Genomic DNA, 115,343 nt, shown 5'->3' with positions numbered 1-115,343 from the left:
AACCATAGAAGTGGTTAATGATTCACGCACTTCTAAGTCTTCAGTAAATGATAAACAGCAGGATGTAATATTAACTGCTGAGCTTAGTAATGATCACCCCTATGTTAACGAACAAGTTATTTATACCGTTAAATTATATAATAGTCGACGCTTGCTGAACGTTAACTATCAAGGCCCACAAATTGACGATGCATTGTTAATTCCTTTGGGAGATGGGCGACGTTCCCAAGTAGTTGAAAATGGTAGAATTTATTCTGTAGAAGAACAACAGTATGCTATTTTTCCACAGAAAAGTGGTAATTTGACTATTACGCCACCAACTTTTAATGCTTTAATTTATGATGCGGTTCCCGAGCCTATTCAAGTACAGGCTTTAGAAAATAAATTAAAAGTAAAGCCTGTGCCAGCAAATTTTCAAGGAAAAAATTGGCTACCGGCTAAACAAGTTAATTTAACTGAAAAATATGATCAAGATATAAAAACGTTACAGCAAGGAAATACCTTAAGACGTACAATTACTTTACAAGCAATAGGTGCACCAGCACAATTATTACCAAACTTAGCATTCAATAGTACAGACCAATTTAGTGTTTATCCGGAAAAACTTATTGAAAAAAATAGTTTTCACCAACTGGAACTTATTGGTACAACAACTATTAATTTAACTTATTTATTAAATAAAGTTGGTAACATTACCTTACCAGCGGTGCAATTACCTTGGTTTAATACTATTACGAACAAAGTAGAAACTGCTACTTTGCCAGCCTTAACTCTAAATGTTACAGCCAATACTGACAATTCCTCTGCTAATAACACATCTAAAGACACCACATTAACATCAACCAGTGATGAACAGCAGCCTAGAACGTCTACTTTTAAAGTTAAAGATGAAACACGTGATGATTCTCAATCAATAAATCCTCTAGTTAATTCCAGCAATATTAATCTGGCTTGGTGGCTGGTAGGAGGATTAGCCTTGGCATGGATTTTAACCGTACTATTATGGTGGTGGACACAAAGTGGTATGAGAGGAGGAAGTACTGGCACTAGTAAAAAGAAACTATTTGCTCAATTAAAAAAAGCCTGCCTAACTAATAATCCCAAAAAAGCTGAAATAGCTTTACTAAATTGGGCACGTTGGCAATGGCCAGATACAGAATTCTTAAATCTTGCGGCTGTAAATAAGCTTATTAGTGATCCAGCTATAAGACGGGAAATTAGTGAATTGGCAAAAGAACTTTATCATTCTAAACAATCAAACTGGCAGGGCGAAAAATTATGGCGTTTAATTGCTAATTATAAAGTGGTTTCAACTAGTAAAATGAATAAAAATAGGCCACCATTAAAGCCACTTAACCCTATCCAATAACTTAAATAATAAGCGTGAGCAAGTAACCTAGTATTGACACTAACTAGCAGGACTTAAAGCAAGGACGTGTTAATTAGATCATTGCCAAATGATCCTGCAATAAAGGTTAGCACTTAAAGTAACATTAAACGTTTTACTCATAACTGCCATAAATTGCATATGGCTTCTGGGCCATAAAGGCCCAATACCTATCTCCATAAGACCAATGCCAGTATTCAGTTGGATAATTGATAAAGCCAACAGCAGTTAAGGCGTTGCTCATAATGGTGCGATATTTCTGTGCTTTTTGTGAAATCTTTTTTGATGCTGTCAATGACAAGGAACCATCGTCTTGCAACCAGTCTTTAGGATGAATACCCATTTCAATAGGCTTACCTAAATCATCAATTAAATAAATATCAAAAGTACCACCTGTAGAATGAGCAGGTATGTTTTGAGTGTTATCTAAATTAATTACGGGAGAAACTAATTTAGTGGTTTCTTGAAAGATTTTTTCAGTTGGCCAAGTTGGATGCTCTTTTTTAACTATATTAAAGCGTTTAGCAAAAAGTTGCTTTTGTAAATTTATGCTGCGATAGCCTTCATACAAACAAAAGTGTAAACCATGAGGTAGTAACTTTTGGGCTTGAATTAATTTCTGATAGACTGTTTTTCTTAATTTTGTGTAATCATGATTATTGGGTATTTCAGGAGAATCACCGTAAGCGATTTTCTGTTGATTTTTTAAATCAATTAAGGGTTCGTGATTATCTTTAATAGGGACTGCGAGTACACTTGGAGCTGTAATTAACACAATAGAATTATCTTTTGCATACCCTAGGCTCACAGGGAAACTTAAAAGATTAATTAAGATTAAATATAAACATAATTTAGCTTTACTCATTAAACAACTCCACTTGCACTACTAAATGAGTCTAAATTACTAGACAATTTCACCTTGTGCTAGTTAAATTGTCTATTACGCTAATTAATTCTCAGTACTGATGATGCAATTTGAATGAATGTAGGTTATAATGAAATTACTTGCATTCTAGCAATCCTAAATGAAACATTGTTACTACCAGTGCATAACATCCTTCCTTTGTATTCCAAAGTGGCATATTTATCGCGCAATAGAATCATACGATGCTTTTATTATTGGCTTGAAAGGGCAAGTGTGTGTTTAATTTAAATTGGAAAGTATAAATGTCTGCTATAGAAACTGGCCACGTTAAGTGGTTTAATGATGATAAAGGCTACGGCTTTATTAGCCGTGATAATGGTCAAGATGATGTTTTCGTTCATTTTCGCTCAATTGTGAGTGCTGCTGGTCGTAAAACACTGCTTGAAGGTCAAAAAGTAAAATTTACTGTGACCAAAGGTCCTAAAGGACTGCAGGCAGAAGAAGTAACTGCTGTTTAATCTGCTTTTTTTCATCTCCTGTCAATAGCTGTCTGTCTGTTATTGACAGGAAAGATGAGCTTGTTAGTAAAGATATTTCTAGATAAAAGCCATTTACCTTGGCTTTATCTTTCTGTAAGAACTAATGCCATATAATTTTAACACCTTTAGCAAATAATACTCGTATCCGTCTGATAAAACAGTATAATAAACAAAACTCTTGCTAGGATGCGTATATGAAATACTGGGTTAGTTTTTGGTTATTCTTATTCTCATTTAACGTTTTAGCATTTCCTGCTAGTGGTAAATTAATAGCAACAGAGACTTGCCCCGCCTATTTATCAAAAAATAAAAGAACCAATCCTGATGGTTTGTTTACTCAGCCTAATACACACTATCAAATTAGAGAAATTAATCGGCTAAATAATCCAGACTGGTTACGTATTGAAATTTCAGAAAATACGGAGTATCCCTTACGCTGGGTAAGTATTAATTGTGGCCAGGCAAATTTTGAGCCAGATCAGGTAAATAATTGTCAACAAGTCCCGGGCATGGCTGATAGTTATGTATTAGCGCTAAGTTGGCAACCAGGCTTTTGCCAAACTTACGGGTATGAAGCAGGAAAACCTGAGTGTTTACATCTTTCACCTAATAGTTACCAAGCTAGCCATCTAGTTTTGCATGGTTTATGGCCTAACCAAGCAGATTGTGGGCAATCGTATGGATTTTGTGGCATCACACCGCAAGCTAATCATTGTGACTATCCCGCCCTAAATTTTAGTGAAAAGGTGGCCAATTTATTAAAATTGCTTATGCCTAGTTTTGCAGTAGGAAGTTGCTTGGAGCGGCATGAATGGTATAAACATGGTAGTTGTCAAATCTTGTCTAATGATGATTATTTCTCTCTAGCGCTACGTTTAACGCAAGAAATGCAGGCTACTTTATTTGGTGATTACCTGCATAATCATTTAGGACAGCGCGTGCCATTGACACAGCTTCGTCAAGTTATAGAGCAATCTTTTGGTAAAAATGCACCAAATAAAGTATATTTAGGCTGTAAAAATGGTTATTTAGTTGATATTTTTGTGCAACTACCGGCGTTAATTCCATTTAATGAACCACTGAGTTCTCTAATTAAAAAAGCACAAGAGCTTAATCGTTATGATGGCTGCCCATCGGTAGTTAATATTTCAAATTTCTCTAAATCAACTTTTCAGCCTTTTGATTTAAAGAAAATATTACTAAGATTTCAGCATTAGATTTTTGCAAAAACTTTAAGTGACGAGACAAGATTAAGAGAAAGGCGCTAAAAAAGCGCAGCTTACAGGGAGTAAATGAGCATTTTGAAGTGCTTTTCTCGTTTGAGACTGGCCGGCAATGGCAGTTTCCCAAGATATCTATTAAACTTGCGCTTATCTAAGTTCGTTTATACTCAAATTTTGCAAAATGCGAGGTTTTGAGCCACAAATCGCATTTTGAAGGATTTTGGGTATAATGTAGGAAAATAAATTCAAATGGACAAGTAACGTATGTTAAGTCGCTCATTAATATTAATTTTTCTAATATTATTTTTTGCAGGGTGCACTCGAACATATGTTGCTACGCCAGAAACACCTCTTGCAGTTAATAAAACTACGCAAACACGAGTATTACCTGCTTTCAATGATGTCTTTGTACACGGTAAAATAAACGTTAGTTTACATACAGGTTATGCTAAATCAAAAGTGATTTTACGTGGTGATCCGCGTGATTTAGCGCAAATAAGCATTGCGCCTGTCGCTAATGGTAAATTATTTGTTTCACTATTAGATGCATTTCCCCAACATGGGCCAATTAATCTGGAAATTCGCACCCGCCATTTAAATACTTTTTCTTATGAAGGGAATGGTACAATTAATGGTCGGCATTTAAAGTCAGGATTACTAGATTTATTTATTACCAATCCTGGCCAAACTCATCTAGGCGGAAATATTAATCTAGGTCGCCTTGAAGTTCATGGGCCAGGCTCTATCAATATTCAAGGTATTAAATCTTCTAATTTACAGTTTGCTATTACTGGAAATCCCACTATTCATTTAAGTGGGGTTGTCAAACTGGCTGAGCTTAAGTTACGTGGTGATGCTAATATTAACCTGCATTGGATAAAAAGTGATTGGTTAACTATTCGCGGCAAAGGTCACTCTATTATTCAGTTAGCAGGTATAGCAAATAAGCTAGATTTAGAGCTATGGGATTATGCGCAATTTAAAGGTCGTTATTTACGTGCTAAACGTATTTTTGCAAAAACGCATCAGCGTGCAGTTGCAGAATTACTTGCCACTAAAAGACAACATACTTTAGCAACCGATGCTAGTGATATTTATTTCTATGAAATTCCAGATATGAAAACGGATTTTATGGCTTTTGATGGCGCTGTACTAGATATGCGTGATTTAAATAATCCATTTGTTGAAGAGTATACTCGCTATAATAAATAGTAAATTATTCTAAGCTTACTTGTACAGGAATGCCATAGACGCGATATTCTTTAGGTACAGGCTGCTTTGGAGCAATAATAGCGACTAACTTATTTTCTCTTGTTGCTAAAGGATTCGATTGCGAAGATGGCAATTGTTGCGCGTAACGTGGCGAGTTAACAATAATACCTGGAATTTTTTCGCGATTCGGAAATTGAATCATGACCTTTTTGCCAAATGTGGCTACAGAGCTATATTTAGGTTCAATATAAGCTTTTATTTTTAAATTGTTATCTGTTACTACAGTAAGTAAGTTTGTACCTACTTGAACATACTCACCAACATGGGCTTCCGAATTCATGATAGTGCCTTGTTGCGGTGCATGAATAATAAAATTATTAAGTTGCGCTTGAATTAATTTAATTTCACTATTTATTTCTTCTAGACGGCGATTATAATTAACTTCCAATAATGTATTATGCTGCAATGCATTCTCAGAAATTTTTTGTTTAATGGTAGAATAATTTTGTTGAGCTGCTGAGTAATTTTTCCTTGCCTCCTCTAACTGAAGTGTAATTAAATTTCCTTCATTAAAATATTTTTTAAATCTCTCATAAGTTTTTTGACTATCGATAATGTCTTGCTCAGCTACTTTTAAGGCATTGGTGAGTTCAGCTTGATTAGCGTTTCTTAAATTATTAATAAGGTTACTAATACGGAATTTTTCACTCAATAGATAATTTAATTTGCCAGTTAGTTTAGGCGAACTCATTTGCAGTAGTACCTCACCTCGCCGAACAGGCTGGCCATCTGTAACAGCCATATTCTGAATGTAGCCTTCGTCTGGGGCTCGAATTAAGAAAGTATCATAAACAACCGAGCCACTAAATTGAACAAAGAGGAATTCTTTTAAGAATTTATACATTAAGAAACCCATAGGTAAGCATAAAAGCAAAACAAGCAAATACCATCGCATCCTAGATACGCCAGGTGCTTTATAAGGTATTGGTGCTAAAGGCTGTTTATTTTCTATTTTTAAAAAAATACCCATAAGAGTTTATTATTTATTTTGTTTTTCTAATTATATACCATGGAGCCATACTTGATGTTTTATGCGTTTTAAATATCATCTCACGTATAATAAAATAGCCTGCAACTAAGCGCATAATTTGCAAGTAAATTGGCATAAGAAACAGCCATCCAAACAACTTGGCATCCTGTCTAGGCCGTTCTGAAACAAGAATAAGAAATAATAAAAATAAAAAAATTTCTACTGTTAAATAATAAGCATAAATTAAACTATTAATAGCAATCAAAAAGCCAAGATCATAATGGAGAAATAACCAAATCGTATAAAAGAGGATAATAAATGGCAAGGTTAATTGAAAATACAAGCTATACCAAATCATAAAAATATTTTTTGTACGACCTAAAAAGCGACCGCTGAATTTGCGCCAGTGCCTACGCACAAAAATGTAATACAAATCACCATCCCAGCGCATGCGCTGTTTCAATAGTTTTCTAACTTTTTTTGGAGCAGCTGTCCAGGCAACCGCATACGGCTCATGGACAATCTTTAAATTTGGATAGCGGCTACTATAGGCATGCATTCGTAATGTTAAATCTAAATCTTCTGCTGTACCATTTAGCCAGCCGCCTATTCTTCGTATAAAATCCGTTTTAAAAATACCAAAAGCACCGGAAATATTATTTACCGCATTAACTTCGCTTAAGCCAAAGCGGCCAAGTTGAATACCAAGCATATATTCAATAGCTTGTAGGCGAGTTAATATTGTGTCTTTAAAATTGCGGACTCGAACTGCGCCGGAAACGCATATAACATTGGGGTCATTAAAGTGGCGTACAGCCCAACTAATGCTTTGATTATCAATAGAGGTATCAGCATCCAGCATAACAAAAATATTTCCCTTAGCTAACCTTAAGCCTAAATTCATAGAATTAGCATGGCCGCCGCGAGTGAATTTTTTAACTATTCTAAATTCACGATTACGAATACCTTTATAGGCCAACATTAATTCTTCAGCAAAGCGAATACTCAATTTATTATTATTTGCGCCATCAAAAATGAAAATACTTTCTATTTTACCTGGATAATTTTGTTCGGCTAATGAGCGCATTGTAATATTTAATTCTTCTTTGCTTTCATTATAGGACGTAATTATTACTGTAATTAAAGGGTAACTATTTAGTCCGTAAGGTGTTGTATTTCCTCTCCTTAACCAGTTTCTAATACTTGCAAGAATAATAATTATGTTAAAAGGCATTTCCATAAGGATAACGTAAGGAAAAAAAAGCAAGGCTAAGCTTAATTCTCCATCATTTTTAATGATAGAAATTAAATGATAGATAACTTCATAATAAAGATCATTGTTCATAGGTTACCCATCCTCGTAATTCAGATAACAATAAATCTTCACTTAAATCTAGTTTTATAATTTCTGTAGATGAAATATAACTTAAGCCGATTTTAATTTTAGGTTCACGTTTGCGCCATGTTTTTTCTAGAAAGTTCTGTATTTTTTTGATGATAAAAGTATTGGCATTTTCATCGGTCATTGGCAAGAAGAAAATAAGCTGATCTTCATCTTTAGTGCAGAGATCTATTTCTCGAAAGATTGAGCGTAGGCCTTCAAAAAGATCATATAATAATTTTTCTACCTCTATTAAACCAAATTGCAACATTAAATCATCTTGATTTAAAATATTAACTGCTAGCAAACTAAAGGAAAGATTTTTAAAACGTTTAGCCATTTTTACATTCCATTTTACAAGAGCCATAAACGCATTAAAATCAACAAATTTAAAAAGCTGTGGCACATTACTAAAGAGTCTTTGCTCCGTTCCTTTAACGAGATTACTACCATACCGATCAAGGTGGTATTCATAAAGTTTTCTAGTTAGTAGATCTTGAGGAAGGGTTTGTTTTTTGCAAACTAGGCAAGTTACATTAACTTCATATTCAAAAAAAGACTGAGTGCAATTTAGGCATAATTTATCTTCTAACGGTTTATCATAATCAATTCCAATGTGTCTTAATTTAACGTGACAACGGCTACAGCGTAATTGTCCTCGCAGCATAAACTCTGAAATCGGGCCAATATTGCCACAGGTAAAACAGTGAATAAATTGCTGCTCACGGATATCAACAGAATGACAGTTTGGACAGTTGCTAGTAAAATTTAATAAACCTGCATGGCAATGTAGGCAAGATTGTACTTCATTAATAATTTTTCCTTGCTTTAAAAGGCTGCGGGTAGCCATGCCTTGTAGATGCTCCCAAATATCTATTTTTTCTTCCTGTTCGAATAAATCGATTACAGGATAATGAAAAGCATCAGTTAGTTGATAATTTAAGAGAGGAATTAAGCTATTTTTAGGACGAGTAAATAAATAACTTAGTATACGCCATTCATGATGATTAATAGCCTGATAATTTTCATTGTAATGTAAAGAGCGCATATTTTCATTTATTTCTGCAGCGACAACTAAAAAATTAGTGTTAAATGGGCCATCAAAAAGTATTAATTCGGGTTGAGCTGTAAATTCACCTAAATAAAAAATGGGAGTTAAATGATAATAATTTTGCCTACGTAATTCTTTGAGTATATTTTGCCAGTCAAGGCTTAAATCTATTATTACAGCAAAACAGCCACGTTTAGGAAGTTCTGCTACTGTAGGTATAATCTTTAAATTACTAGTCAAGTTTACTAATGCCTGCACATTAGCTTTTTCACTAATTAGGTAACTAAGTTCTAAATTAATGCCCCTCACAAAATTTTCACCCTCAGGTGTAATTTTATAAGCAAAACATTTCCTACTAATTAACTCAGTCTGTGTAGATTGCTTTTTGCAATCCAGGCAGATAATAGGATTTTCTAAAGTGCGTTGATAAAAAGGGGCTGGCAAATGAATTTCATTAGGCTTAGTTGTAGGCTCTAATTGGCCTTGGCAGTATGGGCAAGATAGATCATCGGCTTCTTTTAAAGCCATTTTTGATAAAGTGCTTTTACATGCCTTGCAACGAATAATATCATTTCCAACCACAGCAATTGAATGACAATATGGACAGGTTTGAACTTCACCTTTAATAGCGCAAGGTTTTATTAGTTCATCCTCGGCCATAGCTTCTAAGAGAGAAGAACCATCCTGTTCTTGACTTTCTGGTGTTAAAAAACGTATTAATGGATATTCAATTGCAGAAGAAACATGGTAATCAATAAATCCTGTTAATAAATAATCCTTGCGCGTAAATAGATAATTTAAAATTAATTTTTCACAGTAGGTAATCGCATGGTTATAGACGGTTGAAATTTGTGTTATACATTTATTTATTTGATCAGCAATTTCTATCGACCTATTATCTAGAAGACCATCGTATAGTGAGCTAAGACGCTCATCAATCTCACCAATATAAAAAAGCGGAATAAGCTTGGCGTTTGGTAATTTTCTTAATTGTTGTAGCAAAGTCCAAGACGAAAGTTTATTAACCTGCATCCCTAATAAAAAACATTCATTAGCAGAAAATTCATCTAATGTAGTGATAAATTGCACTGAATAAGGTTCAGTCTGGGCAATATCTAAGGTCTTATCTTCAGATAATATAATTATTTTTTTATCGCTCATTAAAACTGCTCCGTCAGTTAGATAAGCTATCTTCTCCTTTAATTTATTATAAGCAATGATTTAAGTAATCGCCCATCTCCCACTTTTCCAAAGGCTATATTAGGTACCTCTCAAACAAAAATAATATTTTAAAATGCTTATTTATAAGACTACCGTGCGCTTTTTCAATATTTTTTGTCCAAACATTTTTCAAATAAATCGTTTGCCAGGATTCAAGTTACTCATCTGCGCTATTATTGATTTAATTATGTTCGCAAATAGGCCGTAATATCTTTTGAATTTAAAATTTAAGCATTAGCTTGAATACACTGAATAATGTCTTGAAGATCATTATCTAATGGTAGAACATGTGACGAGTTAGCTAGCCAGTGTATGTTGACTTCGGAGCAGGTTTTAAAACGATTAGCAACTTGCTGGCTATCGACTACCATATCATGAGCGCCTAAAAACAAATCTGTTGGGCAGGTGGGAGCTATAAATTGAAACTGTTGAATAAATCTTAATACTTCAAAGCTGGTTGTTAAAGGTATTTGACGATAAGCAATTTCACCACCTCTAAATTCTTCTAGATTAAAACCTTCCTTTAGCACCATTTGTTGGTATATTTGTTGTTGTTTAGAAGACAGGTACATATTACCAGCGGCACTGCGAATACTATCAAATCCTAATATCTTTAAAAATTGAATTAATCGCATAGTACTTTTTATATTTAATGTTAAATCTAAGGCTGGAGCTAATAAGTAAAGATGGCGTAAATTATATTTGCTACTTAAATAACAGGCTAATAGGCCGCCCAAAGATAAACCTAATACATCAACATGCTCATAATTTTCAATTAAAAGTTTGCAAGTTTGTTCTGCAAAGTCGAATAATTCCTGTGCTCTTAATTGACTGAAAGATTTAATACTGTCTGCATGACCTGGTAAAGCGGGTACGATTAATGAGTCATAATACTCTCGAATGGAAGGTAATAAAAAACGATAGACCCCAGGTGTGGAAGAAAAGCCATGCAAAAGTAAAAGTGCGTTTTGCGCTTTGCCATTAGTTAACTTAATAGGCGCTACTATATCAGTATCTTTTAAACTTATGGTATATAGCTGTTTACCCATATAAATACAGCGAAAATCTTCATGTTGCATTATAGTAACCCTAATTGCTAAAAAATTGTAAAATTTAAGTCAATTTGGTTTATAATTAACTTAATTAGCGTAGAATTGATATTAACTTAAATATTAATACAATTTATTTAGTAGTGTTAGTTTAATAACACGTAGTACATATAATTAATCAAAGGTGATTGCTATGGCTGATTTAAGTCCAGCAGGTGGAATGGCAGGTTTTAGTAGTAGCCCTGGCTTAGGTGACAGCCCAGCGGGCGGTGATAGTGCAGGTGTAGCTGACGCTCCAGGTCCAGCTGGTATGGGTAGTGATTCTAGCCTTGGCGATAGCCCAGGAGGCACTCAAGCCGGTGGTGACAGTGTTGATTTTGCCGGTATGAGCGATGCTTTAAGTTCAGCTGAAATAGACGATGTAGGTTTAGAAGAAGATGAGGAGACTTCGCTTGCCAATGGAGAACCTTTAAGTAACGATTCAGAATCGGCTGAAATGATAATAATGGATTATTTTCTGCCTGGTAATGACGATGATGATGAAGAGGATTCTAAGAAAAAGTCCAAGCATAAATCTAAGAAGAATGACTCTACTGAGGATGAAGCTTCAGAGAGTTCTTTAGATGCAGATCCTGGTATGGCTATGGATAGTGGTGCTGGAGGCGGTTCTATGGATATGGCTTCGCAAGGTCCTTTAGATCAATATAGTAGTGATTTAGGCAGTCAAAATGCTGCTCTAGGTGGCGGTGGTGGTATGGATGCAGGCCAAGTTGTAGAGTTTGTTGAAGCAAATCCAGAAGTACTTGCTCTTTAGGTAATTAATTATTTAAGTAACAACTCAATCTTATATACTGAAAGGCTGTATTTGTTACATTTGAGCGAAAATAATGCATTCAAATGTGTATATAGGACTATCCTGTACGCATTATATATCATGTTAGTCCGAACAATACTTAAATTCAGCCTTCAGTCAAGATTTAAGATACCACCTAATTTATTACTTATTTAATCAGTGCTAGCATAAATCTACTTTAGGGTTTTTACTTAAACGCCCATCAATTTATGCGGTAAGCTTTCTATGCGTCCAGCTTGAGTAACAACGACATAATTTAATTTACGTTGTAATTCAGCAATAGTATCTGCTCCGGCGTAAGTTAAGCCAGAGCGTAATCCCCCGACAATATCCGCAATAATAGCATCTTGATTATCCCGATAAGGTACTTCAGTTGCTACACCTTCAGCCGTCTTCCATTCATGCATTTGGCCTAAAAACTCTTCTTGCGCCTCTCGAGAAGCCATACCACGATACCGTTTAACTTTATCACCATTTTCTTTAGTAATAATATCGCTTGGTGTTGGATCGGTACCAGCGAGCATTCCGCCAATCATGACAAAATCAGCGCCAAAAGCTAAAGCTTTTACAATATCACCTGAAGTACGAATACCACCATCAGCGACAATTGAACGATCAGTGCGAGCACAGTCTTGAATACAAGTTAACATAGGAATGCCAAAACCAGTTTTAACTCGAGTGCTACAGACAGAGCCGCCTCCAATACCTGCTTTAATGATATCGGCACCGCAAGATGCTAAATAATCAGCGCCAGCGTAAGTCGCAACATTGCCAGCCATAATACAACGTGTTCCTAATATTTTACGTAGACTTTTTAATGTCTTACCAACATATTTAGCATGAGCATGCGCAACATCTACGCAAAAATAATCGGCACCAGCATCTCTTAGTGCCTCAGCACGTTGCAACTCGGCTTCACTACAACCTACAGAAACAAATACAGGTCCTGTACAGCGTTTAAACTCAGCAATATTATCATCAATACTTAAAAACCGATGTAGTGCCCCGATACCACCTTTACTGGACATAAAATTAGCCATTTTACTTTCAGTAATGGTATCCATATTGGAACTAATGACGGGTAGTTGTAAGCTAAGTTTACCTAAACGGTCCGTCATACTAGTATCCACAACTCGTCTAGATTCATGGTGATTGTAAGCAGGAACTAATAACACATCATCAAACGTGATGGCATGGTTATTCATCATTCATTATCCTCTTATAAAAGGCGTACTATAAATGTTCAGCTGCATAATAAGCAAGCCTTGATCGTTCACCACGTAATAAAGTCATATGTGCGCTGTGTTCCCAATGTTTAAAACGATCAACTGCAAATGTAAGGCCCGATGTTGTTTCAGTTAAATAAGGTGTATCAATTTGTTTAATATCACCCAAACAAACCACTTTAGTACCGGGGCCTGCACGGGTAACGAGTGTTTTAATTTGTTTTGGGGTTAAATTTTGTGCCTCATCAATAATGATAAAGCGGTTTAAAAAAGTTCGTCCTCGCATATAATTTAAAGAACGAATTTTAATTTTATTTTGTAATAAATCTTGGGTAGCATTACGGCCAAAACTACCGCCTTCTTGGGAGCTATGTAGTACTTCCAAATTATCCATTAATGCGCCCATCCAAGGCGTCATTTTTTCTTCCTCAGTTCCCGGTAAAAAGCCGATATCTTCACCAACGGGAATAGTTACTCTGGTCATAATAATTTCAGCATAGCGATTTTGATCTAAAACTTGAGTTAAACCTGCTGCAATAGTAAGTAGGGTTTTTCCGGTACCTGCAGACCCTTGCAAGGTTACGAAATCTACATCAGGATCAAGTAGTAAATTTAAAGAAAAATTCTGTTCTCTATTGCGGGCATTAATTCCCCATACGGTATGTTTAGGTTGAGTGTAATCACGAGCAACTTGAATAATGGCATGTTCTGCCTCAACTTTTTTTACAATAGCTAGAAACTGATTATCTTCAGTGCTTAAGCAATCATTAGGATTCCAGTGGTGTGTTATTGGACCACTAATTTTATAAAAACTTTTACCACTCTCTTGCCAAGCATTCATGTCTTTAACATGTGTATCCCAAAAATTATTATCTAAGATATGTAAACCACTATGTAATAAACTAACATCATCGAGGACCTGATCATTATAGTAATCCTCAGCTTTAATACCTAGGATACCTGCTTTAATTCGTAGATTAATATCTTTAGAGATAATAATGATTTGTCTTTCAGGATATTTTTTTTGTAAACCTAATGCTGTTGCTAGTAGTGTATTATCAGGCTTATGACCAGGTAGTGTGCTTGATCTAATTTGCTCAAAGTCGTCCGTTTGAAAAAATAATCGACCAGTACTTTTATTATTATCGTGATGTAGAAAGCTTGGAATTGAAAGCCCCTCAACAATCTCTTTATGAGTGGCGCCGCTCATTAATTCAACTAACATTCGATTTGTTTGGCGAACGTTACGAGCTACATCAGAAAGCCCGGTCTTATGGCTGTCTAATTCTTCTAGTACAACCATAGGTAAATAAATATCATGCTCGTCAAAACGATAAATTGCTGTTGGATCACTCATCATGATGTTTGTATCAAGTACAAACAGCTTGTTCTTATATCCCTTGTCAGCCATAAACTACTCCATCAGCCAAAAGCATCCATTGTGATAACCTGACTTACTATCGTCAAGCTCCTTATTAGTTTATTAATAGTAATTAATCTATCAATAATGAGAATTATCGGTTACTGTCGTTTCTTTTTGCTGTAGTTCTTTTAAAGTAGCCAGTACCTCATTTACATGGTTAGGAACGCTAACTCGTCGCCATTCATAACTTAAAATACCTTCAGGATTAATAATAAAAGTACTCCGTTCGATTCCTTGTACTTGTTTGCCATACATATTTTTTATCTTAATGACATCAAATAGATGACAAAATTTTTCATCCTCATCACTGATAAGCTCAAACTGAAACGCTTGTTTTGCTTTGAAGTTTTCATGAGATTTAATACTATCACGCGAAATACCAAAAATAATGGTATTTAATGCTTGAAACAAGCTATAGGAATCGCGAAAGTTTTGTCCTTGCGTTGTACAGCCTGGTGTTGCATCTTTTGGATAAAAATAAAGTATTATCCACTGGCCACGATAATTAGCTAAATTGGCAGTGGTACCATTAGTTGCTGTAAATTGTAAGTCCGCTACCTTATCACCAATCTTCATGAATAATCCTCAATTTATGAAATAGCTCTTTCATTTTATATTTATAATTTAGTTTGAACAAACAATTTCACATTATTATTGTCTGATATTTTGTCTAAAATTTAGTTGATAACGCTATACCATTTTTACTTCATTAACTTGTGTGCCCAATCAACGACTAACTTAAACCATGGAACATAAACTGTGAATGCTTATCAATTTTCATAGCCAATGTTATACTGTGGCTTTTGTATTTCGGTTAGACAATTAATGAGTGGTAAAGAACAAAATACTTCTATAGCCTTAAATAAAAAAGCTCGTTTTGATTATTTTATTGAGGATGAATATGAAGCAGGTCTTGTACTTCAAGGTTGGGAAGTAAAAAGTCTGCGTGCTGGTAAGATAAATTTATCCGATGCTCATGTTATTATTAAACATGGCGAGGCATTTTTATTAGGAGCGCAAATTCAACCGTTGCCTACTGCTGCAAAGCATTTATATCCAGATCCTATACGAACGCGAAAGCTTTTATTAAGTAAGCAGGAATTAAATAAATTAATTGGCAGTGTAGAAAGGCAAGGCTATACTTTGATTCCCTTATCTTTATATTGGCGGAAAAACCTTGTAAAGATGAAATTAGCATTGGCAAAAGGTAAAAAGACGCACGATAAAAGAGATACAATTAAAGAGCGGGATTGGCAACGCGATCGAGCTCGTCTTTTAAAAAAAAATAAGTAGTATATTATCCACATTTAAAGACTTAGTTATAAAAATAAATAAAGAAAAATGAAAGCTACATGCTAATCAGATTGACAATAAATGAACATCAGTCTTTAATCTAAAAGTAGCCTATCTCAAACTGATAATTATTGATGAGCCTTGTCAAAGCAATCACTGTCGGTTTTTTGAGCAAGTAAAGTAAGTAAAGGGATTTTTTTTAACCTAAGGAGGGGACTATGTCATATTGCACAAAGTTGTGCAGGGCGTTATGTATATTAGCATTTTTTTTACCTGTCGTAGTAAAGGCAGAGGCGCCTGTTAAATCTATAGTAATTTTTGGCGATAGCCTTTCTGATACAGGTAATACAACACATCTTTTAAAGAGCCTAAGACAAGAAGAAAGCCCCGCCTACCTTGTTTACCCTGTTAAAGTATTTGTAATTAACAAAATGACTGAATTTGCTGAAGAATATTATGTTCCGCAAATTCTGTTAGATACAGGTATTGATATCGTAACCGACTTTTTTGACACCGGTGTAGGCCCTATGCTTGCCTCTCTTATTTCAAATATTAAAAAAGCTCCTATTTTACCTGGTGCCCCTTATTGGCAAGATCATTTCTCTAATGGTCGAGTTTGGGATGAGTATTTAGCACCTATGCTTTCAGTTGATAGAGAAGATAAGCGCTATTTTACCAATAAAGCTTTTGGTGGTAGTTGGGCTGTTACCTATGATTACCAATTAACCGTATGGAATTTAATACGCCATCCGCTGTTAACAGTTAAAAACTTAATTGTAGGCAAATTGATTCCGCCAAGCCTTGGTTTAACGGTTCAAGCTTATTTATTAGTTAATGAACAACTAAGTGATGAAACTGTTTATTTCGTTTTCACTGGTGGTAATGATTATCTTAATACTTTTAGATTTGCCGATAATTATGATTCTACTAAGCTAAGTGCTTATATAGATAATGTTATTGATGGGATAGGCGGGTCTGTAAAAAAATTAGTTAAAGCTGGTGCTAAACGTTTCGTTATTTTGGGTGTTCCCTCAATAGGCGTTGCTCCCCGCTATTTAAATACAGCGGATAGTGATTTATTAAATTATGTTAGCCAAACGCATAATGAGCGATTAGCACAGAAGGTAATGGAATGGCAAAATTCTTTTCCTGATGTTGATTTTCTCTTTATTGATATTCAGCCGATTTTGCATAAAGCCATAGAAAATCCAGTTCTCTTTGGCTTTAAAAATGTAACCGATGCCTGTATAGATGTTAAATTCCCTATGTTTAAGCTGTCAGCCGATTCACCTTTTAAGGGGAACTTCGTATTAGAGTACGCACAAACTCTGCAGTATAAGGATAAAAATTTCGCGCCTAACGAGAAAAATTATCATGTTTGTGCTAACCCTGATGATTACCTTTTCTGGGATGAAATTCACCCAACTACTAAAGCCCATTTATTTTTAGCAGATGAAATCTGTTTGGCAATGAAAGCACATGGGTATAAGACAAATTGTGCACGACTTATAAATAAGGATATTTAAACTAATATTTAAATAGGGATAGTTGTTATGGCATACTGTATGTTTTTTTAATTTGAAATTAGATGCCAGGACTACTAAAAATTAAAATAAGGAGTCATGCAATATGTGTGGAATTATAGGTGCAATATCTCAGCGTGATATTACTCAGGTTTTATTAGCAGGATTGCGACGCTTAGAATACCGCGGCTATGATTCTGCAGGTATTGCAATTATTGATAATAAGGGACATCTAAAGCGGGTACGCATTGAAGGTAAAGTACAAGCGTTAGCAGAGGCCATGCAAAAAACAGCCATTACAGGCACGTTAGGTATTGCGCATACTCGTTGGGCAACGCATGGAAAACCTTGTGAAGAAAATGCTCACCCCCATCTCTCTAATGGGCAAATAGCTATTGTTCATAATGGAATCATTGAAAATCATGAAGTATTGCGAGAACGCTTAGTAAGCGAAGGTTATGAATTTTCTTCTGAAACAGACACAGAAGTAGCAGCACACTTAGTGCACTACTATTATCAGCAGCATGAAAATTTATTGCGTGCTGTACAGGAAGCAGCGAAGCTAATGAATGGCGCATTTGCTTTAGGTGTGATTCATGAGCAACGTCCACGTGAATTAATTGCTATTCGTAAAGGCAGCCCTTTGGTATTGGGTTTAGGTATTGGTGAGCAATTTATTGCTTCAGATGCCTTAGCTTTAGGTTCTTTTGCCCAGCAAGTTATTTATTTAGAAGAGGGCGATAGTGCTCATTTTCATGATGGCAAAATTGATATTTATAACATAGAAGATCAGCCAGTTAAGCGTTCAGTACATGCGATTGATGGTAATAATCAGACTGTCACAAAAGGTAATTATCGTCATTTTATGTTAAAAGAAATTTACGAACAGGCTAGTGTTTTATCTGATACATTAGAAGGACGTATTGCTTCGCAAGAGGTATTAAGGGCTAGCTTTGGTGCTAAAGCTGTCGACTTATTTAAAAATATTAAACAAATTCATATTATAGCTTGTGGAACAAGTTTTCATGCCGGCCTTATTGCTCGCTATTGGATAGAATCCTTGGCTGGTATTAGCACACAAGTAGAAATAGCTAGTGAATATCGTTATCGTGATGTAGTTGTCAGTCCAGATACGCTTTTTGTTGCTGTTTCTCAATCTGGTGAGACAGCGGATACTTTAGCTGCATTACATAAAGCAAAATCTTTAAATTATTTAGCAACTTTAGCTATTTGTAATGTGCCAACAAGTACATTAGTGCGAGAAGCAGATTGTGTTTTTCTAACGCGAGCAGGTATTGAGATTGGCGTTGCATCCACAAAAGCCTTTACAACTCAGTTAGCTGCTTTTTTGATGTTAGCTTCAGCATTATGTAAAGACGAACGCGTTAAAGACGTTCTAGATCAGCTAAGAGAATTGCCAACTCATTGCGAACGTACGTTACAAATGAATAACCGTATTGAGACTTTATCGGAATTATTTGTAAATAAATCACATGCGCTTTTTTTAGGTCGTGGTGTGCAGTATCCTGTTGCTCTAGAAGGGGCGCTAAAGCTTAAAGAAATTTCTTATATTCATGCCGAAGCTTATCCAGCTGGCGAGTTAAAGCATGGTCCTTTGGCGCTCGTGGATAATGAAATGCCTGTCATTGCTATAGCACCTAATGATGAGTTATTAGATAAATTAAAATCTAACTTGCATGAAGTAAGCGCTCGTGGTGGTCAGTTAATTGTTTTTGTTGACGATTCGCAGACTTGGCAACCTAACGGTGCGCAGTTAATCCCTGTTCCTTGCTGTGGTGTTTGGATTGCGCCAATTGTTTATACCATTCCTCTGCAGTTATTGGCTTATCATGTAGCAGTCGCTAAAGGTACAGATGTTGATCAGCCACGTAATTTAGCCAAGTCGGTGACGGTTGAATAAAGCTATAAATGGTATAGCCATGGAGTAGGCTGCAAGTAAAATCTTTAAAGCTTAATTGCGCAATTATTTACTTGTGCAATTAGTTTTAAAGGATTCCCAAAAGGCAACAGGTACGCCAGTTGGGTCAGCAATCACTGCAAACTGGCCATAATTGCCTACAGGTGTAAGAGGAGTTTGAATAGTTGCTCCTAACTTTATCGCCTGTTGCAAAGTATCTTCCAGATTATTAACCGATAAATAACTTATCCATTGTGATTTTATTTCTTGTTTTTTATCAGGCGGAATCTGCCACATGCCGCCAAATTCCTTATTATTTAATATAATTATTATATAGGTTGTATGATTAATATTAAGTTCGGTAAATTGCCACCCCAGTAATTTATTGTAAAATTTTTTAGTACTATTTAAGTCAGGTGTTGCTAACTCATGCCAGCAAAATGGATTTGAACTTGGTTTAGTCATAAGTATTTTTACCTCAATTTAAATTTTGATTTTAAATGCGTAGTTAAAATTCGCAAAAAGTTTGGTAATGAGTGTATAATGTTAAGGTTTTAATTAATGTTTTGCGAGGATATGAATGGCTCAAGAAATGATGTCGGCTGCAGAGATTATAGCGCAGGAACTTAAGGTTAAAATCTCACAAGTAGAGGCAGCTATTCGTTTACTTGATGAAGGTGCAACCGTGCCCTTTATTGCCCGTTACCGTAAAGAAGTAACCCAGGGGCTTAATGATACTGAGTTAAGGGAACTTGCTGAGCGCCTACATTATATTCGGGAATTAGATGAGCGGCGTCATTTTATTTTACAAGCAATTCGCGAGCAAGATAAATTAACCGCTGAGCTTGAGCAACAGATTTTAACAGCTACAACTAAAACTCGCCTTGAAGATCTTTATTTACCTTATCGACCTAAACGGCGAACTAAAGCCCAGTTAGCTAGAGAAGCAGGGCTTGAGCCATTAGCAGAGAGTTTACTGCAAGACCCGTCACAAGAGCCATTACAAATTGCTGAGTCTTATATAAATAAAGAGCTCGCTGTTGATACTAAAGAAGCGGCCTTAGAAGGTGCTCGCCAAATTTTAATGGAACGTTTTGCAGAAAATCCTGAATTAATCACAGAGCTACGTGAGTATTTATGGAATCATATTATTCTTAAATCATTTGTTATCAATGATGAGAAAAAAGCTAATGCGCATAAGTTTAGTGATTATTTTGAATACGCTGAACCCATTAAAAAAATTCCCTCTCATCGTGCTTTGGCTTTATTTCGCGGCCGTCGCGAAGGCATTTTACAGTTTAAACTAGAGTTACCTAATGATAGTGAACATGGACAGCAACGTATTGCTGCTGTTTTTAATATCGAGAATCAAAATAGAGCGGCAGATAATTGGTTATTAGAAACCGTAAATATGACTTGGAAAATAAAGTTATTTACTAAGCTTGAACTTGAATTACTTGCACGATTACGTGAATTTGCCGATGAAGAAGCTATCGCTGTATTTGCTCGGAATCTGCGTGATTTATTGTTAGCAGCGCCAGCAGGGTCGCAAGCTACACTTGGATTAGATCCAGGCATTAGAACAGGCGTTAAAGTTGTAGTAGTTGATATAACAGGCAAAGTTCTAGATTACACCACTGTATTTCCTTTTGCGCCGCATAATGAATGGCATCAAGCTATTGGCGAGTTAGCTAAGCTTGCAGCTAAATATCACATTAATTTAATTAGTATTGGTAATGGGACAGGATCGCGAGAAACAGAACGTTTAGTTAATGATATGATTAAAATGTATCCAGATCTTAAGTTAACTAAGGTTATGGTGAGTGAAGCAGGGGCCTCTGTTTATTCAGCTTCAGAGTTAGCAGCTGCGGAGTTTCCAGATTTAGATGTAAGTATTCGCGGTGCTGTTTCAATTGCTAGACGTCTACAAGATCCTTTAGCAGAATTAGTAAAAATTGACCCAAAAGCAATTGGCGTTGGCCAATATCAGCATGACGTTAATCAAAATAGGTTAGCACGTAGTTTGGATGGTGTTGTAGAAGATTGTGTAAACTTAGTTGGCGTCGATATAAACACAGCTTCTGCTGCTTTACTAACGCGAGTGTCAGGCCTTAATGAAACGCTGGCTAAAAATTTAGTTCAATATCGTGATGAAAATGGTAAGTTTAATAGCCGAGAACAATTGAAAAAAATACCTCGTATGGGTGAGAAAACATTTCAACAATGTGCTGGTTTTCTTCGTATTATTAATGGTAATAATCCTCTGGACGCCTCAGCTGTTCACCCTGAAGCTTATGGATTAGTAGAAAAAATATTAACAAAGCAAGGTGCTTCTCTTAATGAAATTATCGGAAATCATGAGTTTTTAAAAAGTGTTAATGCAAAAGATTATATTGACGAACAATTTGGCTTGCCAACTATACAAGATGTTTTAAAAGAACTTGAAAAACCAGGCCGTGATCCACGACCAAAATTTAAAACTGCTTCTTTTAAAGAAGGTGTAGAAGATATTAATCATCTTAAAGAAGGGATGATTCTTGAAGGAGTAGTTAGTAACGTTACTAATTTTGGTGCCTTTGTTGATATTGGAGTCCATCAAGATGGGCTTGTACATATATCTGCAATGGCTAATAAATTTGTTAATAATCCGCACACCGTTGTTAAAGCGGGTGATATAATCAAAGTTAGAGTTATTGAAGTAGATAAAGAGCGTCGACGAATTGGGTTGAGCATGAAGTTAGAAGAAGAAAAAGCGACAGCCAATCCTAAAAAAGTAATAAAGCCTGAACATAAAGACAAAGAAACTAAATCTTTGCCCGTAAAGAAAAAACCTATTGTTCGAAAAGAACATAAAAACGGCGTTATTTCAACCAGTAAAAAAGGTATTTTTAATACAGCCATGGCAGATGCTTTAGCAAAATTAAAGCGTGGATCATAAATGGCAACTAAGCCTAGAGGTGAAATCACCATACAAACATTGGCAATGCCTGCTGATACTAATGCAAACGGTGATATTTTTGGAGGTTGGCTGGTGTCTCAGATGGACCTTGCTGCCGGTGTTCTTGCTAAAAAAATATCCCGCGGGCGAGCGGCAACAGTAGCTATTCATTCGATGAATTTTTTAAAGCCAGTGCGTGTTGGTGATATTGTTAGTTGCTATGCTGAATTAATTAAATTAGGTAAATCCTCTATGACAATTGCCGTTGAAGTATGGGCAGAACCAGCCACTGGCATAGGTAAATTTCATGTTACCGAAGGCACGTTTGTGTTTGTTGCAATTGATGAATATGGTAAGCCTAGAGAGGTTCCTAGACCTTCATGAGTACGCATTTTGAAAGCTTAAAAAACTGGATTGCCGAGATGGCTAATAGAATCGAAGATAATTCTGATCCAGAGCCTCAACATTTTACGCCTTTTCTTTATGAGCCTGTTTTAGCTCTACAGCTTATTGACTTAATTGCCGCTCTAAAAGAAGAAAATACTACTGAAGAAAATCCCTACTACTCTGCTTGTATTTTTGCAATTGATATTTGTGTTGCCCAATTACAGTCAGCGCAAGAAGTAGGAAATAAGTTGGCTATGAAAACCTTAAACCAATTAATGGATCATATGGCTGAGTCTATTTTAACAAGTCAACATTCATTGGGATTTTGGCTGCCTATTTTAAATGCTTTCTATGATGTACATTTAGAACTTTCACCAAAATTGCGCGATGCTTATTTAACTCTCGCCGAAGGTGATGATGACAAAGTCGATACGAATGATGATATTAATCATTTAGATGCTATCAAAGATATGATAGATGAGCTTTCTAATTTTTCTGTTTTTGATATTGCTGAGAATTTCTTTGCACAAAGTCATGCTATGCCCGCTGATTTTTTCGTTGATTTAGTTATTGATTTATACAGCATTGAAGAAGGGCACGAAATTGCTCTTTTGACTTTGTTGCATCCTAAGGCTTCTGTTCGAGATGTCGTTATATCGACTTTTGAACATTTAATACAGCGCATTATTTTAAGTTCGATTTCATTATCTCGCTTACAAGCAATTAAAAATTGGTACCCTACGATGTATCATGATCAATTTAATCGCTGGATTAAGGAACAACGAAAACAGGGGGTAATTTTTACTCCAAACAGAAGTAATATCCCTGTAATTAAAATTAAGGCTAGCGAAGTTGATGGAAGTGGTGCACAGGGGATATTTATTCATGTTAAACAAGGCAGGACAAATCGACTTTGTGGTTTATTATATAAATATGGTCTAGGTATTAAAGATGCCTGGTTAACCCCTGCTATTAAATTAAAAGATATTAAGAAATACTACGATGAAACGTTTCAGGATAATATCACTTTGCGAGAAGTAGATAGTAACTATTTACAAATGCTGACGGAACATTTTCTGGCTTTAACGATTAATCAAGGTAGTATGCCAGATTTACATTTATTAGAAATACAAGAATTATTGGGTATAAATTTTTATCCAAATACCTTAGAGGTCGCTGCATTAATTGCTGAATTGAGCGTGCAAATTGCGCCATTTACCCCTAATGCGATGCAAGTATCATTTAAACGTTCGAAAAACTGGTTAAATACAAGGTCATTTACGGAATCCTGGTATATTGAGAATGCTAATGTAGATAAGTTGGTTAATCGCTGTAGTAGCTTTGTAGATGGAATTAAACTGTGTGTAATTGAAGATGCTATTACAGCGGTTTTAGAACACGAAATGGAAGTAAATCGGGAAAAGTGGCTTTTTCATTTTTTATGGATTACTTTATGGCTTAAGGCCAAAGCACGTAAAAATGAAAAACTCTGGCAGGATAGTTTTTTTATTGCTTATGCTATTTATGAAAATGCTCCTTTATCTTCTATTCCTTTATTACATGAAATTAGTCGTCAAAGTGTAATTAATAGTATTGAGACTATGCACGACCGTCGCACTTATCTTAACTCCGAATAAATTTGGCAATAACTTGTGGATAAGTTAATGCTAGATATTTTAAATAAAATCATATTCATTCACAATTTATAATTAAGCTTTTGATTTTAAATATTTTTTTTGAAAAAAAGTCATCTAATTAATTGCTTTTCTTGTGGATAACTTTGTTGATAGGCGATTAGCTATTTAAAGAACTTAAGCTACAATTAAGTAAAGTACATTATCTATCTTAAGCACAAAGTTAGAAACATAATATCTATTTAATTTTAGAAATAACTGTGCTTATTAATACCTTTTGTTAATTAAATAAAGACATGGATTTTACACTCAACCTTTTTATTATTATTGCCGATCAACTTATGCTCTTCATTATCAATATGTTAGTTGCTAGGCATGCTGGTGAAGTTCTGTTTGGTGATTATTCAGTCGCAACCAGTGCATTAGCACTTGTTACTACGATAATTACGTTAGGTATTGACTCAATTATTGCTTATTATGTTCCTAAATATTACATTAACCATAAATATGCTGAGATTATCTCTTTAACTAAAGAGGTAGCTAATTTTTTAAAGCCGCTCTATTTGTGGGTTCTTGTGTTAGGCGCGCTTTGTGCTGTAACCCTTATTTCGTTAACATATGCCCTTAAAAATATAACTTTATTTGATATAACTCACCCTTTTTACTTATTTCTCTGGGGAACAGTGGCTATGTCTTTATATGTCATTTCTCTTCAGTATTTTCGTGCTATTAACTACATGCGTACGGCTATTTTATTAAGCTTATTACAAACTATTTTTTATTTTGTATTAAGTTTAATTGTTTATTTTTATCTTTATACAGCTGTTTTTCATGATAATACTCATTATTTCCCGCATATTATGCTAATAGGTTTTATTCTAAGTTATATCTTGATAGTAATAATTGCAGTGTTTATCTATAGACACACAGAAATGCATGCTTTTAATTCATTATTAGCCAATAATATTTTAGAGTGGAAGAATAAAATATATGGTTATACTATTCAGAATTTAAATCGTTATATCTTTACAGTAATTCCTTTAATAGTTATTGAATGGTTGGGTGAAAGTGAGCGCGAAGTAGGCTTATTTGCAGCGATAACCTCTATTATTTCACTCGCTTTTATTGCTATTGCCCCTATTGGTATTTTAATTGGGCCTGATATTTCTGCCTCTTTTGCGCAAAGCAAGGAGAAATTTAAAGAAGTTATCCAAAAATACTTACTAATTTGTGTTAGCATTGCTGTAGTTACAATGATTGTTATTGGCCTTGGTGCTAACGAAATTCTATTGCTTTATAAGTCTAAGTTTACAGATGCATTACCTTATACTTATGTTTGTCTTATTAACATATTAACTTTTTCCGTTAACATGCCTTTATTAAAAGTGATTCAATACTCACATCGAGGTAGCGAGCTCGGTGCAAAATTAACACTAAGCTTATTAGTTATTCAATTTATTTCTTGCATAGTTTTAATTCGTTGGCTAGGGCTCTTAGGTGCTGTAATTTGTTATGTTGGAATTAATATTATTTATATTTTAACTACGTCATTTCTAAGTTTAAGAATCTATAAGACAGATTATTTTGGTATAGAAAAAGTATAAGTATTAAATCAGTTGAAATTGTTAGGCTCTGCTAACTGAGCTCGCTCTATAATATAGAAAAATTCTCTTAAGTTGATACGATGAAGAGATAACTGTACGATTTAAATTCAAATTACGCTTATTTATTTCTTATCTTTGGTTTGAAATATTAGTCTTTACTTAATTAGTAGGTAAATTATTTTCTATTAGCATGGCAATTGTTCTTTTTGCCGACTACTTAATAAAAGTTCTTTGGCATGCTTGCGAGTTTGATCCGTGATTGTTAGACCGCCTAGCATACGTGCAATTTCATCAATCTTATCTTTTTCCTCAAGCTCAATGACGCGTGAAAAAGTCTGTTTATTATCGCTAAATTTCTCAACAACAAAGTGATGATGAGCTGCAGCGGCCACTTGTGGTTGATGGGTTACACAAAACACTTGTAAGCGCTCTCCTAATTTACGTAAAAGCTGACCTACTAAAGCAGCTGTTGCACCACCAATACCGACATCAACTTCATCAAAAATTAAAGTAGGTGTAGCACCACGCTCTGCAGTAATCATTTGAATAGCTAAACTGATACGAGAAAGTTCACCACCTGAGGCAATTTTATTTAAAGTATCGGGAGCCATACCGGGATTGGTACAAACTTTATATTCTACTTTATCTAAACCATGCGGATGCATTTTATCTAAAGAACTTATTTCAATGGTGACGTTTCCTTTAGGCATCCCAAGAAGTCTAATAATTTTACTAATTTCGTCTGCTAATTTTCCTGCGTAACTACGCCTTGAATGTTGCAATTTAAGGGCAGCTTTTTCGTAGGCTTGCAATTGACTTTGATATTGTTGTGTTAACATCTCAATTTTATCTTTTGCTGCTTGATAGGCATGCAATTCGTCTTGCAAATTATTAAGATGCTGTAAGATTTGATCAGGCCCTATATGATATTTGCGAGCAATATGATGGATGACACTTAAGCGATTTTCTATTTCTTGTAAGCGCTCAGGATCAAGTTGGATGCGTTCACCAAAATGCTGAATTTCATTAAGTGCTTCTTCACATTGTATTAACGCACTATTAATAAGTTCTGCTGCATTTTTAACGTGAGCCTGTTCTTGAGGTAGGTCTTGGAGCAAGTGTAGAGCAAGGTTAAGTTGTTGGTGAATACAGGGTTCATTTTCAGCGCTTAGTAGTTGCGAAATTTGTTGAGTATAATGGATATAATCTTGGGCTCGATGTAATAATTGATGCTCTGTATTTAGTTGTTTAATTTCATTTTCTTGCACGGACAAATTACTTAATTCATCAATTTGAAATTGTAATAGCTCAATTCTATCTTTTGTATTTTTTTGATTTTTTAGTGTGTCAATTTCATTTTTTATCTTTTGACATTGCTTATATAGGCGCTGTACCGCTTCAACTAGGTCACTATGATTTGCAAAGTGATCAAGCTGCTGGCGATGGGTCTGGTGAAGCATTAAGGTCTGATGCTGGTGCTGACCATGAATATGCACTAACATTTCACTAAGTTCTTTTATTTTTTGTAAAGGAAAAGGTTGCCCATTAATGTAGGAGCGTGAACGCCCTTCACTATAGATAACCCGCCTTAAAAAGATTTCACCTTCCTCGCAATCAAGATCATTTTCAGCTAGCCAATTCGCAGGCTCACTAACTTTATCAATTTGAAAAGTTGCATGAATATCGCACTTTTCTTCACCATTACGTACCACAGAAGCGTCTGCCCGCCCACCAAGAGCCAATAGCAGTGCGTCAATCATAATCGATTTTCCTGCCCCTGTTTCACCTGTAAAAGCACTCATCCCTTTAGCAAAATCAAGTTCAAGCAATTTAACAATAGCAAAATTTTCAATACGTAATGCAGTAAGCATGACTTATCCTTGATGCTTCGATTCCCAGCCAAGTTTAATTCTTAGCGTATCATAATAATGATAATCACATGGATGCAATAGTCGTAATTTTTGTTTATTTTGAGTAATACTAACTTGTTGCCCTGGTTTAACCATTTTAGATTCATGGCCATCACAACTAATTCTTAAATTAACTTCATTTTGTTTACTAATAACTAAGTCAATGATAGAGCCAGCATCAACTACTAGAGGTCTCGAACTTAAGCTGTGGCAAAACATAGGAACCAAGACAATCGCATTTAATTGCGGATGCATAATAGGACCACCGGCTGATAAAGCATAAGCGGTAGAACCTGTAGGAGTGGCAAGAATCATTCCATCAGAGCGATAATGACTTACAAACTGTTTATCAATATAAACATCAAATTCAATTAAATGGGTATCACTTCCGCGTCCTAATACTACATCATTTAAGGCGTTACCCTGAAAATAGATTTCCGTTTTACTATGGATTGTTGCATTTAATAAAAAGCGTTCTTCTTCTAAGTATTTACCACTTAAAACTGCTTCTAACTGCTGTTCAATTTCACTGGGCGAAATATCAGTTAAAAAACCTAAACGTCCTCGATTAATACCAATAACTGGAACATCAATGCCAACCGCCATACGGGCCGCTGAGAGTAAACTCCCATCCCCGCCAACTACAACAATTAAGTCTTTACTTTGTCCCATCTGTTCGCGAGATATTATCGGTAAGTCCGTAGTAAAACTGGTAGCTGTATCTTTATCTACAAGGATTTCAATATGCTCTGATTGTAAAAAATGCACGAGACGCTCTAGGGTTTCATTAACCCCATAGTTAGCCCGATGATGGCGAGCATAAAGAATAACACGTTCAAATTTAGGTTTCATAATAAGTTAGCTTCTAATTATCAGCATTAGCTCGTGAAGTACGCTTACGATCAGTTTCCTTTAATTCTTTTTTCCGCAAACGAATAGATTGAGGTGTAACCTCAACTAATTCATCATCATCTATAAACTCTAGTGCCTGTTCTAAAGACAATTTAATAGGTGGAGTGAGAAGAATATTTTCATCACTGCCAGAGGCACGAATATTTGTTAATTGTTTTTCCTTGGTTACATTAACAACTAAATCATTATCACGTGAATGAATACCAACTATCATCCCTTCATAACACATAGTTTGCGGCTCAATAAATAACCGGCCCCGCTCTTGTAGATTAAAAAGAGCAAATGCTCGTGCCATACCTTGGCAATTAGCAATCAATACGCCACTATTACGTTTGCCTAATCTGCCTTTAAATGCTGGCCCATAATGATCATAGACGTGATACATGAGTCCGGTACCCGAGGTACTTGACAAAAACTCAGTATGAAAGCCAATTAAGCCTCTTGTAGGAATCATATAATCAAGTCGAACTCTACCTTTACCATCAGGAAGCATATTTTGTAAGTCACCCCGTCTTTCACCTAACTTTTCCATAATACTACCCTGATGGCTTTCTTCAACGTCAATCGTTAAACGCTCATAAGGTTCTAAATATTCACCTTGCTCTTCCCGCATGATTACTTCTGGCTTTGAAATAGCCAATTCATAACCTTCTCGACGCATTGTTTCGATTAAGATAGATAAATGGAGCTCGCCACGGCCAGAAACGCGAAATTTATCGGGATCAGCTGTATCTTCAACACGTAGGGCAACATTATGCAGCAATTCTGTTTCTAAGCGCTCTCTTAATTTACGGCTTGTGACAAATTTTCCTTCTTGTCCTGCAAAGGGTGAATCATTAACTTGAAAAGTCATGCTAATGGTCGGTTCGTCAACTAATAGAGGTGGAAGCGCCTCTACATGATTAGGATCACATAGCGTATCAGAAATATTAAGCTGCTCAATACCTGTTACAGCGACAATATCGCCAGCGCTGGCTTCTTCTATCTCAATTCGTTCAAGCCCTTTAAAGCCTAGTAATTGTAATAAACGACCACTGCGTATTTGTCCATCTTTATCAATTATTTTAATAGGTGACTTAGCTTTAATATGACCGCGAGTAATACGACCAATGCCAATCGTACCGACATAAGAGGAGTAGTCTAGAGAGCTAATTTGCATCTGGAAGGGGCCTTGCTCATCAACATCAGGTGCTTTAACTTTTTCAATAATCGTTTGCAAGAGTGCCGTCATGTCGGTTGCTTCATCATTTAAATCAAGCTTAGCATAACCATTTAAAGCAGAGGTGTAGACAACTGGAAAATCTAATTGAGTATCAGTAGCACCTAAATTATCAAAAAGATCAAAGACTTGATCCATTACCCAATGGGGTCTGGCCCCTGGTCTATCAATTTTATTAATAACTACGATAGGGTTTAGCCCGCGAGCAAACGCTTTTTGTGTTACAAAACGAGTTTGCGGCATAGGCCCATCTACGGCATCAACTAATAATAAAACGCTGTCTACCATCGATAAAATCCGCTCTACTTCACCACCAAAGTCAGCATGTCCCGGTGTATCAACGATATTAATTTGATGATTGTGCCAGTGAACACAGGTATTTTTAGCCAAAATAGTAATACCACGCTCTTTTTCTAACGCGTTGGAATCCATTATCCGTTCAACACGAGGCGCTCTTTCATTAAGAGTGCCAGTTTGCTGTAATAATTTATCAACTAAGGTAGTTTTACCATGGTCAACGTGGGCAATGATAGCGATATTGCGAATCATTTCGATCATAGGGAGCCTTGTTTTTAAAAATGATGCGATTTTAACCTACTTGTAGCTTGAAGTCGCCTGTTAAGTTTTTTTATAGTAATTGGAATAGTAGAGGCATAAGTCGTTGCTTATTAATTGAGCATTATAACATGATACTAATAGTAAATTCTATTAAAATAGAACGGTGTTTATTTTTTAAAAATATTGGCAATGTTTTGAATGCATTGCCAATAAAGTACGATTAAGAATTTCCGGGAGCAAAGACATTATCAGACTGAACTTGTTCCTCTTGTTGATTGCCAGTAGTAGATTGATTAGTATTAAAATCAATATCTTTTAGTTCTTGATCTTGAGAGGAATCTTTATTTGTCATGGGCTGTAGTGAAGGTTTATCACTGTTGCTGAAGGTATCTTTCGCCCAATTACTCACCTTCGCGCCTGCTTGACTAAAAGCATTATTCATAGCGACACTGGCATCTTTAGCCATATCATCTATTTTCTTTACTGCTGAACTTGCTGCCTGTCCTACTTTATCAACTGCTTGTTGCCCTTTCTCTTGTAACTCATCATAATGAATAACTTTTTTAGCAAAGGGTATAGTAACATCGTTTTGAAATTGTTTTACTTGCCCTGCTAAATTATCAACAAATTCCCTATCAGCATAACCATACTCTTTTCCATAATCTTCCTTTTTGTCATCTTTTTTATTGGTTGGTTTTGGTGTAGGCGAAGGGGCTTGTTTTTGATTGGTCTCTACTGTTTGCACATCGCCATCATCATTTGGCCCAGCTGTATCAAAAGATTGGCTGTTGGCTGTACTAGGCGCTAGCGGTACAGGTGATGGTGATGGCGTAGACGTATTTTGAGTAGCACCTGGTGTTGATTTATCGGTTGGCGTTGGCATCTTATATTTCCTAAAACTAGTCACTAATCTTTAATAGATCATAGCATAATTCGCCTTATTAAGATTCTTAATAGCCAAACTTTACAATTTCTAAACATTTACTTTATACCTGTGGGATAATGAATAATATTGTGAAAAATAACAGGCTCTTTGTTATTTGGATTGCAATAACCATGAGTGACATCGGCATTAAAACGTAAACTATCGCCAGTTTTTAATTTTTGCCAATCTTCTTTGATAAGCACTTTAAGTTCCCCTTGAACAATGATAACGTGTTCAATGACCCCTTTGGCATGCGCTGAAGATAATTGTTGGCCGCCGGGTAATAATTCAATTTGAAATATTTCAAAATTTAGTTGCTCATCAAAGGGAACAAGTGGCGTTAAATAAATTTTTTCTTCGTGATGATTAATTAGCCTAGGTTTATTATGTTTAGACGTAGCATTCTTGGTATCCCAGTTTTCTTTTAAAAAAGAAGAAAAGGAGACACGAAAACCGCTAGCTATTTTCCATAAGGTAGCGACGGTGGGAGAAGATTCAAATCGCTCTATTTGACCTAACATCGCTTTACTGACGGCAGTTTCTTCAGCGGCTTTGTCTAAACTCCAACCGTTTTGTTGTCTTAAAATACGCAGGCGTGAGCCAATAAACCTTGTCAAATGATCCATTTTTTCTCCTCTAAACGCGAATTCTAGCTAAAAATCGCCTAAAACTTTTGCAAAACTAAAGCTCTCTAAGTCAAAACAGTACAAAAATGCGCAGATTAGGCCTGCTAGTTCTGCACTTTTCGTATCGATGACTTTGATTTTGCGTAATTTTAACTGATCCATAGTTAAAATTCGCATTATGAAAACATTGTGCGTTATAGCGCACAATGGTATGCTTGTCGTGCGTTATAGCGCATAGAGCATACAGGAATTCCACCATGGCAAGCAATTTTTCGTTAAGTCAAATGATGACTGGATTTATGGCAGTAATGATAGGCTTTAGCAGCACAGTTGTTATTGTTTTGCAAGCTGCTACTGCGGCCGGAGCATCTAGCGCCGAACTAAATTCATGGATTTTTGGCTTGTGCATGGGTGTCTCTCTAGTTGGTATAGGCTTATCCCTTTATTACCGTATGCCTATCTTAACTGCCTGGTCAACGCCAGGTGCTGCTTTCTTGATTGCAAGTTTACCAGGCATTCCACTTAATCAAACTATTGGGGCTTTTATTTTTTCAGCGTTACTCACGGTCATCGCTGGTTTAAGTGGCTCTATTGCTAAGATAATGAGTTATATTCCTACCTCAATAGCAAGTGCGATGCTAGCTGGTATATTACTAAATTTTGGTCTTAACTTATTTATGGCAGTACAGGGGCAAGCATTCTTAGTTTTAGGAATGATTTTTATTTATTTATTAAGTAAGCAATTTTTCCCACGAATAGCTATTTTAATTGTTATGACAGCAGGAATGCTTATTGCTGCTAGTGAAGGTTTAATTAATACCTCTGCATTGCATTTACAAATTGCTTCTCCTATTTTAATTAAACCCGAATTTTCTTGGGCTGTATTAGCAAGTATTGGTTTTCCTCTTGCTATCGTTACCATGACTTCGCAAAACCTACCCGGCTTTTCCGTTTTAAGAGCAGCAGGGTATCAGCCACCTATCTCTTCTATTATAAGTTGGTTGGGTATTGCTAACTTATTAGTTGCACCTTTTGGCGGTTTTTCAGTTAATTTAGCTGCCTTAACAGCGACAATGTGTACCAATGAAGAGGCTCATCCAGACCCTTCTTTGCGTTATTATTCCACACTCTGGGCTGGCTTTTTTTATTTGTTAATTGCTCTTTGCGGCGCAACCTTATTAACCTTACTGACTGCTTTTCCTAAAGAATTAATGGCAGCCCTTGCAGGACTAGCCCTTTTAGGTACTCTAGGTAGCAATCTTAAGGCAGCCGTTGAAGAGGATAGACATCGTGAAGCCGCTTTAATTACTTTTTTGGTTGCGGCTTCGGGCATGAATTTATTAGGCATTAATTCCGCTTTCTGGAGTTTATTAGCTGGTTTACTCGCCTCTATGGTACCTAACTTATTTGCAAAATTATTAAACAAGGCGCACCATTATTAATAATGCTTTTATAATAATTGAGGTTATAAGTGTGGTTTTTGAAGAACAATACTTTTAATTTAAAAGGAAGTTACTCACCTACTAATTATAATTTAAGTATTTACTTAGAAGAGTTGGGGTGGAAAAGTAGCGCTTGGCGGCGGTTAGCTAAATTTAGTGTTGATAATTTAGAATTCAATGAACAAGCTGCCCAATGTTTAGAGTATAAACATTTATTAGCTAATCTAGTAAAACAATATTGCCAGTCTGTCATGCCCTTAACATATTGCATTAATGATAGTAATTGGTCATTGATATTAAATGAGCTCGCCCAGCAATTTTATGTAAGGGGCCAAATTTTAGTTGATGAGATTAAGGATTTAATTTGGATTCTTAAACCAGCTTTATTAAATAATGGTCAATCGATTAAATTATTTAAAAGATTGAGTGACTTAGAATGGCACTTTTTAAATACTAATCGTTTAGGTGGGGACCATGTGCTGCAATACTACATTCCTAACCCACATTTGCTTCGGGACAGACGAAAATACAGTATTCGGCAATTTATTGTGCTTACTAACTATGCAGGTGCTTATCTTTATCATCATGGTTATTTTAATGTCGCGCTCACGCCATTTAATTTGAATAATCTTACTAATCTTAATGCTCATTTAACCAATGAACATTTAAATGACGATAATGTAAATGTTATTCAAATACCAACGGACCAATTTACCTTTTTTCCGCCGCTATTTATTGAAATAAAACATATTTTGCAAAAAGTAATAAGTGCTTTAAATAAAACTTATCCGCAAGCATTTAAAATAAATAAGGCTAAGCCTGCCTTTGCTTTGTTTGGGGTTGATTTTATGGTTGATGATCAACAAAAAGTCTGGTTACTTGAAGCCAATCATGGTCCTTGCTTTCCTGCTAACGATACGCATCCCCTACAGCAGCATCTTTATAAACCCTTTTGGCGAGCCCTGATTAAAAACTTTGTAGTTCCTATTGGTAATCAAGAATTAAAGCAGCCAGTAGATAAAGATCTATTTACAGAGCTTAAACTTAGCTAAGCTAGTTTGGATATTTTTGATTTAACCTATTGCTAATTGATAAAGTTTTTGTCCAAATTAAGTCATATTGGTATGTTATTTGCTAAACTGTAAATAAGAAGTATAAAAGGAGCTAGTCATGAAGAAATTGATTTTGCATCCTACTGAAACGAGCCAATGGTATGCCTTAGTTAATGAAGCTCAAGCCTCTACCCGATTAATTCTTAACGAAAATACGGAAAGCTATTTAGTTTTTCTGCTTATGCGTTTCTCGCAGGGGCCTAATTTAATTGAATCAGTACTTGCTTTAGATTTTTTAGAATCTATGCAAACCACGGGACGTAGGCAAGCTGAATTATTGCGTGATGTAGGTGATAAAAGTTTATTATTTTGCGGTTTATTTCCAGGCATAGCTGAACGACGTAAGCTTAACTTAAGTTACTTTGCTAATATGGGGAAAACAGCTTATCTTTGTGTCAGTGAGTTAAAAACCACGGAAACTGCCCAGCTGTTTTCGCAGCTAAGTGCCGAGTTTGCGCATCTACAACAGATATTACAAGCCATGCGTGGCGAATATTTACAATTTAATAACGTAAATCCGGTAATCGTTTCAGCTATTAAATCTACCTTACAATAGAGACTATCCTAATTTCTATTAAGGTTTTAAATATAAATAGGAGTAAGCCACTAAAATATAATTTTTTTAGCAAAACATGCCAAATATAGCTTTTCGATAGCTAAGTGTAATTTATTACTAATGGCCTTTATGAAATAGCATGGTAATATCAATAGCATCAAAACTATAATGTTGATTACAAAAATCACAAGTAACTTCAACCTTACCTTTTTCTTCTAATAGTTCTTTAATATCTTTTTCACCCAAGATAGTTAATACTTGTTTCATTTTTTCTGGACTACAACGACACTGAAACATAACCTTGTTATTGTCAAAGATTCTCAAATCAGTTTCATGATATAAGCGATATAAAAGGGTTTCATTATCTAAGTTTAAAAGCTCACCTTCACTGATAGTTTGCCCGATATGAACCGCGTATTCCCAAAATTGTTCACGTTGCTGTGTATTTTGGCCAGGCATTAATTGTAATAATAAGCCTGCTACTTTTGTATCGTCACTGGCTAACCATACCCGACTTGGTATTTGTTCTGACTGAGCATAGTAATACATTAAATTCTCAGCCATCGAGGTACTTTGAATAGGTAAAATACTTTGATAAGATTGCGTCTGATTATTTGGGCTTATAGTTAATACCATTTTCCCTGCTAAAAATGCTTTAGCATACTCTTCAGTAGTTAACTCAGGTTCATATTTTGCAAAAGCTCTTAAATGTAGGCGGTGATCACATTGAACTAATAAAAGTGGTAAGCGTTTATCCCCTTGAAATTGTAAGCTAAGTTCGCCTTCAAACTTTATGCTACCCATCATTAACAAACACGATACCAATGCTTCACCTAGAACATTTTTAATCATTGGTGGATAAGCTCGTTGATTAATGATAGTGGTGTAGGTGTCATCTAGATGGGCAATTTCTCCACGAATACTAGCATGTTCAAACATAAAGCGCTGTAAGCTATCCATTCTAATTCCCCATTTAAATAACAACATTAAATTATTTATTCTAGCATATGCTTATTTAATGCTGAATGTGTATAATTTATTAAATTCTTCTCTATAGTAATTATTAACACTGATGGCTGGTTTAGCAAAATGATAAAAGTACTTATAGTGCTTTGTAATAGACTTCTTTAATAGGGTATAAGTAACTAAAAATAAATTTGTTTAGGACGTATTAATGCTTAACCCGCAGCAAATGGCAGCAGTAAAATATATCGATGGTCCTCTATTAGTAATCGCTGGTGCAGGTAGTGGCAAAACTCGAGTGATTACCCAAAAAATTGCTTATCTGATTGAGCAATGTGGTTATAGTGCCGCTTCAATTTATGCTATTACATTTACAAATAAAGCCGCAGAAGAGATGCGCAGTAGAATAGCAACCACAGTTAACGCTAATAGGCGACGCGGTTTAAATGTAGCAACTTTCCATACTTTAGGTTTAAAGGTTATTAAAAAGCATTTAACCCAATGTAACTTACGTCCTGGCTTTTCTATTTTTGATAGTGAAGACAGTCAGCAATTATTAAAAAACTATCTACCTGTAAGCCGCGCCAATGATAGAGATTATCTTACGCAGATTCAACAGCAAATTTCTAGATGGAAAAATGATTTACTCTCACCTAACGATTGCTATAAACAACCTAAGACAAATCCGATTTTTGCAGATGCATTAGCTGTTTATAGCCAGTATCAAGATGCATTAACAGCGTATAATGCAGTTGATTTTGATGATTTAATTAAAATCCCAGTCTATTTACTAAACCAGGATGAGAAAATCCGTGACTATTGGCAAAATAAAATTCGTCACTTACTTATTGACGAATATCAAGATTCAAATACCAGTCAATATTTATTCATTAAATTATTAACGGGTATACGTGCGCGTTTTACCGTGGTTGGCGATGATGACCAATCCATTTATGCCTGGCGAGGGGCAAGGCCTGAAAATTTGTCGCAATTAAATAAAGATTACCCTCAATTAAAAGTTATCAAGTTAGAACAAAATTATCGTTCAACCAGCCGTATCTTACATGTAGCTAATACATTAATTGCACAAAATCCACACTTATTTGAAAAAAAATTATGGAGTCAGATAGGTCAAGGTGAGTTACTAAGAGTTTTATGCTGTAAAGATGAGCAAGATGAGGCTGAGCAAGTTGTGATGGATATGATCAGTCACAAATTACGGCTAGGTAAACATTATGGTGATTATGCTATTTTATATCGCGGTAATCATCAGTCACGTGTTTTTGAAAAAGTATTACGCCATCATAGCATTGCTTATCATATTAGTGGGGGGCAATCTTGGTTTGCAAAAGCCGAAGTTAAAGATATTTTTGCTTATTTAAAACTTTTATGCAATGAAGCAGATGATGCTGGATTTTTAAGAGCCGTTAATACACCTAAACGTGGTATTGGTGATGTTAGCTTAACTGCTTTAGGAGAATATGCACAATTTAGAAAACAAAGCCTATTTCAATGTGCTGACAATCTGGCTCTAGTTGATCGTATAGCTGAAAAACCACGTTTAGCACTTCAGGCTTTTAAAAGGTGGCTGCTAAGTATTAAAGAGCGACTACTGACTCATCCGCCTGTAGATGTATTACGTGAAATGGTTGATGAAAGTGGTTATGAGGCATACATTTATGAGCAATGTAATTCGCCTGCTAAAGCACAAAAATGTATGGAAAATGTTTGGGAGTTACTGGATTGGATAGGCCGCTTATTAACTAAAAGCCCGGAGCAGACTTTAAGTGATGTCATTAACAAATTAATTTTAATTGATATTTTGGAGCAATCTAGCGAGGCAGATCGAGAAAGTGTACAGCTTATGACTTTACATGCTGCAAAAGGATTAGAATTTCCATTTGTTTATTTGGTGGGTATGGAAGAAGAATTATTGCCTCACCGCTCAAGTATTGAGGACAATCAAATTGAAGAAGAGAGACGATTAGCTTATGTAGGTATTACCCGTGCTCAAAAGGGACTTTGCTTAACACTCGCTAGACAAAGGCGACGCGGAGGTGAATTACAAGAGTGTCAACCAAGTCGTTTTTTAGATGAGTTACCTTCCGACAGTCTAGAATGGTTTGGTAAAGGAGAGCGTAATGAAGAGCGTTCTAAAGCATTAGCTAAATCACATTTAAGTAGCTTAAAAAGCTTACTAACCTAAAATACAGTATTTTTTAAACTATAGTCGTTACAGCAACTAAAATATTAGCTGGTAAACCGCATTTTTTTAAATAGCAATCTTGATAAAAATACAGCAGTTAAGCCAATTAAACCTCCTTCAATAACATGTGAGAGCCTCTCAAAAGCAATTGTTTTTGAATGGGTAATTAATATTACCGCACTAGCTACAAAGAAGCAGCGCAAAGTGTAGGCAACTACATAACGACGAAAAGCGACTAAGGTTAAAAAAAGGCATGTAGTAACGATTATTAAATCAAAAGGGGTAGAAGGAATAATGTATTGAGCAAAGGCAATACCTAACGGAACGCCAAGTGATACACCGATTAAGCGTTGTTTAAACTTTTTAGGAGAAGTTTCACTATCACCTGTAACAACGCTTGCTACCCCCCAAATCATCCATTGTCCATTTTGCATGGGTAAATATTCAACTATAAAAGAGGCAATAATAATACCTAAACCCATAGCTAGCATAGCTTCTAAATTATTTTGTTTTTTTCCAAAATCAGATAAGTAAGATAGTTGTAAGGCTTTAAAAGGGTGCTCATTTTTTAATATTTTAATTTGGTCATAGAGACTCAGACACAAAGTAGGTAGTAGTGAGAGAAGTAAAAAGGGAAAAATTTGCTGACTTTCTGTCCAAAAACTATATCTCATTTTAGAGGCTAACTCTATTGACAGTATAATCGCGGGAATAAAAGTCCAATTTCCTAAGGTTCTTAATTTATCACCCCGCATGGTAATTAGAATAATAGCTACTGCAGATAGCGTACAAATTATTATAAATAACAAAGGTTGAAATTGTGTTAAAAACAATAAATTAAAAAGAATAATTATACTTAATCCATGCAGTAAAACACCCAGGATGGTAAGTTTTAATTTTTCTTTCACAATTAAGCTAGACATACTTACAACAGAAACTTGCAGCCAAGCATAATTTTTAGTGACTGAAAAAAGGTAAGCGAGAGGCATAAGGACTAAAATACCACGCAATAGTAAGTAGCCTCTAATTTCTTTTTTTAACCATTTAAAAAATTTTAGTAGAAAGGAGCCCATTAAAAAAACTTCAAATCATCTACTGTTATAATGGATGCAATTCTACTCATTAAATCAATTGAGGTTTGATGTTCATGACTGGTTACAGCTGCGCAAATATCTTCAATAATATAAACTTGATAATCTCTATCGTGGGCATCTCGTACAGTACTTTGTACCGCCCAGGCTGTACTGACTCCACCAATTAATAAACGTTCGATTTTATTAGCTCGCAATATAATGTCTAAGTTAGTGCCGTAAAATGCACTGACTCTAGACTTTATAATGGATAAACATCCTTTAGTATTTAAATTAGGATGGAAATTAGTTCCTTCTGAATTAAGTTTTAAAGCACCTAGTTCCTTAACCTTACCAAACATAGGCGAATTTTTAGGTTGCTCTGTATAATTTTCACTAAAGCCCACTTTAACTAAGAGCTTTAGCCATTGCTTTTCTTGTGCTATCTCTAATACTTTATTGGTTTTTGTAATGATATCTCGTTCGTCGGCTTGCGCTGCACAACGTGCAATCTTGCCTTTAGGATGCATAATATCAATGATGTAGTCTAATCCTAGAAATGCTGTAGGCATATTTATCGATATCCTTAAAGTAATTTTATAAATTAATTTACTTTATCCTATTTTGCAATTCTAGCTTCTTTACCTTAATAAATACTCCTAACGAGCTAACTAGACTCTGACAGAAAAGGAGCCTTTTTATGTCACTTCCTTGTGCTATTTAAATTAGATAAACGTTATGCAGCTGGGGTACTAATCCGCTCAGCAAGGTCTTCTAAAAATTTTGTAGTTTTCGTTTTTTCGGTATTAAAGAAGCGATGTTTTTTAAAGCTCGAATAATTAGCTGCCTCTTTAACCTGTTCAACAGGAGTAGCTTTAATCTGATCTCTATCGCGTAATTTAGCTTGTACTTGATTAAGATCAGCTTCTTTTTCTTGCGCTACCTTACCATTAATTAAAGCATGCTTTAAATGTTTGGTTTTAAAGCGTTCAATACGATAACTTGCTTGCTCTGCCTGCCATTCAGAAGATACTTTTTGGTCTCCTGGTGCAAAAGTAACGTTTTCAACAGGTTTTTGCCCAGTTTGTTTGTTCCAAGCATCATGAAAATTTAGAACATTCTTAGTACTGTTTGTATTGCGCTGGCTAGTAGCATAATCCCAAAGTGCTGCAAGTAAGTATAACGGCGAGAAGATAACTTTTAACACTCGTGTTGGTAAATCTACCTCATGATCATGCCCTTCATCAGTCTGTAATTGCTCTTTTAGTAAGCCTTTAGTTTGGTGGTAATGATCATCTTTTTTAAGGTGATGCTCATGTGCTTGCTCAAAAAAGTAATGTGCATCTTCAAAACCTTCACTAATAATACCTAAGAGCGCGGAGACAACCTCAGGAATACCAGGCACTCTATCTGAAGTCACGCCAATACTAATTAAATGCCCTAAAAACAAAATAATTCTTAAAGGCGTAATGGTTAATTTAAGTAAAATCCTCGCAGGATTAAATAACTGTAACCAATTTTCATGACTTGCTAAATTTTTAAGACTAGTTTGAATAGATATTTTTGCTTTAGTAAAGGCATTACCTTTACTACGGCTTAAATTATCAATCATCTCTAGTGATTCACTCGTATTTTGCAAATTAAAAATGAGCGTGGAGGCGCCAGTAATAATGGGGTTAATAACACCCATCACGAAAGCTGGAAGCTTGCCCATCCAAGTAAACAAGGGACGAGCAGTTTTTGCAACAGTCCACCAAGTTCCAGCTGTACAGATAGTTAATGCCACTGTAAGTGTTAATAAGCTAACAGCCGTAATTGCTAGGAAGATATTACGTACGATATGCTCTGAAGCATTCTCTTTCGTAAAATTATTACGTATTTTAAAAAACCACTTGCGTAACGTATCATTGTTAATCATGTCAGTGACAGCATTATAAGTTAGAAAACTATAAGCGGCACCGGCAATAATTGCCAATGGAACAATAATAAGAGGTAAAATGCTGATGGGAAGCGTAGCTAACAGCGGAATAGCAGCAAACCCGCCCACTAAAAGGTAGGTGGTACCTACGCCCATAAATAGGCCAGCTAAAGCACTAAAAGCTTTAACAATATTAAAAGTTCTAGTACGTGTCTCTAATTTTTCAATAGCTTCTTGCTGCCCATGTTCAGCTAACCATCTTTGTAGCTCAAGCTGGTATTTGCTATAAGAATCGTCATTGCTAGATTTTCTAAAAAGCTGAAGCGCAAACCATTTGCGCATATCCAACATTGTTTTTTCGAGCTTCTTTTTACGCGCTAAGCTTTCTTTATCTAAGTTTTTATGCTCAAACTGACTGAGAAGTCGCAATTGAATTTCATAATCTTTAAAAAATTGTGGGCAATCTTTATCTTCCGTATCAGGAAAATGTTTTAATAAATATTCATCAGCTAAGTAGCGTGATAAATAATCGTCTTTAAATAGCTTTTTAAAAGCCCCTTTAATATTTTGCAAATAAATTTCACCCTCATAAGCAACAGATAGTGCAAATGAGCCAAAGGCTAAAGGTAACAGTGGCAATATTGCATACATACCACCAAAACTTAAAAAACCGATAATTAAGCTTGCGCCTAATGTCAAAAGCATTAGCAGAAAATAATAGGGAATCTTTTTTGTTTTCATTATCCACCTAATGGGCATTTCAGGAGGGGTAACTTTATACTAAATGAAAATGATTATCAATAAGGTTTAGTTAAAAATAAGAGCAAAGTGGCTAATAAGAGCCGCCTGAGTTTTAAACTTAATGCCCTTGGAACAATTTTTTTCAATTTATTGAGTGGTTACCTAAAGGCATACAGGTTAGAGAAGTAATAAGGGTCGCCTTAATAAAATTTTATAATGATGTAAAACTAGTTAATCTATTCTGATTATGTTTAATTTAAATACTTGGCGAAGTAATTTAAAAATCAATTTTCATATTTATAGTGATTGATGTACCATCAAAATGATTTCAATAGTTAAAGGAGCAATAATGCGTTTTTATCCATGGATGCCTCTGTTTTCAGCAAGTTTTATGCTGGCTATCAATCCAGTGCAAGCGAATATTAAAACAGAGCAGTTGAAGGTTCCACAGTGTTTAGCAGCACATCTACCGTCCGATTATAAGGTTATAGCTGAAAATAATACTTTTAAAATTTTAGATGTACCTGCCAATGATGTAGAAAAAATCATTCATATTGCTGATGAAGTGAAGTGCGGGCGTTTTGTCAATATTACACACCATATCGATAGCCTTGAGCCAAAAGCTCGTCAAAAGCAGGCATATCGCTTGTTAGTTAAACCACAAACAAAAAACTTATTAGCTGCCAAAGCTAGTTATCCAATACACCATCAAGTAGAAGTATCAGAAGCCATTAAACAAGTTAAAGTGGATAATATTATGGCAACTTTAACTCACTTAACTGGCTATGAAAATCGCTCAGCAACTAAAAATACTGGCGTTGAAACTGCAGCATGGTTAAAAGATACCTTTGAAAATATGGCAAAAAATGCAAAACGTAATGACACCGATACCTATTTTGTTAAAACAGGTAGCTACTATAAGCAGCCATCTTTAGTAACTGTACTCGGAAAAGACATTAAAGCGCCAGCCATTGTAATTGGTGCTCATATGGATACCTTAGATGGTAGAATGCCTGGTGCTGGTGATGATGGTAGTGGTTCATCTAGCTTAATGGAAGTCGCTCGTATTTTGCTAAATTCTTCTTATGAATTTAAACGACCAATTTATTTTATTTGGTATGCAGCAGAAGAACGCGGCTTAGTGGGTTCCCAATACGTTGTGCAGCATTTTTTAGATGAATCAATTCCAGTTAAAGCAGTCATGCAACTTGATATGACAGGTTTTCGTAATGACCGTAATGATCCAACTATGTGGGTTTTTAAAGATTATACGGATAGGGCCTTAACCAATTTTGTCAGTGAATTAATTCAAACCTATATTGGTGTGCCAGTAGCTGAATCTTATTGTGGTTATGGTTGCAGTGATCATGCCTCTTGGGATGACGAAGGTATTCCTGCGGCTTTCCCTTGTGAGACAAATTTTGAAGATCATAATCCTTATATTCATACTTCCAAGGATACTATTGACCGCTTAACGCCTGAACATATGGCTAATTTCAGTAAATTGGGACTAGCGTTTGCAATTGAGTTAGCTAGCGATTAATAAGTATTGGCATTCGATGCACCGAAAGGCTGTATTTGGTGCATTTTGAACGAACCCCCTACTTCAAAATGCTCATGTAGAGGACTACACTGCGCTTTTTCAGCAGGATGTTCGTTCAAACTGCACTCAAATTCACTTTTCACCAAGTTTCAAGCATAACCCCCAACCTGTTAATAGCGCCAACTTAAGCTCATCATGTTTCTACGCTTAAGACGACTTACCAGCGTATGTTGGGCCTTAGCCTAACTTTCATAAAAATCTCCCAAGGTTGGCATTATTTTGAGGAGAGAATGATTTATAAGTTACTTGTTTTTCAAGAAAGGGAGCTTAAACCCTAGGCCTCTATATTATTTTCCTGCAAGACAGATAAAACATGTGCTTTTACTGTTTGCCAATCAACAATGCCATTTTCATCAGCATAAACAACAGGATCAACACGATTTAATTTCATAAAAGCTGCAATTCGTTGTATAGAGGATGCTGATTTGTAATCAGAGATACCGTCTGTATTCGGTTTATAAGAAGTAATTGTTCTTCTGTAAACTTCATCAACATCTAAATTTAATTGTCTACAAGATTCAATGCCATCTTGTAAAATACTATATTTATCACCATGAAGATAAGGCATATAATTGATAACTTTTTCAGCATGCCAGTTACCAGCTTGAAAAGCTTGATAATCATCATTAATAAACTCAGGCCGACAATCAGGGTAAACAGCATGATCCCCTGAATGCACCCCTAAAGCGACATTAACAGGCATATCTTCTTGAATAGCTCGTGAGAGTGCAGCTGCTTGCAAAATTGAGATAAAAATTTTATTGCGATTTGGTACAACAGTAGCAGCCATATTTTTACCATCATATAAGCCCTCTGGAACAGTTTTTCCACCATCAACAAGAGCAGAAAATAATAACTCACTTAACCCAGTTAAATGAACAATTTGATGACGAATATTAAACCCTTTTTCTTGTAAATATTTTACTAGATTTGTGGCGTAATCAACTTCAACTTTATGTTTTTGACCATATAAAAAGGAAATTGCTGTAACGTGATAACTTCTTGCCAGTAAATGTAATAATAAAGTTGTAGAATCCATACCTCCACTAAGTGCTAAATAGGCAAATTTGGTTGAATTTTGCACGTTATTTCCCCTTTAAATTAAATTATGTTATATATGTAAAATAAGCACCGCTAGTATAAAAGAAGTTGTCTTTTTTCTCTATATGTTGAATTAAAAGTCATAAGTTATTTGTGGATTACTTACAAGTTATTCATTTAAATTCAGAGTAAAAAAATTAATGACTTTCTAATTAATTTATAGTAAAAAATAGATGGCCTTCATAGGCGCTGTTTAAATTTTCAAAATATAAATATATTTTGAATCATTTTGGTAATAACTATTTATTGAAGAGGAATGTAATGGCTCTCATATCGAAAGCACGGTTTAATCAAAAAGAGAAAATTAAAGTAGAGTTAAGTAGTGAAGTTTTAAGAAAAATTGAAGCTTACTGCCAATGGTCACAAATTGATGATATTAGCTTTTTTATTGAAGAAGCAGCTTGTTATGTTTTCGCGAAAGATAAAGAATGGAAAGCATATCAAAAACAAGCTAAGAAAGCTGAAAATACTGAGCGATAATTAATTAAGATCATACCGATGCTTAAGGCTTTATTAGTTTTTTAAGGCCTTAACATAGAAATCAATTAGGCTATAGGCCTTAATTTTAAGTTATAATGGATTATCTAAAGATTGTCTCTTTTATTAAATCTAGTTTAAAATAACATACTTTAAAGGTTTATTATGAAAAAATTTATTATTTTAATATTTCTACTCCCACTAACATCTTTTGCTAATAACTTAAAAGAAAATACTGTAGTAGCAACCTATCAAGAATTATGTGCAAAAGAACATGATCCAGTAAAAAGACAAAATTACTGCGTGTTATTTGAAAAAAATGGCCAAATACAGCCAAATTTTCATACTTTTAGGAAAGATACTGCCGTAGTTTAATTAAATTTATAACCTATATTTTTCAGGATTTACGAAAACCAAACTTTCTCTAAAAGTGTTTAATTTGATTATTTAGTCAAAGCTAATTTTTCTCATTAAAAGTATTTTTTGCTTTAAGGTTTTTCGTAAATCCTGTTTAGTTATTTAATTAACTCGTTAGACTCATACTCCTTAATATTGTAAACGCAGAGTAGAGTTGAAAATCATCATAAAGTAATTTTGCAAGATCAGCAGCAGATTGTGCCTGTTCTGGTAAGTTACTTTTTTCATTTTTTAAGTGCTTACTTAAATTAAGTTCGTTGAAACTTAGTGCCTTTTTCTGCAGAGCTGTTTTAGGTATAGCAATTTCTTCAATTTGAATATCAGGTATTATCCCTTTTGCCTGAATAGAAGTCCCAGCAGGTGTATAATAAAGCGCTGTAGTTAATTTAATAGCATGCTTATCATCTAAAGGTAAGACGGTTTGTACAGAACCTTTACCAAAACTTTTTGTGCCAACAATAATAGCGCGTTTATGATCTTTTAATGCACCTGCTACAATTTCTGACGCTGAAGCTGAGCCTTTATTAATAAGAACAATTAGAGGGGCTTTATCTAAAATATCCCCAGGCGTTGCTAAGGCTGTAAACTTACTATCAGGTAATCTACCTTTAGTGTAAACGATAACGCCTTTATCACCTTTCTTATTATCAATAAATGCATCAGCAACTTCCACGGCGCTATCTAGTAATCCCCCAGGATTATTACGTAAATCAAGTACTAAGCCTTTAAGTTTATTGTGGGTTTGGTCTTTTAATTTCGTAATTGCTGCATGCATGTCTTTGCCGGTTAACTCTTGAAATTGCGAGAGACGGATATAGCCAAATTGCCCATCTATTAATTTACTTTGTACACTTTGTATTTGAATCTTTTGACGAGTTACTACGAAAGTTAATGGCTTATTAACACCTTTGCGTAAGATAATAAGTTCAATTTTAGTCCCTTCTTCACCGCGCATTATATTCACGGCTTCCGTTAAACTTAAACCCTGCGCCGTTTTTGAGCCAAGCTTAACAATATAGTCACCTGCCTTAATACCCACTTTATAGGCTGGCGTATCAACTAAAGGGGTTACAACTTTTAATAAACCTTCTTCCTGAGTAATTTCTATTCCTATACCTGCAAAGTTTCCCCGCGTATTTAATTCTAATTCTTTAAAGTCATTTTCATCTAAATAAGCAGAATGTGGATCAAGTCCATTTAACATGCCACGAATAGCATTATCAAATAGGGCAGAATCATTAACTGGTTTCACATAATTTTGCTTTATCTGATAAAGTGTTTGTGAAAAACGCTGTACTTCTTCTTCAGCAATTTGTGGGGCACCCTCTTGAGCGGCAAATAACGGTAAAGAAAAAAGAATTTGTAATAGTAAAACCAGCTGAATACGGCTACAAAACCGTTGCTTCAACATAGCCTCTCCTTAGTTAATCCATTTTTAGTGACTGCTCTTCCTAGAGCATTAACACAATGCAATATAGATGCCAGGATAAAAATATCCAAAAACTAGACAATTGACTGTAAATTAAATAAAAAGTATAATTATTATACTTATTGTAGAGATTTAAGAATTTATTAAATTGGGAAAGATAAACTTTATTTTAATAATGAGGCTGTCATCTAAAGTATTTTAATAATTTTTTCAAATGAGACTTAAGTGGATATTACATTAAAATTCAGTTATGCAAAATCCGATAAAACTTTACTATTAGTTGGAAGCCATGGCGCGGACAATAGGGATAGTGGTAATGTTATGAGCATGAAGCTGTTCTTTAAATCTAAATTAGACATAGATCTTTATAAATCGGAGTTTGTTGAAAGATTTAGCCATAATGTTGATTTACGAGATGGTATTAACTGGCAAAAATCAAAAGCATTAGAGAAATTTCATATGGATATACAGAGGTGGTTAACAGAGCAATTTAAATTAATTAAAAGTAGAGTTGATAATGAGGGTATTGAGGAAGTAATCTTTGCATGTGATGTTAATTTGGGATTACCAGGTGAACAAATTTATCCTAAATTTTTACTAAATAGCTTTATTCAAGAGCAATTTGCAGCTTGTAAGGTGAAAAAGATTCTTTTTTCTTCCACTAATAAGGTTGTGGCTGATGCAAAAAGTAAAGAAATAGAAAATGGCGAAGTCATTAATTCCTTTAATTTATTGCTAAATATAAAAGGTTATTTTAAGCAAAGTCATTCTGTTAAGAAAGAGATAGAACGTGCTCCTCCTTTAACTAAAAATTTTTCTATTTTTAAAGGTAATAGCTTTAACTCTCCTCAAAGAAATAAATCAATTTCTCCAGAAAATACAGTTGGTCAAGGAATAAAAAGTGTATCTAATACTACTGTAGATACCGATAAAGGAGAAAAAATGGATTCGAAAAGAAAGATTGCCGATATAGATAAAGACGAAAGTCCAGATAAAGATGAAAATTTACTTAGGGAAAAGGGAAAAAAGCAGCATACCGTTAAAAATACTTTTAGTAGGTAATTTGCGTTATTATTTAGTGACAATAAGTTGCAAAAAATCTTTAATTTAAGAATTTCAAACCTAATTTGAGCAGAAAATATTTTAATAAATTAAACAACTTAACGCTTATTTTAAACAACTCTTCAAAGTATAACTATTCAACTAATATTTACTTAAGAAATAAAGCTTATAATAAAAATTCCTTGACTAATAAAATTATACAAACGTATTTAGCTTTATAGGCTAAAAGCCAGTAGTATTGGTAGGTTTTAAAATGAAAATAGATACCGTATATGTATTAGAAAATAACGTTTTAATTGTAGTTTGTGCCCATGGTTCTTTAGGCGCTAGGACTGTAAGCCCTAAAATAGGACAACAAGCTTGGAAAAATGATATTTCAAAAGCAGATTTATTAAGCGGTGATTTTGATGAAATAAAAGAGATGCTGCAAAAAAATTTTAGTCAATTAATAAAGAAGATAGATTATGATTCTGTGGACGCTGTGATTTTCGCTTCAGATGTTAATTTAGGCCATTCAAGTGCGACAACTTTCCCAACTTGCTTGCATGATAATTTTATTGAAGAAATTTTTTCTCCGCGTCCAGTTAAAAAAGTTCTTTTTTCGTCAACAGAAAGTATTGTACAACAGGCAGCTAAGACACTTATAAATCCAAATATTCGTTGTGCACGCTCAGGTACTACTAAACCAAATTTAGTACAAGAAGCAATCATAGCAGCTAATCAAGATTTACAAGCAGAGCTTAGCCGAAGACAGGCCAATCAAATTTCTAATTCAATAATAACGGCCCTTTCAGGGTTAGGTGTTGAGAATGCCGATGAGACGGTGTCAGACGACGCTAATCCAAATTCAAGTTCTTTAGTTACTCCAGCTTCTCAATCTATGCCAGCTGATGTAGATACTGCAGATGCTTTCAGTATTGGAAGTGAGGCAGCAGACGGGTCATCAATACAAAGTAACCCTATCCATAATCTAGGCCTATTTAGCGGACACGACACTACTAGTTCTTCTGACCCTGACTCGCTTGAAGTAAAAACAACTAAAGAAAGCCACAGTACAACAACGATATAATCCACAGCATGGCTCTATTTAGACAAAGTCATTCTCTAGCTAGCAAATAATTATTTGCTAGCTAATTCTAAAGTTTATTGAGAAATTTAAAGCAAATCTTTTATTCATTCTATCTGTCAGTGTTTTATACTATAACTACTATTTATTGACTAAAGATAACTATGAAACGTAATTGGGATATAATTAGATTAATTCTTCTGAAAGTAGAAGAATTAGAACCTAGTGCCCTTCTAAATTTAGATGTTTTTCCCACAGTGGCACATAATGAAATTTCTTATCATTTGGAAATATTAAAAGAAGCAGGGATTCTTGAAGGAAAAATTCATAAAACGCCTGGCGGCTCACCGCATGGTTTTCATCTAATTCGGCTAACTTGGTTGGGCCATGATCTACTTGAATCTATTCGTCTAGAGTCACGATGGATAGAGATAAAAAAACAGCTTTACGATAAGCAAGTCGGATTAAACTTAGAAAGTATTATGTTCATTGCTCAGAAGCTTACAAAAAAATCATTAACTTAATTTAATATAATTAACTAATAGCGCTATAGAATATCATTTTTGATTATTTTGGGTATTTTGAATGGCTCACTTTGCATAATTTTAATTATTTCTTTACCCAGTAAATTACGAAATTCAGGTTCTAAATTTGCAGAAATAACCAAATAAGGAATATCATTATCGCCAGTTAAAAAACAAATATCTAGAAAATAATCAATAGTTAATAAGTCATATTGTAAGGGCTTAACTCGCTTATTTTTTAAACCAAAGAATAATGTATTTTTCATGTTTTTCGGCTTGGAAAAAAGGTTATCTAATACATTTAAATTAATTATAAATTTACGATGGTTTTTTATGGCAGCTAAATTGGCCACCAAACTTAATAGTTTTGGATTTAATCGCAGTGAAGGCAATAACTTAGCGTAAAAAGACATAGCTATTTTAGTTAAAAAGTAAGTTAGGCGACTGTATTGCATAGCTTTAAAATTAATACAAGCAAGCTTAAGTAAGCCTGGGCAATGCTGGTAGGGCGCTGTATTAATAACAGTCTTTTGAATATCTTGTGCTAACTGAAGAAGCGTTGACTTTTGATTTAATGTTAGCTTAATGGGCTCGAGTTTTAAAAAACAGCCAAGCGTTTTATCATATAATGGATTTTCGCGGGCTGATTTAACGATATTAATAAAAATGGTTTCTTTTGTTGTTTGACAAACTTTTGCTAAAGCTTTTGCTAAAATGGCGCAAAGGGCTTCATTTAAGCCAAAATGATAATAAGTACAAAAGTGAATTACATTATTTATAGCTTTCTTAGGTAATTCTATGTAAGTAGAATAAGGAATTTTAGCTTTAGCCATATTATTGATTACATATTGCGAGGGAAAACTAATAAAGCTTGCATTTTTTAAATAATTTAGCCAAAAGTAATGATCTTTAGCTGAATAAGCCTCTAATAGGAGCTCTTCTTCTAAATAGTGTCGATAAGATTTATCATAACTGGCTTTATCCGAGATTAATTTAGGATATGTCAGGTAGTATTTAGATAGCTCAGACCAGAATATAATTGCTGAAGTACCATCTGATATAAGATGAGGCAAGCAAACTTGTAATTCGACACAATTATTCTTTAGATAAAAGATTTTTATTCTTATTAAAGGTTTTTTATTGAGCCAAGCATGATAATTTAAAAGTTCGTTCATTGAATCAGTTAAAACTACTTCAGTTTGCTCTGTGTCTAAATTTTTTAAGTCAATTTCTTCCGGTGTAATGGCTAATTGCTGCTGTATATATTGGCCAGGCTTAAATTTATAAATATGATAGGCAAGCACCTCATTTTTTTTTAATAACATGGATAAAGCATAATTGAATGCTTCTTGCTTAAAAGGACCTTGTAAGCGTTTACGTGAAACGATATTTAACTTTTTTGCTTTAGGTTCAAATGTATTAGAGAGCCACAGTAATAACTGAAAATTACTTAAAGGAATAAGTTTAGTGGTAATAAGAGAATTTGTAGCATAATCTTTATGTTTCTTAGTTTCTACTTTATTAAGTAATATAGCTAATTCCGCAATAGTAGGCGCTTGATATAATTCTTTAATGGTTAAGCTCTTATCTAACATTTGGTTAATTTTGGTAAGAATACGAGCCCCAATAAGCGAATGTCCGCCTAATTCAAAAAAGTTATCATGAGTACTTATGACATTTAAATTAAATTCTTCCGACCAGATTTCAGTTAAAGCTTGCTCAAGTTCGTTGGCGGGAGCTAAGTAATTTTGATTGGTTTCAAGTTTAGGTAGTGGTAATGCTTCTCTATCTAGCTTTCCATTAGCGTTTAAGGGAAAATTATCTACCGCAATAAAAGCATGTGGAATCATATAGTCGGTTAGATACCTTTTTAAATACTGTTTGAGTTGAGAAATACCTGGATTTATTTGCTTATCTTTCAAGATATAATAGGCTATTAGCTGTTTATCATTTAGGCGATTATTGCGCGCAATAACTGCAGCAGCTTGAATAGCTGGATGGCTGGCAAGCTTTTGCTCAATTTCTCCTAATTCAATTCTAAAGCCACGAATTTTAATTTGAAAATCTATACGGCCTAAAATCTCATAATTTTCGTCAGGTAAAAGACGGCATAAATCGCCTGTTTTGTATAGACGATTATTTTCTTTAAAAGGGTTTTTAATGAATCGTTCATTAGTCATTTGTGGCTGGTTAAAATAACCGCGAGCTAAACAGCTACCACCAATATAAAGTTCTCCCGTATTACCTGCCGGCACCGGGTTTAAATCTTTATCTAGAAGATAAAAATCTGCCTGATTACCCGGTTTACCAATAGGCACCTCGGGGCGCAAGGAGTTTAATCCAGAATTACTGACTTTAAATGCAGAAACGGCGACCGTTGCTTCAGTTGGCCCATATTCATTTATTAATTTATGATGCGGATAGAAGGTAAGCCAAGAAGAACATTCAAGTGTATGCAAAATTTCGCCGCCTAAAACAATGAGACTAAGATTTGGTAACTCAACAAAATTACTTTGCACTTCATAAAGTAATATACGGAAATAACTTGGAGTTAGCTTAATAATGTTAATTTTATTAGTTTTAATAAATTCTAAGTAATAATATGGACTTTTTTTAGTATTATCGTTACAGATAACAATAGTCATGCCAAGCATAAGCGGAATAAGAGTATTGGCAATAGCCATATCAAACGCTTGGCTTGAAGAAAAGTCAATCCGTTGTCCGGGCTTGCAATGGCAAAATTCCTTAAACCATAGGCAAAAATTAACCACGCTTCTATGTTCAATTAAGACACCTTTAGGCTTCCCTGTTGAGCCTGACGTATAAATAATATAAGCCAAATTTATACTTTCACTAGTAGGACTTAAATTAGTTGTGGGATAATTAATTAATGCTGCAAAATCAATAATAATCATCTTACCTTGATAATCGCGAAATTTTTCTTTTAAGTCAGGGGTAATTAAAAGCAAAGGTATGTTATTACTATTTAAGGTATCAACTAGACGTTCTTGGGGGTGAGTTGGCTCAAAAGGAATATAGCCTCCACCTGCCTTTAAGATAGCAAACATACTAAGTAAAAGCTCTACAGAACGCTCCATACCTAGGCCTACAGGCGTTTCTGGCTTAACGCCTAACTGTTGTAAATAATGGGCCAGTTGATTGGCTTTTTTATTAAACTCGTCATAAGTTAATGATTGCTCATTATAAACGACAGCTAAATTAGCTGGATTTAAATCAGCTTGCATTTCAAAAAGTGCATGAACAGTTGTAGCGGAATTACGAATATCCATACTCCATAATCCCCCATATTAATTTATTTAAGCTTAAAAACTAAGCAGAATTATTAATAAAGCATTCATTAATCGTGCCATGACAGAGGGCATTGTTTTAATTTTAGCTAAGTTTTGAAGATAATGAGGAAAAAAACTAAAAAAGCGGGTGCGTAAATGGAGTATAGAAACATATGTAGCTATTTTTTTCTATAATGACTGGCGGTTGAGGGCAGTTTAAAAAGAAGTCTATTGAAGATGTAAATAGTAAATGGATAGCTAAGAGCAAGAATTTAAATTCTTGCTCTTAGCTAGAAATTAACAAGTATTTACTAAAATTAGGAAAACTTAGGGGTTTCTATTTCATTTTTATCAACTTGATTCGGCTTATAATTTTTAAGATCTTCAGCTATTAAAGCCGTATCTTTCGACCAAAAATTCTTCATGTCAATTAAGCTATCACCGTTACTGTTGTTTACTTCAATTATATCTTGCTTAAGTTTCTCAGCTAAATTAGTTAGCAAAGTACGACGCCTCCCCCAGGTCAAAGAAGCATTTGCTCGTTCGCCTTTGCTTAAATTCATGTTCATAATTGTGTCAACATGGGTGGAAATAACCGGAATTAACTGATTGATATTTTCATTATTTGGTAAATAATCTTTTAAATCCTGCAAAGCGTTTAAAATCACTTTTTGCGCTTCCATGCACTCTTGGCTAAGTTGATAGCGCTTGTAAATTAATGGAGCAGTAACTACTAGATGCGAAACCACAAATCCCGTAAAACAACCAGCCATGCTATATAAACCTGACATAAAAGCAGAATTTTGATTAGCAGCATTATAACCCGCATAACCGCCAGCGCCGATGCTTGCTAAAATAATGCCGCGTTGCATCAATTCATTCCAGCTATAACGATGGGTGCCTTGACGTAATAATCCACCTACACGTGACCAGTCAATATAATAATTAGACCATTGTGTAAGCGTCTGCGGAGCATTTGTAGAAAAAAAACCAGGCATTTTTCACCTCAAATAAAAAATTGGCTATTTTACTTGAAATAAAAATCCTGATCTATATTTAATCAGCATGTTGTTGTTAGAAGTTATAAGGTTATTTTTTAAGGTGCTTTGTTAGCTATAGGGATGGGCGGACAATGATACTCAGCCGTAATTTGGCCGTCAGCATCAACAGATTGTAATTTAATAGGAAATTTCCATAAAGTATAAAGGTGTTTTAGTACTTCTTGCGTGGTAGGTGCTAGCGGAATATTATTCTGTTGGATATGATGCAGGCTTAAAGAGCGATCGCCTTCCGTATCAACGGAATAAATTTGAATATCTGGTTCTAAATAGCCTAAATTATACTGCCTTGACAAGGCCTCTCGAATTGCTTGGTACCCCAATTCATCATGAATAGCATTAACGACGATATCTGCGCTTTGATCATTATCAATAACATGGAAAAGCTTTAACTCTCGAATTAAATGAGGCGATAAGTACTGCGCAATAAAACTTTCATCCTTAAAATTACGCATAGCGGTATCTAAGCTAGTTAACCAATCGGTATTAGCTAAATAAGGAAACCAGCGCTTGTCTTCTTTAGTAGGATTTTGACAGATGCGTTTAATGTCTTGCATCATATGATAGCCTAATGTGTAAGGATTAATGCCACTATAATAGGGGCTATTGAATGATGGTTGCCTAATGACATTAGTGTGATTTTGTAAAATTTCTAACATAAATTCATCAGCTATTAAGCCTTCATCATAAAGTGAATTAATTAAGGTGTAGTGCCAAAAACAGGCCCATCCTTCATTCATCACTTTAGTCTGGCCTTGCGGATAAAAATATTGAGCAATTTTGCGCACAATACGAATAATCTCTCGCTGCCAAGGTTGTAATAGAGGCGCATTTTTCTCTAAAAAATAAAGAATATTTTCTTGAGGTTCAGGCGGAAAGCGTTTAGCTTCATTATAAGCCTTAGTTTGCTTGGCCTGTGGGATAGTGCGCCACAATTCATTAACCTGTGATTGTAGATAAATTTCTCGATTTTGCTGGCGAATTTTTTCTTCTTGAATTGACAAAGCGGGCGGATGTTTATAGCGGTCAACGCCGTAATTCATCAAAGCATGGCAAGCATCAAGGATACTTTCTACTTCATCAATACCATAACGTTCTTCACATTCACTAATATAATTTCTAGCAAATACTAAATAATCGATAATTGCATCTGCAGATGTCCACATTTTAAAAAGATAATTATTTTTAAAAAAGGAATTATGGCCATAGCAGGCATGCGCAATAACCAAAGCTTGCATGGCCATGGTATTTTCTTCCATTAAGTAAGCAATGCACGGGTTAGAATTAATAACTAATTCATAAGCAAGCCCCATCTCACCACGTTGATAACTTTTTTCCACGCCTACGAAGTGTTTTCCAAATGACCAGTGGTGATAGCCAATAGGCATGCCCACTGAAGCATAGGCATCCATCATTTGTTCTGCAGTAATAATTTCAATTTGATTGGGATAGGTATCTAATTTAAAATCACGAGCAAGCCGACTAATTTCTCTATCATAGATTTGAATTAATTCAAAGGTCCAATCAGCACCAGTTGATAAAGGCTTCTTCTTTCTCATACTGTTGTTTTCCTTTTAAACAGCTCGCGAAACACAGGGTAAATATCGGCTACAGTGTCAATATTCTCCATAGCAAAGTTAGCATAATTTTCTCGAATCTGCTGGTAGACTTCCCAAAGACTTTGATGGTGTCTAGGCATAATTTCAATATAGGCAAAATATTGCAAAAGAGGCATTATTTTTTCTTGTAACAATTCTTGGCAGTAAGGTGAGTCAGCATTCCAATTGTCACCATCAGAAGCTTGAGCAACATAAATATTCCAAGAGGCAGCTGGGTATCGCGCCTCAATAATAGTGCTTAAAAGCTCTAATGCGCTTGATACGACTGTACCCCCTGTCTCACGAGAATAGAAAAACTCTTCCTCACTGACTTCTTTTGCTGAGGTATGATGGCGAATGAATACTAAGTCGATTTTTTCATAATTTTTAGTTAAAAAGAGATATAAAAGAATAAAAAAACGCTTAGCAATATCCTTTTTGGCTTCATCCATTGAACCAGAAACGTCCATAATACAAAACATCACTGCCTGTGTTGTGGGCGAAGGGATGCGAATCCGATTATTGTAGCGTAAATCAATAGTGTCGATAAAAGGAACAGCCTTTATTTTCTTTTTGAAGAACTCAATATCTCTTTGCAAACGTAAAAGTTCTAAGCGCTCTGGATTTTTTTGTGCTTCTAGACGTTCTAATTCCTCTTCAGCTTTGCGCAATTGTCGTTTATAAGGGGCAGCTAAGGCCATACGGCGGCTTGTCGCTTGGCGCATAGACCGAACAATATTAATATTAGTCGGGACTCCGCTCGTTGTGACCCCAGCTCTAACAATTTTGTAATTTTTAATTTTTGCTAAATCTTTTTTAATTAAATCAGGTAATTCTAAATCTTCAAAATATAATTCTAAAAACTCTTCTCTTGATAATTGAAAAACGAAGTCATCCTCACCTTCGCCATCTTTACTAGCTTGTCCTCCACCTGACCCTCGGCCACCTTGGTTTGGACGTTTTATTCGATCACCTGCAATAAATTGATCATTACCAGGTAAAATACGTTCAATTTGTCCGCCTTGACCGCTTTGGAAATGAGGCTCTGAAATATCTCTGGCAGGGATGCTAATCTGTTCACCTTGATCAATTTCAGTAATACTTCGTCTACCTACCGCATCTGAGACAGCACGTTTAATCTGATTTTTATAACGCCTTAAAAAGCGCTGCCTATTTACAGTGCTTTTTTTGCCAGCGTTTTCTCTGCGGTCGATAAATTGCGACATAGCTCAGTATCTCTCCTCACCCATTCTTGTCTTGCAAGTGATCTTATATAGAGCCACCCCTAAACTTTATATAGCAAAACACGCTAAAACTTAGGGCCTGACGCTATACTTATTATTGCGATTTACGTACACGTAAATACCACTCACATAGTAATCGTACTTGTTTACGGGTGTAACCTTTCTCTATCATACGGGCAATAAACTCTTCATGTTTCTTTTTATCATCTTCAGATGCTTTCGCATTAAAAGAGATAACCGGTAATAAATCCTCTGTATTGGTAAACATTTTTTTCTCAATTACTGTTTTGAGCTTTTCATAGCTATTCCACATTGGGTTTTTACCATGGTAATTAGCGCGAGCACGAAGTACAAAATTGACAACTTCATTACGAAAGTCTTTTGGATTTGAGATACCAGCAGGCTTTTCAATTTTTTCTAACTCTGTGTTTAATGCGCTGCGATCAAAAATTTCGCCTGTATCTGGATCGCGATAATCTTGATCTTGAATCCAAAAATCCGCATAGGTAATGTATCTATCAAAAATATTCTGACCGTATTCAGAATAAGATTCTAGATAGGCGGTTTGAATCTCTTTACCTATAAAATCAACGTACTTAGGTGATAAATATTCTTTAATAAATGTTAAGTATTTCTCATGTTGTTCTTGTGGAAATTGTTCTTGCTCAATTTGCCTTTCAAGCACATAAAGTAAATGCACAGGGTTAGCTGCTACTTCGCTGTGATCAAAGTTAAATACTTTGGATAAAATTTTGAAAGAGAAGCGAGTAGAAATGCCACTCATCCCTTCATCAACACCGGCAAAATCGCGATACTCTTGATAAGATTTTGCTTTAGGATCTGTATCTTTTAAGCTCTCGCCATTATAGACTCGCATCTTTGAATAAATACTAGAGTTTTGTGGCTCTTTTAAGCGAGTTAATACCGAAAATTGCGCCAGCATATCCAATGTTCCTGGGGCACAATGCGCATTAATTAACGAGCTATTATCAACCAACTTCTGATAAATCTTTATCTCTTCAGAAACACGTAAACAATAAGGTACCTTTACAATATTAATTCGGTCGATAAAGGCTTCATTATTTTTATTATTGCGGAAAGCTTGCCACTCAGACTCATTTGAATGCGCAAGAATAATCCCCTCAAAGGGAATACCAGATAAACCTTCAGTAGCGTTGTAATTACCCTCTTGAGTAGCTGTAAGTAAAGGATGCAGTACTTTAATAGGGGCTTTAAACATTTCCACAAATTCAAGTAAGCCGCGATTCGCTCGGCAAAGCCCACCAGAATAGCTATAAGCATCGGGGTCATCTTGGGAAAATTCTTCTAGCTTGCGAATATCAACTTTTCCTACTAAAGCAGATATATCTTGATTGTTATCATCGCCTGGCTCAGTCTTAGCAATAGCAATTTGCTTTAAGCGAGAAGGTTTAATCTTGATAACTTTAAACTGACTAATATCGCCATTATATTCATGTAACCGTTTTACTGCCCAAGGTGACATTATATAGCGTAAATAGCGTCTCGGAATACCAAAGCGCTCTTCTAAGAGTTCAGCATCTTCTTCAGGATTAAATAAAGATAAGGGTGAGTCAAAAACAGGTGAACCCTTAATGGCGTAAAAAGGTACTTTTTGCATTAAATCTTTTAATTTTTCAGCTAAAGAAGATTTTCCGCCGCCAACTGGTCCAAGTAAATAAAGTACTTGCTTAGTCTCTTCCAGCCCTTGGGCAGCATGCTTAAGAAAACCGACTATCTGTTCAATAGGCTCTTCCATACCAAAAAATTCTTTAAAGACAGGATATCGGTGAATTATTTTATTAGAAAAAATACGTGATAAAACAGGATCATGGCGCGTATCGATTACTTCTGGCTCACCAATAGCCATTAATAATCGTTCTGCAGGATTAGCATAAGTTGAAGGATCTTGGCGACACAGCTCCAAGTAATCACTTAAGCTTAATTCTTCTTCCTTGTTATCAACAAAACGTTTGGTGTAGCTGGTTAGGAAATCATGCGTATTCATTTTGCTATCCTCTATGACGTTTCCGGGAAGGAGAACGCTAATTCTTCTTTACTTAATTCACTGGTAAAATTGTTAAACTGGTTATAATTTAGTATAGAACTAATTAAGCAAAAATTACGAAGAATCAAAACATTATTTATTAGCGTCATTTATATTTTTCTGCAACCGGAGTATTCATCATGCCAGACACAACTATTTTTTTGAAGGACTATATGCCGCCAAATTTTGCGGTAGAGAATATTTACCTTGATTTTGATCTGCATGATGATTATGTATTAGTTGAAAATAACATGACGCTTAAGCGATTGCATCCGGGTCCATTACATTTATATGGTGATGAATTAGAATTAATAAGCATCGCTTTAAATAATGAATTGCTTGCTAAGAATCAGTATAGACTTAAAAATGATGATTTGCTGCTTGACAACTGCCCAGAGCAATTTACTTTAACAATTGTAACTCGTATTTACCCACAAAATAATTCAGCATTATCCGGACTCTATCGCTCAAATCAATTATTTTGTACGCAATGTGAGGCAGAGGGATTTCGTCGTATTACCTATTATCTAGATAGACCAGATGTTTTATCAATTTTTACTACACGAATTACTGCTGATAAAGAAAAGTACCCAATTTTACTTTCAAACGGTAATTTAATTGAGGCAGGAGAAGCAGAGAAGGGGCGGCATTGGGTAGTTTGGCAAGATCCATTTAAAAAACCTTCTTATTTATTTGCCTTAGTTGCAGGGAATCTTGCTTGTGTAAAAGATGAGTTTATAACCTGTTCGGGTAAAAAAGTTGATTTAAGGATTTATGTTGAACCTGGCAATGAGGATAAGTGCGGTCATGCAATGGCCTCATTACATAAATGTATGCGCTGGGATGAAGAAGTTTATGGTCGTGAATATGATTTATCCATTTTTATGATCGTTGCTGTTAGTGATTTTAATATGGGCGCTATGGAAAATAAGGGATTAAATATTTTTAACTCTAAATATATTTTAGCCAGGCCAGACACTGCAACAGATCAAGACTTTGCGGATGTAGAAGGCGTTGTAGCTCACGAGTATTTCCATAATTGGACTGGAAATCGAGTAACTTGCCGAGATTGGTTTCAATTAAGCTTAAAAGAAGGCTTGACTGTGTTTCGTGATCAAGAATTTTCACGTGATATGAATTCGCGCGATGTTAACCGAATTTTAGATGTAAAAGTTTTACGTACGTCCCAATTTCCTGAAGATGCTGGAGCTATGGCGCATCCTGTTAGGCCTGAAGCTTATCAAGAAATTAATAACTTCTATACCTCCACTGTTTATAATAAAGGCGCTGAGGTTATTCGTATGCAGCATACGCTACTTGGCAAAGAAGGATTTCGTCGTGGCATGGACCTTTATTTTGAGCGACATGATGGGCAAGCTGTGACTATTGATGATTTTGTTGCGGCTATGGAAGACGCTAATGGTGTGGATTTAACACAATTTAAGCGTTGGTATAGTCAAGCAGGTACCCCAATTGTTGAAGTAGATAGTGAGTATAAGGATAACACCTTAACTTTGACACTAACTCAAACTTGCCCTCCAACTGCAGAGTGCCTAGAAAAGCAGCCTTTTCACATTCCAATTCGGATTGCTTTGTTTAATAAAAATGGGCAGCCTTTCTCGCTTAAGCAGGATTTAGTAGAGTTACGTGAACGGCAACAAAAATTTACCTTTGAAAATATTAACACTAAGCCGGTTATTTCTTTATTACGTGAATTTTCAGCACCTATTAAAGTACAAAGATCACTTAGCCAAAATGACTTATTAGCTCTATTGCGCTTTGAAACTGACGGATTTGCTAAATGGGATGCAGCGCAATGTTTGGCGCTTTCTTGCCTAGCAGATTTTTGCAAAAAGCCAAATGAACAATGGCAATTTCCCGTAAATTTAACTGCCGCCTTTAGCCATGTATTACAAGATGAATCACAAGATCTTGCCTTGCGGGCAGAATTACTAATGCCGCCTGAATTTGAAGAGGTGACTAGTTTTGTTGAAAATCCCGATGTAGGTATTATTGAGGCAGCTCGTGATTTTTACCGTGCCGCATTAGGTAATAGTATTTATGAGCAAGCGCGAGTAATGTATGAGCAATTGTGGGTTCGTGAGGAACACCTCATGACTGCTAAAGCTTATGGTCAAAGAAAACTTCGTAATGCTTGTTTATGGTTAATGATGAAAGCAAACGAACAAGCTACTCTCGCTATTTGTCAACAACAATTTTCACAAGCACGTACCATGACTGATCAGATAGTGAGTTTTTCTCTATTAACTAATTGCGCTAATAATACTATACGAGAAAAAGCAATCAAAGATTTTTATAACCAGTGGGCTAATGATGAATTAGTAATAGATAAATGGTTTGTTGTTCAAGCGACAAGTGAATTACCCCATGCATTAGCTAACGTAAAAGAATTGTTAGGCCACCCTGCATTTTCTTTTAAAAATCCCAATAAGGTAAGGTCTGTGATTGGGGCTTTTGTACATGCTAATCCAAAGCATTTTCATGCACTAGATGGCAGCGGCTATGAATTTCTAACCGATATGTTAATTAAGCTGGATGCTATTAATCCACAAATCACAGCGCGTCTAGCTACCCCTTTTACGCGTTGGCGCCGTTATGATGAGAAAAGACAAGCTTTAATGTTTGAGCAACTAAAGCGTCTAGAGATACACCCTTTGTCTCGCGATTTAAGTGAAATTGTTTCAAAAAGCCTTCAAGCATAGCATTCATTAGTGCCATAGCTTAATAACTGAATTATTTTTGGTTATGGCATAATTTAAGCTTTACTGTGAGAGGAAAAACTTTATTCTTTGTTAAGTGTTTTACATAATTAATAACAGTTTCTTTATAATTAATAACTTCATGAGCGCCTAACTCTTTAGCAAGCGCAATTTCTGCCTAAACCATCATGAATTAAAGCGAGCTAATGAAAAAATTTACTGTCAATTATAGGTAGGTTAGGCAGGAGCTCTAATAAATGAGCTTATTTAAGCGGGAAAGACGCCAGTTCTTTGATAATCTGCCCCTGCTCATCGGCAAAACCGATAGCAATAGCGTTGATTGAAGCGTTTATAGGAGAGTAATTCTGATTAAATTTTGTTACAATATGTTGTAAATATTGGCTTAATTTGCGCTCTTCTTCTACCGGATAAACTTTATAAGGCGTTAAAAGCGTAAAATGAGGATTATAGTTAGCAAAGACATTAGGACTGCCATAGTGTTTAAAACTTTTTGTTTTCTTTAAATTAGTAGCGGCCCAGGCAGGAATACTCGCTGAATAATCACGTAGGGGACTTACCGATAGCACCACTCTATCACTTAAGTGTTGAAGGTAGGGCTGTGGTTTAACTGTAAGCATAATATAGCGGCTTGGCGTAACTATTAATCGCTCAGTTGTAATAGTAAAGGAGTGAGCTTGTTGCGCTAGTTTCTTAACTCGTTTAATGAGTAGGGAGTTATTTTTAATAGGATATTGCGTTAGATAAAGGGTAATATGTAAAGGATGCTCTTCGAAAACAGGTTTTAATTTGTATTTTTTTAGCTCTTTTTCATTGCTTAGAGCGGATTTAAATTGATCACCAAAAGTTGAAATAGGATTTTGGGGCGATAATTTTAAATAAATGTTAAGAAAAGATGAGGTGGGCGTATCAGCCCATGATTTAAAAGTTAATCCTATTAAAAATAAAATGTTTAAACAGAGGCGTATAATATGATTAGTCATTGTGCTGTTGTAGGCAATCCCATTGCACATAGCTTATCTCCGGTCATTCATCAGTATTTTGCAAATCAAGCAAATAAAGAATTGATATATGAAAAAATCCAAGGAGATGATAAGGGTTTTGAGCAGCAGATAACAGATTTTTTTAATCAAGGTGGTAGGGGCTTAAATATTACTCTACCTTTCAAAGAACGTGCATTTAAAATGGCTCAGCAAGTAACCCCACGTTGTTTAAGAGCAAAAGCCGCTAATACTTTGTGGATGCAGGATCAACAATTATGGGCAGACAATACTGATGGCATAGGACTTATACGTGATCTAACTCGTTTCATTAATCTAAGCAATAAAAAAATTCTCCTTCTTGGTGCAGGCGGTGCTGCGCGTGGAATTATCGGTCCTCTATTAGAGGCAAAGACAACCTTAACGATAGTCAATCGAACAAAGGGAAAGCTTTTAGCTATTGCAGAGGATTTTCCACTTATAACTGTTGCTGAAATAGAAAATCTTACAGCAGAATTTGACTTAATTATTAATGCAACGTCAGCAAGTTTAAGTGAGAGCAATATAGATTTTTTACCAAGAGAACTCTTGGCTAATAAACCTTATTGTTATGATTTAGCCTATGATTTAAAAAATCCTACTCGTTTCGTTGCTTTTACTAGTGCGTTGGGTTGTCTCGCTTATGATGGTCTGGGGATGTTAGTAGAGCAAGCCGCGGAAGCATTTTTAATTTGGCATAAATTTAAGCCTGATACTACTGATGTTTTAAATAAGTTAAAAGCTAAAATGGCAGTTAAGTAGTTTAACCTATTCAAAGAATTCAAGCACAACATTGCGAGCTAACATAGTATCATCGAATCCTAATTGAAATAGCTCGCGGGTAAATTCTTTTTCAAATAATAAGAAACTCAGTAAATCCCCAGAGTGGCTTTTAGCCCCTAATAAATTAAGCATAAAACGAAGTAATACTGGCATATTATTATAATGTGCTTGTGCAATAGGCCCTATCGCCACGCTAGGTCGTAAATGAATAGTTTGTACTGGCCGCCAAGGGGAACGGCGTTTTTTCCACAAAGACAATAAGCGCGCAATTTCGTTCATGCGATTTACCATTTCAATATCGCGATCTAGGTTATCCATAAATAAACTATTTAGCATGCCACCTAAAATGCGGGCAAAACCAATATTGCCGTTTTGAGAACCTTCATAAAACAAAGAGGTAGGTAATTGGCGTGTACCTAAAATTAATATTTTATCTACTTTAAAACGAATAGCGCCACGTAATGGTGATACTAAGCCCATGCTACCATCGCCATAATGAGAATGGTCAATTTTTGCGGCTGGAAAAAATAATGGTAGGGCGCTGGAAGCTAAAATATGTTCCATTTGTAAATCAGTACGAAAGCTTGCATGCCGAGGGTAATCCCAATCTTCAAATTGTGAGTTAGAATGCTGATAAAATGAAATGGTTTGCTGGGTTTCATAACAATGACTAAGTACTTCCATAGTAGTCAAATGATTATTTTTAATATTTTCATTTAACTGATGGAAATCAATTGTTTTAGTAATAAATTTACGCAGAGGTGACGTGTCAAGCAAGTAGCCATAATGACTACGTCTTATAAGCATGGGAATTAAATTTCTTAAGACAGATTTACTTACCTCATAATTACTTGCATTAAAAATTTGCTGGCAATAAATATCACACCAAATTGTTTCAAGTTTTTCGGTAGCTGCAGGGAAGTCGAGCGCGTTTTCAGCTAAAATGGCTGCATTTAAGCAACCTACGCTGACGCCACTTACCATATCAAAAGGAATTTTCTTAACGTTAAGGATGGTACTAATAGCCTTAAGAACCCCGGCTTGATAAGCACCACGAGCACCACCACCTGCTAAGTAAAGTGCTTTTTTTGTCATTAATTATTTTTATTATTAAAAAAATCAATATAACTTTCTTCCTTAAAAGTGGCAAGTAGCAATTACGCTATCTTGATTAGCTATATAATAGTAAAGCTAAAAATAACTAGTTAGTTCTCTAGAATTGCTTAAACGATCACGCTAGATAATATTGCCGAGTTATAAACTGTTCGGCTTTGCTTAATCTTAAATCTTCTTAATCTTGCAAACAGTTATTGTTATTAAATGAAACGATAAATCAATTACTTTTTATTTAAGTTTTAATTAAAAATCTAAAATTTAATCATAAAATTATAAGCTATAATAATTGATTGTATAACCAATTAAAAATTGTTTATGAAAATGCATTTAAAGAGCCTTAAAACATATAAGGCTATGACCTTAAAATGAACCTTAAGTAATAGATGAGTTGTCAATATGTCTCTTAAAGAAACCTCAGAAGGCACTACAGGAGTGGAATCTACAGATGCGCTTAATGATTTAGAAAAGATGAGTTTGCCTATCCACTTCCAACCGCAACCTATAACCAAAAAAGCTAAAATTTTAGACCTGTTTAAATTGATACCTGGCTTAAGTGAGATATTTGATCGTATTAATGATGCTGGGGAAAATTTTAGTGCCTTAATGCAGCTAAAAGAAAATTTTGCCGCAGGCGCAAACGTTGCTCAGGCCTCTTTTCATGGTTTAGGATTAGGCTTAGCTATTCTTGATTTTATTCGAATTCCTGCAATTTTTTTGGCAGCGGCTCTGCTTGGGCAGAAAGTTCCTGTAACTTTATCAAAAACAGGGCAATGGGCTTACGCAGGCGCAATGGTAGCATTAGCTGCTTTAATGATAGCTCTTCCTGGCGCAATACCAATAATTACTGTTATAACAGCAGGCTTTATTTTAGGTAACGCTGTTTTTACTTTAGGGCGACTTTTATATCAGCGTCATCAGCTTAAAAAAGACTTAAAAAATATCGCTGAACATATTCACGAAGAAACAGAGAATTTAAATAAATTACAACTAAAAGCACAGTCACTAAGGACCCAGTTAGAGCAAGCAACTGAAAATGAAAAGGCTAATTTACTAAAAGAATATATCACTTTAAAAGCAGAATATGCTAATCGCTGTAAATCCTTACAAGCTTTATATGATAAGAAAGAAATTTTTACTTATAAATTAGCTAAACGTGATCATTTAGCTGTTGTAGATAAAGTGACAGCTGTTCTTTTATCAGCTGGGATATTAGTAGGCGCGGCTGTTGCTATTGCTTTTCCTCCTATAGGTTTTGCCGTAGCAGCTGCTTGTGCTGCAGCGGGTATAGTCTATCTTGTTAGTCGAATAGCAATACCTTTCCTAGCTAAGAAATTAGGTTTTAATACAAAAAAAGTTTCTGAGAAAGAAATCTCTAAGCATGATAATAAAGATAACTTTAAAGACTATCAGGATAACTTCAAATTAGAAGAATTAAATAGTCAATCTCGCCTCGATAAGGATAATGATAAAGTGCTAAAAGACTCTGAAGTAGAGGTAAATAAACTTATAGATGAGTCTTCGCATGCTAACTATGATTCTGAAGCTGTTATGGAATTAGGACTTGGGATGATGCCGGGGACCGCACATCCTAATAGCTCTTTAAATGAGTATCCCATTGATAAATCTGTCTTAACTCTTCCAAGCTTTGATAAAGCAGATACTACCAATAATCAGAAAATGTCGGTTCCCTTAAAAAATGAAGAAGAGGATGATGAGGGAGACGGTGAGCGTGAAGGTAGACCTGATGATATACAGCTTTCCTAATGGCACACGGGTTGCAATCTTTTTTAAAGTAATATAGGTTAACTTTAATGAAGCTAGCAAAGGGAAAATATGCGCGTATTTTTTAATAATCAGCCTCGTGCTTTTAGTATGATTTTTATGCTAGAAGTTTGGGAACGCTTTGGTTTTTACACAGTACAAGGCATTCTTACTCTATATTTTATTCGAGCGTTAGGTTTTGATGAAGTTCAAGCATATTATACTTTTGGCGCTTTTTCTGCTTTAGTTTATGGAATGGTGGCTTTTGGTGGTTATTTAGGTGATAAAATACTAGGAACTAAACGTACCATTGTATTAGGTTTAATAGTGCTTGCTTTAGGCTATTTATCCTTGGCTATTGCAAATACGCATCAGGTTTTTTTAGCTCTAGGGTTGGTTTGTGTCGGTAATGGCTTATTTAAGGCTAATCCTTCTAGCCTTCTGGCTAAATGCTATGAAGATAATGACCCGCGGCTGCATAGTGGCTTTACTTTATATTATATGGCTATCAATTTAGGCTCTACCTTTGCCTTGTTTATGGGGCCTGCTATTGCTACCAAATATGGTTATGCATACGCTTATTTTCTTAGTTTTATTGGCTTAGTTTTAGGGGTAGTTAACTACGTTTTTCAACGTCAGTATGTTAAGCACATTAATACGCCAGCTGATGTGAAAAGAATTGGTTTTTGGCAATGGGCATTAATTATAGCCGGTATTATTGTTGTAACCTTATTTTCCGCGTACCTATTGCAGCATGTTATGCTGACACAACAGTTAGTCTGGTTGATTACTATCTGTATTACAGCGATTTATTTCTTTTATATGTATCGTGAAGAGCGACAATCTTTCATGCGCATGCTTGTTGCATTTATTTTAATGATCGAAGCTGTCGTCTTTTTTACTCTTTATCAACAGATGCCTACCTCATTAAACTTATTTGCTGTTAATAATGTGACACCTACATTACTCGGTATTACGTTAGATCCGCAGAGTTTTCAAGCGTTAAATCCAATTTGGATTATTATTATGAGCCCAGTATTAGCTTTTATTTATAATAAGCTTAATAAGCATACTATTTCATTTTCTATTCCTTATAAATTTGCGGCAGGTATGATTTGCTGCGGTTTAAGCTTTAGCTTATTATTTTTTGCGCGCTTTCTACATGATGAGTCAGGCATGGTGTCATCTTGGTGGCTAATTGGAAGCTATTTTTTGCAAAGTACAGGTGAATTATTAGTATCTGCTTTAGGTGTTGCTATGGTCGCCGAATTAGTTCCCGCTCATATTGCAGGTTTTGTAATGGGAATGTGGTTTTTAACTTCCTCCATAGCAGGTTTTGTTGGTGCAACGGTTGCTTCAATGACTGCCTTACCACAAAATGTTAAACCCGGAGTAGAATCGCTGCTTATTTATACCGATGTGTTTGCTTATATAGGCTTAGCTACCTTAGCTATTGGAATCGTTATGTGGTTAGTTTCAGCAAGACTAACCCATTATATCAAAGAAGCACCTTCTCTTACGTTATCTGCAGCTATTTAGCAGTTGATTTAAGTGTGAAGTTATATTTATTAATAGGTAGCGCTATAGGTAATTTCCAGCTAAAACTAAACATTTAATAATTGTATAACAATGTTTTGCTTTTAATAGCTAAGATAACAACAGTAGGCGTAAGTCAGTAGCTTTTATTAGACTATATAGTCATTTTTAAAGATTTAAACCCTTGAACAATAAAAAGGAAGATGGAGCTAGAAAAGCACCTTGGACTGCAAAGGCTAAATTTATTTTATTAGCTATTGCGGGTGCTATTTTTTTTGGTTGTCAAGGTTTTGATGATATCAGCACACTATTGACTGCCACATCTTTGCCAACAATGATTGCTTTTGCTGTTGGCCTTGCTTGTTCTGTAATATCTATTGCACTTTTTTATGCGTTTGACTTATGGGAAGTGTCTAAAAACTTAGGTGTTAATTTTAAAAGTGCACCGAAGTTGATTGATAATTACCTTAAAAAAGTACAATACATTAAAAATATTAGTGGCAACTTACGCAACAATATCCTTTATAAAAAGAAGCTTAATGAAATTGAAAGTGATATTGCGCTTATAAAGCTATTAATTCAAATGTATAACGACTTAGATATTGAACGTAAAGCCCTTAGAATATCTTTAGAGCGGCCAGCACTTAAAGTGGGTAAAATAGTTGTTGCTTCTATTACAGGTATCTTCTTTTTTAGCGGTGGCTTTTGTGCAGGGCAGACAGTCGCTTCAGCTATAGCTGGATTAGTTACAACAGCCGTTACTGGGACGTTTTGGCCTATTTTAATAGCGAGTGTATTTGTAGGATTAATGGCTCTTGCTGTTTACTGGTTTGTAGAGCGCCCGGGTATTGAAAACTTAATTGGCAGTTGGTTTGGCTTAGATAGAGAAAAGATAGATGAATTGTGCGATCCTGAGTTGGTTAAGAAAGATAAGGCAAAATTAAAATATTTAGAAGAAATGTTTATTGCTAGAAAGCAAGAAATAAGTGAGCTGCAGGCCACGCAACAAGCATTTAAAGTACTTGGCACAGAATACAGTAGATTGCAAAGAAATCTTGCAAACTGTAGAACTCAGCCAGTGGTTAATCATTCCTTGGAAGAAAACAAACTTTATGAGTTAAGTAATAATTTTGAACTAGATTCTTCTGACGAAAGTCGTTTTTTATTTTTAAATGATTTAAGCCATCCTTCTTCACAGAGGCGAGAGGTAGAAATAGTGAGCTCTAGAATAGGCCAGCAAGAATTTTATACAAATGGAGCAATACGTTATTCAATGTTTACTGCAAGCGCCTCAGGTAATAACGACAACTCAGCTGATGTATCTTTAGAATATCTTGCAGCTAAAGATTTGCCTTCAAATCACCCATCCATTCTTAACAACTAATTAAATTTTTAAAACAGCTTTAATGAAAGGTACTGTAATTTTTCTTTGCGCAGCCAAGGATGCTTCGTCGAGCTGATCAAGTATTTTATAAAGATGATGCATATTACGAGTACAGCGATTAATTAAAAATAAGGCAGCGCTACTAGATAAGTTAATTCCTCGTAGTTCAGCATGTTGTTGTAGTGCTGTAATTTTTAATTCATCAGTTAACTCTTGTATTTGAATAACTAATCCCCAGCCTAATCGTGAGCGTAAGTCAGGCAATTGAATTCCTAGATAAGCAGGTGTTTTTTTACCAGCTATTAGCAGAATAGTATTGCCATTTTCGCGCACACGGTTATATAAGTGAAAAAGCGCCTCCTCCCAGAATTTATCTCCTACAATCAAATCAATATCATCAATTGCAATAAGTCGTTGCTCATCCATCCCTTCAATACTCGCAGGCCCCCATTCTTTTAATAAATCTAGAGGTAGATAAACAGATGTTTGCGTTATGGCATGGCAGCATGCTTGTAAAAGATGAGATTTTCCGTAACCACTATCGCCCCAAAGGTAGAGAAAACGCTCCCCTTGGCCTGCTAAGAGATGATCAATCTGTTGTTTTAAAAACAAATTATTACCCCAGCAAAAATTACTTAAAGTTGCTTGATGATTTAATTGGATAGTTAATGCTAGCTGAGAATTTATTTGCATATTAGGTATGCTTTTCTACCCCATGTCCAAACATAATCAAAATAAGTTATTGCAGTGGTTACTGCAGTTAATAGGATTAGACTATCAAAAATATGATTAGGAATAAATTTAACAAAAGCTAGTTCAAATAAACATAAAGTAACTAGAACGAGCTGTAACATAGTATTGAATTTACTCAACAGCGTAGGTTTAAAATAGATTTGGTTAGGTATAAAAAAATACCAGGCCATAACCCCTAATGAAATAGTTAAATCACGTAAAAAGACCAAGATAACTAGCCACCATGGTAAAGAGCCTAATAGAGCTAAAGAAATAAAACTACTGGCAATCAAGAGCTTATCTGCTAAGGGATCCATAAAAGAGCCCCAAAGGCTTTGCCAGTTATAATGCCTAGCTAACCAGCCATCTAAATTATCAGTAATACCAGCTATCATATATAAATAAAATGCAGCCGCGTATTTATGAAAATATAAAAACGCTAGGAAAGGAACTATTAATATTAAACGAAAAATAGTAAGTGCATTTGGTATATATTTTAGCATTATGTGTCTGGATACATTTATTTAAATTTTCACCTTATATTTTAATTCTAGATTTATAAAGTGAGCTAAAATGCTTTATCTACCATTATATATTTACTAGAGTTTGTTGCCACCAAGCTCTAATATGCGATAGAAACCATTTAAGTTTATACAATACTATTAAGGCTGTCACCTGATTGCATAAATAGAGCGGTTGCCTAAGCTACAATTTTTGTATTATAGCTAGGTTGTTATGGGTCTACTTATTCTCAATAAACTAATGCTTAGAGCCTTTTTACTAAAGAAAATCTATAGATTAAATAAGCTTTCTGATTGTTATTAACAATTTGCAAAACTTTCTATAAATTTCTATTAGAATTAAAAGCTTACATAGTTGGTACTATTTTTAATTGAGTTGGGCGATAATACCAAATTACTAAATTCAAAAGACTGATAGCTGAAATTAAAAACATAAATGGTTTAACACTCTCTATAGCCATTAAACTACTCACTAAGCTAAATAAAGCAGAAATATTAAATTGGCAAAATAAAGAAAATGCAAGTGCAATGGCCATCCGTTTGGGAAAAGGACGAACAGAAGCTGCCGTTGCACAAGCAACAATAAACCCCGTCCCAAAATAATAAATCATCATAGGGAAAATAAAAGTTACAGCAACTGTATAACCAAGGAAATAAAAGAGCCACATTAGACAAGCAGTAGCTGTAAACAGCTTAATCCCAATACTGACAAGATAGTCGCTGCGCCAATATTTTACTAAAGAACCACAAATCAATGTTCCTATAACATACAAAATAGACATAATCGTTTTAATATTGCTAAAAGCTTCAATACTATAGTGAGCATTTTTTATTAGAATAAAGGGCGCACTAGTATTAAAGGCTGATTCTCCTGCCATCATAAGTGCCGAGATTAAGAGGTAGCTTACAAAAAGCCTGTTTTTAAAAACTAATAATAGGCTATCTGTTAAGCTATAATTAGCTCGGATTTTAGGTATAGTTTCGCTGATTCCTCGACAATAAACGAATAAGATAAAGCTGTAGCTTGCCATAACTAAAAAAGCCATTGGCCAATCATAATAAGTATTAATAAAACCGCCTAGCAGCGGTATGAAACAAATTAAAATGCCACTTAGAGAAAAGAAAAAAGCAAATTGTTTTGTTGCTTGCTGCTCATTTTGACTATCATTAACCATTGCTCGCCCAATAAGTACAGTAGCACCAACACCAACTCCTTGCAAAAATCGACTTAACAAAAGTAAATAAATGTTAGGACTTAACACAGCAAAAATATTTGCTAAGGAAAAAGTTAATAACCCTAAAATAAAGATAGGTTTTCTTCCTATCGTTTCTGATATATAACCCCAGGGAATGATACTTATTGCCTTACCTAGTAAAAAAATACTAATAGTTAATTGGGCAAGGCGGGTACTAATATGAAAGTCAGCTGCTAATTTAGGTAGAGCTGGCATAATTAATTGAATACTAAAATTACCTAATGTCCATGCTAGTAATATTATGATATAAGACCGTTTATTCATGCTTATCCTGGTTTATCTTTAAATTTTAGGTAACAGCTAAAGACTGTTGGTTTGGATAAAGGATGTCTTTTGCAGGCAAGAAACTAGAGCAAAGGCTAATGAACGCTATTAACGCATAAACACATGCTAATAAAATAAATAAATAGTAAACAGCAAGATAGTTACTTAAAAAACCTCCAAGTCCAATACCAATTAAATTACCTATTTTCGCAAATGTATTTGCCCAGCCTATTGCAAAACCATAATGCTCAAAGCGATCACTCATAAGACAAAATAGAGCGGGTAACAAAGCTCCAAGCACTAAACCCCATAAAAGCCGAATAAATCCTAAAGCTAATATAGAGCTTGTAAAAACAGCATGCCCCAACATGATTAAAACACCTAGCAAGCTATAGCTAATTAAGTAAGCTTTAATTTTTCTGGGCTGCTTACGGCAATTATCAAATTGTTTGCCACAAAAATTAGTACTTAAAAATAGCCCAAAAGCAGGCATTGAATATAAAAGACCCAATGTAATTGTATTGCAACTCAGTGAGTTGTTGATTGAAAGAATAAAAATTGGTTCCGGTAAAAATTTTATAATTTGAGTTAATAAAATTAATAAACCAAATTTTAAGAAATAGGGAAAAGTCTCCAAGGTTAAAAAAGGCTTTCTTCTTTTAGCAGACTGCGCAGATTTTTCCGTTATAGGTAGGCCTTTTTGAATTATCACTGTGGCTATAAAACAGCAAATCATTGCGACAAAAAATAAACCCTGAAAATTAAGTAAATTTAATAGGCTACCACCCATTATGCCTGCGAGGCTGGTTGCCAGCGCTTTACTAAATTGTAGGCGTCCTAATTGTTGTGCTTTTTTATCATTTAAGTTAAGTGACAATACATACATTTGCATCGCTGCAATAAAACCAGCAAAGCCACCTTGAATAAATCGAATGATTAATACAGTTGCAATATTATTGGCAAAAATCATTAAACCTTGTGTAATAACTAAGGTCCAGGCAGCCCTTATTAACATGGATTTATAACCCAAGCGTCCAGCTATGACTCCCCAGATAGGCCCCATAAGAATATTAGCAGCCATTGGCAGTATGAAAGCAAGGGAGCTATAAAGTGCTGCTTTCTCAATAGCTATATTTTGGTTTGCAATAAACAAGGGCAAGAAAGGATTGCCCATCTCTAGGGCAAGTAACATTAACAATTGGCTGATAAAAAGTATATTTGCCAATGACTTAGACATTAAATTGGCTCAGCGGGTTAGATAGTGAATTAAATTGATTATGTTTTTCACTAGGCGCAAGGCGCATCATTAATAAGCTTTTATGTGGCCATAACTCTTGCAATAAACGTTGACGATACCAAGCTAAGACATTAGGCTTAATTGATTTTACCATTTGCTCTAATTCACCATTTAATATTTTGTATACAATATGCCACAAAGTAGCAGGGCTAAAGTTGTTAAACTTACATAAACAGTTAATCCAATAAGCTAAGTTACTTTGCAGATTACTATAGATAAACTTATCAAAAGTCTCGGTTAGATTATAAGTTGTAATGGTTGATTCTGGATGCAAAGCAAGGTTTTTCGCTTCTCTAAAATCATCATTTTGGCAAACATATATACCGCCTAGATCACGAATAATAAGCGATTTAGGCTGATGATTTTCAAAAACAATCAGCGTATTTTGTTGATGTGCTTCAAATGCAACTCCATAGCGCATTAATAAATGTAATTGTCCTTTAAGGACACATTGACAGTATTGTGTAAAATAATGCTCTGGAGAAATTCCGCTAGCTTGTATTATTTCAAGTAATAAAGGCTGATTAGATAGAGGTGAATTAACAAATAAAGCAGCTAGAGGAATAAGTTGTTGATTCTCTTTAGCCCATTGCAAGGGGCTTTCTCTTAAAATAAAAGCAAATTGCTTAGATAAAATAGATGTCGAAGCGGAATCTTGTAGGCGAGCACCTGCAATGTCGCGAGCAAGAAAAAGCGTGTTGTCATAGTAATGATGTGATTTTAAGAGAGCAGTTAACCACTTTGATAAAATGGGTCCATTTTCAACTGACGCCGGTGAAATTGTCCGGATAGCTGAGGTTGTATGAACTGCCAGCGCTAATTTTAAATGATATAAAGGACTTTCAACGGGTATCATCGTTCTTAAAGACATAGAAGGCTGCGTAATTTGATGATGAGGAAGCAAAATTAATTTTTTTTCATCAATTAAAGAAGCTAAGCTTGTTTGTAATTGATTACGCCATTGCCAGGGATGTACTGGAATAGGATAAAAATTATCTGGATTTAATTGTTGACACTGAAGTTTATAGCGCCAATTTGCATAATCATTAGGAAAAGCGCTAGCCATTAGCTCTAAATAAGTTTTATTAATAGCAGTTATATGAGTTTTTTCTTGGTGGAGAGCACACCAATGTAAATTGACTTGAGCATTAAATTCAGGCGAGTATTGCAATACTTCTCGTCGATTTAAGCCCATTTTCGCCCGATAATTTGGATGATACGGGTGACCAATGCAGCCCCACTGCTCTGTAAAAAGCAGCATTTGTTTTAAATCCTGCTTAGAAAGCCAAGACCATAAAGAGCTTTCACTTCGTATTTGCTTGCGTAATTCTGTCTGCCAATGTTGTCGATAAATTAAAGCCATAGTTTCATTGGCAATAGATTCATTTAACTCTTTTGTTAATAATTCCCAACGATAAAATCGACTTTCTGGCCTAGAGATTTTTAACTTAAGCTGTAATTGATCTATAAAATCAGAGATATGATAACTATAAAATGGCTTATCAATTAATTTTTCCTTTAAAGCAGCATATTGCAAACGGTTTAAGCAGGATTTATGAGCTTCCTTTATGACGTCTTTCATTGTTTGGTGTGATAAGCCAATACCAATTTCAAAAAGGAGAAAGCGTAATTGATGACTTAATTCATCAAATTGGTTGTAAGCTAAAGCCATAATTTTCTCCACATAGAAAATAATTTAATATAAATGATAATCATTCTCATTTGCAAGTGAAAATTAAACAATATTTAATAACATAATGACATGATGAAACGTATTGATAGGAGGTAAGGGAATCAAAAGTAGTTAAGGAAGTTTATTGCGTTACTTCAACATACTTCCTACATAGATAGGTAAGAATACCTAGAATAGGGTATTAGTCAGTATTCTGCCGGTAAACAATAACAGTGTTGCCAATCATTTGCACAAGTTCTGCTCGTAACTGCTGGCAAATTTCGCTGGCCATTTTTTGCCGGTCTTCTTTTTCAACGCCATTAATTTTAATTTTAATTAATTCATGGGCATTTAAAGCAACATCGGTTTCTTCTAGAACAGCAGTAGTTAAGCCTTTAGCGCCTATTAAAACAACGGGCCTTAAATGATGAGCTTTAGCTTTAAGGTTTCGTCTAAATGTGCTATCCACAACGTAATCTCATTTAAATGTTAAATTATTGCACGTTTTGCTGGGAAACGATAGTAAATTTGAGTATTATAATAAGTAAGTCGATATTTTTTATACGGTATGCCTCGTTCTAAAAGTAGTAACCGCTGGTTAAAAGAACATTTTGAAGATATCTTTGTCAAAAAAGCGCAAGCAGAAGGCTATCGTAGTCGAGCTGTTTATAAATTAAAAGAAATCGATGAAAAAGAACATCTTATTAAACCAGGCATGACTATTGTAGATTTAGGAGCAGCGCCAGGCGGTTGGACTCAATTTATTTCACAAAAATTAAAGGGAAATGGAACAATTGTTGCTTTAGATTTATTGCCAATGGTTGAATTGCCAGGTGTCAACTTTATTCAAGGTGATTTCCAAGAGGAAAAAGTTTTCCAAGAATTAATAAATTTGATACCTAAAAGAGGTTTAGACTTGCTTTTATCAGATATGGCCCCAAATATGAGTGGTTCGAGAATAATAGATATTCCAAAAGCTATGTATTTAGCAGAATTAGCTTTTGATTTTGGAGAGACAATGCTTAAGCCAGGTGGTGCTATGCTAATAAAGATCTTTCATGGAGTTGGCTTTGATAATCTAGTTAAATTAGCGCGCCAACAATTTGATAAAGTAGTAATTCGTAAACCTTCGGCATCTCGCTCTCGCTCGCATGAAACGTATATGCTGGCGAAGGGCTATAATTTATAGTAACTTTATTGTTTAGCGTAAAAATTCGCACATATCGAGGTTAATGCTTTGAACGACATGGTAAAAAATTTATTTTTGTGGCTTGTTATAGCTATCGTGCTGGTGTCTGTGTTTAGTAATTTTGGACCTCGGCATGGTACTACAGAGAAAATTCCTTACAGTCAATTTTTAACCCAAATTGACCAGGGTATGATTAACTCTGTTACTGTTGAAGATAATAAAGTCATTCGGGGAACAACCAAAAATAACCAGCGTTTTGTAACCTATATGCCTATGCAGGACAATGCCTTATTAGGGCAACTACTACAAAATAAGGTCGAAGTCAGTGGTCAAGAAAAACCACAAGAAAGCTTTTTATTACATTTATTTGTAAATTGGTTCCCAATGTTATTGCTTATTGGTGTTTGGATATTTTTTATGCGCCAAATGCAAGGCGGAGGTGGCCGTGGTGCCATGTCATTTGGTCGCTCTCGTGCTAGGTTGCTAGGAGAAGATCAAGTTAAAGTAACTTTTGCTGATGTAGCAGGCGTTGATGAGGCAAAAGAAGAAGTAAAAGAATTAGTCGACTTTTTACGCGACCCAAGCAAATTCCAGAATTTAGGTGGACGTATTCCGCGAGGTGTATTATTAGTAGGACCACCAGGAACAGGTAAAACGCTCTTAGCTAAAGCAGTAGCCGGAGAAGCGAAGGTTCCTTTCTTTACTATCTCAGGTTCAGACTTTGTAGAAATGTTTGTGGGTGTAGGTGCATCACGCGTACGTGATATGTTTGAGCAAGCAAAAAAACAAGCGCCATGCATTATTTTTATTGATGAAATTGATGCAGTAGGAAGACATCGTGGAGCAGGCTTAGGCGGTGGTCATGATGAGCGTGAGCAGACACTTAATCAACTATTAGTAGAAATGGATGGCTTTGAAGGTAATGATGGTGTGATTGTTGTTGCAGCAACTAATAGGCCCGATGTACTTGACCCGGCTCTCTTACGTCCAGGCCGTTTTGACCGTCAAGTAGTGGTGCCATTGCCAGATATACGTGGCCGTGAACAAATTCTTAAAGTTCATCTAAATAAAGTTCCTATTGATAAGCAAGTTGAAGTATTACCTATTGCGCGTGGTACGCCTGGTTTCTCAGGTGCAGATTTAGCCAATCTGGTTAATGAAGCTGCCTTATTTGCAGCACGTGCTAATAAGCGAAAAGTTACTATGCTTGAGCTTGATAAAGCGAAAGATAAAATTATGATGGGCGCAGAACGACGCTCAATGGTGATGGATGAAAATGAGAAGAAATTAACAGCTTATCATGAGGCAGGCCATGCTATTGTTGGTTTGTCAGTTCCGGAGCACGACCCAGTTTATAAAGTTACTATAATTCCACGCGGACGCGCCTTAGGGGTGACTATGTTCTTACCTGAACAGGATCGTTACAGCCATAGTAAACGTCGCTTAGAAAGTCAATTATCTAGTTTATTTGGTGGCCGAATTGCTGAAGAGTTAATTTTTGGTGCTGAAAATGTTACAACCGGCGCATCAAATGATATTATGCGCTCCACAGAAATTGCTCGTAAGATGGTTACTAGCTGGGGCTTATCGGATCTTGGTCCATTAACATTTGGTGAAGAAGAAGGCGAAGTCTTTCTAGGTCGTAGCGTGAGTCATAATAAAGAAATTTCTGATAAGACTGCTCAATTAATTGATGAAGAAGTTAATAAAATTATTACTAGAAATTACCAACGTGCCAAAGATATCTTGGTGGCTAAAATGGGTATTCTTCATTTAATGGCAGAAGCATTAATTAAATACGAAACAATTGATACTAAGCAAATTAATGAAATTATGGCCGGTAAGCCTCCTTCACCACCAGATGATTGGGATACATTAAAATCTTTTGATTCAGATAATACGCCTAAGTCTGATACTAAAGTAATTAATGGAAAACCCGTCGATCGCCCAGCGGAAGAACATTAATCCTTAAGAAGCAAAAACGATAGGTTGGGCCTTAGCCCAACAAATTAGCTGACTATATTGGGTTCGGCCCATAGTCGTCAGGCTAAGTGTTCAAGCGATTAGCCGGAGCAGGCAGAGGTGCATTTGATCCCTTTTTGAAAACGCCGAGACCCTCCCTGCGGCTCAATGTTGGACATCCATGTCCAACAACGTTCCAAAAAGGGCTCAAACGCACCTCTGCTTCGCACATAAAAAGGCTTAAAAAATTAATTGCAGCTGGAAAAGTCTGTTATCAGATTTTCGATTTTTTAAATTATATTTGTAAGCAATAAGAATCAAGGTTACCCATGAATATTCATCAGTTTCAAGCTTGGCGGCAACAAATAAGTTTAAATCCGCATCAATATCAAGCTCCATTAATTATGGGAATCATTAATATAACGCCTGATTCTTTTTCTGACGGTGGTCATTATTTCAGTCTTAACCAAGCACTAGCTCATGCCCGTAAATTGCTTGCTGAAGGCGCTGATATATTAGATATCGGTGGAGAGTCATCTAGACCTGGCGCGAAAGTTATTAGTATTGAAGAGGAGCTAGCCAGAGTCATTCCTCTTATTAAGCAACTACGCCAAGAAGTAGATTGCTGTATTTCTATTGATACAACAAAAGCAGAAGTAATGCAGGCGGCAGTGGAAGCAGGCGCAAATATTATCAATGATATAACGGCTTTAAAAGATGAAGCTGCACTTCATTTAGTGGCGAAATTACAAGTTCCTGTATGCTTAATGCATATGCAGGGTATTCCAGAAACGATGCAAAGCCTACCTATTCACTATGAAAATATTATTGCTGAGATTAACCAATTTTTTCAAAATCAAGTTAAACGTTGTCTAGAAGTAGGTATAAAGGAAGATAACATTATTCTTGATCCAGGCTTTGGTTTTGGTAAAACTATTGAGCATAATTTACAACTAGTTAAGGATTTAGCGCAATTTACTCAACATCATCTACCACTGATGTTGGGAGTATCAAGGAAAAGTACTATAGGAGCTATTTTAAATAAAAATGTCGATGAAAGAGCTATTGGTGGTATAGCTCTTAATGTATTTGCCAGTTTAAATGGGGTAAACATAATTAGAACTCACGATGTAGTCGAGACAAAACAAGCACTAACGATGATAGATGCTATTATGCATGTTAATAATAACTTAAAAGGTAATAAGGAATGAGCCAACGTAAATATTTTGGTACTGATGGTATTCGGGGGCAGGTAGGGATATCAAATATTAATCCTGAGTTTGTATTAAAATTAGGCTGGGCAGTAGGCCGTGTACTTGCTAATAGTCATCGCAACAAGATTATTATTGGTAAAGATACACGTATCTCAGGTTATATGCTGGAGTCAGCACTTGAGGCTGGTTTGTCAGCTGCAGGTGTGGATGTTAATTTATTAGGGCCTATGCCGACGCCAGGTATAGCTTATCTAACACAAACTTTGCGTGCTAATGCAGGTATTGTCATTAGTGCTTCTCATAATTTATTTGAAGATAATGGTATTAAATTTTTCTCAGCCGATGGCAGTAAATTACCTGATTATATTGAGCAAGCCATTGAAGAGGAAATTGATAAGCCTTTAAAAATTGTTTCTTCCAGCAATCTTGGTAAGGCAAGACGCATTAATGATGCGCCAGGTCGCTATATTGAGTTTTGTAAATCATCTATCTCATCGTTAACTCGTTTAACTGGGGTTAAATTAGTCGTTGATTGCGCTAATGGAGCTACTTATCATATTGCCCCCAATGTTTTTAATGAGTTAGGAGCGGAAGTAATCACAATTTATAATGAGCCCGATGGCCTTAATATTAATGACAATTGTGGTTCAACCGCACCTGAACATTTAAAACAAAAAGTTTTACAATATAGTGCAGATTTAGGAGTTGCTCTAGATGGTGACGGCGATAGAGTAATTTTAGTAGATGCTGCAGGGAATATTATTGATGGTGATCAAATACTATATATCCTCGCTAAAGATAGACAACAGCGTAATGTACTACAGGGAGGTGTCGTTGGTACTTTAATGAGTAATTATGGCCTTGAGAAATCTATAGCTGCTCTAGATATACCTTTTAAGCGCGCTAATGTAGGTGATCGCTATGTATTAGAAGCATTAAAAGAGATGAATTGGCAACTTGGCGGTGAATCTTCAGGACATATTGTTTGTTTAGATAAAACCACAACAGGTGATGGCATTATTGCCGCTTTACAAGTTATAGCTTGTATGATTATGCACGGTAAAACTTTAGCAGAGCTAGCTCAAGGTATTGAATTATGCCCACAAATCCTTTTAAACATTAAAACCCCAAATGCATTAACTTTAACCAAAGATAAACGCGTACTAGATTTAGTTGAAACGCTACGTAAAGAATTACAGCAAACAGGTAGAGTCTTATTACGACCTTCAGGTACTGAACCACTATTACGAGTCATGGTTGAAGGCGAAGATAAAGAGCTTGTAACCCGATACGCTGAGCAATTACGAGATGATATTATGCAAATCGATTTAGATTACTAATTATTAGACTAGGTTAGATTTTGTAATGCTGAATTAAATATATTCACCATGTAAAAATTCAATGATTGACGTTGGCTTCCCCTTTAAGGTATATTTGCGGCCGTTTATTATGGAGAGTAAATGAGGAAAAAAATTGTAGCTGGTAATTGGAAAATGAATGGGCAGCTAGAGTCAGTTAGATCTTTATTGACTGAACTAATTGAGCTAATGCCAAGTTCTATTTTTGCCGAATGTGTTGTTATGCCGCCAGCTATTTACTTGCCTTTAGTAAGTAATTTTTTAAGTGAAAGTAATATTTGCTGGGGTGCACAAAATGTATACCCTAAAAATTCAGGCGCCTATACCGGTGAATTATCGGGGTTGATGCTGCAAGACTATCAGTGTAAATATGTTCTAGTTGGACATTCTGAGCGTCGAACCTTATTTGGCGAAAATGAAAAATTTGTTGCGGATAAATTCCACCATGTTAAAGATCATGATATGATACCGGTCCTATGCGTGGGAGAAACACTAAAAGAACGTCAAGCAGGTGAAACAGAAGAAGTATTAGCTACCCAATTACGTGCTATAGCTAAAGAGAATCGACGTGGTTTTAGTAATTGTGTTGTAGCATATGAACCTGTTTGGGCTATAGGAACAGGCCATACAGCTTCTCCTGAACAAGTTCAGATGGTACATACGACTATCAGGTCTATCATTGCTGAGTTTAGCGAGGAAGATGCAAATACAATTTCTCTTTTATATGGAGGAAGTGTAAATGAAAAAAATGCAAAAGCATTATTTGCAATGCCTGATGTTGATGGTGGGTTGATCGGCGGTGCATCACTTAATGCACAGCAGTTTGTGGAAATTATTAAATGTATCAGCTAATTTTAATGATTCATGTATTAGTGGCTATTACCTTAATTGGTCTTGTATTAATCCAGCATGGCAAGGGTGCCGATATAGGTGCTGCCTTTGGTTCTGGTGCCTCAAATACTGTTTTTGGTAGTCAAGGAACTGGAAGCTTTCTGTTTAAATTAACAGGCGGCCTAGCTATAACCTTTTTCATAACAAGCTTAACTTTATCTTATCTTGTTTCAACGCAATATCAAAAAGCGACGCAACAAGCAATACCTCAACAGACCAGTGTGCCGGAAACTAAAATTCCAGTACCGGTTGATAGCAGCAAAGGAACACAATAACTACTTGCCGAAGTGGTGAAATTGGTAGACACGCCGTCTTGAGGGGGCGGTGGCGCAAGCTGTGCCGGTTCGAGTCCGGCCTTCGGCACCAATCTTAAGCGAAATGAAACTATGCTATCACAATATTTGCCAATACTTGTTTTCATTGTTATCGCCATAGCTTTAGGCTTAGCTATGTTTTCTGCTGGCGCCTTGCTTTCAAAGCATGATCCTGATCCTGCTAAAAATGCACCTTATGAATGTGGTTTTAATGCATTTGAAAGTTCTCATATTCCTTTCGATGTAAGATTTTATTTAGTTGCTATACTATTTATTATATTTGATTTAGAAACGGCCTTCTTTTTTCCCTGGGCTTTAGTCTTACGAAAGATTGGCTGGTTTGGTTTTTCGGCAATGATGATTTTCTTAGGTCTATTAGTAATAGGCTTTATATACGAATGGAGGCGGGGTGCTCTTGAGTGGGAATAGACACCTTTCGAAACCGTTTCTTTAGCTTTATACTAAGTAGCTGTATTTGCATTCTTTCTTATCTACTTGTAAAGTGCAGTATTTAGCAAATTGAAGCTAATTTTAAACTAAATGAACTGGCTTCGAAACCCATATTTTAGAGTGAGCGTATACCTCTCACCTTGCTAGGACGAGGTATAGTTACGAAATAAGATTTTTCTAGAGGCTTCTATGGCAGTTGCAGAATTGCAAAAAACAGGCTTTATCACAACTTCAATTGATCAATTAGTAGGATGGGCACGTAGTGGCTCAATGTGGCCAATGACGTTTGGTTTGGCCTGTTGTGCTGTTGAAATGATGCACGTTGGTGCTGCTCGTTATGATTTAGATCGCTTTGGTATTATATTTAGGCCCAGTCCAAGGCAATCTGATGTAATGATTGTCGCGGGTACATTATGTAATAAAATGGCTCCTGCTTTACGTAAAGTTTATGATCAAATGCCTGAGCCAAGATGGGTTGTGTCTATGGGTTCTTGTGCTAATGGTGGTGGCTACTATCATTATTCTTACTCAGTTGTTCGTGGTTGTGATCGTATTGTTCCTGTAGATGTCTATGTACCTGGTTGCCCGCCTACAGCTGAAGCACTTTTGTATGGCATAATTCAGCTGCAAAACAAAATTAGACATAAACCGGTAATTGAAGGTTAGATTAGGATAGTAAAATCAGATGACAAAATTAGCAACTTTGGCGGAACAAGTTAAAAAGGAGTTAGATGGCAAAATAGCCTCAATTTCTATTGAATTTGATGAAATTACCCTTGATACTGAGGTAGCTAACGTTAGATTTGTGTTAAATACGCTAAAAAGTAGTGAGTCTTTTGCGTTTGACCAGCTCATGGATTTATGTGGGGTAGATTATCTACATTACGGCCAATACGATTGGGAAACACAAGAAGCTACAGAATATGGTTTCTCTCGGGGCGTTGAGCGATTTGAGTCACGAGCCTATATTATGAATAAGCCTCGTTTTGCTGTAGTTTATCACTTATTGTCTACTACGCTTAATCATCGTATTCGGGTCAAAACCTTCGTAGATGAGCAACATTCTGTTGTTCCGTCAGTTCATGATTTATGGAAAGGTGCTAATTGGTTTGAGCGCGAAACTTATGACTTATATGGTATTTTATTTGAAAACCATCCAGATTTAAGACGTATTCTTACTGATTATGGTTTTATTGGTCATCCTTTTAGAAAAGATTTCCCTTTAAGTGGCCATGTGCAAATGCGCTACGATGCGCGAGCAGAAAAAGTAGTTTATGAACCTGTTGATATAGAGCCACGTGTGCTTGTCCCAAAAGTAATACGTAGTGATAATCGCTATTTTGATGTGAAAGGGGTGGTTAATGATTGAACTTAAAAATTACACACTCAATTTTGGTCCACAACATCCGGCAGCACATGGCGTTTTAAGATTGGTATTGGAGTTAGAAGGCGAAACCATTGTAAGAGCCGATCCACATATAGGTTTATTACACCGAGCCACAGAAAAGCTTGCTGAAACTAAGCCTTATCTACAAAATATTGGTTATATGGATAGGCTAGATTATGTGTCAATGATGTGCAATGAGCATGGTTATATCTTAGCAATTGAAAAATTATTAGGGATTGAGCCTCCCATACGTGCTAAGTATATTCGCACTATGTATGATGAAATCACAAGAATATTAAATCACTTACTCTGGCTAGGCGCTAACGCATTGGATATCGGTGCGATGACGGTCTTTTTGTATTGTTTTAGAGAACGAGAGGATTTGTTTGACTGTTACGAAGCTGTATCAGGTGCTCGTATGCATGCTAAATATTATCGTCCTGGTGGCGTTGCACGTGACTTGCCGGATACCATGCCAAAATATAAGCCTTCGCGGTGGCATAGCGAACGTGAAGTCGAGAAAATGAATGCAGATAGAGAGGGCAGCTTACTAGATTTTATTTGGGCTTTTACTGAGCGATTCCCTAAACGTGTTGATGAATATGAAACGTTACTAACAAATAATCGTATTTGGAAGCAACGTACAGTTGATATAGGTATTGTTTCACCTGAAAATGCATTGCAGTGGGGTTTTTCAGGTCCAATGTTACGTGGTTCAGGTATTGCTTGGGATTTACGGAAAAAGCAACCCTATGCTGCCTATGATCAAATGGAATTCGATATTCCAGTAGGCAAGACAGGTGATTGCTACGACAGATATTTGGTTCGTGTAGAAGAGTTACGTCAATCTAATCGAATTATTCGACAATGTGTAGAGTGGTTAAGAGCTAATCCTGGACCTGTACGAATTAATGATCATAAGATAACTCCGCCGAAACGTGCTGAAATGAAGCATGATATGGAAGCATTAATTCATCATTTTAAGCTATTTACCGAAGGTTTTTCGTTGCCACGCGGTGAAGTCTATGCAGCTGTAGAGGCTCCTAAAGGAGAGTTTGGCATCTATTTAGTCTCTGATGGCGCAAATAAACCCTATAGAATAAAAATTAGAGCACCTGGATTTGCTCATTTATCAAGCTATGATGAAATGGTTAAAGGGCATATGTTAGCAGACGGGGTCGCAATTTTGGCAAGCCAAGATATTGTGTTTGGTGAAATAGACCGGTAATTAGTTATTATATGACCAAGTTTAATTTTAAAGCAGTTTAAAATTAAATAATGAAATAGCTGCAAAGCGAATGTTATATCTAACAATACATTGATAGTGTATGATTGGCTTGAATTAATTATCCTGATTAGCTATCAACCGATGCTATCAAATTTTAGATATAATATTTAAAATATGCATGAAATTTGTAGCACTAGATTTTCAAGATAGAAACGAAAAATTAACTGCTTAATTGCTTAATATTGGCTAATAACCAATTGCTAGGTTAAATATTTTTAAGGTTAAAATATGTCTCAGAATTCAGCAAAATTACTTTGTCAATTTTTAACGCCTGAGCGAATAGCAGAAATTGACCATTGGATAGCAAAATATCCTCCTGATCAAAAACAATCTGCTGTGATGAGTGCCTTACACATTGTGCAAGAGCAGTATGGTTATTTGACGCCAGAGTTAATGGACGCTGTTGCTGATTATCTAGATATGCCTGCGATTGCTGTTTATGAAGTATCAACCTTTTATACTATGTATGAGCATAAGCCAACAGCAAGAAATATAGTTAATGTCTGCACTAATATTTCTTGTCAATTGCGGGGTTCGGCAGAGGTGGTAGGTTATTTACAGAACAAGTTGGGTGTAAAACTAGGGCAGGTTACGCCAGATGGCCGATTTACTATCCGCTCAGTTGAGTGTTTAGGAGCCTGTATAAACGCCCCTATGATGCAGATTAATAAAGATTATCACGAAAACTTGACTAAAGATAAAATTGATCAAGTTTTAGAACAATATTCGTGAATGAGGTCGTAGCGATGATTCAACTAAATCAAGTGTGTTACCGAACGCTTCATCTTCAAGAGCCATGGACACTAAAATCCTATGAAAGTTTAGGAGGATATAGTGCATGGCGACGTATTCTAGCGGAACAAACGCCACCTCAACAAATTATTGACGAGTTAAAAACATCTGCTCTACGTGGGCGAGGGGGTGCGGGATTTCCTACTGGCCTTAAATGGAGCTTCATGAATCGGAATTCACCTATACAAAAATATGTGGTTTGCAATTCTGATGAAGGTGAGCCAGGTACTTGCAAAGACCGTGATATTCTGACTTATAATCCGCATCAACTAATAGAAGGTATGGCTATTGCCGGTTATGTTATGGGAGCAACGGTCGGCTATAATTATATTCGTGGTGAATTTTGGCTGCCATTTCAACATTGTGAAGCAGCTTTAAAGGAAGCCTATGAAGCAGGCCTTTTAGGTAAAAATATCTTAGCTAGTGGTATAGACTTTGATCTCTATAATCATTTAGGCGCTGGTGCTTATATTTGCGGCGAAGAAACGGCGCTATTAAATTCACTGGAAGGCCGTAAGGGATTTCCGCGGTTTAAACCACCATTTCCTGCTAACTATGGTTTGTATGGTAAGCCTACTACGATTAATAACACAGAAACTTTTGCTTCGGTGCCTGTTATCCTGGAAAAAGGCGGCGATTGGTTTTTAAAACTAGGTAAACCTAATAATGGCGGAGTAAAATGTTTTAGCGTCTCAGGCCACGTCAATAAACCTGGAAATTTTGAAATTCCATTAGGTACTCCTTTTAAGACGCTATTAGAGCTAGCTGGTGGTATGTTAAATGGTAATCGTATTAAGGCAGTCATCCCTGGCGGAACTTCAATGAAAGTACTTCCTGGTGATGTGATGATGCAGCTTGATATGGATTATGACAGTATCCAGAAAGCGGGCTCAGGGTTAGGTTCAGGTGCTGTAATTATTATGGATGAGACCACCTGTATGGTAGATGCTCTTTATCGTATTTCTGAATTTTATATGGATGAATCCTGTGGACAGTGTACACCATGTCGTGAAGGTACTGGTTGGATGGTTCGTTTAATTCATCGTATTCGCCATGGTCATGGCGAGCCTGGAGATATCGAGAAGTTAGTTAATGTTGCTGATAAAATTGAAGGTCGTACAATTTGTGCATTAGGAGAAGCAGCAGCTTGGCCTGTACAAAGCTTTGTGAAGCATTTTTATGATGAATTTGATTATTTCATTAAGCATAAACGTTCAATGATTGCGGCATAATTGATAAGGTTTAAAAATGGCTACTATTGAAATTGACGGAAAAACGCTAGAAGCGGAAAACGGTAAAATGATTATAGAGGTTGCCGATGACGCAGGCATTTATATTCCTCGCTTTTGCTACCATAAAAAGTTATCAATAGCTGCAAATTGTCGGATGTGCTTAGTTGCAGTCGAAAATGGCCGCAAACCTGTACCAGCTTGTGCGACACCCATTACTGATGGCATGAGAGTGTTTACAAAATCAGAAGAAGCTGTTCGTTCCCAACAAGCAGTGATGGAATTTTTATTAATTAATCACCCGCTAGATTGCCCTATTTGTGATCAAGGTGGTGAATGCGAATTGCAAGATATCTCTTTAGGTTTTGGTTATTCAAATTCTGAATATGAAGAAAGTAAGCGTGCTGTTGTTGATGATGATTTAGGAACTTTAATTGCAACGGAAATGACGCGTTGTATTCATTGTACTCGTTGTGTTCGGTTTGGTACAGAAATAGCAGGTGTCCGCGAGCTTGGCGCTCTAGGACGTGGCGAAAACATGCAAATTGGTACGTATATAAATCACAGCATGACTTCAGAAGTATCGGGAAATGTTATCGATTTATGTCCTGTAGGTGCTTTAACGTCTAAACCTTATCGCTTTTCAGCTCGTCCCTGGGAACTTGTACAACATGACAGTGTTGCCCCCCATGATTGTTTAGGTTCAAATGTGCATTTACATGTAAGAACTAATCATTTAATGAGAGCAGTCCCCCGAGAAAATGAACAGATTAATGAAATGTGGCTTTCAGATAGGGATCGATTTAGTTATTTAGGTTTAATTGGAACCAATCGAGCCGCGCGGCCTTTAATTAAAAAAGATGGGCAGTGGGAAGAAGTCGATTGGCCAACTGCTTTAAAATTTACTGCCGAAGGAATTAGCCGTATTGTCAAACAGCATGGTGCTGAACAGTTCGCGGCCTTTGCTTCTCCTTCTTCTACATTAGAAGAATTCTATCTGCTGCAAAAATTGATGCGTTCTATTGGGGTGAATAACCTTGACTATCGCATTCATCAAACAGATTTTAGTGATCAAGATAGGCTACCGGTTAACTTAAATAATACATTAAAATATGCTGAATTAGAGTATCAAAAAAATATTCTCTTAATAGGATGTAATATCCAGCGCGAAGTGCCGTTAGCTAGTACACGTGTTCGTAAAGCTTATCGAGATGGCGCAAAAATTTATGCAATAAATTCTGTTGATTATGATTATCCTTTTGGTGTTGAAGCTAAAGAAATTGTTTCTCCTTTGGAAATACCTCAACAGATTGCTAAGTTATTACTTGCTATTTCACCTGAAATTTCTGAGTTTTCAAGTGAACTACAACGTCTATTAATTGGACTTAAGCCTGATGCAACATCCAAAGCTATAGCAGAAGCTTTAAAGCAGCCAAATTCCGCTATTGTTTTAGGTGCACTTGCAGAAGATCATCCTAATGCAGCTTTAATTAGAACGCTAATACATGCGTTAGAGCAATTAACCGATGTAAAAATTATACGTTTTACAGCCGGTGCCAATACAGCAGGTGCTGAGCTTGCAGGGATGCTGCCGCATCGTGCTGCTGCAGGTAAAGCTGTAGATAATCCTGGTCTAGATATTCAAGCCGCATTAGATAAGAAACTTAAAGGTTATTTTTTACTTGGACTTGAGCCTGGATTTGACTTTGCAAATCCTTATGGTGCTCGTCAATCAATGTTAGGCGCTGAGTTTGTAGTGATGCTTTCAGCATTTAACCAGGATGCTATGAAAGACTATGCCAATGTAATCCTGCCAATAGCACCTTACGCTGAGACCTCGGGAACCTATATTAATGTTGATAATATTTGGCAATCAGTTAAAGGCGCTTGTAAACCATTTGAAGAGGCAAGACCTGCTTGGAAAGTACTTAGGGTTTTAGGAAACTTACTACATTGTGATGGTTTTGAATATACCTCTTCCGAAGAGGTACTGGATGAAATTAAAACTTTAAAAAATATGATGACGGAAATAAGGTATCAACCTTATTATCCGGAATCTTTACCAGTATTAAATCAGCAGTTAGTACGCATTGGCGAGTGGCCACTTTATCGAGTTGATTACATTGTACGTAATGCACAAGAATTGCAAGCGTGTGCTAGTGCCGATGTTGCTTGTATTCGAATACATCCTGACACTGCTAACCGTTTGAAATTAGATGATATAGCTACTGTTTCTCAAGGGGATATTGAGATAACATTGCCACTTAAACGAGATGAGCGGATAGCTTTAGATGCAATCTGGGTCGCAAACGCAATGCCAGAGACAGCTGACTTAGGGCATTCATTTGCAGCAATCACCATTAAGCGCTAAATAGGTATAAATATGCTTCATGATATTAGCATTTTAATTTGGATTATTATTAAAATCCTAGTTATTGTCATTCCACTATTGCTTGTGGTTGCTTATTTAACTTTCGCAGAACGCAAAGTTATTGGTTATATACAAGTACGCGTTGGCCCTAATCGAGTTGGGTTAAAAGGCTTATTACAACCTTTTGCTGACTTAATTAAGCTTATTCATAAAGAAATTATAGTGCCGACCAAATCTAATAAATATTTATTTGTTATTGCGCCTCTCTTTGCTTTAGCGCCAGCCCTTGCTGGGTGGGCAGTTATCCCTTTTAGTCAAGGTCTTGTTTTATCAAATATAAATGCTGGCGTTTTACTTATTTTTACCTTAAGCTCCCTTGCTGTTTATGGGGTGCTGATTGCAGGTTGGGCATCTAATTCTAAATATGCTATGTTTGGCTCACTACGTAGTGCAGCACAAACTGTTTCTTACGAAATTGCAATGGGTTTTGCTTTTGTAGGCGTATTGCTCGCTGCAGGTAGTATGAATTTAACAGACATTGTTCTTTCTCAGCGTGGTGGAATTTGGCACTGGTGGTTTGTTCCTTTATTCCCTTTGTTTGTTATATTTTGGATCGCGGCACTTGCAGAGACTAACCGAGCACCTTTCGACTTAGCCGAAGGAGAGTCAGAAATTGTGGCTGGTTTCCATGTTGAATATTCTGGTATCGGCTTTATGCTCTTTTTCCTATCCGAATACGCAAGCATGGTTTTAATTTCGACTGTGATTTCTCTTTTATTTTTAGGTGGCTGGTTATCTCCTTTTGAAGGTATTCCTGTATTAGGCGATATTTTCTTTGTTGTTCCAGGTTTTGTGTGGTTATTAATAAAAGTTTCTTTCTTCCTTTTTGTGTATTTATGGGTACGGGCCACACTCCCTCGCTATCGATATGATCAGTTAATGCGCTTGGGCTGGAAAGTTTTGATTCCGGTAACTATTGTGTGGGTTATTGTTACTGCGTTAATGGTGTTGGCACAGCTAAAACCTTGGTTTAATTAGTAACTGAGTAAATTAATGAAAAACATCTATCAAGTTATAAAATATTATATACGTAGTTTTTTACTGCTAGATATATTGGCGGGTTTAAGGTTAACGGGAAAATATTTTTTTAAGAAGAAAGTAACTATCCAATTTCCCGAAGAAGTAACGCCTATATCACCGCGGTTTCGTGGGCATATGTTAGCATTGCGGCGCTACCCCAATGGTGAGGAGCGTTGTATAGCTTGTAAATTGTGTGAAGCGGTTTGCCCGGCTTTGGCTATCACGATTGAGTCTGAAGAAAGAGCCGACGGCTCTAGACGTACAACTCGTTATGATATTGATGCATTTAAGTGTATTTACTGTGGCTTATGTGAAGAATCATGCCCAGTGGACTCCATTGTTTTAACACCTATACAGCATTACCATATTAGTCAGCGTGGTCAAAATATTATGACAAAAGAAAAACTTCTGGCAGTTGGCGATATGATGGAAAAAAGACTAGCTTCGGATCGAGAAGCTGATAAAGACTGGCGATGATGGGGTAATGATGAGCAATTTATTAGTTCAAATAATTTTTTATGTGTTTGCGGCACTCGCCTTATTTTCTGCGGTTATGGTCATTACACAAAATAATCCTGTTCGCTGCGTGTTATTTCTTGTATTTACTTTCTTTGCAAGTTCTGTGCTCTGGATTCTATTACAAGCAGAATTTTTAGCGCTAATCTTAGTATTAGTCTATGTAGGCGCAGTTATGACTTTATTTTTATTTGTAGTAATGATGTTGAATATTGACACAGAGTCGTTAAAATCTCACTTTGCTAGGTATTTGCCATTTGCCATGATATTAGTGGCGCTACTAGTTGGTTTATTATTGGTTGCTTTACCTGACGCTTGGTTTACACAAGCTGTAGAGCCTTCCCTTCCTGCACCACAAGTGTTTGATAGGCATGACATAGCAGATGTGCATGCTCTAGCACAAAGGTTAACAAATACTGAAAAGATAGGCATGGTTCTTTATACAGATTATGTCTTAGCTTTTGAATTAGCAGCAGTGCTATTACTTGTTGCTATTATTTCAGCTATAACTTTAGCACACCGTGGTATTATACGTTCAAAAAGGCAAGATATTAAAAAACAAATTATGACTCGACCTGAAGATAGAGTTAGACTTGTTTCGCTAAAATCTGAAAAATAAGTAGCAGGAAAAACTCATGATACCAGTTAATCATTATCTAATCTTGGCTGCCCTTTTATTTGGCCTAAGTTTAGTTGGCATTATGCTAAACCGAAAAAATATTATTTTACTTCTTGTTTGCGTTGAATTAATGCTTTTAGCAGTAAATACCAATTTTATTGCTTTTTCACATTACTATGGTGGAATAGCAGGTCAAGTTTTTGTTTTCTTTATTTTGACAGTTGCTGCTGCCGAGGCTGCAATTGGCTTGGCTATTGTCGTGCTGCTTTTTAGAAATCGCGGCAATATTGATATAGATAAAATGAATCATTTAAAGGGTTAATAACGTGCATATTCAACAGCTATGTCTCTTACTTGTTCTTGCCCCGCTTATTGGCTCGATTGTGGCTGGCTTTTTTCGTAAGCAAATTGGCCGTGCTGGTGCACATACGGTTACCATTGCAGGCGTTACTATTTCCTTTGTTTTATCTATTATAGTGGCTACAGCTATTTTTACAGGTAGAGCGGATGATTTAAATGTTAATTTATATACTTGGGCTAGTGGAGGAAACTTTTTCCCCTATACCTTTTATATTGGTTTTCTTATTGATCCCTTGACTTCAGTCATGCTGATTATTGTTACTTTCGTATCATTACTTGTTCATATCTATAGTATTGGTTATATGGCTGATGATGATGGTTATCAGCGCTTTTTTAGCTACATCTCGCTTTTTACATTTATGATGTTAATGTTGGTTACTGCAAATAATTTTCTGCAATTGTTCTTTGGTTGGGAAGGAGTAGGGTTAGTTTCTTACCTGCTTATCGGTTTTTGGTATACTAAAGAGTCAGCCATAGAAGGTAGTTTAAAAGCATTTTTAGTCAACCGTGTAGGCGATTTTGGCTTTATATTAGGGATTGGGCTAATTCTTGCCTATACTGGTAGCCTTGATTATGAAACTGTTTTCAGAAGTTCTAATTTTTTAGCTAGTCAATCTATTCAGCTTTTCAATGGTTATAATTGGTCGGTAATTACTGTAATCTGCATATTGCTCTTTATCGGCGCTATGGGCAAGTCAGCTCAAGTTCCTTTACATGTTTGGCTGCCAGAGTCTATGGAAGGCCCTACGCCTATTTCAGCTCTTATCCATGCTGCAACCATGGTGACTGCTGGCGTATTTATGGTCGCACGCATATCACCCATGATTGAGTTATCTAATACAGCATTAAGTTTTGTTTTGATTATAGGTGCTACTGGTGCGCTTTTTACCGGTATCATTGCAATTGTGATGAATGATATTAAGCGTGTTGTAGCCTATTCAACCTTATCACAGCTAGGTTATATGATGGTTGCCATGGGTGCCTCAGCCTACAATGCAGGTATGTTTCACCTATTAACACATGCCTGCTTCAAAGCGCTCCTATTTTTAGGTGCAGGTTCAGTTATTATTGGCATGCACCATGAACAAGACATGCGTAAGATGGGCGGCTTATGGCGCAAAATGCCTATTACCTATGTCACATTTATTATTGGCAGTCTTGCTTTATGTGCTATTCCGCCTTTTGCCGGATTTTATTCTAAGGATACAATTATCGAAGCGGCTAAATTAGCCACTGTTCCAGGCGCGCGTTATGCTTATTTTTGCGTTGCATTAGGTGCAATGGTTACAGCACTTTACACATTTCGTGCTTTATTTATGACTTTTCATGGCCAGCCTCGTATGGATGAGCATACATGGTCACATCTACATGAATCGCCTGCGGTTGTTTGGGTGCCTTTAGTTATCTTAGCTATTCCGTCTGCTATTATTGGTTATATCCTTTATATGCCTATGCTTTTTGATAGCCCCTCCTTGTTAGCTAAATCACTATTTATTTTACCAGAGCATAATGTGTTAGCTGAACTTGCACACGAAGTTAGTTCGCCCTTAATGAGTGCATTTCACTCTCCATTAACTCTGACATTTTGGGTAACTTTGGCTGGAATTTTCTTAGCATGGCTCTGCTATATTGCTTTCCCTAGTGTTCCGACACTATTAGCCAAAAAATTCTCAAGCGTTTATAAACTATTACTAAACAAATATGGATTTGATACATTCAATGATCGAGTTTTTGTGCGTGGTTCTAAGGCGCTAGGGCGATTATTTTACCGTGCTGGTGATCAAACCTTAATTGATGGCTTTTTTGTCAATGGAACTGGCCGTATGGTTAGATGGGTGGCTGGCAAAGGTCGCGCGCTACAAAGTGGGTATCTATATCATTACGCGACAGTAATGGTCTTGGGTCTGTTTGTCTTTTTATGCTGGTTATTACTCGGCTAATAGAAGGTGTGGAAATGCATCATTTGCTTAATTTATTAATCTGGTTACCTATTATTGGCGGAATCTTTGTATTTCTAACTGGTGATGATAAAAATCCAAATAATTCTCGCTTTTTAGCATTATTTACTATCTTGCTATCATTAATTATTTGTATTCCCTTAATCAGCGGATTTAATCCAAATATCGCCGGTATGCAATACATAGAAGAATTAAATTGGATGCCGGCATTGGGAATCAACTATAGTCTAGGCATTGATGGATTATCTTTATTACTAATTGTGCTTAGTGTTTTCACTAACTTAATTGTCGTCCTTGCCACTTGGGATAGCATCCATAATCGTGTGGGCCAATATATGGCTGCATTTTTAATCATGCAGGGCTTATTAACTGGCGTATTTTCAGCAACAGACGCAATTATTTTCTATATTTTCTTTGAAGCCACTCTAATTCCTATGTATTTGATTATTGGTATTTGGGGTTCTGATAATCGTGTTTATGCTGCAATAAAATTTTTCCTTTACACTTTCCTAGGTTCAGTTTTAATGCTGGCTTCTTTTATCTATCTAGGTTTTCAAGCAGGCTCGTTTAAAATTGAATTGCTTTATGCTGCTAAATTAACTATGACAGCCCAAGCATTAATTTTTATTGCTTTTTTTCTTGGCTTCGCTATTAAAATTCCTATGTTTCCTGTACATACGTGGCTTCCAGATGCTCACACCGAAGCGCCTGCTGGGGGCTCAATTGTATTAGCTGCTATTTTGCTTAAATTGGGCGGATATGGTTTTATTCGTTTTGCGCTTCCCATTGTGCCAGACGCCTGCCGCTATTTTGCGCCGATGATGATTGCGTTATCCTTAATAGCTGTTGTATACATTGGATTAGTTGCCATCATTCAACAGGATATGAAGCGCTTAATTGCTTACTCTTCTATCTCACATATGGGATTTGTGACACTTGGGTGCTTTGCAATCTATGCTATTGCAGAACATTCAGGAGTAACTAATGCTGGATTAATTCTTGAAGGTGCAATCATAGTAATGATTTCACATGCTTTTGTCTCAAGTGCCATGTTTGCTGGCGTCGGTTATATTTATGATCGAATGCATACAAGACAATTAAAGGATTTCGGCGGAATTATAAACTCGATGCCAATTTTCGCTTCATTTTTTATGTTATTTGCGATGGCTAATGCCGGTCTTCCTGGCACATCGGGCTTTGTTGGTGAGTTTATGATTATACTTGGAAGTATTAAGGCTAACTTTTGGATCGCTTTTTGGGCAGCAACTACCTTAATTCTTGGTGCCGCTTATACGTTATGGATGTATAAAAGAGTAATATTCGGCAGAGTAGCTAATGAAAAAGTTGCCGCTCTTAAAGATATTTCTGGTTTTGAATTAAGTGCTTATATTTTATTAGCCTTAATGGTCTTAGCCATGGGTATTTATCCAAAACCAATGCTTAATTATGTCCACCAGTCCGTTAGCTACACTTTAGCTCAAGCTGATAAATCCAAATTATAATAGGTTAATTACATGACGCCACTACTAGATAACCTTAATTTTGCTTTTCCTGAAATAATTATTTTAGTGACTGCTTCTATTGCTCTTTTAGCTGATTTATTTTTCAGGCATCGTTATAAAAATATAACGCTAGCGATAGCCTTAATTGGCCTTGCCTTAGCTGCTTTTACGAGTCTTATGTTAATTGGCAATTTTAAAGTGCTCATTTTAAATGGACTATTCATTAGTGATGACATTGCCCAGTTAATGAAAATTTTTATTGCTATTAGTACATTTATTTGTTTTGTTTACTCAAGTACTTATATTGATGAGCGACAAATGCCCTCAGGTGATTATTACATTTTGGGCTTATTTTCTACATTAGGAATGATGGTTCTCGTTTCTGCTCATTCACTACTAACTATTTATCTCGGTTTAGAATTATTGTCACTGCCACTTTATGCAATGACTGCTATAAGGAGAACAAATAGTGATGCTGCTGAGGCTGCTCTTAAGTATTTTATCATGGGTGCGATTGCCTCTGGGATGCTACTTTATGGTTTCTCCCTATTATATGGTGCTACAGGAAAGTTAGACTTATTAGATATTTCTAACACTATTGCCGTAAATTGGAATCAGCAAAATATGCTGATATCTTTTGCTTTAGTATTTATTATAGCTGGTGTTGGTTTTAAGCTTGCAGCGGTACCTTTTCACATGTGGGCTCCAGATGTCTATCAAGGTGCACCATCTTCAGTCACTTTATTTATTAGTTCTGCTCCTAAAATCGCAGCTCTTGGTATGGCTTTACGAATATTAACTATTGGTTTAGTAAATATTACGCCCCAATGGCAGCAGATTATTTTAGTTATGGCTTTATTATCTACAGCAGTAGGTAATTTTATTGCTGTAAGCCAAACCAATTTTAAACGTCTTCTTGCTTATTCAGCTATTGCACACGTAGGTTATACTTTATTTGGTATTCTAGCTGGTAGTGCTGCAGGTTATGCTGCAGCGACTTATTATATTCTTGTTTATTCTTTAATGACGATAGCTGCTTTTGGTTTTATAGTTTTGCTTTCCAGAAATGGTTATGAAATTGAAGAGATAAATGATTTACGCGGTTTAAATAAACGCAATCCCTGGCTTGCATTTATGTTATTAATCGTTATGTTTTCAATGGCAGGGGTACCTCCAACAGTCGGCTTTTTTACCAAGCTATTAGTTTTAAAAGCCTTAATTGACGTAGGTATGACCTGGGTGGCAGTAATTGGGTTAATTTTTGCTGTAGTAGGCGCTTACTATTATATTCGTATTGTTAAAGTGATGTATTTTGATGAAGTAGCTGAAGCTTCAGAAGTGTCTCTACCAAGGACTGCGAATTTAATTTATTCGCTAAATTGCTTATCCTTGCTATTTCTAGGGTTATTTCCCTCAGGCCTAATTGATGCCTGTGTAAACGCGTTTACTAGCTAGATTTAGGAAATTGTAAAAAAGACTTGCTATATTCTGGAGGCGTGCTTATAATTGCCTCAGTTGATGCGGGGTGGAGCAGCCTGGTAGCTCGTCGGGCTCATAACCCGAAGGTCGTAGGTTCAAATCCTGCCCCCGCTACCACTATTAAAGGCCCCATTTATGGGGTTTTTTATTATGTATAGGTTTGATCTAAAACGATAATTAGCTAATGGGTCATTTCTCTGAATTTTGGTGTGAACCTTACCAAATTATTAGTATTCAAGCAGAATAACTATTCATATTGAATTATTTAATATTGTATATTTTTTAGTCGTCTATAGAGAAAAGTTTGCTATATTATCAAACTAAAGCTTTAAAGGTATATAATTTACTTACTAATACTTAGGTAAATTAGCCTTAAGATAATTAATTCAAAATATTTTAGATTGAGTACGCTATGATTAGAAAGGATATTCAAGCACTAATAGAGCCTGTAGTAGAGCAGTTAGGCTATATACTATGGGGCTGTGAATATTTATCCCAGGGCAAATATTCCTTATTAAGGATCTATATTGATAAAGAAAATGGCGTTAATATAGATGATTGTGAACGAGTAAGTAAACAGGTAAGTGCACTTTTAGATGTTGAAGATCCAATTCAAGGACACTACAGCTTAGAAATTTCATCGCCTGGTATTCCACGCCCTTTATTCGATAGAGAACATTACCAACTGTACTTAGGTCAAGGTGTGAAGCTAAAGCTCCATAAACCTATTAAAGGTACTCGTAATATTAAAGGAATTATCCAATCTGTAAGTGATGATTCATTTACGTTAAGGGTAGACGATGAACAATATGAAGTGCAGTTTTCCCAGATTGTAAAAGCAAATTTGATAGGCGAGTGAGGCCAAGAATGAGTAAAGAAGTGCTATTAATTGCTGAGGCATTGTCCAACGAAAAAGGGGTGAGCAAAGAGGTAGTATTGCAAGCTATTCAGGCTGCGTTAGAGTCAGCGACTCGTAAGTTATCAGTAGCTGATATTGGCGTTCGAGTTAAATTAGATTCACGCACTGGCGATTATGAAACATTTCGTTATTGGGAAGTTGTGCCAGATGATGAATTTGAGTCTGCTGATAGTCAACTTTCCTTAAGTGCGGCTAAAGAGCGTTCACCATCTATTCAGGTAGGTGATGTAATTGAAGAACCAATGCCGTCTATTGAATTTGGTAGAATTGCTGCTCAGACAGCACGGCAAGTTATTACCCAAAAAGTACGCGAAGCCGAAAGGCAACAGGTTGTTGATCAATTCAAAAGTAAATTAGGCCAATTGATTTACGGTACAGTGAAAAAAGTCACTCGTGATAACATTATTATCGATTTAGGTGGTAAGGCTGAGGCGTTTTTACCCCGTCAAGAAATGCTTCCTAATGAAATGTTTAGGACTAATGATAGAGTACGTGCTTATTTATACGATATTACTCCTCAGGCTAGAGGACCACAGCTCTATGTCAGCCGAGTTCGTAATGAAATGCTAGTTGAGTTATTTAGAATTGAAGTCCCAGAAATTGGGGAAAATATTATTGAAGTTAAAGCTGCTGCACGAGAGCCTGGCGTGCGCGCGAAAATTGCTGTTAAGACTAATGACGGACGTATCGATCCGGTAGGCGCTTGTGTAGGCATGAGAGGTGCTCGCGTGCAAGCTGTGTCAAGTGAGCTAGGCGGAGAGCGTGTTGATATTGTCTTATGGGATGATAATCCTGCTCAATTAGTTATTAACGCCATGGCACCTGCAGAAATTTCATCTATTGTAGTAGATGAAGATACCCATACTATGGATTTAGCAGTACAAAAAGAACAATTATCGCAAGCGATTGGACGTAATGGGCAAAATGTAAGACTAGCAAGTCAACTTACTGGTTGGACACTTAATGTAATGACAGTTGAGGATTTTAATAATAAAACTCAAGAGGAAACCTCAAAAACTGTGAACTTATTTATATCTTCACTAGATATTGACGAAGAATTAGCTATGCTATTAGTTGCTAATGGTTTTTCTTCACTTGAGGAAGTTGCTTATGTTCCTAAAGAAGAACTTTTAGCTATAGAAGAGTTTGATGAAGAAATTGTAGAAGAATTAAGAAATCGTGCTAATGACATGCTATTAACACAGGCACTCACCGAAAACGAAACAGATGCATCAGCTGGTGACTTATTAACTCTAGAGGGAATGTCAGAAGCGATTGCAGCTAGTTTATCAGCTAAAGGAATTAAGACGGTTGAAGAATTAGCCGAGCTCTCTGTAGATGAGTTATTAGATATTCCTGAAATGACAGAAGAAAAAGCAGGTGCATTAATTATGAAAGCTCGGGAGCCTTGGTTCCTTTAATAAATATACTAATATCATTCCGGCAGTAAACGCCTTTTTGTAGCGAAATGTAAAAAAATCTTAAGCTGGAAGATATTAGTAATAAATTTTAAAAAGGCAAATTTTTTACAATTAAAACTTAAAATTAAATTACAATACATAAATTGAGGATTTTATCTTTAAATTTTAAATTAACTATCTTGAAGTTTTTTTAAGCTTGTTATTTACAACTTAATTTTGAGAAATAGCAAGTAAAAAGCATGAACACAAGCGATGAAATAATTGCTGAAAGAGGATCATAGATATGGCGGATGTAACGGTTAAACAATTGGCTCAAGTCGTGGGTATTCCAGTTGAGCGTTTATTGAACCAGTTGCAGGAAGCGGGTTTATCATTTACTGATGATGTACAAACAGTAAATGAAGATCAAAAGCGAATCTTGCTAAATTATTTAAAAAGCAGTGGTAAACATACACCTGAGCGCTTCACCTTGCAACGCAAAAGTATAAAACAGATACCGGTAGGTAATGATATCCATAAATCTAAAACAGTAAATGTCGAATTCCGAAAAAAGAAAACGTATGTAAAACGCTCTAGTTTACAAGAGCAGGCTTCATCACAAGAGCCTATAATTGATGAAAATATACACCAAGAGCAGTCTGCTGAGTCAGTATTATCAGAGAGTAATTTAACCACATCTCCTGCTATTGGAGATGAGGTAATAGAAGATGCAGTAGAAACTACCTCGGCTTCTAATACAGTGGCAGAAGACAATACCGAAGTTGAAGCAGCTGAAACAAATGAAGCAGCTGAAGCAGCTGTTGATTTAGCTAATGAAGAACAACCGTTAGCTAACGAGCAAGTACCTACGCAAGAGAATCAAGTAAATCTAGCAGAGGAATCAGAGACTGAAGATGATTTAAGTATTAAATTGTTTGTAAAAGACCCCGAGCTTACTAATACAAAAACTGATATAGAAAAAGGCCCTAAGAAAAAGAATTTTGATTTTGAAGAAGGTGATAAGCCTGAGAAAAAAGGTAATAAAAGAAAAAATAAATATCAACCTCCTCAAGTTGATGATGATGAGAACATGCAAGTTCGCTTTAAGCGAAACAAGGTTAAGAAACGTAAGGGAAATGAGAAATCTGAGAAATACCGTGAAGCAGAAGAAGCATTAACTCATGGTTTTGCCATGCCAACTGCTCCTGTCATTCGTGATGTTGCTATTCCAGAAACGATTACTGTAGCTGAGCTGGCTAAACGAATGTCTGTTAAAGCGGCAGAGGTCATAAAAGTAATGATGGGTCTTGGGGCCATGGCGACTATTAACCAAGTAATTGATCAGGATACAGCGGTTATTGTGGTTGAAGAAATGGGTCATAGGCCAAAAATACTAAAAGAAGATGCTATTGAACAAGACTTAGGCAATACTTTAATGCAAGGAAGTAACCAAGAAGGACGTGCTCCTGTAGTTACTATTATGGGCCATGTTGACCATGGTAAAACTTCACTGCTTGATTATATCCGTCGTACCAGAGTAGCAGCGGGTGAGGCAGGTGGAATTACACAACACATTGGTGCCTATCATGTCAGTACTCCTAAAGGAAATATTACCTTTTTAGATACCCCAGGCCATGCGGCTTTTACCGCTATGCGAGCCCGAGGAGCGCAGGCCACTGATATTGTTATTTTAATTGTTGCTGGTGATGACGGTGTCAAGCCACAAACCATTGAAGCAGTACAACATGCTAAAGCTGCCAAAGTTCCCATGATTGTTGCTATAAATAAAATGGATAAGCCTGACGTCGATCCAGAACGAGTTATGAATGAGCTGTCTAATTATGAGGTTATTCCTGAGTCGTGGGGCGGCGATACTATGTTTGTAAATATCTCTGCTAAATCTGGTATGGGCGTAGATGAACTTCTTGATTCAATATTATTACAAGCAGAAGTATTAGAGTTAAAAGCGCATACAGATGGTGCAGCGCGAGGAGTGGTGATTGAATCTAGACTTGATAAAGGTCGTGGACCAGTTGCTACGATATTAGTACAAAATGGTACATTGCATAAAGGTGATATATTACTAGCAGGTTTTCAATATGGTCGTGTTAAAGCACTTGTTAGTGATAATGGTTCACAAATAGACAGTGCAGGTCCTTCAATTCCTGTAGAAGTTCTAGGTCTATCGGCTATTCCTCATGCGGGTGATGAAGCAGTTGTTGTGGCTGATGAAAAGAAAGCCCGAGAAGTTGCTCTATTTAGACAAGGTAAATTCCGTGATGTGAAATTGGCTCGTCGGCAGAAGTCTAGTATTGAAGGTATTTTTGAAAACATGGCTATGGCTGAAACCAAGGTACTTGGCATTGTCCTTAAGGCTGATGTACAGGGATCACTGGAAGCTATTTCGGATGCCTTAGTTAAATTATCAACAGATGAAGTGAAAGTCCAGATTGTTGCTAATGGCGTCGGTGGTATTACCGAATCAGATGTTCACCTTGCTATTGCATCGAATGCCATATTAATAGGTTTTAACGTTCGTGCTGATAGCGGAGCTAAGCGACTTGCGGAACAAGAGTCTGTTTCATTGCACTACTACAGTGTTATTTACGATATTGTGGATCAAGTAAAAAGTGCCTTATCTGGCATGTTAGCGCCGCAATTTAAAGAGGAAATTATTGGTATTGCTGAAGTACGTGATGTTTTCCGCTCGCCTAAATTAGGTGCAATTGCAGGCTGTATGGTAATTGAAGGAACCATAAAGCGTAATAATCCTATAAGAGTATTACGTAATAACGTAGTTATTTATGAGGGAACATTAGAATCATTAAGACGCTTTAAAGATGACGTTGTAGAAGTTCGTCAAGGCTTTGAGTGCGGTATTGGTGTTAAAAACTATAACGACGTTAAAGCTGGTGATTTAATTGAAGTATTTGAGACTGTAGAAATTAAGCGAGATTTATGAGTAACAACTTTAAACGCACAGATCGTATAGCAGAAATGATCCAGCGTAAATTATCTCAGATTATTCAACAAGAAATCAAAGATCCTCGTATGCCTGCTTTTGTTACTATTTCAGCAGTAAAGGTCTCTGCTGATTTAGGGCATGCGAAGGTTTACTTTACTGTATTAAATAGTGATGTAGAGCAAACCGCCCAAATTCTAAATACTGCTGCTAGTTACTTAAGAACAGCCCTCGCACGTACAATCAATTTGCGTACGGTACCGCAATTACATTTTGTTTATGATGAATCGTTAGAATATGGCCGCCGATTAAGTAAGCTTATAGATGATGTAAATCCGCCTGCTGCAGATCATGAGCCAGAATGATTCTAAACAATTAATAAATGGAATATTACTTTTAAATAAACCGCAAGGAATCACCTCTAATGCTGCTCTGCAAAAAGTAAAACGTCTGTTTAACGCATCTAAAGCAGGCCATACTGGTAGTTTAGATCCCCTAGCAACAGGTATGCTGCCTATTTGTTTTGGTGAGGCAACCAAGTTTAGTCAATATTTATTAAATGATGATAAAGTATATATTGCTACGGGTTTATTTGGAGCAAAAACAGATACTAGTGATGCTGACGGTACGATTATTGCAAAAATTGACAACTACCACATTGAAAAACAAGCATTAGAAGAAATCATTAAGCAATTTATTGGTATAACACTGCAGTTACCTTCAATGTATTCCGCTTTAAAATATAAAGGTCAGCCCCTATATAAATTTGCTCGTACAGGAAAAACGATTGATCGTGAACCAAGGCCAATTAATATTTATTCAATAGAACTAATGGCCTTTAGTAAACAACAATTTACTATTAAAGTGCATTGTGGAAAAGGAACTTATATTCGCAATTTGATTGAGGATATAGGTGAAAAATTAGGCATATATGCTCATTTAACTCAATTACATCGGGTTTATATTAGTCATTTCCTGGATAAGCCTATGTATGAGCTTAGTGAGCTAGCTAATTTAGAGCTAGACGCACTGAAAGCTTATTTAATCCCCTGTGACTATGCGGTTAATTATTTACCGGCCATTACTATCAATGAGGCACAAGAATTAGAATTACGTCAGGGTAAAATAATTAAAAAGCATTTTACTGACTCAACTAGTGGTTGTGTACGATTGTATAACCATGATACACAATTTATAGGCTTAGGTGAGGTAGATGCTGATACAATCAAAGTTAAAAGATTATTAGTTAAAAATTAGGTATACTAAGTAATTAATTGAGCAGATAAAGTAAATTATTTTAGATGATAAATTTAGCTAAGTAATAAGATCATTGTGAAAACTGCTTTGCTGCTATTGAACAAAATATTAACTATATTTATGGTTTAGTACTTGTGTCTCAGCAGAGGCCTTGCTAGAATACACGACTTTATAAAATATACTTAGCTTATATTTGGGAGTAGCCTATGTCGCTAGCTAGCGCACAAAAAGCAGAAATTGTAAAAGAGTATCAACGCGCGGAGCAAGATACTGGTTCACCAGAGGTTCAAGTTGCACTCATGTCTGAGCGTATTAAATATTTAACAGAACATTTTAAAGTAAATCCTAAAGACTTTCATTCACGTCGTGGTTTACAAGCACTTGTTAATAAAAGACGTAAGCTTTTAAAATATTTAAAAAGCAAAGATCAACCGCGGTATCAAGATCTTATTCAAAGCCTTGGGCTGCGTGATTCTTATTAAATTCTATCCCGACTTAGGGATAAGACACCTGCTGTTTATTTAATAAAAGGCGCAGAATACTGCGCCTTTTTTTTAATATCTAATGAGGTAAATTACGTGAGTAGAAAAATTGTTAAAGAGATAAGGTTTGGTGAACATATTTTATCTTTAGAGACTGGAGAAATAGCCCGCCAGGCTGATGGAGCTATCTTCGCAAGTATGGGCGGTACACAAGTCCTAGTGACTGTGGTTGGAAATAAGGAAGGCGCTGGCGATAACAGTTTTTTTCCTTTGACAGTGAATTATCAAGAAAAGACTTATGCTGCAGGAAAGATCCCTGGTGGATTTAATAAACGAGAAGGTCGTCCCTCAGAATCAGAAACCTTAATTTCTCGTTTAATGGACCGCCCGTTACGGCCGCTATTTCCAGATGGCTTTTATAATGAAGTACAAATTATTGCAACTGTAATGTCATTAAATCCTGATATTCCAGCTGATATTATTGCTATGATTGCTGCCTCAGCAGCGTTAGCTATTTCTGGTATTCCTTTTCACGGGCCAATAGGTGCTGCTCGAGTTGGTTATAAAGATGGAATTTATTTATTGAATCCAAGTTATAAAACAGTGCAGCAATCTGACTTAGATTTAGTAGTGGCAGGTACAAGTGACGCTATTTTGATGGTTGAATCTGAAGCACGCGAATTAAGCGAAGAAATTATGCTTGGTGCTGTCTTATACGGCCATGAAATGATTCAAGGTATTATTCAAGGTATCAAAGAGCTTGCTGCTGAAGTTAATAAAACACCTTGGGATTGGAACCCTTCAGCTATCAATGAAGCATTAAAAAATCGTGTAGATGAGCTTGCTACAGAGTCTATTACCCAAGCCTATTTAATTAAAGATAAGCAAGAACGTCATCAGCAAATATCTTTGGTTAAACAACAGATTACTGAGACCATTGTTGCAGAGCAACCCGAGGTTGACCAAGCAAGTATTGCTGATTTTCTCAGTGAATTAGAAAAGAAAATGGTAAGAAAACGTATATTAGACGGTGAACCACGTATTGATGGAAGAGATAATCAAACCGTTCGGCCTATAGCAATTCGGACTAAATTTTTAGAACGTGCTCATGGATCTGTTATTTTTACTCGCGGTGAAACGCAAGCCATTGTTGCAGCTACTTTAGGTAATGAGAGAGATGCACAAATTCTCGATGGCCTAGCTGGTGAAAGTAAAGACCGCTTTATGTTGCACTACAATTTTCCGCCTTACTCTGTTGGTGAAACAGGTATGGTAGGTAGTCCTAAGCGCAGAGAAATTGGCCATGGCCGTCTCGCTAAAAGAAGTCTAATGGCAGTTTTACCTACTAATAGCGAATTCCCCTATGTCTTACGAGTTGTTTCAGAAATTACAGAGTCTAATGGATCAAGTTCTATGGCTTCTGTTTGTGGCGCTAGTTTAGCATTAATGGATGCAGGCGTACCTTTGAAGGCTCCTGTAGCTGGGGTAGCGATGGGGCTAATCAAAGAAGGGGAGCGTTTTGCAGTGCTAACTGATATCTTAGGTGATGAAGATCATCTAGGCGATATGGATTTTAAAGTAGCTGGTACTGAGAAAGGAATCACTGCACTGCAGATGGATATTAAAATTAAAGGTATTACCAAAGAAATTATGCAGCAAGCTTTAGATCAAGCGCTAGCAGGTCGTACTCATATTTTAGGTGTCATGAATAACGCTCTTTCTGAGCATCGCGAAGAACTCTCAAAACATGCGCCTCGTATCACTACTATGAAAGTAGCAGAAGATAAAATCCGCACCATTATTGGTAAAGGTGGTGCAACGATTAAGGGCTTAATTGAATCAACGGGTGTTTCTATTGATATCGATGATTCAGGTACAATCCAGTTATTTTCTCCTGATGCAGATGCTTTAGAAGATGCCCAACGACAGATTAAACTGTTAGTTGCTGAGGTAGAAGTTGGCCAAACTTATAAAGGTAAAGTAAGTAAAATTGTAGACTTTGGTGCCTTCATTAATTTATTACCCGGTAAAGATGGCCTTTTGCATATTTCACAAATCTGTAGTGATCGCAATCAAAAAGTCGAATCTGTGTTAAGTGAAGGACAGGAAATTGAAGTTTATGTTGCAGGCATAGATAAACAAAATCGTATTAAGCTTGAATGGAAAGATAAACCACAAGCAGCTGCTCCCACCACTCCAGAAGAGAGTAGTCCAACTGCAGAGGTAGCAAATCCACCAAGCTCGGATGAGCCTGCTAGACAAGAAGATAAGACAACTAATTTAGATGATCAAAGTCAAGTTACTGAAACATCTGAAGAGTCTCTTTCTTCTACTCCTCAAACTCAAGATGCTTCTCAAACTCAAGAGAGAGAAGAGTAATTTATAATTGGCAAGTCAGCACTGCAAATTAAACTTGCAGTGCGTCATTTTAAATATAAGGCATCATGCTTGTTCACTGAAGGGTAGTAATTGGTGCGATGCACGAAAATTATCCTTCTAACGTGCCCATGTAGAAAGTTACTCTGCACTTATTTAGCCTGATTATCAGTCAAATTGCATGCAACCAGGCCTTTCTTATAAATCAAGGTACTTTACTTAATCTATTTATTATTTTAAATGTTTAGCTTAATTTGATAATTAGAAAACGGTTACCAACTAATTTAAAGTCAGAAGGCAAGTTAGCCAATTAACTTTAAAAATTCACTACGACTAATGGAGTGGTCGCGCATTTCTCCTAACATGACGGAAGTAACCATTGCAGAATTTTGTTTTTCAACACCGCGCATCATCATACATAAATGTTTAGCTTCAATAACTACTGCAACGCCGCGAGCGTTAGTAATATCTTCAATGCAATGAGCGATTTCTGAATTTAGGCGCTCTTGAATTTGTAAGCGTCTCGCAAAATAGTCGACTATTCTTGCAAATTTTGATAACCCTAGTACTTTTCCATGCGGTATATAGCCTATATGACACTTGCCAATAAAAGGTAATAAATGGTGTTCACACATCGAATATAATTCGATGTCTTTTACAATAACCATTTCGCTCATATCAGAAATAAAAAGAGCATTATTAATAATATCTTCTAGCTTTTCACTATAACCTTTAGTTAAATAGCGCATAGCATTAGCTGCGCGCGTTGGTGTGTCTACTAAACCCTCTCGATTAGGGTCTTCCCCAATCCCCTCTAAAATTTGTTTATATAAATCTTGCATGAACAAATTCCTATCCTGGTGGCCACATCATTTGACGACCGCCAAGTAAATGTAAATGAATATGGTAAACTGCTTGTCCACCGCCAGCATTAACGTTAAAAATTAATCTGTAGCCATTTTCACTAAGCTGCTGCTCTTTAGCGATAGCTTTAGCTCGTAAAATCATTTGTCCTAATAATTGCTCATCTACATCCTCTACATCATTAATTGTTGCAATATGTTTTTTAGGAATAATTAAAATATGTATAGGTGTTTGTGGATGAATATCATGAAAAGCAAGCAGATTTTTATCTTCATAAACGATGTTTGCTTTAATTTCACCTTGCACAATTTTACAAAATAAACAATCCATAAAATTCCATGGTCAGAAATTAGATAAGTATTATACCCTTAGAAGAATAGGAAGAAAAATTATTTAGATAATAGTAACAAGGTTTGCAAATATAAAAACAGGTGATATCTCTATTTTGTGCGCTATTCATAGATCCTACAAAAGCTATTTAGTAACAGAATATGACAAACACTTACTTTAATTTGCTTTTAAGGTAATCACTGTTACTTTAAATTTTCATTTAAAGTAAGATTTTTTGCCTTTTAAATAAGTTTTGCGCATAATACGCTATTTTGAAATTTGGATAAAGTAAAGTGAGCTTAATAAATATTCCTAGTGGTCGCAATGTACCCCATGAAATTAATGTTATTATTGAAATTCCTATGCACGGCGCACCTGTTAAATATGAAGTTGATAAAAAAAGTGGTGCTTTATGTGTAGATAGATTCATGAGTACAGCGATGTTTTATCCTGTAAATTATGGCTATATTCCTGGAACTTTATCAAAAGATGGTGACCCAGTTGATGTATTAGTCGTATCTCCTGTTCCTTTATTAAATGGCACTGCAATTGCTTGTCGTGTTGTTGGAATGTTGAAGATGACAGACGAAGCTGGTGAAGATACTAAATTATTAGCAGTACCTATTAATAAATTAACAAAAATTTATGCTAATGTTGAAACATACAAAGATTTACCACAACATCTCTTACTAACTATCGAACACTTTTTTAAGCATTATAAAGATTTAGAAGAAGGTAAGTGGGTTAAAGTAGATGGTTGGGAAGGCATTGAAATGGCTCAGCAAGAAATTATGGACAGCATTGAGCGTTTTGGACAAAACAAGGATTAATAAGCAGAGTTTAATACTCTGCTTTATTTAGTGTTTTGTTATAATTATGCAAGTTTTCAGTTTGCCGGTCGCCTTGTAGAATTTGCTCTAACTCCCTATTAGATGAGCGCAAGAATCTTATTAATTCAGGTTCTTTATCAAAAAATGCAAAAGATTCTTTTAGTAATTGATTGTCAATTTTAGCAAAAATTTTTGTTTTTCGACGGATACTGTTTGGGCTATGACCTAAATCTATCATAATGTCTCCTGCCATTGCTAAGGAAGAATCAAAGGTTTCCCTTTTAAAGTAATGGATGCCTTCTTTACTTAGCTCATAAGCATGGCGCCTATTATGGGCGCGTGCATAAATTTTTAAATGTGGAAAGTGCTGTTTAGCTAATTTTATAATTTTAAGTGAAATCTCTGCATTATGGACAGCTACAATAAATATTTTCGCTCTAGTTGCCCCGGCGTTGCGCAAAATATCCAGACGGGTCGCATCCCCAAAGTAACCTTTAAAACCATATTTGCGTAACAATTCAATTTGCTCTGGATCTTTTTCTAAAACGGTAATATTCACTTTGTGAGCGCCTAGAAAGCGACCAATAATTTGACCAAATCGACCATAACCTGCAAGGATAACTGAGTTTTCTTCATCAATAGAATCAAATTTCCTGGGGATAGGACTTAAGTATCTAGGAACAATAAAACGATGGTAGGCAAGCATAAGTAAAGGGGTAAATGCCATAGAAAGCGCTACTACAAAATTAAAAAGATGGGCAGTTTCAGTGTTAATGACTTTAACTTGTTGTGAAAATTGAAAAAGCACAAAAGCAAATTCACCTACTTGTGATAAAGCTAGAGCGAAACCGATTCTTTGTAAGGCAGTTAAACCAAATAAACGACCTAAGAGAATTAATAAACTAGCTTTAATAGTTATTATGATTACTACAGCAGCTAAAATAGTTGTAGGTTGGGTTTTTAAAAGACTAAAATCCATGCCCATCCCTACAGAAATAAAAAATAAGCCCAATAACAAACCTTTAAAAGGCTCAATATCCATCTCAAGGTTATGTTTGTAAGATGAGTTTGCTAAAACCACACCCGCAATAAAAGCACCTAATGCGGGTGAGACACCTATGAGTTGCATAAGTAGTGTAATGCCTATTACTATGGCTAGCGAGGTAGCGGTAAATACTTCTCTAAGTTCTGTTTTAGCCACAATGAAGAATAAATGATGCGATAAAAAATGCCCGGCTAAGATAATAGTACTAATAACACCAATGACAAATAAAGCATGTAACCATCTAGATGATATTATGATTTCGTAGGGAGATTGAGAAATTTGGGCAGAGGTAAAAGGAGCCAATAAAGGTAAAATGATTAAAATAAAAATAACTGCAATGTCTTGAAATAGTAAGACGGCAAATGATGTTTCACCTTCTACTGTACGAAGTAAGTTCCTCTCTTCAAGCATTTGCAAAACAAGCGCTGTTGATGACAAAGCAAGGGCCATACTAATAGCTAAGCTTTCTTGCCATGTGTATTGGAGTAAAATTCCTATTGATGTTAAAAGTATAGTAGTTAAGAAAACTTGCAAGCTACCTAAACCAATAATTGACTTTCTAAGACGCCAAAGCATCTGCGGTTCGAGCTCTAAGCCAATTAGAAAAAGCATCATAATAACGCCGAACTCAGCAAAGTTCATAATTTCTTCAGCATTGCTTAGCAACTTAAATCCATAAGGGCCTATAAGAATACCAATTATTAAGTAGCCTAAGACAGAACCTAATTTGAAACGACTGGCAATAGGAACAATAATGGCTGCTGCAGCCAGAAAAATAAAAACATGGATAAGTAAATTATTATTCATTATGGATAAAAGGTACTATTAATTACTTCAGAAACAGTATAGCAGGGGTTTCTACTTATTCTAAAGGGGTTCCTTAATTGTACTTATTTGGTTTAATATATTACTCTTTAACCTTTAAACAAGGTAAAAGTGTGTGACTTAAGCTTTGCAAGTTTTTTAGTATATAAGCTTAATAGGTGACAATATATATGCAGTTTATAGATATATTGCTCTACAAGTCACTATTTAACTTATTCAAAATTTGTTATAATCAATTTTTACATCAAGAGGAAACAATACGTGTCAGATACAGATAAATTACGTGGAACAGTTAAATGGTTTAATGAAGACAAAGGATTTGGTTTCATTGAAAGTAATGGGAAAGATTATTTTGTGCATTTCAGCGCAATTCAAGCAAGCGGTTTTAAGACGCTTCCTGAAGGCAGCAGTGTTTTATTTGCGGTAGGACAAGGCCAGAAAGGCCCACAAGCACAAGATGTTGAAATTATTTAATTATCTTTTGAGAAGCTTCAGCCATTATATAATCACTTATAAATATCTTTAAGTAACTTAATTAGTTTCTTTCTATTTAGTAACTAACTATAGATATTTTCTTACAACTAATCTTCCGCGGGGTTTCTTAAGTGAAACGCCGCGGAGGAGTTATCTAGAACTAATTTATATCAAAAAGCTTCTTTCTCTAAGAGAAAACTACATGAATTTTGAAAATTTAAATTTAATAAAACCTTTGTTACAAGCGATTCATGAGCAAGGTTTTACAACCCCATCGCCTATACAAAGTAAAGTAATTCCTCATATATTAAAAGGTGCTGATGTACTAGCATCAGCTCAGACAGGTACTGGAAAAACAGCAGCCTTCGCGTTGCCCCTTTTACAGATGCTAGCTGATAAGCCGAGAGCCAAAGGAAATCAGGCTTTAGCTTTGATACTAACTCCTACGCGTGAATTAGCAATACAGATACATACTAATCTCGTTCAATATAGCCAGTACCTTAAAGTTCGCTCCGCAGTTGTTTATGGCGGTGTTAAGATTACTTCGCAAATGGCAGTATTGCGAACAGGTGTTGAAGTGCTAGTGGCTACACCTGGTCGATTACTTGATCTTTATAAACAAAATGCAGTCCATTTTACTGAAATTCAGGCATTGGTTTTGGATGAAGCAGATCGTATGTTGGATATGGGATTTATCCATGATATAAAACGGATTATTACCTTGCTTCCTCGGCTTCGCCAAAATTTGTTATTCTCAGCTACCTTTTCCGATGAGATTCAAAAATTAGCAAAAAAATTACTTATTAATCCTGTTGAAATTGCAGTATCTAATCGTAATGCTGTTGCGGTTAAAGTAAATCAAATTGTCTTTCCAGTAGATAAAGCGCAAAAGACAGCCCTACTTTGTCACTTAATTTGCAAAGAAAATTGGCAGCAGGCGCTAGTTTTTTCCCGTACAAAACATGGTGCTAATAAATTAGTTAAAGGATTAACTTTAGCCAATATTTCTGCTTTAGCAATTCATGGCAATAAAAGTCAACCTCAACGTCTTAAAGCACTTGACGACTTTAAAAATGGAAAAGTACAGGTTTTAGTTGCAACCGATATTGCATCAAGAGGGATTGATATTGAGCAACTACCAATAGTAGTTAACTTTGATTTACCTAACGTCGCTCATGACTACGTGCATCGTATAGGACGTACGGGACGGGCAGGGCATCAAGGCTTAGCTATATCATTAGTGTGTGCAGATGAGTTTAAGCAATTACAAGATATTGAAAAACTAATTCAGCAGCGCCTTAAAAAAGTGGAGGTTGATGGTTTTGAGCCAAATCATCGTCTTCCAACTCAGAAACATAATGCAGCTGCATTAAATAGGAAGTTAACTCCTAAAAATTCTCTGCGATCACGGAAAAATCGAAACCGAAAATCGGTTAATAGTTAGATCGTTACTACCTTAAATATCTTAGGTTAGGAATCAGGGTTGGATTATTTTTAAATTTTTAGAGAGCATCAAATAGATTTTTTTTATTTACTGTTTCTTTAATAATTTCTTTGGCAGATGTCAATTAAGTCTTTTCTATCTCAATTTAATTATATATATCGTTTATAACACTGATAAATTGATAAGAATAGACTTTACTAATTATCTGTACTTATAGCCTAAACAGGGCTAAATTCACTCACCTTTATGTCAAAAGCTTCTTTTAACATTTCAATAGAATTGATAGCACATTGTATAGAAGCAAATTCAATCATTTGGTTATTCCCTTGTTGTATTGTTTTTAATTTAACTAGTGTCACTAAAATTTCATCTAGTACTACACTTAATTGATTTTTATTCTCTGCATCTAGTTCTTTTTCACAAATTTTAAAGGCTAACTTTAATTTCTCTGATACATCAATGGCCATATTTTCTTCATTTTTTTTTGTTTCTGAAATGGAGATTTGTTTAATTTTTTCAAACCCAACTTCAAAAGATTCTTCATTATTCACAACTTTTATACACTTAGTATCGTTAAGTTTTGGAGAGGGGTTGGCGTTTCTTTCTCCTGCAGGATAATCGTGTATTATAGTAGGATTAGTAACTATATCAGAACTGGTAATTTCTATAGAATAATCCTTAATAATAGGATTAGTAACTATAGAATAATCCCTAGATGAGCGGAAAAAATCGATTGAACCATAGCTATTTCTTCGAGAATTCCGCTTATTTATTGAATCAAAAAAATCAGGAAAAACCTCTGCTAATTTGTCATTAATATTTATTAAATGATCTCTAACATTATGCATATTTATTTGCCTTGTACTAAATAAATTCATATTAAATTAAGTAAAATTAGTATCATTTTACTAAATTTTTATTAAATAAATATTAAGTATTTTTCTAAAAATAATAGTTATAAAAAACAAATAATTACAAAAAAATGCCTTCATGCGCGTAATTTATTGCTACATTTTTAAAAAATAATATTAAATTAATTATAATAAAGCTGAAGCCCAATTATTAAGAATAGATATTGGTAATAAAGGTCTTAAAGTAAGTTAAATTTATTCATAAAATATTTAGTAAATTAATAAAGTCTAGAAGCACCTGTATTAATTAATAGCTATAGGAATGATACTAATTTTTGTACTTACATTTAATGTCGAAGGTTTGGAAGACATTTTATTATTTGATTAGGAGCTAGGAGAAAAGCCTAGTTTGGCCAGTTTTATTATTTTGTGGTGTATTAGCTCATGGTGTAATGTTCATGCTTTTTCATTTAAGTCCTAGAGAGCTTCATTAAAGTATTTTTTATTCCGAATTAGCTTACTCTTTATTATAGAAAAAAATCATTCTAAAGTGAGCTATATATTGTTTAGCTAACTGAATGAAGTCGTATATTATTTTTTTGCTTTTACTAACAATCGATCGAGTTGATTTGCAAATAATTTAATATCTTTTTGGGTCAAGGAGTTTGGTCCTTTAGAATGTAAACCACTGCTTCGCATTACCTCATTAAAATCGCGAATGGCAAGTTTCTGCTTAATTGTATTAGCATTAAACAATTCACCTCTAGGGCTAATCACTTTGGCTTGCTTATTAATACAGCTTTCTGCTAAAGGTATATCGGAGGTAATAACTATATCTCCTGTTAGTATAGATTCTATGATTAATTGGTCAGCCTTATCAAAACCTTGATCAACGATTATCCTTTGTATCATTGGTGAAGGAGGCAAATTCATAAATTGATTGGCTACTAAGATGCATTTTATTTTATTACGGATTGCTGCCTTAAAAATTATTTCCTTTATTGCTTTTGGGCAAGCATCGCCATCAATCCAAATTGAAGTCATAGATTCTATTATTAGTTAAATTGGTTATGAATATAGAAGCGAAAGTTATTTCTTACAACTTAAATAGTGTAGTTTAACAGTAATTTAATTTCTCGGCGGTTTTTTACAGCAAAAATAGTCGTTATTGCGCAAAATTTTGATTACCATTTTACATTAGCACTATTTCTGTGAATCGTTAGTTAACAAACTAAATTAATATGCAATTAGATATAGCAGCACTATTACTATCCTTTTATGAAACTTAAAATTAAAGTAGAATATCTCGGAATTTTATTACCAAGGAAAGCGTTCTGATTAATAGAATGCTTAAAATTTCTGGTAACTTCGCGTACACTGCCGCTTTGCGCCAACCCTATACTTCATTTTAGAGCGAACTTTAAGAAGTTTATATCTTCTTAAATAAAGATATGGAGCGCTACATAATTTACAAATGCATTAGAGTGCAGTAAAGTACCGACTTTGTTTATTTTTTATTCTATTATTAAGGTTTTTTTAAGTTAAGCCTCGTATAATAATGATTTGCAGCATTTAAAAGCAAAAAGGAATGCAATGAGTAGTAACAAGCATGTGCTGAGTATTTTTAGTCTGACTATGATAACTGTAGGTTCGGTTGATAGTATCCGTAATTTACCTGCTACGGCATTATTTGGTAGTCAATTAATTTTTTTCTTCTTTTTTGGGGCGTTGTTTTTTTTAATCCCTACTGCTTTAGTATCTGCAGAATTAGCTTCTGGATGGGCACAGCAAGGTGGTATTTATGTTTGGGTGAAAGAAGCTTTTGGTAAAAAAGCAGGATTTCTAGCTATCTGGCTGCAATGGATTGAAAATGTTATTTGGTATCCGACTATTTTATCGTTTGTTGCGGGCACTATTGGTTATTTAATTAATCCTTTACTGGTAACTAATTCATTGTTTTTATGGTTAGTGATTACAATTTCATTTTGGATTGTAACCTGGATTAATATTCGTGGTATGAAATCAGCCGCGCTTTTTAGCAATATTTGCGCAATTTCAGGCTTAATTATTCCAATGACATTAATTATTGCTTTAGGAATTGTCTGGTTAGCAGGTGGTAATCCATCACAAGTTCAATTTAATTTACATAGTATTTTGCCGCAATGGAATGAAAAATCATTATGGGTTTCTTTAACTGCCATTATGATGTCTTTTTGCGGTATAGAAATCGCCACTGTACATGCCAATGATGTGCATAATCCGCAATATGCTTTTCCTCGTGCATTAATCTTCTCGGTATTAATTATATTGGTAACTTTAATTCTTGGCTCGCTAGCTATTGCCATAGTATTACCAAACCAAGAAATTAATCTCGTTGCAGGTATTATGCAGGCATTT

The 115,343-nt window shown here is 35.7% G+C and carries 95 protein-coding genes, 2 tRNA genes and 1 pseudogene (2 of these 98 running past the window's edge); 60 read left to right on the top strand and 38 right to left on the bottom strand.

The window, feature by feature from the left end; all coding sequences use genetic code 11:
* Nucleotides 1-1,369, top strand: partial view of a BatD family protein gene (locus ACNVED_RS14355; RefSeq protein ID WP_419419663.1) — the 3' portion only. Its footprint begins 329 nt before the window's first position; only the last 1,369 of its 1,698 coding nucleotides appear in the window; its start codon lies beyond the left edge, outside the window; it ends in the stop codon at nucleotides 1,367-1,369.
* 133 nt (nucleotides 1,370-1,502) lie between these two features.
* On the opposite strand, the gene ACNVED_RS14350 is transcribed toward ACNVED_RS14355, so the two are convergent.
* Nucleotides 1,503-2,252, bottom strand: a complete 750-nt coding sequence (locus ACNVED_RS14350) for a M15 family metallopeptidase (RefSeq protein ID WP_419419662.1) — start codon at nucleotides 2,250-2,252, stop codon at nucleotides 1,503-1,505.
* Nucleotides 2,253-2,554: 302 nt separating this feature from the next.
* Here ACNVED_RS14350 and ACNVED_RS14345 point away from each other — a divergent pair, with 302 nt between their 5' ends.
* The 3 genes from ACNVED_RS14345 (at nucleotide 2,555) to ACNVED_RS14335 (ending at nucleotide 5,226) form a co-directional block, all read left to right on the top strand.
* Nucleotides 2,555-2,770, top strand: coding sequence for a cold-shock protein (locus ACNVED_RS14345; RefSeq protein ID WP_115332360.1), 216 nt, complete (start codon nucleotides 2,555-2,557; stop codon nucleotides 2,768-2,770).
* A gap of 215 nt (nucleotides 2,771-2,985) precedes the next feature.
* Nucleotides 2,986-4,008 carry a ribonuclease T2 family protein gene (locus ACNVED_RS14340; protein WP_419419661.1) on the top strand — a complete coding sequence of 341 codons (1,023 nt, stop codon included), beginning with the start codon at nucleotides 2,986-2,988 and terminating at the stop codon, nucleotides 4,006-4,008.
* 270 nt (nucleotides 4,009-4,278) lie between these two features.
* Nucleotides 4,279-5,226 carry a GIN domain-containing protein gene (locus tag ACNVED_RS14335; RefSeq protein ID WP_419419660.1) on the top strand — a complete coding sequence of 316 codons (948 nt, stop codon included), beginning with the start codon at nucleotides 4,279-4,281 and terminating at the stop codon, nucleotides 5,224-5,226.
* 4 nt (nucleotides 5,227-5,230) lie between these two features.
* Here ACNVED_RS14335 and ACNVED_RS14330 read toward each other — a convergent pair whose 3' ends face one another.
* From ACNVED_RS14330 to ACNVED_RS14315, 4 genes are all read right to left on the bottom strand, one after another.
* Nucleotides 5,231-6,256 carry an HlyD family secretion protein gene (locus ACNVED_RS14330; RefSeq protein ID WP_419419659.1) on the bottom strand — a complete coding sequence of 342 codons (1,026 nt, stop codon included), beginning with the start codon at nucleotides 6,254-6,256 and terminating at the stop codon, nucleotides 5,231-5,233.
* A gap of 13 nt (nucleotides 6,257-6,269) precedes the next feature.
* Nucleotides 6,270-7,601, bottom strand: coding sequence for a glycosyltransferase family 2 protein (locus tag ACNVED_RS14325; RefSeq protein WP_419419658.1), 1,332 nt, complete (start codon nucleotides 7,599-7,601; stop codon nucleotides 6,270-6,272).
* Nucleotides 7,591-9,849 carry a hypothetical protein gene (locus tag ACNVED_RS14320; RefSeq protein ID WP_419419657.1) on the bottom strand — a complete coding sequence of 753 codons (2,259 nt, stop codon included), beginning with the start codon at nucleotides 9,847-9,849 and terminating at the stop codon, nucleotides 7,591-7,593. Before ACNVED_RS14320 ends, ACNVED_RS14325 begins: the two co-directional genes overlap by 11 nt.
* Nucleotides 9,850-10,136: 287 nt before the next feature.
* A complete protein-coding gene (locus ACNVED_RS14315) occupies nucleotides 10,137-10,988 on the bottom strand; it encodes an alpha/beta hydrolase (RefSeq protein WP_419419656.1) in 852 nt (283 codons plus the stop codon).
* Between the two features lie 163 nt (nucleotides 10,989-11,151).
* On the opposite strand from ACNVED_RS14315, the gene ACNVED_RS14310 reads away from it, so the two are divergent.
* Nucleotides 11,152-11,772: a hypothetical protein gene (locus tag ACNVED_RS14310; RefSeq protein WP_419419655.1), complete on the top strand. Its 621-nt coding sequence runs from the start codon at nucleotides 11,152-11,154 to the stop codon at nucleotides 11,770-11,772.
* Nucleotides 11,773-12,002: 230 nt separating this feature from the next.
* On the opposite strand, the gene ACNVED_RS14305 is transcribed toward ACNVED_RS14310, so the two are convergent.
* From ACNVED_RS14305 to ACNVED_RS14295, 3 genes are all read right to left on the bottom strand, one after another.
* Entirely contained in the window at nucleotides 12,003-13,016 is a 1,014-nt protein-coding gene (locus ACNVED_RS14305; RefSeq protein WP_419421212.1) for a guanosine monophosphate reductase, read from the bottom strand.
* A gap of 28 nt (nucleotides 13,017-13,044) precedes the next feature.
* A complete protein-coding gene (locus ACNVED_RS14300; RefSeq protein ID WP_419419654.1) occupies nucleotides 13,045-14,448 on the bottom strand; it encodes a PhoH family protein in 1,404 nt (467 codons plus the stop codon).
* A gap of 90 nt (nucleotides 14,449-14,538) precedes the next feature.
* Entirely contained in the window at nucleotides 14,539-15,036 is a 498-nt protein-coding gene (locus ACNVED_RS14295) for a peroxiredoxin (RefSeq protein WP_419419653.1), read from the bottom strand.
* Between the two features lie 249 nt (nucleotides 15,037-15,285).
* On the opposite strand from ACNVED_RS14295, the gene smpB reads away from it, so the two are divergent.
* The 3 genes from smpB (at nucleotide 15,286) to glmS (ending at nucleotide 19,197) form a co-directional block, all read left to right on the top strand.
* Nucleotides 15,286-15,753, top strand: a complete 468-nt coding sequence (smpB, locus tag ACNVED_RS14290) for an SsrA-binding protein SmpB (RefSeq protein WP_419419652.1) — start codon at nucleotides 15,286-15,288, stop codon at nucleotides 15,751-15,753.
* Between the two features lie 218 nt (nucleotides 15,754-15,971).
* Entirely contained in the window at nucleotides 15,972-17,279 is a 1,308-nt protein-coding gene (plaC, locus tag ACNVED_RS14285; RefSeq protein ID WP_419419651.1) for a lysophospholipase/glycerophospholipid:cholesterol acyltransferase PlaC, read from the top strand.
* Between the two features lie 103 nt (nucleotides 17,280-17,382).
* On the top strand, nucleotides 17,383-19,197 hold the full coding sequence (glmS, locus tag ACNVED_RS14280; RefSeq protein WP_419419650.1) for a glutamine--fructose-6-phosphate transaminase (isomerizing): 1,815 nt from the start codon (nucleotides 17,383-17,385) through the stop codon (nucleotides 19,195-19,197).
* A gap of 63 nt (nucleotides 19,198-19,260) precedes the next feature.
* Here the strand turns inward: glmS and ACNVED_RS14275 are convergent, their stop codons facing one another.
* Nucleotides 19,261-19,659, bottom strand: a complete 399-nt coding sequence (locus tag ACNVED_RS14275) for a VOC family protein (protein ID WP_419419649.1) — start codon at nucleotides 19,657-19,659, stop codon at nucleotides 19,261-19,263.
* A gap of 115 nt (nucleotides 19,660-19,774) precedes the next feature.
* Here ACNVED_RS14275 and ACNVED_RS14270 point away from each other — a divergent pair, with 115 nt between their 5' ends.
* From ACNVED_RS14270 to ACNVED_RS14255, 4 genes are all read left to right on the top strand, one after another.
* Nucleotides 19,775-22,132, top strand: a complete 2,358-nt coding sequence (locus ACNVED_RS14270) for a Tex family protein (protein WP_419419648.1) — start codon at nucleotides 19,775-19,777, stop codon at nucleotides 22,130-22,132.
* Complete coding sequence (locus ACNVED_RS14265; RefSeq protein ID WP_419419647.1) at nucleotides 22,133-22,516, top strand: acyl-CoA thioesterase; 384 nt, start codon at nucleotides 22,133-22,135, stop codon at nucleotides 22,514-22,516.
* Nucleotides 22,513-24,156, top strand: coding sequence for a hypothetical protein (locus tag ACNVED_RS14260; RefSeq protein ID WP_419419646.1), 1,644 nt, complete (start codon nucleotides 22,513-22,515; stop codon nucleotides 24,154-24,156). Before ACNVED_RS14265 ends, ACNVED_RS14260 begins: the two co-directional genes overlap by 4 nt.
* A gap of 293 nt (nucleotides 24,157-24,449) precedes the next feature.
* Nucleotides 24,450-25,757 carry an oligosaccharide flippase family protein gene (locus tag ACNVED_RS14255; RefSeq protein WP_419419645.1) on the top strand — a complete coding sequence of 436 codons (1,308 nt, stop codon included), beginning with the start codon at nucleotides 24,450-24,452 and terminating at the stop codon, nucleotides 25,755-25,757.
* Nucleotides 25,758-25,942: 185 nt separating this feature from the next.
* Here the strand turns inward: ACNVED_RS14255 and recN are convergent, their stop codons facing one another.
* The 5 genes from recN to ACNVED_RS14230 form a co-directional block, all read right to left on the bottom strand.
* Nucleotides 25,943-27,628: a DNA repair protein RecN gene (recN, locus tag ACNVED_RS14250; RefSeq protein ID WP_419419644.1), complete on the bottom strand. Its 1,686-nt coding sequence runs from the start codon at nucleotides 27,626-27,628 to the stop codon at nucleotides 25,943-25,945.
* A 3-nt stretch (nucleotides 27,629-27,631) separates the two neighbouring features.
* Nucleotides 27,632-28,519 (bottom strand): NAD(+) kinase, encoded by an 888-nt coding sequence (locus ACNVED_RS14245; RefSeq protein ID WP_419419643.1) that lies wholly within the window; start codon nucleotides 28,517-28,519, stop codon nucleotides 27,632-27,634.
* A gap of 13 nt (nucleotides 28,520-28,532) precedes the next feature.
* Nucleotides 28,533-30,356, bottom strand: a complete 1,824-nt coding sequence (typA, locus tag ACNVED_RS14240; RefSeq protein ID WP_419419642.1) for a translational GTPase TypA — start codon at nucleotides 30,354-30,356, stop codon at nucleotides 28,533-28,535.
* Nucleotides 30,357-30,576: 220 nt separating this feature from the next.
* Complete coding sequence (locus ACNVED_RS14235) at nucleotides 30,577-31,239, bottom strand: hypothetical protein (protein ID WP_419419641.1); 663 nt, start codon at nucleotides 31,237-31,239, stop codon at nucleotides 30,577-30,579.
* A 98-nt stretch (nucleotides 31,240-31,337) separates the two neighbouring features.
* On the bottom strand, nucleotides 31,338-31,907 hold the full coding sequence (locus ACNVED_RS14230; RefSeq protein ID WP_419419640.1) for a helix-turn-helix domain-containing protein: 570 nt from the start codon (nucleotides 31,905-31,907) through the stop codon (nucleotides 31,338-31,340).
* A 257-nt stretch (nucleotides 31,908-32,164) separates the two neighbouring features.
* Here ACNVED_RS14230 and ACNVED_RS14225 point away from each other — a divergent pair, with 257 nt between their 5' ends.
* The 3 genes from ACNVED_RS14225 (at nucleotide 32,165) to ACNVED_RS14215 (ending at nucleotide 35,017) form a co-directional block, all read left to right on the top strand.
* Nucleotides 32,165-33,349 (top strand): benzoate/H(+) symporter BenE family transporter, encoded by a 1,185-nt coding sequence (locus tag ACNVED_RS14225; RefSeq protein WP_419419639.1) that lies wholly within the window; start codon nucleotides 32,165-32,167, stop codon nucleotides 33,347-33,349.
* A 38-nt stretch (nucleotides 33,350-33,387) separates the two neighbouring features.
* Nucleotides 33,388-34,401 carry a tubulin-tyrosine ligase gene (locus tag ACNVED_RS14220; protein WP_419419638.1) on the top strand — a complete coding sequence of 338 codons (1,014 nt, stop codon included), beginning with the start codon at nucleotides 33,388-33,390 and terminating at the stop codon, nucleotides 34,399-34,401.
* A 118-nt stretch (nucleotides 34,402-34,519) separates the two neighbouring features.
* A complete protein-coding gene (locus ACNVED_RS14215) occupies nucleotides 34,520-35,017 on the top strand; it encodes a hypothetical protein (RefSeq protein ID WP_419419637.1) in 498 nt (165 codons plus the stop codon).
* A 117-nt stretch (nucleotides 35,018-35,134) separates the two neighbouring features.
* Here ACNVED_RS14215 and hslO read toward each other — a convergent pair whose 3' ends face one another.
* Complete coding sequence (gene hslO / locus ACNVED_RS14210; protein WP_419419636.1) at nucleotides 35,135-35,977, bottom strand: Hsp33 family molecular chaperone HslO; 843 nt, start codon at nucleotides 35,975-35,977, stop codon at nucleotides 35,135-35,137.
* 214 nt (nucleotides 35,978-36,191) lie between these two features.
* On the opposite strand from hslO, the gene ACNVED_RS14205 reads away from it, so the two are divergent.
* Nucleotides 36,192-38,186, top strand: a complete 1,995-nt coding sequence (locus tag ACNVED_RS14205; protein ID WP_419419635.1) for a UvrD-helicase domain-containing protein — start codon at nucleotides 36,192-36,194, stop codon at nucleotides 38,184-38,186.
* A gap of 44 nt (nucleotides 38,187-38,230) precedes the next feature.
* Here ACNVED_RS14205 and ACNVED_RS14200 read toward each other — a convergent pair whose 3' ends face one another.
* From ACNVED_RS14200 to ACNVED_RS14190, 3 genes are all read right to left on the bottom strand, one after another.
* Nucleotides 38,231-39,259, bottom strand: a complete 1,029-nt coding sequence (locus tag ACNVED_RS14200; RefSeq protein ID WP_419419634.1) for an FUSC family protein — start codon at nucleotides 39,257-39,259, stop codon at nucleotides 38,231-38,233.
* Nucleotides 39,259-39,828, bottom strand: a complete 570-nt coding sequence (locus ACNVED_RS14195; protein WP_419419633.1) for an isochorismatase family cysteine hydrolase — start codon at nucleotides 39,826-39,828, stop codon at nucleotides 39,259-39,261. Before ACNVED_RS14195 ends, ACNVED_RS14200 begins: the two co-directional genes overlap by 1 nt.
* A gap of 164 nt (nucleotides 39,829-39,992) precedes the next feature.
* A complete protein-coding gene (locus tag ACNVED_RS14190; RefSeq protein WP_419419632.1) occupies nucleotides 39,993-41,915 on the bottom strand; it encodes a hypothetical protein in 1,923 nt (640 codons plus the stop codon).
* A 349-nt stretch (nucleotides 41,916-42,264) separates the two neighbouring features.
* On the opposite strand from ACNVED_RS14190, the gene lapA reads away from it, so the two are divergent.
* On the top strand, nucleotides 42,265-43,458 hold the full coding sequence (gene lapA, locus ACNVED_RS14185; RefSeq protein WP_419419631.1) for an aminopeptidase LapA: 1,194 nt from the start codon (nucleotides 42,265-42,267) through the stop codon (nucleotides 43,456-43,458).
* Nucleotides 43,459-43,792: 334 nt separating this feature from the next.
* On the opposite strand, the gene ACNVED_RS14180 is transcribed toward lapA, so the two are convergent.
* Entirely contained in the window at nucleotides 43,793-44,602 is an 810-nt protein-coding gene (locus ACNVED_RS14180; protein ID WP_419419630.1) for a 7-cyano-7-deazaguanine synthase, read from the bottom strand.
* A 278-nt stretch (nucleotides 44,603-44,880) separates the two neighbouring features.
* Here ACNVED_RS14180 and ACNVED_RS14175 point away from each other — a divergent pair, with 278 nt between their 5' ends.
* Both ACNVED_RS14175 and ACNVED_RS14170 read left to right on the top strand, forming a co-directional pair.
* Nucleotides 44,881-45,099, top strand: a complete 219-nt coding sequence (locus ACNVED_RS14175; protein ID WP_419419629.1) for a hypothetical protein — start codon at nucleotides 44,881-44,883, stop codon at nucleotides 45,097-45,099.
* Nucleotides 45,100-45,261: 162 nt separating this feature from the next.
* Entirely contained in the window at nucleotides 45,262-45,471 is a 210-nt protein-coding gene (locus tag ACNVED_RS14170; RefSeq protein ID WP_419419628.1) for a hypothetical protein, read from the top strand.
* Nucleotides 45,472-45,619: 148 nt separating this feature from the next.
* On the opposite strand, the gene ACNVED_RS14165 is transcribed toward ACNVED_RS14170, so the two are convergent.
* A complete protein-coding gene (locus ACNVED_RS14165; RefSeq protein WP_419419627.1) occupies nucleotides 45,620-46,924 on the bottom strand; it encodes a S41 family peptidase in 1,305 nt (434 codons plus the stop codon).
* A 243-nt stretch (nucleotides 46,925-47,167) separates the two neighbouring features.
* Between ACNVED_RS14165 and ACNVED_RS14160 the strand changes: the two genes are divergently transcribed.
* The 3 genes from ACNVED_RS14160 (at nucleotide 47,168) to ACNVED_RS14150 (ending at nucleotide 49,594) form a co-directional block, all read left to right on the top strand.
* Complete coding sequence (locus tag ACNVED_RS14160; RefSeq protein WP_419419626.1) at nucleotides 47,168-48,004, top strand: hypothetical protein; 837 nt, start codon at nucleotides 47,168-47,170, stop codon at nucleotides 48,002-48,004.
* Nucleotides 48,005-48,257: 253 nt separating this feature from the next.
* Nucleotides 48,258-49,073 carry a hypothetical protein gene (locus tag ACNVED_RS14155; protein ID WP_419419625.1) on the top strand — a complete coding sequence of 272 codons (816 nt, stop codon included), beginning with the start codon at nucleotides 48,258-48,260 and terminating at the stop codon, nucleotides 49,071-49,073.
* Nucleotides 49,074-49,234: 161 nt separating this feature from the next.
* A complete protein-coding gene (locus tag ACNVED_RS14150; protein ID WP_419419624.1) occupies nucleotides 49,235-49,594 on the top strand; it encodes a DUF2513 domain-containing protein in 360 nt (119 codons plus the stop codon).
* A gap of 23 nt (nucleotides 49,595-49,617) precedes the next feature.
* Here ACNVED_RS14150 and ACNVED_RS14145 read toward each other — a convergent pair whose 3' ends face one another.
* The 5 genes from ACNVED_RS14145 to ACNVED_RS14125 form a co-directional block, all read right to left on the bottom strand.
* The gene (locus ACNVED_RS14145; RefSeq protein WP_419419623.1) at nucleotides 49,618-52,884 is read right to left on the bottom strand and encodes an amino acid adenylation domain-containing protein; all 3,267 of its coding nucleotides are present in this window, start codon (nucleotides 52,882-52,884) and stop codon (nucleotides 49,618-49,620) included.
* Nucleotides 52,885-53,201: 317 nt separating this feature from the next.
* The gene (locus tag ACNVED_RS14140) at nucleotides 53,202-53,882 is read right to left on the bottom strand and encodes a hypothetical protein (protein WP_419419622.1); all 681 of its coding nucleotides are present in this window, start codon (nucleotides 53,880-53,882) and stop codon (nucleotides 53,202-53,204) included.
* Between the two features lie 98 nt (nucleotides 53,883-53,980).
* The gene (locus tag ACNVED_RS14135; protein WP_419419621.1) at nucleotides 53,981-55,501 is read right to left on the bottom strand and encodes a SpoVR family protein; all 1,521 of its coding nucleotides are present in this window, start codon (nucleotides 55,499-55,501) and stop codon (nucleotides 53,981-53,983) included.
* A complete protein-coding gene (locus tag ACNVED_RS14130; RefSeq protein WP_419419620.1) occupies nucleotides 55,498-56,766 on the bottom strand; it encodes a YeaH/YhbH family protein in 1,269 nt (422 codons plus the stop codon). The genes ACNVED_RS14135 and ACNVED_RS14130 overlap by 4 nt, the downstream gene beginning before the upstream one ends.
* 112 nt (nucleotides 56,767-56,878) lie before the next feature.
* The gene (locus ACNVED_RS14125) at nucleotides 56,879-58,810 is read right to left on the bottom strand and encodes a PrkA family serine protein kinase (RefSeq protein WP_419419619.1); all 1,932 of its coding nucleotides are present in this window, start codon (nucleotides 58,808-58,810) and stop codon (nucleotides 56,879-56,881) included.
* 179 nt (nucleotides 58,811-58,989) lie between these two features.
* On the opposite strand from ACNVED_RS14125, the gene pepN reads away from it, so the two are divergent.
* On the top strand, nucleotides 58,990-61,572 hold the full coding sequence (gene pepN, locus ACNVED_RS14120; protein ID WP_419419618.1) for an aminopeptidase N: 2,583 nt from the start codon (nucleotides 58,990-58,992) through the stop codon (nucleotides 61,570-61,572).
* A 260-nt stretch (nucleotides 61,573-61,832) separates the two neighbouring features.
* Here pepN and ACNVED_RS14115 read toward each other — a convergent pair whose 3' ends face one another.
* Nucleotides 61,833-62,570 (bottom strand): 2'-5' RNA ligase family protein, encoded by a 738-nt coding sequence (locus ACNVED_RS14115; protein ID WP_419419617.1) that lies wholly within the window; start codon nucleotides 62,568-62,570, stop codon nucleotides 61,833-61,835.
* Between ACNVED_RS14115 and aroE the strand changes: the two genes are divergently transcribed.
* The gene (aroE, locus tag ACNVED_RS14110) at nucleotides 62,559-63,368 is read left to right on the top strand and encodes a shikimate dehydrogenase (protein WP_419419616.1); all 810 of its coding nucleotides are present in this window, start codon (nucleotides 62,559-62,561) and stop codon (nucleotides 63,366-63,368) included. The two genes, ACNVED_RS14115 and aroE, sit on opposite strands and share 12 nt — an antisense overlap.
* Before the next feature lie 6 nt (nucleotides 63,369-63,374).
* Here the strand turns inward: aroE and ACNVED_RS14105 are convergent, their stop codons facing one another.
* Nucleotides 63,375-64,484 carry a patatin-like phospholipase family protein gene (locus ACNVED_RS14105; RefSeq protein ID WP_419419615.1) on the bottom strand — a complete coding sequence of 370 codons (1,110 nt, stop codon included), beginning with the start codon at nucleotides 64,482-64,484 and terminating at the stop codon, nucleotides 63,375-63,377.
* Nucleotides 64,485-64,901: 417 nt separating this feature from the next.
* Between ACNVED_RS14105 and ACNVED_RS14100 the strand changes: the two genes are divergently transcribed.
* From ACNVED_RS14100 to ACNVED_RS14090, 3 genes are all read left to right on the top strand, one after another.
* On the top strand, nucleotides 64,902-66,269 hold the full coding sequence (locus ACNVED_RS14100; protein ID WP_419419614.1) for a hypothetical protein: 1,368 nt from the start codon (nucleotides 64,902-64,904) through the stop codon (nucleotides 66,267-66,269).
* A 69-nt stretch (nucleotides 66,270-66,338) separates the two neighbouring features.
* Entirely contained in the window at nucleotides 66,339-67,805 is a 1,467-nt protein-coding gene (locus ACNVED_RS14095) for an oligopeptide:H+ symporter (RefSeq protein ID WP_419419613.1), read from the top strand.
* Nucleotides 67,806-67,986: 181 nt separating this feature from the next.
* Nucleotides 67,987-69,186, top strand: coding sequence for a hypothetical protein (locus ACNVED_RS14090; protein WP_419419612.1), 1,200 nt, complete (start codon nucleotides 67,987-67,989; stop codon nucleotides 69,184-69,186).
* Here the strand turns inward: ACNVED_RS14090 and hda are convergent, their stop codons facing one another.
* From hda to yhbY, 6 genes are all read right to left on the bottom strand, one after another.
* Entirely contained in the window at nucleotides 69,187-69,873 is a 687-nt protein-coding gene (gene hda / locus ACNVED_RS14085; RefSeq protein ID WP_419421211.1) for a DnaA regulatory inactivator Hda, read from the bottom strand.
* A complete protein-coding gene (locus ACNVED_RS14080; protein WP_419421210.1) occupies nucleotides 69,870-70,424 on the bottom strand; it encodes a CDP-alcohol phosphatidyltransferase family protein in 555 nt (184 codons plus the stop codon). Before ACNVED_RS14080 ends, hda begins: the two co-directional genes overlap by 4 nt.
* Nucleotides 70,425-70,786: 362 nt before the next feature.
* Complete coding sequence (locus tag ACNVED_RS14075) at nucleotides 70,787-71,959, bottom strand: MFS transporter (protein WP_419419611.1); 1,173 nt, start codon at nucleotides 71,957-71,959, stop codon at nucleotides 70,787-70,789.
* Nucleotides 71,960-71,984: 25 nt separating this feature from the next.
* Complete coding sequence (locus tag ACNVED_RS14070; protein ID WP_419419610.1) at nucleotides 71,985-73,196, bottom strand: MFS transporter; 1,212 nt, start codon at nucleotides 73,194-73,196, stop codon at nucleotides 71,985-71,987.
* Nucleotides 73,189-74,928, bottom strand: a complete 1,740-nt coding sequence (locus ACNVED_RS14065; protein WP_419419609.1) for an IucA/IucC family protein — start codon at nucleotides 74,926-74,928, stop codon at nucleotides 73,189-73,191. The genes ACNVED_RS14070 and ACNVED_RS14065 overlap by 8 nt, the downstream gene beginning before the upstream one ends.
* A gap of 202 nt (nucleotides 74,929-75,130) precedes the next feature.
* A complete protein-coding gene (gene yhbY / locus ACNVED_RS14060) occupies nucleotides 75,131-75,397 on the bottom strand; it encodes a ribosome assembly RNA-binding protein YhbY (protein ID WP_419419608.1) in 267 nt (88 codons plus the stop codon).
* Nucleotides 75,398-75,496: 99 nt separating this feature from the next.
* On the opposite strand from yhbY, the gene rlmE reads away from it, so the two are divergent.
* The 29 genes and pseudogenes from rlmE to pnp all read left to right on the top strand — a co-directional run.
* On the top strand, nucleotides 75,497-76,117 hold the full coding sequence (rlmE, locus tag ACNVED_RS14055; RefSeq protein ID WP_419419607.1) for a 23S rRNA (uridine(2552)-2'-O)-methyltransferase RlmE: 621 nt from the start codon (nucleotides 75,497-75,499) through the stop codon (nucleotides 76,115-76,117).
* Between the two features lie 57 nt (nucleotides 76,118-76,174).
* Complete coding sequence (gene ftsH, locus ACNVED_RS14050; protein ID WP_419421209.1) at nucleotides 76,175-78,082, top strand: ATP-dependent zinc metalloprotease FtsH; 1,908 nt, start codon at nucleotides 76,175-76,177, stop codon at nucleotides 78,080-78,082.
* A gap of 326 nt (nucleotides 78,083-78,408) precedes the next feature.
* On the top strand, nucleotides 78,409-79,290 hold the full coding sequence (gene folP, locus ACNVED_RS14045; protein WP_419419606.1) for a dihydropteroate synthase: 882 nt from the start codon (nucleotides 78,409-78,411) through the stop codon (nucleotides 79,288-79,290).
* Nucleotides 79,287-80,633, top strand: a complete 1,347-nt coding sequence (gene glmM / locus ACNVED_RS14040; RefSeq protein ID WP_419419605.1) for a phosphoglucosamine mutase — start codon at nucleotides 79,287-79,289, stop codon at nucleotides 80,631-80,633. The genes folP and glmM overlap by 4 nt, the downstream gene beginning before the upstream one ends.
* 120 nt (nucleotides 80,634-80,753) lie before the next feature.
* The gene (gene tpiA / locus ACNVED_RS14035; protein WP_419419604.1) at nucleotides 80,754-81,503 is read left to right on the top strand and encodes a triose-phosphate isomerase; all 750 of its coding nucleotides are present in this window, start codon (nucleotides 80,754-80,756) and stop codon (nucleotides 81,501-81,503) included.
* On the top strand, nucleotides 81,491-81,817 hold the full coding sequence (secG, locus tag ACNVED_RS14030; RefSeq protein WP_419419603.1) for a preprotein translocase subunit SecG: 327 nt from the start codon (nucleotides 81,491-81,493) through the stop codon (nucleotides 81,815-81,817). Before tpiA ends, secG begins: the two co-directional genes overlap by 13 nt.
* Nucleotides 81,818-81,823: 6 nt before the next feature.
* Nucleotides 81,824-81,908, top strand: a tRNA-Leu gene (locus tag ACNVED_RS14025).
* A 20-nt stretch (nucleotides 81,909-81,928) separates the two neighbouring features.
* Entirely contained in the window at nucleotides 81,929-82,285 is a 357-nt protein-coding gene (locus tag ACNVED_RS14020; RefSeq protein WP_419419602.1) for an NADH-quinone oxidoreductase subunit A, read from the top strand.
* A gap of 210 nt (nucleotides 82,286-82,495) precedes the next feature.
* Nucleotides 82,496-82,972 carry a NuoB/complex I 20 kDa subunit family protein gene (locus tag ACNVED_RS14015; protein WP_419419601.1) on the top strand — a complete coding sequence of 159 codons (477 nt, stop codon included), beginning with the start codon at nucleotides 82,496-82,498 and terminating at the stop codon, nucleotides 82,970-82,972.
* A gap of 19 nt (nucleotides 82,973-82,991) precedes the next feature.
* Nucleotides 82,992-83,675 carry an NADH-quinone oxidoreductase subunit C gene (locus ACNVED_RS14010; RefSeq protein ID WP_419419600.1) on the top strand — a complete coding sequence of 228 codons (684 nt, stop codon included), beginning with the start codon at nucleotides 82,992-82,994 and terminating at the stop codon, nucleotides 83,673-83,675.
* A complete protein-coding gene (locus tag ACNVED_RS14005; RefSeq protein ID WP_419419599.1) occupies nucleotides 83,668-84,921 on the top strand; it encodes an NADH-quinone oxidoreductase subunit D in 1,254 nt (417 codons plus the stop codon). The genes ACNVED_RS14010 and ACNVED_RS14005 overlap by 8 nt, the downstream gene beginning before the upstream one ends.
* Nucleotides 84,922-85,209: 288 nt before the next feature.
* Complete coding sequence (gene nuoE / locus ACNVED_RS14000) at nucleotides 85,210-85,713, top strand: NADH-quinone oxidoreductase subunit NuoE (RefSeq protein WP_419419598.1); 504 nt, start codon at nucleotides 85,210-85,212, stop codon at nucleotides 85,711-85,713.
* Between the two features lie 14 nt (nucleotides 85,714-85,727).
* Nucleotides 85,728-87,005, top strand: coding sequence for an NADH-quinone oxidoreductase subunit NuoF (gene nuoF / locus ACNVED_RS13995; RefSeq protein WP_419419597.1), 1,278 nt, complete (start codon nucleotides 85,728-85,730; stop codon nucleotides 87,003-87,005).
* A 16-nt stretch (nucleotides 87,006-87,021) separates the two neighbouring features.
* On the top strand, nucleotides 87,022-89,373 hold the full coding sequence (nuoG, locus tag ACNVED_RS13990; RefSeq protein ID WP_419419596.1) for an NADH-quinone oxidoreductase subunit NuoG: 2,352 nt from the start codon (nucleotides 87,022-87,024) through the stop codon (nucleotides 89,371-89,373).
* A gap of 12 nt (nucleotides 89,374-89,385) precedes the next feature.
* Complete coding sequence (gene nuoH / locus ACNVED_RS13985; protein ID WP_419419595.1) at nucleotides 89,386-90,411, top strand: NADH-quinone oxidoreductase subunit NuoH; 1,026 nt, start codon at nucleotides 89,386-89,388, stop codon at nucleotides 90,409-90,411.
* 15 nt (nucleotides 90,412-90,426) lie between these two features.
* Complete coding sequence (gene nuoI, locus ACNVED_RS13980; RefSeq protein ID WP_419419594.1) at nucleotides 90,427-90,930, top strand: NADH-quinone oxidoreductase subunit NuoI; 504 nt, start codon at nucleotides 90,427-90,429, stop codon at nucleotides 90,928-90,930.
* Nucleotides 90,931-90,940: 10 nt separating this feature from the next.
* A complete protein-coding gene (locus ACNVED_RS13975; RefSeq protein WP_419421208.1) occupies nucleotides 90,941-91,588 on the top strand; it encodes an NADH-quinone oxidoreductase subunit J in 648 nt (215 codons plus the stop codon).
* A 16-nt stretch (nucleotides 91,589-91,604) separates the two neighbouring features.
* The gene (gene nuoK / locus ACNVED_RS13970; protein WP_419419593.1) at nucleotides 91,605-91,910 is read left to right on the top strand and encodes an NADH-quinone oxidoreductase subunit NuoK; all 306 of its coding nucleotides are present in this window, start codon (nucleotides 91,605-91,607) and stop codon (nucleotides 91,908-91,910) included.
* 4 nt (nucleotides 91,911-91,914) lie between these two features.
* Entirely contained in the window at nucleotides 91,915-93,888 is a 1,974-nt protein-coding gene (nuoL, locus tag ACNVED_RS13965; RefSeq protein ID WP_419419592.1) for an NADH-quinone oxidoreductase subunit L, read from the top strand.
* A gap of 14 nt (nucleotides 93,889-93,902) precedes the next feature.
* Complete coding sequence (locus ACNVED_RS13960) at nucleotides 93,903-95,408, top strand: NADH-quinone oxidoreductase subunit M (RefSeq protein WP_419419591.1); 1,506 nt, start codon at nucleotides 93,903-93,905, stop codon at nucleotides 95,406-95,408.
* 12 nt (nucleotides 95,409-95,420) lie between these two features.
* The gene (gene nuoN / locus ACNVED_RS13955) at nucleotides 95,421-96,863 is read left to right on the top strand and encodes an NADH-quinone oxidoreductase subunit NuoN (protein ID WP_419419590.1); all 1,443 of its coding nucleotides are present in this window, start codon (nucleotides 95,421-95,423) and stop codon (nucleotides 96,861-96,863) included.
* A 64-nt stretch (nucleotides 96,864-96,927) separates the two neighbouring features.
* Nucleotides 96,928-97,004: transfer RNA gene (locus tag ACNVED_RS13950), tRNA-Met, on the top strand.
* Nucleotides 97,005-97,299: 295 nt separating this feature from the next.
* Nucleotides 97,300-97,746 carry a ribosome maturation factor RimP gene (gene rimP, locus ACNVED_RS13945; protein ID WP_419419589.1) on the top strand — a complete coding sequence of 149 codons (447 nt, stop codon included), beginning with the start codon at nucleotides 97,300-97,302 and terminating at the stop codon, nucleotides 97,744-97,746.
* An 8-nt stretch (nucleotides 97,747-97,754) separates the two neighbouring features.
* The gene (gene nusA / locus ACNVED_RS13940) at nucleotides 97,755-99,227 is read left to right on the top strand and encodes a transcription termination factor NusA (protein WP_419419588.1); all 1,473 of its coding nucleotides are present in this window, start codon (nucleotides 97,755-97,757) and stop codon (nucleotides 99,225-99,227) included.
* Between the two features lie 283 nt (nucleotides 99,228-99,510).
* Nucleotides 99,511-102,168, top strand: a complete 2,658-nt coding sequence (gene infB / locus ACNVED_RS13935; RefSeq protein ID WP_419419587.1) for a translation initiation factor IF-2 — start codon at nucleotides 99,511-99,513, stop codon at nucleotides 102,166-102,168.
* A complete protein-coding gene (gene rbfA / locus ACNVED_RS13930; protein WP_419419586.1) occupies nucleotides 102,165-102,533 on the top strand; it encodes a 30S ribosome-binding factor RbfA in 369 nt (122 codons plus the stop codon). The genes infB and rbfA overlap by 4 nt, the downstream gene beginning before the upstream one ends.
* Nucleotides 102,520-103,425, top strand: coding sequence for a tRNA pseudouridine(55) synthase TruB (truB, locus tag ACNVED_RS13925; RefSeq protein WP_419419585.1), 906 nt, complete (start codon nucleotides 102,520-102,522; stop codon nucleotides 103,423-103,425). The genes rbfA and truB overlap by 14 nt, the downstream gene beginning before the upstream one ends.
* A gap of 206 nt (nucleotides 103,426-103,631) precedes the next feature.
* Nucleotides 103,632-103,907 carry a 30S ribosomal protein S15 gene (rpsO, locus tag ACNVED_RS13920; protein WP_419419584.1) on the top strand — a complete coding sequence of 92 codons (276 nt, stop codon included), beginning with the start codon at nucleotides 103,632-103,634 and terminating at the stop codon, nucleotides 103,905-103,907.
* Nucleotides 103,908-104,003: 96 nt separating this feature from the next.
* A pseudogene (gene pnp, locus ACNVED_RS13915) lies at nucleotides 104,004-106,094 on the top strand (polyribonucleotide nucleotidyltransferase); the annotation flags it as partial.
* 491 nt (nucleotides 106,095-106,585) lie between these two features.
* Here the strand turns inward: pnp and folE are convergent.
* Both folE and ACNVED_RS13905 read right to left on the bottom strand, forming a co-directional pair.
* On the bottom strand, nucleotides 106,586-107,125 hold the full coding sequence (folE, locus tag ACNVED_RS13910) for a GTP cyclohydrolase I FolE (RefSeq protein ID WP_419419583.1): 540 nt from the start codon (nucleotides 107,123-107,125) through the stop codon (nucleotides 106,586-106,588).
* Nucleotides 107,126-107,135: 10 nt separating this feature from the next.
* Entirely contained in the window at nucleotides 107,136-107,477 is a 342-nt protein-coding gene (locus tag ACNVED_RS13905; RefSeq protein ID WP_419419582.1) for a histidine triad nucleotide-binding protein, read from the bottom strand.
* A 293-nt stretch (nucleotides 107,478-107,770) separates the two neighbouring features.
* Between ACNVED_RS13905 and ppa the strand changes: the two genes are divergently transcribed.
* Nucleotides 107,771-108,307, top strand: a complete 537-nt coding sequence (gene ppa / locus ACNVED_RS13900; RefSeq protein ID WP_419419581.1) for an inorganic diphosphatase — start codon at nucleotides 107,771-107,773, stop codon at nucleotides 108,305-108,307.
* A 10-nt stretch (nucleotides 108,308-108,317) separates the two neighbouring features.
* On the opposite strand, the gene ACNVED_RS13895 is transcribed toward ppa, so the two are convergent.
* Entirely contained in the window at nucleotides 108,318-110,159 is a 1,842-nt protein-coding gene (locus ACNVED_RS13895) for a monovalent cation:proton antiporter-2 (CPA2) family protein (RefSeq protein ID WP_419419580.1), read from the bottom strand.
* Between the two features lie 279 nt (nucleotides 110,160-110,438).
* On the opposite strand from ACNVED_RS13895, the gene ACNVED_RS13890 reads away from it, so the two are divergent.
* Both ACNVED_RS13890 and ACNVED_RS13885 read left to right on the top strand, forming a co-directional pair.
* A complete protein-coding gene (locus ACNVED_RS13890) occupies nucleotides 110,439-110,651 on the top strand; it encodes a cold-shock protein (protein ID WP_419419579.1) in 213 nt (70 codons plus the stop codon).
* A 202-nt stretch (nucleotides 110,652-110,853) separates the two neighbouring features.
* Nucleotides 110,854-112,095 carry a DEAD/DEAH box helicase gene (locus tag ACNVED_RS13885; RefSeq protein WP_419419578.1) on the top strand — a complete coding sequence of 414 codons (1,242 nt, stop codon included), beginning with the start codon at nucleotides 110,854-110,856 and terminating at the stop codon, nucleotides 112,093-112,095.
* A gap of 218 nt (nucleotides 112,096-112,313) precedes the next feature.
* On the opposite strand, the gene ACNVED_RS13880 is transcribed toward ACNVED_RS13885, so the two are convergent.
* On the bottom strand, nucleotides 112,314-112,943 hold the full coding sequence (locus ACNVED_RS13880; RefSeq protein ID WP_419419577.1) for a hypothetical protein: 630 nt from the start codon (nucleotides 112,941-112,943) through the stop codon (nucleotides 112,314-112,316).
* 594 nt (nucleotides 112,944-113,537) lie between these two features.
* Complete coding sequence (locus ACNVED_RS13875; RefSeq protein WP_419419576.1) at nucleotides 113,538-113,990, bottom strand: YaiI/YqxD family protein; 453 nt, start codon at nucleotides 113,988-113,990, stop codon at nucleotides 113,538-113,540.
* A gap of 549 nt (nucleotides 113,991-114,539) precedes the next feature.
* Between ACNVED_RS13875 and ACNVED_RS13870 the strand changes: the two genes are divergently transcribed.
* On the top strand, nucleotides 114,540-115,343 hold the 5' portion of the coding sequence (locus ACNVED_RS13870) for an APC family permease (protein ID WP_419419575.1). 609 nt of this gene lie beyond the right edge of the window; 804 of the gene's 1,413 nt are visible here — the first part of the coding sequence; the start codon lies at nucleotides 114,540-114,542; its stop codon lies off the right edge, out of view.

Origin of the sequence: Legionella sp. D16C41, from assembly GCF_048541585.1 — a bacterium.
Classification (GTDB): Bacteria; Pseudomonadota; Gammaproteobacteria; order Legionellales; family Legionellaceae; genus Legionella_C.
Note: the sequence above shows the minus strand (reverse complement) of the source record. Positions and strands in the feature narration are given on the sequence as shown.

Excerpts from the sequence above, each read along its gene's own strand:
- ACNVED_RS14345 (WP_115332360.1), top strand. The coding sequence starts at position 2,555 with ATGTCTGCTATAGAAACTGGCCACGTTAAGTGGTTTAATGATGATAAA.
- ACNVED_RS14200 (WP_419419634.1), bottom strand. The coding sequence starts at position 39,259 with ATGGGCTCCTTTCTACTAAAATTTTTTAAATGGTTAAAAAAAGAAATT.
- tpiA (WP_419419604.1), top strand. The coding sequence starts at position 80,754 with ATGAGGAAAAAAATTGTAGCTGGTAATTGGAAAATGAATGGGCAGCTA.
- ACNVED_RS13960 (WP_419419591.1), top strand. The coding sequence starts at position 93,903 with ATGCATCATTTGCTTAATTTATTAATCTGGTTACCTATTATTGGCGGA.
- nuoK (WP_419419593.1), top strand. The coding sequence starts at position 91,605 with ATGATACCAGTTAATCATTATCTAATCTTGGCTGCCCTTTTATTTGGC.
- recN (WP_419419644.1), bottom strand. The coding sequence starts at position 27,628 with ATGCTTACTGCATTACGTATTGAAAATTTTGCTATTGTTAAATTGCTT.
- ACNVED_RS14305 (WP_419421212.1), bottom strand. The coding sequence starts at position 13,016 with ATGAATAACCATGCCATCACGTTTGATGATGTGTTATTAGTTCCTGCT.
- folE (WP_419419583.1), bottom strand. The coding sequence starts at position 107,125 with ATGCAAGATTTATATAAACAAATTTTAGAGGGGATTGGGGAAGACCCT.
- ACNVED_RS14150 (WP_419419624.1), top strand. The coding sequence starts at position 49,235 with ATGAAACGTAATTGGGATATAATTAGATTAATTCTTCTGAAAGTAGAA.
- pepN (WP_419419618.1), top strand. The coding sequence starts at position 58,990 with ATGCCAGACACAACTATTTTTTTGAAGGACTATATGCCGCCAAATTTT.
- ACNVED_RS14175 (WP_419419629.1), top strand. The coding sequence starts at position 44,881 with ATGGCTCTCATATCGAAAGCACGGTTTAATCAAAAAGAGAAAATTAAA.
- ACNVED_RS14265 (WP_419419647.1), top strand. The coding sequence starts at position 22,133 with ATGGCAACTAAGCCTAGAGGTGAAATCACCATACAAACATTGGCAATG.
- ACNVED_RS14155 (WP_419419625.1), top strand. The coding sequence starts at position 48,258 with ATGAAAATAGATACCGTATATGTATTAGAAAATAACGTTTTAATTGTA.
- glmM (WP_419419605.1), top strand. The coding sequence starts at position 79,287 with ATGAGCCAACGTAAATATTTTGGTACTGATGGTATTCGGGGGCAGGTA.
- ACNVED_RS13875 (WP_419419576.1), bottom strand. The coding sequence starts at position 113,990 with ATGACTTCAATTTGGATTGATGGCGATGCTTGCCCAAAAGCAATAAAG.
- lapA (WP_419419631.1), top strand. The coding sequence starts at position 42,265 with ATGCGTTTTTATCCATGGATGCCTCTGTTTTCAGCAAGTTTTATGCTG.
- folP (WP_419419606.1), top strand. The coding sequence starts at position 78,409 with ATGAATATTCATCAGTTTCAAGCTTGGCGGCAACAAATAAGTTTAAAT.
- ACNVED_RS14070 (WP_419419610.1), bottom strand. The coding sequence starts at position 73,196 with ATGTCTAAGTCATTGGCAAATATACTTTTTATCAGCCAATTGTTAATG.
- ACNVED_RS14100 (WP_419419614.1), top strand. The coding sequence starts at position 64,902 with ATGTCTCTTAAAGAAACCTCAGAAGGCACTACAGGAGTGGAATCTACA.
- ACNVED_RS14195 (WP_419419633.1), bottom strand. The coding sequence starts at position 39,828 with ATGCCTACAGCATTTCTAGGATTAGACTACATCATTGATATTATGCAT.
- ACNVED_RS14205 (WP_419419635.1), top strand. The coding sequence starts at position 36,192 with ATGCTTAACCCGCAGCAAATGGCAGCAGTAAAATATATCGATGGTCCT.
- ACNVED_RS13880 (WP_419419577.1), bottom strand. The coding sequence starts at position 112,943 with ATGCATAATGTTAGAGATCATTTAATAAATATTAATGACAAATTAGCA.
- ACNVED_RS14130 (WP_419419620.1), bottom strand. The coding sequence starts at position 56,766 with ATGTCGCAATTTATCGACCGCAGAGAAAACGCTGGCAAAAAAAGCACT.
- ACNVED_RS14235 (WP_419419641.1), bottom strand. The coding sequence starts at position 31,239 with ATGCCAACGCCAACCGATAAATCAACACCAGGTGCTACTCAAAATACG.
- ACNVED_RS13895 (WP_419419580.1), bottom strand. The coding sequence starts at position 110,159 with ATGAATAATAATTTACTTATCCATGTTTTTATTTTTCTGGCTGCAGCA.
- ACNVED_RS14310 (WP_419419655.1), top strand. The coding sequence starts at position 11,152 with ATGGCTGATTTAAGTCCAGCAGGTGGAATGGCAGGTTTTAGTAGTAGC.
- ACNVED_RS14295 (WP_419419653.1), bottom strand. The coding sequence starts at position 15,036 with ATGAAGATTGGTGATAAGGTAGCGGACTTACAATTTACAGCAACTAAT.
- truB (WP_419419585.1), top strand. The coding sequence starts at position 102,520 with ATGAGCCAGAATGATTCTAAACAATTAATAAATGGAATATTACTTTTA.
- ACNVED_RS14190 (WP_419419632.1), bottom strand. The coding sequence starts at position 41,915 with ATGAAAACAAAAAAGATTCCCTATTATTTTCTGCTAATGCTTTTGACA.
- ACNVED_RS14300 (WP_419419654.1), bottom strand. The coding sequence starts at position 14,448 with ATGGCTGACAAGGGATATAAGAACAAGCTGTTTGTACTTGATACAAAC.
- ACNVED_RS14315 (WP_419419656.1), bottom strand. The coding sequence starts at position 10,988 with ATGCAACATGAAGATTTTCGCTGTATTTATATGGGTAAACAGCTATAT.
- ACNVED_RS14320 (WP_419419657.1), bottom strand. The coding sequence starts at position 9,849 with ATGAGCGATAAAAAAATAATTATATTATCTGAAGATAAGACCTTAGAT.
- nuoI (WP_419419594.1), top strand. The coding sequence starts at position 90,427 with ATGAAAAACATCTATCAAGTTATAAAATATTATATACGTAGTTTTTTA.
- ACNVED_RS14225 (WP_419419639.1), top strand. The coding sequence starts at position 32,165 with ATGGCAAGCAATTTTTCGTTAAGTCAAATGATGACTGGATTTATGGCA.
- ACNVED_RS14255 (WP_419419645.1), top strand. The coding sequence starts at position 24,450 with ATGGATTTTACACTCAACCTTTTTATTATTATTGCCGATCAACTTATG.
- ACNVED_RS14010 (WP_419419600.1), top strand. The coding sequence starts at position 82,992 with ATGACAAAATTAGCAACTTTGGCGGAACAAGTTAAAAAGGAGTTAGAT.
- ACNVED_RS14005 (WP_419419599.1), top strand. The coding sequence starts at position 83,668 with ATGATTGAACTTAAAAATTACACACTCAATTTTGGTCCACAACATCCG.
- ACNVED_RS14350 (WP_419419662.1), bottom strand. The coding sequence starts at position 2,252 with ATGAGTAAAGCTAAATTATGTTTATATTTAATCTTAATTAATCTTTTA.
- aroE (WP_419419616.1), top strand. The coding sequence starts at position 62,559 with ATGATTAGTCATTGTGCTGTTGTAGGCAATCCCATTGCACATAGCTTA.
- nuoF (WP_419419597.1), top strand. The coding sequence starts at position 85,728 with ATGATTCAACTAAATCAAGTGTGTTACCGAACGCTTCATCTTCAAGAG.
- secG (WP_419419603.1), top strand. The coding sequence starts at position 81,491 with ATGTATCAGCTAATTTTAATGATTCATGTATTAGTGGCTATTACCTTA.
- ACNVED_RS13905 (WP_419419582.1), bottom strand. The coding sequence starts at position 107,477 with ATGGATTGTTTATTTTGTAAAATTGTGCAAGGTGAAATTAAAGCAAAC.
- ACNVED_RS14260 (WP_419419646.1), top strand. The coding sequence starts at position 22,513 with ATGAGTACGCATTTTGAAAGCTTAAAAAACTGGATTGCCGAGATGGCT.
- ftsH (WP_419421209.1), top strand. The coding sequence starts at position 76,175 with ATGGTAAAAAATTTATTTTTGTGGCTTGTTATAGCTATCGTGCTGGTG.
- rbfA (WP_419419586.1), top strand. The coding sequence starts at position 102,165 with ATGAGTAACAACTTTAAACGCACAGATCGTATAGCAGAAATGATCCAG.
- ACNVED_RS14165 (WP_419419627.1), bottom strand. The coding sequence starts at position 46,924 with ATGTTGAAGCAACGGTTTTGTAGCCGTATTCAGCTGGTTTTACTATTA.
- hslO (WP_419419636.1), bottom strand. The coding sequence starts at position 35,977 with ATGGATAGCTTACAGCGCTTTATGTTTGAACATGCTAGTATTCGTGGA.
- smpB (WP_419419652.1), top strand. The coding sequence starts at position 15,286 with ATGAGTGGTAAAGAACAAAATACTTCTATAGCCTTAAATAAAAAAGCT.
- nusA (WP_419419588.1), top strand. The coding sequence starts at position 97,755 with ATGAGTAAAGAAGTGCTATTAATTGCTGAGGCATTGTCCAACGAAAAA.
- ACNVED_RS14215 (WP_419419637.1), top strand. The coding sequence starts at position 34,520 with ATGAAGAAATTGATTTTGCATCCTACTGAAACGAGCCAATGGTATGCC.
- rlmE (WP_419419607.1), top strand. The coding sequence starts at position 75,497 with ATGCCTCGTTCTAAAAGTAGTAACCGCTGGTTAAAAGAACATTTTGAA.
- plaC (WP_419419651.1), top strand. The coding sequence starts at position 15,972 with ATGTCATATTGCACAAAGTTGTGCAGGGCGTTATGTATATTAGCATTT.
- rpsO (WP_419419584.1), top strand. The coding sequence starts at position 103,632 with ATGTCGCTAGCTAGCGCACAAAAAGCAGAAATTGTAAAAGAGTATCAA.
- nuoE (WP_419419598.1), top strand. The coding sequence starts at position 85,210 with ATGTCTCAGAATTCAGCAAAATTACTTTGTCAATTTTTAACGCCTGAG.
- ACNVED_RS14075 (WP_419419611.1), bottom strand. The coding sequence starts at position 71,959 with ATGAATAAACGGTCTTATATCATAATATTACTAGCATGGACATTAGGT.
- rimP (WP_419419589.1), top strand. The coding sequence starts at position 97,300 with ATGATTAGAAAGGATATTCAAGCACTAATAGAGCCTGTAGTAGAGCAG.
- nuoG (WP_419419596.1), top strand. The coding sequence starts at position 87,022 with ATGGCTACTATTGAAATTGACGGAAAAACGCTAGAAGCGGAAAACGGT.
- ACNVED_RS13885 (WP_419419578.1), top strand. The coding sequence starts at position 110,854 with ATGAATTTTGAAAATTTAAATTTAATAAAACCTTTGTTACAAGCGATT.
- ACNVED_RS14230 (WP_419419640.1), bottom strand. The coding sequence starts at position 31,907 with ATGGATCATTTGACAAGGTTTATTGGCTCACGCCTGCGTATTTTAAGA.
- ACNVED_RS14125 (WP_419419619.1), bottom strand. The coding sequence starts at position 58,810 with ATGAATACGCATGATTTCCTAACCAGCTACACCAAACGTTTTGTTGAT.
- ACNVED_RS14115 (WP_419419617.1), bottom strand. The coding sequence starts at position 62,570 with ATGACTAATCATATTATACGCCTCTGTTTAAACATTTTATTTTTAATA.
- ACNVED_RS14020 (WP_419419602.1), top strand. The coding sequence starts at position 81,929 with ATGCTATCACAATATTTGCCAATACTTGTTTTCATTGTTATCGCCATA.
- ACNVED_RS14275 (WP_419419649.1), bottom strand. The coding sequence starts at position 19,659 with ATGACTAAACCAAGTTCAAATCCATTTTGCTGGCATGAGTTAGCAACA.
- ACNVED_RS14270 (WP_419419648.1), top strand. The coding sequence starts at position 19,775 with ATGGCTCAAGAAATGATGTCGGCTGCAGAGATTATAGCGCAGGAACTT.
- glmS (WP_419419650.1), top strand. The coding sequence starts at position 17,383 with ATGTGTGGAATTATAGGTGCAATATCTCAGCGTGATATTACTCAGGTT.
- ACNVED_RS13975 (WP_419421208.1), top strand. The coding sequence starts at position 90,941 with ATGAGCAATTTATTAGTTCAAATAATTTTTTATGTGTTTGCGGCACTC.
- ACNVED_RS14245 (WP_419419643.1), bottom strand. The coding sequence starts at position 28,519 with ATGAAACCTAAATTTGAACGTGTTATTCTTTATGCTCGCCATCATCGG.
- nuoN (WP_419419590.1), top strand. The coding sequence starts at position 95,421 with ATGACGCCACTACTAGATAACCTTAATTTTGCTTTTCCTGAAATAATT.
- ACNVED_RS14095 (WP_419419613.1), top strand. The coding sequence starts at position 66,339 with ATGCGCGTATTTTTTAATAATCAGCCTCGTGCTTTTAGTATGATTTTT.
- ACNVED_RS14340 (WP_419419661.1), top strand. The coding sequence starts at position 2,986 with ATGAAATACTGGGTTAGTTTTTGGTTATTCTTATTCTCATTTAACGTT.
- typA (WP_419419642.1), bottom strand. The coding sequence starts at position 30,356 with ATGATCGAAATGATTCGCAATATCGCTATCATTGCCCACGTTGACCAT.
- ACNVED_RS14140 (WP_419419622.1), bottom strand. The coding sequence starts at position 53,882 with ATGCCTGGTTTTTTTTCTACAAATGCTCCGCAGACGCTTACACAATGG.
- ACNVED_RS14170 (WP_419419628.1), top strand. The coding sequence starts at position 45,262 with ATGAAAAAATTTATTATTTTAATATTTCTACTCCCACTAACATCTTTT.
- ACNVED_RS14135 (WP_419419621.1), bottom strand. The coding sequence starts at position 55,501 with ATGAGAAAGAAGAAGCCTTTATCAACTGGTGCTGATTGGACCTTTGAA.
- ACNVED_RS14335 (WP_419419660.1), top strand. The coding sequence starts at position 4,279 with ATGTTAAGTCGCTCATTAATATTAATTTTTCTAATATTATTTTTTGCA.
- ACNVED_RS14325 (WP_419419658.1), bottom strand. The coding sequence starts at position 7,601 with ATGAACAATGATCTTTATTATGAAGTTATCTATCATTTAATTTCTATC.
- ACNVED_RS14015 (WP_419419601.1), top strand. The coding sequence starts at position 82,496 with ATGGCAGTTGCAGAATTGCAAAAAACAGGCTTTATCACAACTTCAATT.
- ACNVED_RS14105 (WP_419419615.1), bottom strand. The coding sequence starts at position 64,484 with ATGACAAAAAAAGCACTTTACTTAGCAGGTGGTGGTGCTCGTGGTGCT.
- nuoH (WP_419419595.1), top strand. The coding sequence starts at position 89,386 with ATGCTTCATGATATTAGCATTTTAATTTGGATTATTATTAAAATCCTA.
- ACNVED_RS14065 (WP_419419609.1), bottom strand. The coding sequence starts at position 74,928 with ATGGCTTTAGCTTACAACCAATTTGATGAATTAAGTCATCAATTACGC.
- infB (WP_419419587.1), top strand. The coding sequence starts at position 99,511 with ATGGCGGATGTAACGGTTAAACAATTGGCTCAAGTCGTGGGTATTCCA.
- ACNVED_RS14145 (WP_419419623.1), bottom strand. The coding sequence starts at position 52,884 with ATGGATATTCGTAATTCCGCTACAACTGTTCATGCACTTTTTGAAATG.
- ACNVED_RS14330 (WP_419419659.1), bottom strand. The coding sequence starts at position 6,256 with ATGGGTATTTTTTTAAAAATAGAAAATAAACAGCCTTTAGCACCAATA.